Raw genomic sequence first — 107,896 nt, forward strand, 5'->3', positions numbered from 1 at the left:
CAACGCTTGACGCACAGACCCCGGGCGTCAGGACCACACGATTTTGCCGTACGCCGATCACACCGGTCGTGTGCGCGGCGCCTTCACTCACGGTTGCCCGCCCTGCGAAGCCGTTCGCGCCGATGTGACTAACGTCCACCACCGCCCGGCCCGCGTTCGTGACGATCGCGATACGCCCCTCTTCCTTGGGCCGGGTTGAGAAATGTCTAACAAAAATCCGAATTCTAATAAAGAGAAATATTTCGTCGCCGTTCCGTTGACCCCGGACTTGGGTGTTTCGTCTGAGACGACGCAAGGGATTGTGGCCGGAGCCGTCAGTCCGGCGCGGTCGGGACCGGCGTATTCTGCGCGACCGCCTTGGCCGGCGCGACCGTCGTGGAATTGCGGCCGCCATTGGCGAGGTTGCGGCGAAGCGATGGCGGCGCCGCTTGCAGGGCGAAGATGATCGCGATCTGGGTCCGGTTCTGAAGGCGGTATTTGCGCATGATGTTGCCGATGTGCGCCCGCACCGTGTTCTCCGAGATCTTGAGCTCGTAGGCGATGTTCTTGTTCTGCATTCCGCGTGCGATCAGCATCATCAGGTCCCGCTCGCGTGGCGTTGGTGTGATCGAATGTTTCGGATCCGGACTCATAACTGCTCCTCCGTGGCCTTTGGTCGATGCGAACACCGCAGCATGTTCTCACTCCGTCTTGAGTGCCTCGATCGGGCTGAGCTTGGATGCCTTGTGGGCGGGATAAAAACCGAAGATCAGGCCGGTCGCGATCGAGAAGGCGAGGGCAAGGCCGATCGCCTGGCCGTCGATCGAGGTGATCCATCCTGCCATGCGAGCCACCGTCATCGAGAGCGTGACGCCGGCACCGACGCCGATCGCGCCGCCGAGCAGGCAGAGCACGAGCGCCTCGCAGAGAAACTGAAGACGGATGTCCCGCATCCGCCCGCCAAGCGCGCGGCGGATGCCGATTTCGCGCGTGCGCTCGGTGACCGACACGATCATGACGTTCATGATGCTGATACCGCCAACGAGCAGCGAGACCGAGGCGATGGCGACGAGCAGGAGCGCGACGGTGCGGATCGCTCCCTGCTGCGCTTCCATGGCGGCGGCCGGATCCTGGACCTTGAAGTCGTCCTCCTGGCCAGCGGGAATACGGTGGCGCTGCCGCAGCAGGTTTTCGATCTCGGTTCGCGCCCCGGCCATCTGTCCGTCCGCAGCCACCTTGGCGATGATGTAGGCGACCGAATCCCGGTTGATGTTGCTCGCGCTGCCGAGGAAGCGCAGCTTGGCCGTGGTGAGCGGCACGAAGGCGACGTCGTCCTGCGCCGGCCCCTTGCGATCGAGAACGCCGACCACTTCGAGCGGCACCTTCATGATCCTGATCTGGGCGCCGATCGGGTCCTCGCCGGGCGCGAACAGCTCTTGCGCCACCGTGCTGCCGAGGATCACGACCTTGCCGGCGCCTGCCTCCTCGGCGCCGGAAAAATAGCGCCCGGTCGCAAGCTGCCAGTCGCGGACCATGAAGTGCCCGGTCGTCGTCCCGTTGATGGTCGTGTTCCAGTTCTTGCTCTCGTGAATGACCTGCGCCGTTCCTGCAATCGAACCGGCCGCTGCCTGGATCTCGGGGATCTGCTCGAGGATCGCCTGCACGTCGCTCTCGGTCATGGTCAGCTTGCTGCCATCCTTGAGACGCACGCCGCCCTGGTACACCGCGCCGGGGTTGATCATCAGCACATTGGCGCCGATCGAGCGGATCTGCTCCTGGAGCCGAAGCTGCGCGCCGGATCCGATCGCAAACACGGTCACGATGGAGGCGACGCCGATCACGATGCCGAGCATGGTGAGGATGCTGCGCAATGGATTGAGGCGCAAGGCGTGCAAAGCGATCTGAAAGCCCTGGAGCATCGTCATGGCGCAGCGCTCCGTTTCGGCAGGATCGGGACCAGCGTTTCGTCAGCGACGAGCTCGCCGTCGTGCAGGCGGATCGTACGTCGGCACTGGGTCGCGATCCCAGGATCATGCGTGATCATCACGATGGTCTGGCCGGTCCTGTTCAGCGCGGCGAACAGGGCCAGGATCTCGGCGCCGGTACGGCTGTCGAGCGCGCCGGTCGGCTCGTCGGCGAGCACGATCAGTGGGGAGGCGATCAGGGCGCGCGCGATCGCGACGCGCTGCTGCTCACCGCCCGAGAGCTGCCGCGGGAAGTGGTGCGCCCGGTGCACCATGCCGACGGCCTCCAGGCTCTGCTCGGCGCGAGCCAGACGTTCCTTGCGGCTGATGCCGCAATAGACCAGCGGCAGCGCGACGTTCTCAGTTGCATTGTGGCGCGCGAGCAGATTGTAGGACTGGAATACGAAGCCGATGCTGCGGGCGCGCAGGGACGACCGGTGGTCTTCCGAGAGATCGGCGACGTCCGCTCCCTCGAGATAGAGCGCGCCCTCGCTCGGCAGGTCGAGCAGCCCTAGCATGTTCATCAGCGTCGATTTTCCCGAGCCGGACGGTCCCATCACCGCGACGATCTCGCCTCGTTCGATGTCGAAGCTGACGTTGCGCACCGCGGCCACCGCCACGCCGTCGGCGCGATAGGTCCTGGAGACCGACTGCAGGCTGATGAGGGGCGGGTGGGCTGTCATGATCCGAACCTGATGCCGAGAAACTCCATGCCGGCCGGCCGGATGGCCTGACCCACGGCGACCTGGCTGCCCTCGACGAGGTCTCCGCTCCGGAGAGCAACCTGTTCGGTGCCGGCCGCGCCGACGGTGACGGGAATACGCCGGAGTGAGCCGCTTGCGGTGCGTGCCCAGACTCCGCTGCGCGCGGCGGCATCCGGCTGCGTGCCGGAGGGCTGGAAGCGCAACGCGGCAAGCGGCACTTTCAGCACGTCGTCCTGCCGCTCGATCACGATCTTCACCAGGGCGGTCATGCCGGGCAGCAGCGCGCCGTCGAGATTGGAAGTCGCCAGGACAACGGTGTAGGTCACGACGTGCTGCTGGTTCTGCGGCGCCTTGCGCACCTGCCGCACCACCGCCTCGAAGCGGCGGTCCGGGTAGGCATCCACCGTGAAATGGGCGCGCTGCTCGGGGGCGATGCGCCCGATATCGGCTTCGTCGACCTGGGCGTGAATTTCCATGTCCTCCAGTCGGTGCGCGACCACGAACGTGGTGCGCGATTCCAGTCCGACCGCGAGCGTCTGGCCCTCGTTGACGAACCTGCCGACGACGACGCCATCGATCGGCGAGCGGATCACGGTGCGGTCGAGATCGGCCTGGGCTGCAGCGAGAACGGCCGCCTTCTCCGGCACGGCCATTCGTGCCTGCTGCAATTCCGCCTCGATCCGGCGGATATCGGCCTGCGCGCCTTCGACTGAGTAGGCGTTCAGGGACATGAGGACTTCGGCCTCGCGCTCTTGGGCAAGCCTCGCGGTGAACTCGGTCTGGGCGTCATCCACCGCCGTTACCGCCACGACGTTTTGTGACTGGAGAGCCAGCTTGCGCTGCAAGGTCTTCTGCGCCGACGCCTTGACCGCCTGCGCGCTGTCGAGCTTGGCCACGAGGACGTCTCTGCTGCCCCTGGCGTTTTGCAGATCGATCCTGGCGCGGTCGAGCTTGGCCCGCTCGATGTCGACAAAGGAGTTCGCCACCGCCACCGCCGCCCTGGCTTCGTCGACCTTGGCCGCAAAGCTGCGCGGATCGATCAGGGCGAGCGGCTGATCCTTGGTGACGGTGTCGTTGAAATCGACATAGACCCGGGCGAGCTGCCCGGACAGTTGGGAACCGACCTCGATCGTCTTGACCGGCTGCAGGGCGCCGGTGACGGTGATGGTCTGCTCGATACTGCCGCGCTGGATCGAGGCATAGCGGAATACGGGGGCGTCCGATCCGAAGCTTCGTGCTTCCGGCCCGACAGGTTTGAGCAGCCGTTGGGTCGATTCGTAGGCGCGGGCCGCTTTCTGCGCCGCAGCCCCGGCCGCGTCGCCGATGACGGCCGGCCCCGCGGCGTAGACCGTGGCGAGGCCACATGCAGTTCCGAGCAAGGCAATAACTGGCACAAATCGCATATCAAAAACCCGCCTCTTGAAATGGCATCGTTGGCGGCACGGAGAAAGATCGCGCTATGGTTGTAAATCTCAGAAAACGCAGTCGATCGTCAGTGTGTCGCCGCTGCCGGGGCGTCGGTCGGGTGCGCTTGATGATCCAGAAGTAAAGCCTGCGGGGTGCTATCTTTCGTGACTTGCCGGAAATGCATACGGAGCGTATCGATATGATGCGCGCGGTATCGAACTCGACAAGCTGACTGAACGTCCCGTCTGCTCTGGCCGAAGCGGCCAGCGCCCGGCGTTCAAGTCGGCACGTGGGTGGCGACGCCATGACGCAGCCGGCGATACCGAAGTTCCGACGCCAGATCGTCGCATTGTCGATATCGCGCCTCGCCATGAGGCCGCAGGTCGCGAGGGCGAATCCCCGCAATCACGAAACCCGATATGTGAACGCCTTCACTCGTCTTGAACGGGTGTTGGCCCTAAGACGTCGAAGCGGCCGATCAGAGCTTCTCGCTCGATCCCCGCGAATTCATCCAAGCACCTTGATCTCGCTTGCAAGAAGAATGGATGGCTCGTTGCTTGTTCATCGAGCCCCAAGCCGGGGAGCCCGTTGCCATGAGTTCAGGTCAAGCTACAGTTTATATCATTGACGACGAAATTCAGATTCGAACTGCGATAGGAAGTCTCTGCGAGGAGACCGGGCATCAGGTAAAATTGTTTGCATCGACCGACGAGTTCGTCGCTGACAGTATTTCGAGCGGACCTTCATGCCTCGTGCTCGACGTCCGCTTTCCCGGCACCGCGCCGACCGGCCTCGAGCTTCAGCGTCGGCTCGCCGAGACCGGCGTGCTCATCCCGATCGTTTTCATCAGCGGCCATTCCGACGTCCGCGTCTCGGTCGAGGCCATGAAGCGCGGCGCAGTCGAATTTCTTCCAAAACCCTTTCGCGAGCAGGAGATCCTCGACGCGATCAGACACGGCATTGAGCGCGACCGCAGGCGGCTCGAACGCGAAGACAGTGTGCGCGAAGCGCGCCAGCGCGTCGAGACGCTGACCGCGAGGGAGCGCGAGATCATGCTGTTGATGGCCGAAGGCCTCGTTGCCAAGCAGATCGCGGCGAGGCTCGGGGTGAGCGAAGTGACGGCCAAGGTCCATCGCACCAGGATGATGCGAAAGCTGGAGCTTCGCTCGCCGATCGAGGTGGTGCGGTTGGTCGACAGCATGGGACGCGAAGAAGAGACGGCACGAACCGGCACGGGACAACCTTACAGCTAGTGCCGCGGGCACCAAGGCGCCGCGCAACGTCTAGTCCGTACCGATTAGCATGAACTGCAGTCTGTCGCACGCAGCACGATCGGTTCAAAGTCTGTCCTGCGATGTCGGCCTCCTCCAAGACGGCATCCGAACCCCAGTCAGAGATCTTAGCCAGAAAGGATATTCCATGCGCAAATTGTTTTTTGCTTCCGTTGCAGTGCTCGCCCTGTCCTCCGCCGCGCAGGCCGCCAACACCTCGACCACCGTGCAAGTGGGCGTCGTGAACGGTTCCAGCGTCTCGCAGCAGGGCCTCACCAACGACACCTCGTCGACCAGCCAGCTCGGCATCATCAACAGCGCGACCACGATGCAGGGCACCAGCGCGGCCTCGCTCAACAACGGCAGCACGGTCAACCAGGTCGGCGTGCAGAACTCGGCGACGACCGGCCAGGTGGCGTTCGGCAACAACGGCAGCGCGATCACCCAGAACTCGTTCGGGCCTGCCCCGCTCCAGAACAACGCCGCCGCCGTCGGACAGCTCAGCGTGTTCGGCGTCAACGGCAGCACCGTCTCGCAGACGGCGCACTAAGCCAGCCCCGTTTGGCCGGACGCGTCAACTGCGGCGCGTCCGCGCCATCCTTGAAAGCACCGCCTCGGGCCGGACGACTCGGTGAGAGCTTGTCCGCCGACTTTCGCGGAGGAAATGTCATGCATCAAAAATATCTCGTTGCCACGATCGTCGCGTTCAGCTTGCTGACCGCCGTCGATGCCCAGGCCGGCAATTCGGCCAGCGTGCTGCAATTCGGCACCACCAACAACTCCTTCATCTCGCAGAGTGGCGGCACCAACAACAGCGCCACCACGATGCAATTCGGCGCCACCAATATTGCGACCACGTTGCAGACGGGCTCGCTCCTCACGGTCAACACCTCGGTGATCGGGCAGGGCGGCACGACCGCGACGGCGTCCAACACCGCGTTACTCGGCCAGGCCGGTGGCTCCAATTCGAGCTTGATCGGCCAGATCGGCGCGAACAACGCGGCGGCCGTCGGACAGCTCGGAATCCTGAACGGCTCGACGATTTTGCAGCAGACTCCTTGACCGCAAATCCATTTTCAGTCGCGAGGCAAGTCATGAGACATTTTTCCGGCGCCGCGTGTGGCGCATTCCTCACCTTGTGTTGCATAGGCGCCGGATCGGCCGGTGCGCAGACCGCCGACATCAAGACCATCGTGTCGCTCGGCGGCCCGCCCGTCGTGCTGAACCAGACCAGCCAGCTCAACATGGCGGGCGTGTTCATGATCGGCGGTAGCACCAGCGCGACCGTCACTCAAAACGGCACGAACAACGCGACCGGAATCCTGCAATTCGGCGGGACGACGTCGGCATCGGTCGGGCAGGCGGGCGTGAACAATGTCGCGTTTGTCGGCCAGGCCGGCCAGTCGACCAGCAGTTTCCTGTCCCAGTTCGGTGCGTTCAACTCGGCGACTATTGTCCAGAATAGCCATTGAGCCGGGCGCGACCTCGTCGTCAGAAATGTAATGGGGGCAAGCGATGAAATGCGCTAGGCTACTCCTGGCATTGGCGGCATTGTTCGCCGTCAGCGTCGCGTCCGAGGCATCCGCCGGATCCGTCCAGCGCGGCGTAACGAACCGGAACGTGAGCATCGAAACGATCGTGCAGTTCGGCAACAATGTCCAGCCGGTCACGATCGAAGAGAACAGCCGCATCAATATCGCGCGTGTCATCCAGATCGGCGGCACGGGGACGGTCGATGCGACGATCATCCAGAACGGCACGCGAAATTATGTCGATGTGATCCAGGTGGGTGGCACCACCAATGTGGCGATCGGTCAGTCGGGCGTGAGCAACATTGCCGACATCACCCAGGTCGGCACTTCCACCAACGCCCTCCTGCTCCAGATCGGAGATATGAACACGGGAACGGTGCGACAATTCGGGCGCTTTAACTGGCTGTCGATATTTCAGTTCAGCCGGTGATCGAGAAGGTGAGGTGCAATATGAGGTTCATCGCGCTTGCAGCAGGAATGAGCATCATGATGGCAATGGCAGCGGGGCCGGCCGGAGCCGGCGAGTCAGGTGACGGCCACACGACGGTAGTTCAGGACGAGAATGGCACGTCCGTCATTACCCAGAGCGGCGATCCGGCGCAGGCCGAGGTCAAGATCGAGAAGGAGCCTGGGCGCACCACGGTCTATCGCCGCAGCGGTGGCAACACCGCCATCGTGACGCAGGGCACCGGGAATCCGCAGGACATGCTGGACTGGCTGCGCAAGCAGCAGGGCCGCTGACGCACGAAGGCCCATCGTCCGTGATGAACGATGGGCCAGATCGTGAGCGGACGTTACCAGCTGCGATAGACGCCGGTCAGCGTGCCGTTGTTGTTGCCCTCCGGGCCGACATCGCCCTGCGTCGAGCTCGGCGCCGGATGGTTGGTGCCGTTGAGCGCACCGTATGGTCCAGCGACATCCGGATAGTACGCGCGGGGCTGAACCGGCTGGTAGGCCGGGGCGGTGCGGTCCCATCCCGCGCGCGATCCGTTCCAATCATAGCCCTGGGCCGAGGCGGCCGTCGTGCCCGCGACGAGTGAAGCCGTGATCAGGCAGAGGAGTTTCGACTTGTTCTGCATTGGAGATGCTCCTTGCTTGTGTCGGGAGCCAACGACCGCAGTGCGGGAGCGTTCCGGGCGTTATCGGCCGAACCGATCAACTCCGATCAACTGGTTATGAAGTCCGTTTTCCCGGAACACGTGCGACATCAGCCGCAATCCCGGGCGTCTTGCCGCAGCTTGTTCCCCGTTAATGCCGTGCCTTAACCAATAATTAATTATACGTTTGCGGGCGGGCGACAGCCCGGCCTAGCGTGCGGTGGGGAGCCGCTATCCGCGAAGCCAAACGAGTTGGTGCGTATCATGATGTCCAGATCATTTGGGGCGTTGCTCGCCTCGCTCAGCGCAGCCGCGCTGCTCCTTGCCCCCAGCGACAGTTTTGCCAGGCCCGGCGGCACCGTCGCGCATGCCGCCACGCCTTCCGGTTCGGCGGCGCGTCCGCCGATTGCGCCGGGCGCCAGGTTCCGTGGCCGCAATACGCCCTGGGTCTACTGGCCGGGCGGCGGCGGGTTCTACTACGACAATGCAGGTTACGGTCAGCCTTTCGCCGAGACCGCCCAACCCGTCTCGAACGACGTGCGCTACACCTATACGTACGACGTTCCCTGGGACTGGACGCATCGCTTCCCGCCGAACGTGGTGCCGTCCGACCGGCCCTACGTGCCGAGCTGTCCGACGGAGCAGGTGACTGTGCCCGGCCGCGGCGGCGGCGAGCACACCGTCAACATCATGCGCTGCTACTGAGCTAGCCCAGCTCGAAACTGGTCACGCCGAAGACGCGGTCGATCCGCAGCGGCGCGATCGGTCCCGTGTACATCCGCGCCGTCTCGAACACCGGCTTCAGCCCGAGCGATTCCACGAGCGCAATCGCCTCGCGATTGACGGCGGGGACGTCGAGGAAGATCTCGCCGCCGTTTGCGCTTTCCAGCAAGGCCTGCACGATTGCGTCGGCCGCCGCGCGGTCGTCGGCGACGAGCGGGCCGATCTTGCGGCCGGTGCGGCACGGCCGGATCACACCCCATGCCGCGAGCTTGCCGTCGCGCAGCAGCGCGCGGCCGACATGCCCTGTGCCGATCCAGGCACGCAGGAAGGCGCCGCGCGGAGCCGGGAACACCGTTGCATCGTCGGCTTCAACGAGCGCGAACGGGATCGTGTCGAGCGCAACGATTTCGGCGGGCGGCCGCGGTGGGGCGGCGACGATGCCGCCATAGCGGACATTGGCGTAAGCGAGCTGGAAGCCGGACTTTCGGTAATTGTCCTGCTGCGCCACGACGCCGTCGAGGCCGATCACGCGCGTGCCAGCATGCGCGATCGCCGCGTTCCAGATGCGCAGGCCGTGGCCTCTGTCGCGAAAACCCGATCGCACGATGTAGAAGCCGAGAAACGCGAAGCGATCGTCGTAATTGACGCAGGAGACGGTCGCGACCGGCTCGCCGTCGATCTCGCCGACGAAGAAGCCCTTCGCGTCCGGGATTGCGAAACAGGCAGCGTCGGACAGGCCCGGATTCCAGCCTTCCGCCGCGGCCCAGTCGACGGCGATGGCGATCTCCTCGGGGCGCAAATTGCGGATCTGCAAATCGCTCATGTTTCAAGTCGCTTTCGACGGTGGACCTTCCGGCTGGTCCGGCGGTAGAAGGCCTCATGATAGGCCGGGCCTGCGGCTCGCCTCCACGATATCACAGGGGATGATCGGTCATGGCAGCAGAGATGGCAGCAGAGAAGGTCGCACTCGTGACCGCCGGCGGCAGCGGCATGGGGGCAGGGGCTGCGCGCCGGCTCGCAGCCGACGGCTTTCGCATCGCCATCCTGTCCTCCTCCGGCAAGGGCGAGGCGCTGGCAGCCGAGCTCGGCGGATTGGGGGTCACCGGTTCCAACCAGTCGAACGATGATCTGAAGCGGCTTGTCGACGCCGCGATGGCCAAATGGGGACGCATCGACGTGCTCGTCAACAGCGCGGGCCACGGGCCCCGCGCGGCGATCACGGAGATCACCGACGAGCAATGGCACACCGGCCTCGACACCTATCTGCTCAACGTGATCCGTCCGACCCGGCTGGTGACGCCAATCATGCAGGCGCAAAAGGGCGGCGCCATTATCAACATCTCGACCGCCTGGGCATTCGAGCCGAGCGCGATGTTTCCGACCTCTGCAGTGTTCCGCGCTGGCCTGGCCGCCTTCACGAAGATCTTCACCGACACCCATGCCGCCGACAACATCCGCATGAACAATGTGCTGCCGGGCTGGATCGACAGCCTGCCGCAGCTGGATGCACGCCGCGACAGCGTGCCGATGCAGCGCTACGGCAAGGTCGAGGAGATCGCCGCGACGATCTCGTTCCTGGCATCCGACGGTGCGGCCTACATCACGGGACAGAACATCCGTGTCGACGGCGGATTGACGCGTTCGGTCTGAGAAGCGGGGATTCGAATCGCGTTTCGCGCCCTTGTCGCGATGCGACGCGGACGTGCGTCGTGCGCCACGGAGCAGGGATGACGCGTTGCCGCTCAGTCACACCCGTCACGCGTTCGCGTGCCGCACGGCCCGCACTACGTCACAGTCCCTATGAACTTCGCCGCAGCCCAAGACGGCGAGGGACCGGCAGCCTATGCCCGATCTGCGCCGGACAACTTCCGCCCGCGCGCATTCGAAACGCGAGATTAATCGCGTGAGGTAAGGAGACTGGAATGAAGAAGTTTTTGCTGGCGATGGCCGCGGTTGTTGTGGGCTCCGCATCCGCTCAGGCGGCCGACCTCGCGGCGCACTACACCAAGGCGCCGATGATGGCGACGGCCTACAACTGGACCGGCTTTTACGTCGGCGCCAATGTCGGCGGGCAATGGGGCAGCGCCGATCCGGCCACCTCGACCGCCTTCGCTCCCGCCGGCTATTTCGCGGACACTAGTGTCACTGCGATTGCTGCGGTCGGCGCCCAGCGCGTCAACAGCTCCAGCGTCACGGGCGGTCTCACCGCCGGCTACAACTGGCAGGTCAACAATGCCATGCTCGGCCTAGAGGGCGACATCAACCATTTCGGCTTCAAGGGCAGCGCGTCCGGGTCGGCGCTCTATCCCTGCTGCGCCCCGACCGGCTTCACCGTGTCGTCGTCGGTCTCGGCCGACTGGCTCGCCACCATCCGCGGCCGCATCGGCTTCCTCGCGGCTCCGACCTGGCTGCTCTACGCCACCGGCGGCGCGGCCATCGCCGAGGTGAAGGGCAACTTCAACTTCACCGACACGTTCGCCGCCGCGACCGAGTCGGCCGCGATCCGCGACACGCGGGTCGGCTGGACCGCAGGTGTGGGCACCGAATATGCCGTCGGCGGCGGCTGGTCGCTCAAGGCGGAATATCTCTACGTCGATCTCGGACGGAGCACCGTGACCAGCACCAATCTGCTTGGCGGCGCGTTTCCGACCAACGTCTTCACCCATTCGGTCGATCTCAAATCGAACATCGCGCGCGTGGGCGTGAACTACATGTTTGGCGGACCCGTCGTCGCCAGGTACTGAGCTTCATCCCGTTCCTGATCTGGCGTGGAAAGCCCCGGCTCAGCTGGGGCTTTCTGTTTTCAAGGATGCGTTCAGTGCGGGCCCATGAGCTTCGCCAACGCCGGCAGGATCCTGTAGCGCGCGATCTCGTGGGGATATTCGCCGCGATTGGCGAGCAGCACGATCCCGATCCGCTGCGCCGGCACGAGGCCGATATAACCGGAGGCATTGTTGAGCCCGCCCGGTTTGTCGACGACGGCGACGCCTGGAAGACGCACCGTCTCCCAGGCCATTCCCTGGCCGAACTTGTCGTCCACGCGGAAGATCTCGTGCTGCGTCATCCGCAACGCCTCGCGCAAGTGAGGCTCGATCGACCGCCCGTCAACGCACGCAGCAACGAATGCGGCGAGATCCCGCGGCGAGGAAAACATCTGGCCGGTGCCGGGGAAATCAAAATAGCTCTGCTGGTTGCCGATGGGGCCGATCGCCATGCCCTGATCCGAATAGCCCTGGACCGCGCGCTGCATCCAGGCCTCGTCCATGACGGCACGGCCGTCCTCGCCGCGTTCGGGCACGGAGGTCGCATTCATGCCGATCGGCCTGAGGATGCGTTGTTCGAACAGGGTCGAGATCGGAGCGCCGTAACAGCGCTCGAGCACGAGCTGGAGCAGCACGTAGCCGGCGTGGCTGTAGACGCGCTGCTTGCCGGGCGCTTCGCCGGCTTGCGGTCTCCAGCTGTTGAACATCTCGATGAGCTGCGCGCGGGAAAAAATGTCGCTTGGCCAGGGCGGATGGTCGGTCGGCAGCAGCATGCCTGAGGTGTGCGTGACGAGTTCGCCGACGGTGACGCGGCGGATATAATCGCCGGTGAGCTCGGGGAGATGTTTCGCCAGACGATCGTCGAGCCGCAGCTCGCCGCGGAGGGTGCCGAGCGCGACCAGCGTCGCCTCGAACGGCTTGCGTAGCGAACCGAGGTTGAACAGCGTGTCCGGCGTGACCGGCCTTCGCGTGGCGTCGTTGGCAAAGCCGTAGTTGAAGAATTCGACATGGCTGCCGGCATAAAGCGCAGCGGCCAGACCGCCCGGCTGGTCCGGCGTCGCGGTCGGCGCCAGCTCGGTCGCGATGATGTCGCGCATCTGCGCGATCATGTCGGAATCCGCGGCGGCGCCGCGCGGCCAGGCAAGCGCGAGGGGAACGAGCGCAGCCCGGGCGAGCGCCCGTCGGGTGAGGTACGATGAAGTGACAACAGACGGCACGGCTCTGGCGCAGGATTCGATGCGCCCCCAGTCTCTTGTAGCGGGAAGGACCAAGCCTCCCTATTCACGATTGCGCGTGGTGGGTTCCGCACGAATGGTTCGTAGCCTAGATGGAGCGAAGCGCAATCCGGGTTATCGCCTCACGAGAGCTTCCTGGATTACGCTTCGCTTCATCCAGGCTACCCGTCGGCAAAATTAACTTAGCTAATTGGCTAACAATGTTGACGCCGGATGGCGGCAACCCTATAGTTAGCCTCATGGCTAACCAATTACCCCGGCTCGACCAGGTTTTCGCGGCGCTTGCCGATCCCACCCGGCGGGCGATCGTGATGCGGCTCTGCGCGAGTGAGGCGTCGGTCGGCGAGCTTGCCGATCCCTTCGAGATGGCGCTGCCGAGCTTCATGAAACACATCCACGTGCTGGAGACGAGCGGGCTCGTCCTGTCGGAGAAATCCGGCCGGGTTCGCACCTGCCGCCTGAGTCCTGACGCGCTCCTCAGCGCGGAGGACTGGTTCCAGCACCAGCGTGCGATCTGGGAGGCGCGGCTCGATCGCTTCGAAGCCTATGTGATGAAGCTGAAGAAAGAGAGGGTGGCTGCCAAGCGGCCGTCCAAGACAAGTAACAAGACGACCGGCAAGACAACCAAACGGAAAGGTTCCTGACGATGACGAATTCTGCCAATCCCGCTTTGTCGCAATGGTCGCTCGACCGCGAGATCGTGATGTCGCGCGTGATCGACGCGCCGCGCGATCTGGTGTTCGAAGCGTGGTCCGACCCCAAGCACCTGCCGCAATGGTTCGGGCCGAAGGGTTTCAAGCTCGAGACCTTCGAGATCGACGTGCGGGTTGGCGGCGTCTGGCGCTTCAACATGATCGGCCCGGACGGCACGGTCTACCCGAACCGCATGCGCTTCCGCCGCATCGAGCGACCCTCGCTGATGGAGATGGATCATGGCGACGACCAGGATGAGGATCCCGGAATGTTCCGTTTCACAATCACCTTCGCCGAACAGAGCAACGGCAAGACGGTTCTGATGATGCGGCAGCTGGCGTCGAGCACGGCGCAGCGCGACGGCATGATCAGCTTCGGTGCCGTCGAATACGGCTACCAGACACTCGACAAGCTCGCGGCCTATGTGGGCGGGATGAAGAGGTAGGGCGAGCAGCCACCTTCCTCCTTCATGCCGAGGAGCGGCCGCCTCGAAGCACGAGGACCATCGGTGAGGCCTTTATTCTTCAAGGCGGGCGCTCCTCAGGGTGAGGGGCGCCTCATTCCTTCGCCTCGTCCGTGACGATGTCGCCGAGTTTCTGCCAGCGCTGGCCGTCGAACTGCACCATCTGGAACTGCTTGTTGACGCGGTAGTCGGTCGGCGTCGTCGTCACCGAGATGCCCGGCAGCGTCAGGTCGAGTGTGATGTTGTTCAGGCTGGCAGCCTGGCGCATCACGTTCTCGCGCGTGAGATCGTCGCCGCATTGCTTCAGCACCTGCACCAGCAACTGCGCGGTGATATAGCCGTAGACGTTCAGGTTCGAATCCTTGTCGCCCTCCGGATAGTATTTGGCCATGAAGGCGAGATATCGCTTCATGCCGGGATCGTCCTTCCATTCGGGATCGGCTGAATCCTTGACATAGCCGACGCTGACGACGCCCTTGGCGTTGTCGAGTCCGGCGGGTCTCAGCACCGCGCTGACCGAGGAGGCGTTGATGTCGATGATGTGCAGCGGCTTCCAGCCGATCTCCGCGACCTTCTTGATCGCCTGCGCGGCCTGTTTCGGCGTCGTGGCGCTGAACAGCACGTCGGCACCTGCATCCTTCAACCGCAGGATCTGCGAGTCGATGGTCGGCTCGGTGATCTCGTAGGACGTCTCGGCGACGATCATCTTCGACTTGTCACCGAGACCTGCTTTGAAGCCGGCGAGGTAGTCCTTGCCGAGATCGTCGTTCTGATAGAGCACGCCGACCTTGGCGTTCGGATGGTTCTTCAGGAGATATTGCGCGTAGATCCGGCCCTCGACGAGGTAGGACGGGTTGAAGCCCATGGTCCAGGGGAAGTTCTTCGGATCGGTGAAACGCGCCGCGCCCGTTGCCGCGAAGAGCTGCGGGACCTTCTTGGCGTTAAGATATTTTTGCACGGCGACATTCGGCGCCGTGCCGATGATCTGGAAGGTCAGCAGCACCTCGTCACTTTCGACCAGCTTGCGGGTCTGCTCAACCGTCTTCGGAGGCGAATAGGCGTCGTCATACTGGATCAGATTGACCTTGCGGCCGTTGACGCCGCCCTGGTCGTTGATCATCTTCATGTAGGCGGCCTGGGTCTTGCCGATGACGGCATAGGCCGAGGCCGGCCCGCTGAGCGGGACGGTCTGGCCGACCTTGATCTCAGTGTCGGAAGCGCCGGGATCGTATTTCTTCTGCGCCTGTGCTCCCGGGACCGATAGCGCGAGAGCGATCGCGGCTGCCGCGACATGTCTGAAAAACATGCTTTTCATTTCCATTCCCTGTTCGTGACTGTCACTCGCCCTTGAGGCCGGCCTCGCGGATCAGCCCGGTCCACTTTTTTGTTTCGTTGTCGATGAACTGGCCGAATTCGGCCGCGGTGCCGGCGCGCACTTCGAGGCCCTGGGCGGTCAGCTTGTCCTTGATCGCCGGCTCGGCCAGCGCGCGCAACACTTCGGCCTGCAGCTTGTCGACGATGGCGCGCGGCGTCGTCGAAGGCGCCATGAAGCCGTACCAGCCGGCCGCGGCCACGTTGGGAAAACCCTGCTCGCGCAGGGTCGGCGCTTGGGGATAGAGCGCGCTGCGTTCGGCTGATGCGACGCCGAGCACGATGAACTTGCCGCTCTGGATGTAAGGCAGTGCGGTCGGCAGTGCCGTCAGCGTGGCATCGACGCGGCCGGCGAGCAGCTCGGTGTAGGACGCCGCATCGCCACGGAAGGGAATGTTGAGCCCCTTGACGCCGGCGTCCCTGAACAGGAGTTCGCCGGCAAGATGCGGCTGCGAGCCGGCGCCGGGCGAGGCGAAGGTCAGGCCATCCGGCTTCGTTTTGCCGTAGGCGATCAATTCGGGAAGCGTCTTGAATGGCGCGTCCGCGCTGATGATCAGGAACAGCGGCGCGATCACCGCCATCGCGACCGGCTGCAGATCCTTGCGCTCATAGGTCAGCTTGCCGAACAGCGCTTCGGCGGTGGCGTAGGGGGCCGCGACATAGAGGAGTGTGTAGCCATCGCCCGGCGCATGCGCGACCGTGTCGTTGGCGATGCGCGTGCCGGCGCCCGGCTTGTTCTCGACGATGAACTGCTGGTGCAGGTTGCGGCCGAACTCTTCGGCCAGCAGCCGCAGCGAGATGTCGTTGGAGCCGCCGGGCCCGTAAGGCGAGATCAGCCGCACCATACGCGACGGCCAGGCGTCCTCAGCGCGTGCGGAGAATGGAACTCCGGATAGCGAAAGGGCGAGGGTGCCCAAAAATGTTCGCCGTGTGACGGTCATGATGGCCTCCCGGTGGCGGAGCGCCGATTGTCTTGTTCATCGTCTGGCGCTCTTCTTGTTTTGCTTTTGTGTTTCGGTGGCCGGCGCCGCCCCAATCATGGTGCGGATGCTGTCGGCAAGAGCGGCAATGCGCGGGCCGATCTCGCCCTCCAGCTGGCCGGGCTGGAGCCGGAATGCGGGAATGCCGCAATTGATCGAAAAGGCCTGCTTCGCCTCACGCGCATGAAACAGCGGCGCCGCGACGGCATGGATCGAGGCGATATACTCGCCGAAGCAGGTGCAGAATCCGCGGCTGGCGCATTGAGCGAGGCCGGCGCGGTAGGTCTCGCGGAACGCCGACCACAGCTCGGTATCCTCGCTTGCAATGCGCTCTTCGAGCTGCGTGGCATCGGCCTGCGGCAAGGTCGCCGCCGCGGCACGGCCCATTGCCGTCATCACCACGGAAATGGGCATGCCGATGTCGGGGACGTGCGGGCCGACGTCGCCGGAGCGCGCGGTCTCGACATAGATCATGGAGGTCGCATCGAGCAGGCCGATCGAGACCGTACCGCGCACGCTTTGTGCCAGCTCCTGCATCATCGGACGCGCGACCTGGCGGAACTGCATGTCGGCAAGCAGCGGATGCGCCATGCGAAGTGCACGCGCGCCGACGCGATATTTGGCGCGTTCGGAATCGTAGCGGAGGTAGCCGAGCTCGGCGAGCGTATGCGTCAGCCGCGCCACGGTCGGGCGCGGAATCCCGGTCAGCGTCGACAGCTCCATGTTGCCGAGCTGCGTCGCCCCCGCCTTGAATGCTTCGAGCACCACGAGACCTTTTGCCAGGGTCGTCGCGAACGCGGCGTCGTCGATGCTGTCCGCCAGCACGGCGGCGGCGGACGAGGAGGCGCGGATCGGTTTAGAGGCGGTTCTGGCCATGCAGGATTAATGAACCCGGTCCGATTCTTTGTCCAATAGATTCAGAAATGGTACATTTATGTCCACTATCCGGACGTGCGGCCGCTTTGCCGAGGGGAGTAAAATGTGCGCGAAGAGCTCCGCCGCACACAGATTTTCGTCGTGATTCCGTGGCTTGTTGTGACAGGATTATTACGACTGAATGTCATATCGATTACAGCGGAGCGATTCATGTTGCAGTGGCAGGCGCGGACAAATCCCCTCGCGTGGTGGTGGGGGTCCCTGACGCTGGTCAGTGCTGCCAACATTCTCGTCTGGTTCATGCTGTACCGCGAGTTCTACCCGACGCCTTCAGGCAGCATCAGCGGCGGCTCCGACATCGGGCTGATGTTCCTGCTCTGCGCCGGCTATGTCTTCGGCTGCGCCTTCCGCTCGTTCCTGCCGCGCGCCGACGTGCAGCGCATCTGTCTGTTCGACACCTGGCTCTCCAGCGTCTTCGTCGGCCGCACGGTCGCGACCGTGGCCGAACTGTGCTTCGCCGCGCAATGGGCGGTCATCCTGCATCAACTCGGGACCATGACGGGCGCCGAGACGGTCGTGAACATCGCGTGGGTGATCGTGCCCATCATCATCATCGCGGAGTGCTTCTCCTGGTATGCGGTGGTGACGACCAACTTCCTCTTCAACGCGATCGAGAACTCGCTATGGGCGGTGACATTCTTCCTTGCGGGCATCGCGCTGTGCCGGCTGATGCCGGAATTCCAGGGCGTGGTGCGTTGGGCGCTGATTGCCGGCATCGTCGGTATCGCCTGCTTCCTGGCCTTCCTCGTCACCGTCGACGTGCCGATGTATCTCAGCCGCTGGCGGGCAGGGCATGAAGAGGGCAACAGGTTGCTCGGCTTCCTCGAAGGCCTGCATGACGTCTCGACCCGGTGGGTCGTGACCCACGACATCGCGCACTGGAAGGGCGAGCTGACCTGGATGTTCCTGTATTTCACCGCCGCCGTGTGGTCGAGCCTCGCGCTCTGTGCGCTCTACGCGATGGAAGGCTATCTCACGCGCTATCTGGCCTGAGCGATCAGGCCTCGCCGAGATCGACCTCCGTCAAGATGCCCTGGCGCAGCGCCAGCCGGACAAGCTCGATGTCGGAGCCGACACCGAGCTTGTCCTTGATCATGGAATGCAGGTTCGCCACCGTCTTGGGGCTGACATGGAGCGTCTCCGCGATCTCCTCTGTCGTGTTCTCGGCGAGCAGCAGCCGCAGCACCTCGAACTCGCGCGGCGTGAGGACGTCGGCGGCAGAGCTTTCGCCGGCGAGCCGGCTCAGCGCGAGCTCATGGTCGATGTCGGGGCTGATCGCGATTTTGCCGGCGAGCACGTCCATCACGGCGCGCACCAGCGTCTCCGGCGGACTGGTCTTGGTGACGTAGCCCCTGGCACCGGCGCGGATCGCCTGCACGGCAAAGCCGGCGTTTTCATGCATGGTGAAGACGAGGATTCTCGCGCCCTTGTCCCATTGCCTGATGCGCCTGACCGCCTCGATGCCGCCGATGCCGGGCATGCTCAGATCCATGATGACGAGGTCGGGCGCCTCCGATTTGTAGAGACGGTAGGCCTCCGCACCATCGGCGGCTTCGGCGATGACGCGTAGTCCCGGCTGCTTCTGGAGCACGGAGCGATAGCCCTCGCGGACGACGGAATGGTCGTCGACCAGCAGAATGGTGGCATCGGCCGCGCTCATGCGGCGTGCTCCAGCGGCGGCCGATCGGCGGCTGCGAGCGGAATGACCACGCGCAGTGCGGAGCCGCCGTTCGGCGCGGCCTCGAAGCTCAATTGGCCGCGCAAGGCCGCGACGCGCTCGCGCATGCCGAGCAGGCCCATTCCCGATTTCGCGACGGAATCGGTCGCGCGTCCGTCATCGTCGATCGCAAGCGCGATCTCGCTGGCCCCCATCGTCAATTCCAGGCTAACCCGCGTGGCGACGGCATGCTTGGCGGCGTTGGTGAGCGCCTCCTGCACGATCCGGTAGAGGCTGGCGCTGATCGTTGCCGGCAGGGTCTCGAATGCGCCGTCGAACCGGATCGAGAAGCGCGTCTCGCCGCGGCTGCGCCCGTTCCAGCCCGCGACGAGGCCTTCGAGGCTGGCGACGAGCCCGAGCTCCTCGACATCCGGCGGCCGCAGCCGGAACAATGTGCCGCGCAACGTCTCCATCATGCCGGTTGCGGTCCGCGCGATGCCGTCGCATTCGCCAAGCAGTGAAGGGCAGTCCTGCGCGGCGGTCTGGCGGGCGGAGGAGGCGAGCGCGCGGATGGCGGCGAGCGACTGGCCGAACTCGTCATGCAGCTCGCGTGCGAGATGGCGGCGCTCCTCGTCCTGGAGCGCGATCAGCTTCCGCGTCAGCTCGCTGCGTTCGGCAAGCGCGGTCTCGAGGCTTTCGGCGAGATGGTTGAAGCCGTCGCGGATCGCGGAGAGCTCGGCAAGGTCGAACGGCGGCAGCCGCGTGGTGAGGTCGTTGGCGGCAATCCGCTCGAGGCCGGTGCGGATCAAGCGGGTGGGGCGCAGCGCGCGTGCCAGCGCGGCGTAGACCAGTGCGCAGAGCAACGGCAGCGCGATCGCCAGCGCGAGCATCAGGCGGCCGGCCTCGTGCCAGGCCTCCGCGGTCTGCACGGCCGGCTCGACCGAGACCACGGCGTCGCCGAGCTTCGTCCCGCGCACAATCACAGGCCGTGCCGCTTCGCGGCCGGGGTCGAACAAGCCGCGATAGAAGGCCGTGAAGGCTTGCGGCGGCGGGTTCGCCGGAACGGGCGCGCCGCTGCAGAAGCGCTGGAGGACGTCGCCACTGGTGCCGCGGAACGCCAGGCACAGGCCGGGCGTCATCACATAAGCCGAAACGGGGTCGAGGTTGGGAAAGTCCGAGCGCGGGCTCGCAACCCACTGGATCTTGCCCTGCTGAAGCTCCAGCGTCTTGGCCACGATGGCGGCGATATCGTCGAGGCGCGCATGCGCCGCGCGGTCGGCCGTAATCAGGAAGTAGGCGGAGATAACTGCGAAGCAGGTGGCCGATATCGCGGCCACGCGCAACGTCAGACGGACTTTGAGATCGAACCTCGGGCGGTTCCACATCGGCGGGCACCTGGTGCGAACGGGTTGTCGCGCCCGCATTAAACGGCAGAACGCATCCGGCGCAAAGCCGCCAGGCGTGAGTGCGGTGCACCGTCGTGAAATTTTCCCGGCCATCGCCGGGACCGGCACCGCTGCATCGCCTGATTGCGCCGTCCAGATTGGCGCGCCGCTCCGTCATACGAGGCACATTATGCACCTGCGCCGGTTGATCTTGTCTGCTTGTCTCCTCCTCCTTCTCCCGGCGTCTCACGCGCCGGCCGGCGCCGAGACCGCCATCGGCATCGCCATGGACGATTTCAGCTATACCGATACGTCAGCCGAGCCCGCCAACCAGACCGCCGCCCACGAGCGACGGCTGGCGGCCTTCATGGCCGCGCTCCGGCAAGATATCGGCGGAGATCGGCGCTACCGGCTCGTGCCCTCGGCCCAGGACGGCGCGGCGTTCAAGGTGATCGGCGGCATCCAGAAGACGAGCACGCTGGTGCAATGGGCCAAGATCGCTGTGATCGACGTCGGCGGCAGGAAGGTCGTGATGGACAAGCTCTACACCTTCCGCGGCGACAATGATGAATCATGGGAGCGCGCCGAGATCTTCGTGTCGCGCGAGATCATGGCCGCACTCGCCACGCCCGCGCCGATTGCAATGGCCGTGTTCGATTTCGAGCTGGAGGATACGACCGCCGCTTCGGCTGGCGCGTCGGCCACATCGGATGCGTCATATCTGGCCGAGGTCACCGGCAGCGTGCGCGAGGCGCTGGGTCAATCCGGCCGTTACTGCATCGTCGATGTCGGCGGCGAGGCGGTGAAGGCGCGTGCGTTGCGCGACTGCGACGGCTGCGAGGCGGCGATTGCACAGAAGCTCGGCGCGGACCAGTCGCTGATCGGCGTGGTGCGGCGGGTCAGCCGCACCGAATACACGCTGGGCTTCCAGGTGCGCGATGCCAGGACCGGCGCGGTGCTGGCACGCGGCGACAGCGGCCTGCGCCTCGGCGCAGACTATTCCTGGAAACGGGGCGCCGTGCGACTGGTCAGCGACCGGCTGATCGAGAACCAATAGCTCAGAACGTCAGCTGCACCTTCATCGACTGCGAGCGGTCGCTGGCGAGCTCGAACGCCGCGACCGCGTTCTCGAACGGCATGGTCGCCGTGATCAGCGGCTTGACGTCAATCAGGCCGCCACCCATCAGCCGCACGGCCAGCTCGAATTCGGCATCGAAGCGGAATGTGCCGCGCAGCTGCAATTCCTTGGCGACGATGGAGTTGATCGGTAGCGTCATCTCGCCGCCGAGGCCGAGCTGCACCAGTGTGGCACCGGGCCTGAGCACATCGAGTGCGGCGCGCAGTGCGGCCTGGTTGCCCGAGGCTTCGAACAGTGTGTCGAACACACCTTTGCCGGTGCGCCACGGATCGAGCGCCGTGGCGTCGGCCGCGACATTGATGGCGTGAGTGGCGCCAAGCTTCCTGGCAACCGCGAGCGGCGCGTCGGCGACATCGGTCACGACAATCTCGGCGGCGCCGCCGAAGCGCGAGACCAAGATCATCAGCGCGCCGATCGGACCGCAGCCGGTGATCAGCACGCGCTTGCCGAGCAGGGGCCCGGCCTGCTTGCCGGCATGCAGGCACACCGCGAGCGGTTCGGCGACCGCGGCTTCCGCCAGCGACAGCTTGTCGGCGATCGGAACGGCCTGCGCCGCATCGACCGTGATGAATTCGCGAAAGCCGCCCTGCACATGGGGAAAGCGCATCGCGCTGCCGAGGAAGCGCATGTCGAGGCACTGGTTGCGCATGCCTTCCTGGCAATGCAGGCAGCGGCCGCACGGCTTGCTCGGGTTGACCGCGACGCGGGTGCCCGGCTTCACGTTGGCGACGCCGTCACCGACGGCCGCGACCACGCCGGCGATCTCGTGCCCCAGCGCCATCGGTTGCTGGATGCGCACGACGCCAAAGCCGCCGTGATGATAGTAGTGCAGATCGGAGCCGCAGATGCCGCCGTTCGCGATCTTGACGCGGACTTCACCCGGACCGGGCGCTGCATCCGGATAGAGATCGATCCGCAGATCTTTCGGTGCGTGAATGACGACGGCGCGCATGGTCAGCTCCTTCAGGGTTTCGCGGCTCACATCGCAGCGATCATGCCGCCATCGACATAGATGATCTGGCCGTTGACATAGGTCGAGGCATCCGACGCCAGGAAGATCGCCGCGCCCACCAGCTCGTCCGGTCGGCCCCAGCGCTTGGAGGGAACGCGGCCCATCAGCCAGGTGTTGAAATCGGTGTTGTTGACCAGCGCCTCGTTCATGTCGGTGAGCATATAGCCGGGGCCGATCGCATTGGCCTGGATGCCATGCTGGGCCCATTCCACCGCCATCGAGCGGGTCAGGTTCTTGATACCGCCCTTGGCGGCGGTGTAGGGCGCAATCGTGGGACGCGCGAGCTCGCTGCCGAGCGAGCCGATATTGATGATCTTGCCGTGCTTGCGCGGGATCATGCGCTTGGCCGCCTCGCGGCCGATCACGAAGGCGCTGGTGAGGTTGGTCTCGATCACCTTGCGCCACTCGTCGGTGGTGAACTCCACCAGCGGCTTGCGGTGCTGGATGCCGGCATTGTTGACGAGGATGTCGACCGCGATGCCCTTGTTGTCGAAGTCGTTGAAGGCGGCGACGATCGCGGGCTCGTCGGTGACGTTGAAAGCGGCGCCTTCGGCCTGGTGGCCGGCGGCGCGAAACTCGGCGACGGCCTGCTCGACGCGCTTGGGATCGACGCCGTTGACGATGATCCTGGCGCCGGCCTTGGCCATGCCCTCGGCGATGGCGCGGCCGAGGCCGCGGGAGGAGCCGGTCACGAGCGCGGTGCGGCCGGAAAGGTCGAAGAGGGCGGTGCTCATCTCAAGAATCCTCAGACGTTGGAACGGCGCACGGTCAGATCGGAGCGGTCGAAGACGGCAGGCAGAAGGTCGACGCCCAGGCCGGGGCCTTCCATCGGATAGACAAAACCGTCCTTGATCGTGGGCATGGTGGTCACGAGTTCATTGTACCAGCCCTTGTAGAAGGCGCGCACCGATTCCTGGATCAGCGTGTTGGGCTGGCTGAACGACATGTGGATGGCGGCGATGAAACCGATCGGGCCGATGCAGTCGTGGGGCGCGAAGGGCCGGTGATAGGTCTCGGCCATGGCCGCGATCTTGCGGCCCTCGGTGAGGCCGCCGGTCCAGCACAGATCCGCCATCACCACGTGCATGGCGTCGCGGTCGAGCATGTCCTTGTAGGGGAAGCGCGAGCCCAGCGTCTCGCTGGCGCAGACCCAGACGTCGGTGCAGCGGGCGTATTCGGCCAGCGCCTGCGGCGAGTTCATCCGGATCGGGTCTTCGTACCAGGTCGGCTTGTAGGGCTCGAGCGCGCGCGCGATCTGTTTGGCGGTCGGCAGGTTCCAGAGCGAGTGAAGCTCGACCATGATCTCCATCTTGTCGCCGACGGCTTTTCGGATCTTCTCGAACGGCTCGATCGCCTGCTTCATCTGCGCGGCCGAGATGTAGAGACCCTTGTTCTCCTGGGCCGCGGGATCGAACGGCCAGATCTTCATGGCGGAGATGCCGCTCTCCAGCAGGTTTTCCGCGAGCGCATCGGCGTGGTTCATGAAGCCGTCGAGGTCTTCGTAGGGCCCCTTGGAGCCACCGAGATTCCAATTCGCGACCGGGCTGATATTGGTCGAGCGGACATATTGCGTGCCGGCGCAGGTGTTGTAGATGCGCTGCTTGTCGCGGCAGAGGCCGCCGAGCATCTGGTGTACCGGCTGATTGCAAACCTTGCCGAACAGATCCCATAGCGCGATGTCGATCGCCGAAGCCGCCCGATATTCAACGCCGGTGGACGACTGCGCCATCGGCAGGTTCAGCATGTCGCGATGGATCGCCTCGATGTGCAGCGGATTGCGGCCGAGCAGGCGGCCGGCAAAGGTGTCGTGGATCTGGGCTTCGACCGCGCCGGCGCCGTAGAAGGTTTCGCCGAGACCGATCATGCCCGTGTCGGTGTGGACGCGCACCCAGATGACGTTGGAGAATTCTTCGGTGCGCAGTGTCTCGATCGACGTGATCTTCACGGCAATACTCCTCCCATCGCAGGCGCGCGCAGCGCCGTCTTGTTGTCATTCTGCACCGCAGCATGGTGCGGGCACGGCGGAGTCTTACGCCCGCTTGTAATATATCACAACATGTTTTAGGGATATCACCAACAAGGCGCTGCCCTGCAACGACGGCGCGGCTGAGGGGAGAGACGACATGGCAACGCGCAAGCGCGCGCTCGAGGTGGTGAGGAACGACGACGGCGAGGGCAAGCCCTCCCGGCGCAACCGTCTCAACTTCTTCGAGCTCGCCTATCAGAGGATCGAAGAGCTGCTCGTCCATTGCGAGCTCAAGCCCGGCCAGTTCATGACGATGCTGGAATTGCAGCACATCACCGGGTTCGGCCGTACGCCGGTTCATCACGCCGTCAATCGTCTCTCCGCCGATACGTTGATCATCATCCGTCCGCGCCACGGTCTGCGCATTGCGCCGATCGATCTGGCACGCGAGCGCATGCTGCTGGCCTTGCGCCGCGACATGGAGCGCTTCGTGATCCGGCTTGCGGCCGACCGCGCCAGCCTCTCGCACCGCAATCAGGCACTGCATATCGAGCGACTCTTGCGCGAGCGCCGCGCCAGTCTGACCCTCGACGAGTTCAATCATATCGACCGCCGCATCGACGCGCTGGTGCTGGAGGCGGCAGGCGAACCGTTTCTGGTGCACACGCTGCGGCCGTTGCACACGCTGTACCGGCGCATCGGCTACATCCACCACCGGTTCATGCCGGGACAGGCCGAGCTGTCAGGAACAATCGACCATCATCTGGCTATTCTTAATGCGGTTGCCAATCGTCGTGTCGAGGATGGGGTGAAGGCGAGCGATGCACTGATCGACTACATGGGCGAGATGTTCACCGGCATGGAGGTCGGGATCGACCCGCGTCTGCTCGATTGCAGCATCGAGCCGCTGCTTGGCACGTAGAGCATGATCCGGAAAAGTGTGCAGCGGTTTTCCGAAGAGATCATGCTCAAACAATGAAGCCAAAGCGCGATGACGATCCCGATCTCATCGCGCTTCAGAAAGTTTTGAAGAGAGGACCAAAGATGTCGACGATGGCGATGCCACAACCGACCGCGAGCGAAGCCGCGGTCCGCTACCTCATCACGAACTACAGTCCCAAGGGCAACAAGGTCGGCTGGCTGATGATGGCCTCGATCCTGGTCGAAGCCTGGGACCTCTATTCGATCGCCTTCGTGCTGATCTTCATCAAGGAGCAGTTCAATCCCGATCCGCTGATGCTGGGCCTGGCCGCGGCCGGTACGCAAGGCGGCGCCATGATCGGCGCACTGCTCGGCGGCTGGCTCTCCGACAAGATCGGCCGCCGCGTCATGTTCCTGGTGACGATGGTGCTGTTCATCGTGCTGGCGCTGGCGCAGGCCTTCGTGCCCAGCGTCGGCTGGCTTGTCGTGATCCGCTTCCTGCTCGGCATTCCGCTCGGTTCGGACATCTCGACCGGCTACACCTACATCATGGAATCCATGGCCAAGGGTGAGCGCGAAGTCATGGGCAACCGCTGGCAGTTCATGTTCGCGGTCGGCGAGGTCTTGACGATCGGCGTCATCGTGATCTTCCTGCTGCTCGACATTCACCACGAGACGCTGTGGCGGGTGACGCTCGGCCTCGGCGCGCTTCCGGCGCTGATCATCCTGGTGATGCGTCACGACGTGCCTGAGACGGCGGTGTGGCTGGTGCAGAAGGGACGCTACCGCGAGGCCAAGCAGGTCGCGCGCGAGATGTTCAACGACGATCTCGCCATGCTGCCGGACCATGACGTGGAGGTGCCCAAGGTCTCCACCCGCGCGTTCCTCGCCGACCTCAAGAAGGATCCGATCCGCTGGCGCGCCACGATCTACGGCTGGGTCGCCTGCTTCGCGCAAGCCAGCGAGTTCTCGACTTTCGCGTTCTACCTGCCGGTGCTCTTTGTCATGGTCGGCGTGTCGAGCGTGCTCGGCATCAATCTGGTGACGATGGCGCTGTTCTCGTTCGCCGCCGTGTCGGGCTGGGTCGGTCCGCTGCTGACGCCGAAGATCGGCCATCGCGGCATCTCGATCGCGGGCTTCTCGATCGTGCTGGTCTCGCTGCTGGTCGCGGCCTTCGCGCTCTACACCGACAACAAGATCCTGCTGCCGTTCGCGGCTGCCGCGATGCTGTGGGGCCATTATTGGGATGCGTCGAACTGCATGACGATCCCGACCATGGTCGCCAAGCCGAAATATCGCGGCACCGCCAGCGGCTTCGCCTACATGTTCGTGAAGCTGCCGTCGTTCCTGGCGATCTTCCTGTTCCCGACGGTGTTCGCTGCGATCGGGCAGGCGAATGCGACGCTGATGGTCGCGATCTTCCCGCTGATCGGATTGCTCGCCGCGATCTTCATCCTGCCGGAAGTCTATGGCTACGAGAACGACTGATCTCGCGAGTTACCTGATCGCGGCAGCCAATGCCGCGATCAGGGCTGGCGGCGTCACCAGCAGTCCCAGCTTGAGGAACGGCCAGGCGCCGACTTCGATCTTCTCCCGCCGCAGCGCCACCAGCCACAGGATGGTGGCGAGCGAACCGGTCACCGACAGATTGGGCCCGAGATCGACGCCGATCAGGATGGCGCTGACGACCGGCGCGGGCAAATGATCGCCGGCGGCGACCGAGCCTGCGACGAGGCCGACGGGTAAATTGTTGGCAATGTTGTCGGCGATCGCGGTGGCGATGCCGACGCTCCAAGCTGCCTTCGTCACGGATTGCCCGACAGCTTCATGCAGCAGCGCGCTGAGCTGCCCGATCACGCCGGTCTTGATCAGCGCTTCCACCATCACGAACAGCCCGCCGACCAGCGGTAGCACGCTCCAGGAGACGCCGCGCAGCACGGGTAGCGGCGATTGCCGGCTGAGCAGCAGCACGATGGCGGCCGTCGCCACGCCGCAGACGAAGGTCGGCAGGCCCAATTGCTCGTCCAGCGCGGAGGCCGTGACCAGCACGACACCGATCGCCACGATGCCGATGGCCGTCAGCTTGCCGCCGCGGCCGAGCTTTGGATGCGGTACGCTGCGCGCGATGGTCTCTTTCTTCAGGGCGCGGTGCTGGGTCAGGCGCAGCACGACATAGGTCAGCAGGATCGAGGCCGCCGAGGGCAGGGCGAACAGGCGCAGCCATTCGGTGAGCTCGGGCATATGCGCCCCGAACACGACGAGATTGGCCGGATTGGAGATCGGCAGCACGAAGCTTGCGGCGTTGGCGATGAAGGCGCAGACGAAGAGATAAGGCAGCGGCTTGGCGCCGGCGGCGCGCGTCGCGGCGTAGACGGCGGGCGTCAGCACGATCGCGGTGGCGTCGTTCGAGAGCAGGACGGTGACGAGCGTACCGACGATGTAGATCAGCAGGAACAGCCGCTGCGGCGAGCCGCCGGCATATTCCACGGCGAGCGCCGCGAGATAGTCGAACAGGCCTTCGAGCCGCGCCAGCTCGGCGATCAGCATCATGCCGATCAGGAAGAGATAGACATCGACGCCTTTCTCGATGCCGGTGAGTGCATCCCGCCACGGCAGCAAGCCGAGCAGCACCAGTGCGCTGGCGCCGATGACAGCCCAGATCGCCTCCGGCAGGCGAAAGGGCCGGATGATGACACCTGCTGTCGCGGCGACGATGATGCTCCAGGCCAGGATGGCGTCAGACGGCACGTTCGATCCCTAGGATGTGTCGGTTCATTCCGCAGCGATAGCGGAAGCCGTTGCCACTGTCTTCCCCCGGGGGCGCGGACCGCCATCTGTGATTTGCCGCGTCTCGACCCCGAGTTTCGGTCTATAATTTTGTTCAAAAGCCTGTTGGGTTGGAGCGGCGCAATAGCGCCGTCATTGCGAGCGGAGCGAAGCAATCCAGACTGTCTCCGCGGAGCGAGTTCTGGATTGCTTCGTCGCAAGAGCTCCTCGCAATGACGGAATCTGTTGAGGCGTCTCGCGATGTTCACACTCACCGCGTCACCGACGGCTTTGCCGTGATCGCCTTGCGCAGGATGCGCGACAGCAATTCCACCGAATACGGCTTCTGGATCAGCTCGAAACCGCGATCGGCGTTCTCGGCGAGAACGTTGCTGTAACCAGAGGTGAGCACGACGGGCAGGCCCGGATAGCGTTCGCGGATGATGCCGGCGAGCTCGACACCATTCATGCCGGGCATAATGACGTCGGAGAAGACGAGGTCGACCGCAAACTCGTTCTCGCCGAGGATGGCGAGCGCCGCATTGGCGTTGGCGGCGCGGCGGACGACATAGCCGAGGTCTTCCAGCAGCTCCGTGGAGAAGCGGCCGACCTCGTCGTCATCTTCCACCACGAGCACGCGATAGCCGCGCCCGGTGGCCGCGGCCTCATAGGTCAGCGCCGCGGCTTCTTGAGCTGTCGCGGGGCTATGCGCCCGCGGCAGATAGATGGTGAAGGTCGCGCCTTCACCATAGGTGCTCGTCACGGCGATGTCGCCCTCGGACTGCTTTGCGAAGCCGAAGGCCTGGCTCAGGCCGAGGCCGGTGCCCTTGCCGACCTCCTTGGTGGTGAAGAACGGTTCGAAGATCGCCTCGATGTTTTCGGGCGCGATGCCGCTGCCGGTGTCGGCGACCGAGATGGCGACATAGTCGCCGCCGCGCGCCGATTGCGCGCGCAGGTTAGGGATGCCCTGGACTTTCCGGACCGCAATGGTGAGACGGCCTTCGCCGTCCATGGCGTCGCGGGCGTTGATGGCGAGGTTGATCAGCGCGGTCTCGAATTGCGCGATATCGGCGACCGTGAAGCAGTCGCCATCGTGAACCTCCACCGCGATTTCGATGCGGCCACCGACTAGCGGCCGTACCAGTTGCGCGACGCCTTCGACCTGGCTGCCGACGTTGAATATCTGCGGTTTCAGCGGCTGCCGGCGCGCAAACGCCAGCAACTGGGCGGTCAGCTTGGAGGCACGTTCGACGGTGTCGGAGATAGCATCGACATAGCGGCGGCGGCGCTCCTCCGGCAGCTCGCGGCGGCGCAGGAAATCGGTGGCCGAGCGGATGATGGTGAGCAGATTGTTGAAGTCGTGCGCGACGCCGCCGGTGAGCTGGCCGATCGCCTCCATCTTCTGCGATTGCCGCAGCGCTTCCTCGCCGCGGCGGCGCTCGGTGATGTCGACAGCCTCGGGCACTGCGCCGGTGATGTTGCCATGGCGGTCGAGCACCGGGCGCATGCCGAACTCGAAATCGCGCTCGCCGATGGGAAGGCGCAGGCGCATCTCCAGCCGCACGGCTTCGCCCTTGAGCACGGTGTCGAAGGCCTCGCGCACCCGCGCGCTCATGCCCTCGGTCGTGCTGAACCAGGGCGTCTGCCACAACGGCTTTCCAATCACGTCCGCAGGGCTCGCCTTGATGGCGTCGAGCACGGTCGTGTTGGCGTAAAGCAGCTCGCCCCTGAGATTGACGAGGCCCTGGTACTGGTTGCTGGTCTCGAGGATCGCGCGCAGCCGCGCCTCGTTGGATTCGAGCTCGGCGGTGCGCTCGACGATGCGTTCTTCCAGCGTCTCGTTGAGCTGCCGGAGCTCGATCTCGGCCTGCTTGGCCACCGTGATGTCATGGGCAACACCGATGAAGCCGATATGCCTACCGGTCGGGTCCCAGCGCGGCTGCGATTCCGAACGCAGCCAGCGCCATTCGCCGGCGGCGTTCTTGTAGCGGGCTTCCAGCACGAACGGCTTGAGCGATGCTTCACCCTGAACGGACTGCTGCAGCACATGCGGCAGGTCGTCCGGGTGCAGCACCTTGCGCCAGTCGAAGGAGATGGCCTGGTCATAGGGCAGGCCGACGAAATCGACATAGGCCTGGTTGGCGAAGGACCGCGTGCGGTCAAGTTTGGTGACCCAGATCGGCACCGGCGCGCTGTCGGCGATCAGCCGGAAGCGCTCCTCGCTCTCGCGCAGGGTCTCGCGGACCAGCATCTGGTCGGTGACGTCGATATGGGCACCGACGAGGCGGAGGGCACGGCCGCCACCGTCGCGCTCGATCTTGGCAACGACTCGGATCCAGCGGGTCTCGCTGTCGCTGGGGCGGATGATGCGGTATTCGGCGGTGTAGTCCTCGCTGCAGCCGGACAGCGCATCGATGAAGTGCTTCACCGTAGCGTCGCGGTCGTCGGGATGAATGCGATTGATCCAGTCCTCGTGCGACTCGTCGGCGGCTTCCGGCGGCAGGCCGTGGAGCATCAGATATTCCGGCGAACGGCGGTTCTTGAAGCCTTCGCGGAAGTCGACCTCAAGACCGCCGACCTTGCCGATGCGCTGGATGCGCGCAAGCTCGGCTTCGCGTTCCTGGAGCGCGCGATAGGCATTGTCGCGCTCGCGCGCGACGTCTTCCAGGTGCTGGCGCAGCCTTTCGGCGGCGATGGTCTCGGGCAAAGGATCGTTCAAGGCGTTGGCCGTGGTGATGCGAGAGCGCACGTGGCAGACGGATATTCACACAGACGAAGCGTGATGGCCATTGCCCAAAGGGTATATGGAAAGAAAGACGTCGCCGAATGCAGTGTGGTGGGCATGAAAGAACGCCAGGTCTGGCTATTTGTTCCGAACCTTGGAACGATGAGCCCTCCGCGCGCGTATCCGCGAGGCGCCACAACTTTCATTCATAAAAACTCGCTTTCCGAAAAGGCTAAATCTTGAAGCTTTTTGTCTGCCAAGCCTGCGGCAACGTCATCTATTTCGAGAACCGCGCCTGCGAACGCTGCGGCCATCGTGTCGCGTTCCTGCCCGAGAAGGAGACCATGTCGGCGATCGAACCCGACGGAGAGGCTCAAGGCGGGACCTGGCGGACGTTGGCCACCGAGGGCGAAAGTCGCATGCTGTGCAGCAATGCCGAGCATGATGCCTGCAACTGGCTGACGGACGCGGGCGACACTACCGGCTATTGCCGCGCCTGCCGCCATAACGGTGTCGTGCCGGACCTGTCGGATCAGGCGCAACTCGCTGGCTGGCGCGAGCTGGAGATGGCGAAGCACCGGCTGTTCTATTCCCTGATCCGCTGGAAGCTGCCGCTCCAGACCCGGCAGGACAATCCCGAACATGGCCTGATCTTCAATTTCCTCGCCGACGATCCGCAGAGCGGGCAGAAGGTCCTGACCGGTCACGACAACGGCCTGATCACGATCGCGCTCACCGAGGCCGACGATATCGAGCGCGAGAGGCGCAGGCTGGAGATGGGCGAGCCCTACCGGACGCTGCTCGGGCATTTCCGCCACGAGGTCGGGCACTATTTCTGGGACGTGCTGGTGCGCGACGGCGGCAAGCTCGACGAATGCCGCGCCGTGTTCGGCGACGATTCCGCCGATTATGGCCAGGCCTTGCAGCGCCACTATGCCGAAGGCGCCCCGCCAGACTGGCAGCAGAACTACGTCTCGGCCTACGCGACCACGCACCCTTGGGAGGATTTCGCCGAAACCTGGGCGCACTATCTTCACATCGTCGACACCCTGGAAATGGCTAGCGAGTTCGGCATGGAGGTGCGCCCCAAGGTCGACCGCGATGGGGAGTTGACGACGCGCATCCGCTTCAACCCCTACGAAGCGAGGGACGTCGAGGCGATCGTCAACGCATGGCTGCCCTTCACCTTTGCCATGAACAGCGTCAACCGCGCCATGGGCATGCGCGACCTCTATCCGTTCATCCTCTCGCCGGTCGTCGTCGCGAAGCTCGGCTTCATCCACGGCCTGGTCCGTGACGTGGGCAAGGCCGGGAAGCCGTAGGCCGTCGGCGGGCCTGCCAGGGCCGTTTTGGTCTTGCTTCGGTCTTGCGCTGGTACGCCAGAGGACCCGGATTTTGACCGTTGCCTCCGGCCTATTTTGATGTACCACGGGAGCCACACGGCCCTCCCATAGGCTCCAACGGCCAGGGAAGGGTCCCGCCCAAGGTCGAGACTCAAGAAAAGCATGTTCAAACGCATTCTGATCGCCAATCGCGGCGAAATCGCCTGCCGGGTCATCAAGACCGCTCGCCGCATGGGAGTTCAGACGGTCGCGGTCTATTCCGAGGCCGACCGCGACGCCCTCCATGTCGAGATGGCCGACGAGGCCGTGCTGATCGGGCCGCCAGCTGCGGCCGAGAGCTATCTGGTGATCGAGAAGATCGTGGAGGCCTGCCGCAAGACGGGCGCCGAGGCCGTGCATCCCGGTTACGGCTTCCTGTCCGAGCGCGAGGCGTTTCCGCGCGCGCTGGAGGCGGCCGGCATCGTCTTCATCGGCCCCAACCCGGGTGCGATCGCGGCGATGGGCGACAAGATCGAATCCAAGAAGGCCGCCGCGAAAGCAAAAGTCTCGACCGTGCCCGGCTACCTCGGCGTCATCGAGGACGCCACGCACGCGGTCAAGATCGCCGACGAGATCGGCTATCCCGTGATGATCAAGGCCTCCGCCGGCGGCGGCGGCAAGGGCATGCGCATCGCACATTCGACCTCCGAGGTCGCAGAGGGGTTCAACCTCGCCAAGGCCGAGGCCAAGGCCTCGTTCGGCGACGACCGCGTCTTCATCGAGAAGTTCATCGTCGATCCCCGCCACATCGAGATCCAGCTGCTCGGCGACAAGCACGGCAACGTGATCTATCTCGGCGAGCGCGAATGCTCGATCCAGCGCCGCAACCAGAAGGTCATCGAGGAAGCGCCGTCGCCGTTGCTCGACGAAGCCACCCGCCGCAAGATGGGCGAGCAGGCGGTCGCGCTCGCCAAGGCGGTGAATTACGACTCCGCCGGCACCGTCGAATTCGTCGCGGGGCAGGACAAGAGCTTCTACTTCCTGGAGATGAACACGCGCCTCCAGGTCGAGCATCCCGTCACTGAGCTCGTCACCGGCGTCGACCTCGTCGAGCAGATGCTCCGCGTTGCCGCCGGCGAGAAGCTCGCCATTGCGCAGAAGGACGTCACGCTGACCGGCTGGGCAGTGGAGTCGCGCCTCTACGCCGAGGACCCGTTCCGCAACTTCCTGCCCTCGATCGGGCGCCTCGTGAAATACCGACCGCCGGCGGAAGCGAGCCAGGACGGCATCACCGTGCGCAACGACACCGGCGTGCAGGAGGGCGGCGAGATCTCGATCCATTACGATCCGATGATCGCAAAGCTCGTCACTCACGCGCCGTCGCGCGCGGCCGCGATCGAGGCGCAGGCCACCGCGCTGGACTCGTTCTACGTGGACGGTATCCGTCACAACATCCCGTTCCTGTCGGCGCTGATGCATCATCCGCGCTGGCGCGAAGGCCGGCTCTCCACCGGCTTCATCGCCGAGGAGTTCCCCAAGGGCTTTGCCGTGCGCGTGCCGGAAGGCGAGATCGCACGGCGGCTTGCCGCGGTCGGCGCCGCCATCGATCACGTGCTGGGCGAGCGCAAGCGGCAGATCTCGGGTCAGATGGGCGGCCGCATCGTGCAGCGCGAGCGTCGCCGTGCGGTCTGGCTCGAGCGCCAGGAGATCCTGCTGGAGATCGCGCGCGAGGGCGAGGCGGTCGCGGTGCGTTTCGTCGATGCCGACGGCAAGACCGGCAATGCGCATCTGTTGCAGTCGCCGTGGAAGCCGGGCGATCCGGTCTGGCAGGGCACCATCGACGGGCACGTCGTGGCGGTGCAGGTGCGCCCGATCGCGAACGGCATCCGCCTCGCGCATCAGGGCGTCGAGGTGCCGGTCTATGTCTGGACCGAAGCGGAAGCAGCCTCGGCGCGACTGATGCCGGTGACCACGGCTGCCGACACCGGCAAGAAGCTGCTTTGTCCGATGCCCGGTCTCGTGGTCTCGATCGCGGTGACGGAAGGGCAGGAGGTCAAGGCCGGGGAGACGCTCGCGGTGGTCGAAGCCATGAAGATGCAGAACGTGCTCCGCGCCGAGCAGGACGGCACCGTAAAGAAGATCCACGCCAGCGCCGGCGCGACGCTCGCGGTGGACGCGCTGATTTTGGAGTTTGCTTAGGGTTTGGGTGGGACTCTTGCGAGGGGTCCACTGACTTCGTCATTGCGAGCGCAGCGAAGAAATCCAGACTGCCTCCGCTGAAAGATTCTGGATTGCTTCGCTGCGCTCGCAATGACGGTGTATGTTGCGGCTGCGTCGCAACAGTTGAGAGGGCACCATGGCCTTTCGTTCCCGCCGCGAAAAACTGCGCTCGATCCTGTCGGGCGGGACTTGCGTCCATCCCGGCTCGGTCTACGACGCCATCTCGATCCGCATCGCCGAGGATCTCGGTTTCCCGCTCGGCATGTTCGGCGGCTCGGTGGCTTCGCTCGCCGTGCTCGGCGACCCTGACATCACGCTGATCACGCTCACCGAGCTTGCCGAGCAGATGCGGCGGATGTCGCGTGCGGCGGCACTTCCGGTGCTGGTCGATGCCGATCACGGCTATGGCAACGCGCTCAACGTGCGCCGCACGGTGCAGGAGCTGGAAACGGCGGGTGCCGCCGGCCTCACCATCGAGGACACGCTGCTGCCGGCTGGCTTCGGCGAAGCGAAGACGCAGCTGATCTCGCTGGAGGAGGGCGTCGGCAAGATGAAGGCGGCACTCGACGGCCGCGGCGATCCTTCGCTCGTCATCATGGGTCGCACCGGTGCGGCCTCGATCACCTCGATCGAGGATGCGATCCGCCGCGCCAGGGCTTATGAGGCGGCCGGTGTCGATGCGCTGTTCTTCACCGGCATCAAGTCGCGCGCCGAGCTCGAGGCGATCGCATCCGCCACGCGCCTGCCGATCGTGCTCGGCGGCGCGCCGGAGGAGTTGAACGTGCTCGAATACCTCGCTGGCCAGCGCGTGCGCATCGCGCTTCAGGGCCACGCGCCGATCGCGGCCGCAACGCAGGCCGTCTACGAGACGCAGAAGGCGCTGCGCGACGGCACTGCGCCGAAGAATCTCAAAGGGCTCCCGTCATCGGACTTGACCAGCCGCCTCACGCGCGAGGCCGACGTCAAGGCGCGCAGCGCCCTTGTCCTCGGACTGAAACAATGAGCCGGGCGATCCTCCAGGTCATGATCCGCGGCCGCGTACAGGGCGTCGGCTACCGGGCCTGGCTCGAGTATCAGGCCACGACGTGCGGTCTCGAAGGCTGGGTCCGCAACCGCCGCGATGGCAGCGTCGAAGCGCTGTTCGCAGGACCGCCGAAGCACGTCGCCGACATGGTGGCGCTGTGCCGCCACGGTCCGCCGTCCTCGCGCGTCGACAGCGTCACCAGCGAGACGGCCGACGTCGATGAGCTGAACTTGCGCCGGGCAGGCGAGGCGTTTTCGGTGTTGCCGACGGTGTAGCTCAAGAATTACCGCGGCAGCTTGGCGATCGCTTCGCTCAATTCGTGGATCTCGTAGGGCTTGCGCAGGATCGGGAAATCGCCGCGCACGCCTGCAGCGACTTCGCTGTAGCCGGTGGCGAGCAGGATCGGCAGGCCGGGGCGGATCTGGCGGAGGTGATGGGCGAGGCTGAGCCCGTCCATCTTGCCGGGCATGACGATATCCGAAAACACGAAGTCGACGCCGTTCTTCTCGATCTCGCTCAAGGCGGCTTCGGCGTCCGCGACCCGGCGCACCTGATAGCCGAGCTGCTCCAGAAGACCGATGCTGACGGCGGCGACGTCCGGATTGTCTTCGACCAGCAGCACCGTGCCGCTGCCTTGGAATGCCGGTTCTCCCGCCGCTTCGCGCGATGGTTCGTCTTCTCCGCGCGGCAGGAGGATGGTGAACGTCGTGCCCTTGCCGAGCGCACTCGCGACCCGGATCGTGCCGCCGGCCTGATGGGCGAAGCCGTGCACCTGGGAGAGACCGAGGCCGGTGCCCTTTCCGATCGGCTTGGTCGTGAAGAACGGCTCGAAGATCTTGTCGAGAACGTCGGAGGGAATGCCGAGGCCGGTATCGCTGACGTCGATCGCGATGAATTCGCCCACGAGGGGGTCCTCGTCGAGCACGAGATTGCGCGCTGCGATCGTCACCGTGCCGCCGTCGGGCATCGCGTCGCGGGCATTGATGACGAGGTTGAGCAGGGCGGTCTCGAGCTCGGAAACGTCGGTCCTGATCGGCCAGACGTCGCCGCTGACGTCGAAAGCCACGCGCACGGAGCTGCCGACGCCGGCATCGAGCACCTCGCGGATCGCCGCGATGCGGTCGGCGAAGTCGATCGCCTGCGGATTGACGCTCTGCCGCCGTGCGAAGGTGAGGAGCTGGTTGGTCAGCGCGGCGCCACGCCTGGTGGCGGTCTCGATGGCCGAGATCGCGCGCTGAAGCTTGGCTTCGTCGTCGGCCCCTCGCTTCAGCATGTGGAGGCTGCCGCTGATGATCATCAGGAGGTTGTTGAAATCGTGGGCGACCCCGCCGGTGAGTTGGCCGAGCGCGTCGAATTTCTGCGATTCGGCGAGCTGCTTCTGCATCGCCTCGAGCTTGATCTGGGTATTGCGCCGCTCGGTGATGTCGCGGGTGATCTTGGCGAAGCCGACCAGCTTGCCGTCCTCGTAGATCGGATCGATCACGACGCTGGCCCAGAAGAAGGTGCCGTCCTTGCGGACGCGCCAGCCTTCCTCCTCGTAGCGGCCCTTGTCCCGCGCGATCCCGAGCGCACGGGCGGGCTTGCCGTTGGCGCGGTCGGTCTCGGTGTAGAAACGGGAAAAGTGCTGGCCGAGGATCTCCCCGGGCGAATAGCCCTTGATGCGCTCGCCGCCGATGTTCCAGCTGGTGATTCTCCCGGTGGGATCCAGCATGTAGAGCGCGTAGTCGGCAACTCCTTCAACTAACAGGCGGAAACTGCGTTCGCTTTCGAACAAGTCCCTCTGCTGACTAGACTTCTCGACCATTCCCGCACCCTGCCTCAACGGGGGCAAACGCAGCACGTGGCGGATTGTTCCCGGGAGTTTGGAACCTTTTTAGGCAATATTGCGAGCCCGTATGCAGCACGCAAGCCAGCGGATGCTCTTGACAGCCGATCCTATCCGTCAGATATTTCTGTTATGACAGAAATAACCGGAAGAAAGAAACTCCCCGCCGCCGTCGAGCGCTTCATCCTGCATTGGGGCGACATGGGAGACGAGTGGGGCGTCAATCGCTCGGTCAGCCAGATCCACGGGCTGCTCTATCTGGCCGAGGCGCCGATGACGGCCGAGGACATCGCCGACACCCTCGGCATGGCCCGCTCCAACGTCTCCAACTCGCTCAAGGAGCTGCTTGCCTGGAACCTGATCCGGCGCGTCCCGATTCTCGGCGATCGCCGCGACCATTACGAGGCCGAGACCGACATCTGGGAGGTTGCGGCCAGGATCGCGGCGCGGCGCAAGGAGCGGGAGCTTGATCCGGCGATCACAGCGCTCAGAGCCTGCGTGTCCGATGCTGCGGACGATCCGACCATCAATCCGGTCGCGAGCAAACGGCTGAAGGAGATGCTCGCCTTCACCGAGCTCGCCGACCACTGGTTCATGCAGATGCTGAAGGTGCCGCGGCCGCGGCTGGCCGCCTTGATGCGGCTCGGTGAGAAGATCGCCAATCTGCTGCCGCTGGGCAAGGCCAAATAGGTTTGAGGAGGGTGCGATGACGTCGGCAAGATTATCAGGCTCCAACGCATCGACCCTCGCTCACACGAAACTGCTCGACGATCGCCGTTTCCGCGCGCTGCTGTCGGACGAGGATTGGGGCCGGCTGCCGCTGGCGACGTGGCGACGTTTTTCGAAACGCGTCGCCGACGGCGACAGCGTCGTCTATGTCGGTGTGGTCGACGAGATCAGCTTCAGCGACATCGGCTGGTGGTTCGCCCAAGCCGCGCGCCTGATCGGCGGTCCGCTGCCGACCGGCCGCGACACCGGCGTCCCCATCATCGTCACGGTGACCGAAGACGCCGGGGGCGGCGGCCAGACCTGGACCCGCATCTGCGCGCGCAAGCGCGGCTTTCCGCAAGTGATCCATTCCGCCAAACGTTTTGCCGGCCCGACCGGGCTGGAAGAATATGTCGGCTTCGGCGTCTCGATGGCGCTCCGCATCGCGGTCGAGGACCAAGCGCTGACGTTTCGCAGCGCCGGCTACGGTCTCCAGTTTGGGCGCCTGTGGATTCCGCTGCCGCGATGGCTGACGCCGGGCGATCTCACGGTGACACACAGCGATCTCGGCGAGGGCGCCTTCCGCTTCACCCTCGATGTCGTTCATCCGCGTTACGGCGCGCTGATCCACCAGTCCGCCATGTTCAGGGAGGCCGTGTCATGACACAGCTCATGTGGACGCTTATCGCCATCCAGATCGTAATGGGCGTGTTCGACACCTTCTATCACCACGAATTCACCGAGCGCCTGGCCTGGCGTCCGTCGCAGCGTTTCGAATTGAAGCTGCACGGAATTCGCAACATGCTTTATGCGCTGCTGTTCCTCGTGCTCGGCTGGCTCGAGATCCATGGCGCGCTGGCGCTGCTGATCGTCGCGGTGCTGGTTGCCGAGATCGTCATCACGCTGATGGATTTCGTCGAGGAGGATCTCAGCCGAAAACTGCCGCCGAGCGAGCGGATCAATCACACGCTGCTCGCGATCAATTACGGCGCCATCCTGGTGTTGCTGTTGCCGGTGCTGATTGATTGGGCCACGCAGCCCCTCGGCGTGATCGTCGTGTATCAGGGACTGCTCAGCATTGCCGCGACGGCGTGTGCGGTCGGCGCGGCGCTGTGCGGTGTCAGGGATTTTGCGGCGATGCGCCGGCTCAGCCGCATGAAAAGCGTTCCCGCGCATGGGCTCGTCGAAAAGCTCTCCGGCCGCAAGACGGTGCTGATATCAGGTGCCACCGGCTTCATCGGCAGCCGCCTCGCAGCAAGCCTCAGCGGAGCAGGGCATCACGTCATTGCGCTGATCCGCAATCCCGCGAAGGCCGAGATGCTGCCGCCCCCGGTCACGCTGATCACGAGCCTCGATCAGCTCGCCTCTGACGCGCCTATCGACGCTGTCGTCAATCTCGCCGGCGAGCCCATCGGCAACGGCCTGTGGACCGAGGCGAAGCGCGCGAAGATTCTCGGCTCGCGCATCGACATGACCGGCGAGATCGTCAAGCTGATCGCGCGGCTCGAACGCAAGCCCGAGGTGCTCGTCAGCGGCTCTGCGATCGGCTGGTATGGCCTATGGGCCGACCAGGTGCTGACGGAATCGGCGAAGTCGCACGCCTGCTTCAGCCACGAGCTGTGTGCGGCCTGGGAGGCGGCGGCGCGGCCGGCGGAGGAGCTCGGCGTCCGCGTGGTCAATTTGCGCATCGGCCTCGTGCTCGGCACCGAAGGCGGCTTCGTCACGCGCTTGCTGACGCCGTTCGAGTTCGGGCTCGGCGGTCCCATCGGCAACGGGCGGCAATGGATGTCCTGGATCGAGCGCGACGATCTGATCCGGCTGATCGCCTATGTGATGGCGACGCCCGATCTCGCCGGTCCCGTCAACGCCACCGCGCCGATCCCCGTCACCAACGCAAAGTTCAGCGAGGAGCTAGGCCGCCGCCTGCATCGGCCTGCGGTGTTCCGGATTCCCGGCGGCCTGCTGCGCCGGATCGGCGGCGGTTTCGCCGACGAGCTCCTGCTCGGCGGTCAGCGCGTGCTGCCCAACAAGGCGCTGAGCCGCGGTTTTGTGTTCCGGCACGAGACGCTGCGCAGCGCGTTCGAAGCGATCTTGTAAGGCCGTGCGATGTCAAACCGCTGCCGCACTCCGAAACGTCGCTGCCACCGCGCGCAGCGCCGCCAGCTTGGCGGGATCGCTGACCTTCGAATGGAGCATCACCTTCGAGCTGCCGAGTTTCGGCAACTTGTGGGTCGGCCCGATGTCGACCAGCCCGGGGGGCGCGATCCGTCGCGCCAGCGGCGCGATTGCAAGTCCGGCGAGCGCGGCTGCAACCACGGCGGTGACGCCGCCGCCGACGAAGCGCTCACGCCATTTCAGGCCGGCTTTGTCGAGCGCGCGCACGGCGATGGCGCGGACCCCACAGGGCGGGGCGAGCGTCGCGAGCGGCAAAGGCTGCCCCTTTGGCACCGTGAAGCGTCGTGACGCGAACCAGCCGAACTCGTCCTCGGCCAGCTTCTCGCCGCCGCGCCGGCTGCCTTCCTGGCGCACGATCACCGCATCCAGTTGGCCCGAATCATAGGCCTCCTGCATCTCGCGCGAGAAGCCGATGGTGACGGCGAGGGTGAGGTTCGAGGACATCGCATGCAGGCGTTCGAGCAGCGGTACCAACTCCGGGCCCGCGGCATGGTCGGAGATGCCGAGCGAGAGCGACTGCGCGACTGACGCCTCGCCCGACAGCGCGCGGTCATGTGCCGCGATCAGCGCGCGGGCGCGATCGAGGAATGTCGCGCCGTCTGCCGTGAGCCGGACCGCGCGCGGCGAGCGCTCGACGAGGCGCTTGCCGAGCAGGGTTTCCAGCCGTTGCAGCTTCAGACTGACCGCCGCCTGGGTCGTGCCAAGCGCTTCGGCGGTCCGCGTAAAGCTCTGGAGGTCGGCGACCAGCAGGAAGGCCTGGACGGTGGCAATGTCGAGCGTTGCTGTCATTATGATATCTTATCACTGGTATCAACAGAGATAAGATACCAAAATGTCGAGGGCGGGTCTAGCTTCTCCCCAACGCCGCGCAACACCTGCGCGACATCCGAGGAGAACGACCATGCCGCTGATCACCGTGTCCTACACCACCTCCCGCCAGTCGCCCTCGCTGAAGGCCGACATCGCGAGCGCCGTGTCCGAGCTCACCGCAAAAATCCTGCACAAGGATCCTGAGGTCACCGCTATCATCGTGAAGTCGGTGGAGGCGGCCGACTGGTTCGCCGGCGGCAAGTCGCTCGCAGAGCAAAAGCTCGCGAGCTACTGGATCGACATCCATGTCAGCGAAGGCACCAACACCAAGGACGAGAAGGCCGCCTATCTCGCCGCGATGTTCAAGCGCATGGCCGGGATCCTGGGCCCGCTGCATCACGAGACCTATCTGCACGTCGACGAGGTCAAGGGCGATGCCTACGGCTTTGGCGGCCTGACCCAGGAGCGGCGCTACATCGCCGGCAAGCTCGAGGTTTCGCCCGAGAAGGCGTGAGGAGGGAGGCCGCGGGTGAATAACCGCACCCGCGGCCTGAACCGGTTGGGCCTCCTGATCGTCAGCTCGCTATTCGAAACTGAACTTCGTCCTTGTTCAGGAAACAAGTCTTGTCGAACAGCTTCAGGTCGAGCGGGTTCGGCAGCCTGACATCGTCCAGGTCAGGGCAAGGCTTGAGCGAGGGATCATAGGAACGGTCGATCTGCGAGATGAAGACGACGATCAATCCCTTGTCGCGCGCGAATGATTTCAACGCGCGCACCTGAACGGTGAGGTCGGGATTTTCCCGCCGCTGGTCGAGCAGTTGCAGATAGTCGATCACCACGACCGTGCCGCGCGGTGCTGCGGCCATCTGCTTGACGACGTAGTCGGCACTGATGGCGTCGGAGCAATCGACCTCGAACAGTTTTTCGAATTGCGCCAGGTCCACGCCGATCGCCCGAAAGCGATCGAAGACGTCTTTCTCGGTGTATTCCAGCGAGAAGAACGCGGCGCGATGGCCTGACCGCATCGCCTCCACGGCAAGCTCGAGGCTCATCAGGGTCTTGCCCTGGCCGGGACGCGCGCCCACCAACACCAGGTCCCCCGGTTGGAATTGCGGGAAGAGCCTGTTGGTCGGCGTCGCTGCGGTAGCTTTCGCCGCGAGCATGCTCCATGCGGAAAAACCTTCCGTCGCGGCGATGCGGTCGAGCGCATCGTGCAGCGGGATGCCTTCCTGGCGGGACAGACGCCTCGCTCGTCGCTTCAGATGATAGATGGGTGCAGACAGTCTCATCGCAAAAACCTCCCATTGCGAGCTGAAACGCAATCCCTCCTTATGCCTGGCGCTCGAACAGTCGGTCCGATGGTCAATTCGCCCGGCATGACATCTACTTTCCCGGCGGAGGGGGGAGGCGTGGGCGACACCGAGATCAAGCGTAGCTGATTCCGGGTTTGCGGAGAATGAGGGAGACCGGAAGTTAGGCCGCTGCTTCCGGCATCAGCGCCCGGGTGGGCCCGAACAGCTCCTCGAACGCCTGCCGGAGCGCGACGTCGACATCGGCCATCGTCACGAGCTGGCCGAGGTCGACCAGCGAGGTGACGCCGTAGCGGGGATCGGCGACGCCGCAGGGCACGATGCCGGCGAAATGCGACAGCTCCGGCTCGACATTGATGGCGATGCCGTGGAACGAGACCCAGCGCTTCAGCCGGACGCCGATCGCCGCGATCTTGTCCTCGTGCTCGGGTCCCTTGTCGGGCCGCTTGACCCAGACGCCGACCCGGTCCTCGCGCCGCTCGCCACGGATGTTGAAGGCGGCGAGTGTCCGCAGGATCAACTCTTCCAGGCTCGCGACATAGGCCCGGACATCCGGCCGGCGGCGCCTCAGGTCGAGCATGACATAGGCCACGCGCTGACCGGGCCCGTGGTAGGTGAGCTGCCCGCCGCGCCCGGTGGCAAAGATCGGGAATCGGGCATCGAGCAGGTCGGTGGCCTTGCCGGAGGTGCCGGACGTGTAGAGCGGGGGGTGCTCCAGCAGCCAGACCCGCTCCGGAGCTTCATCCGCCGCAATCGCCGCGACGCGCGCCTCCATTTCGGCCACGGCCTCCGGATAGGGCACGGGCGCGTCCGAAATCCGCCACTCCACGGGCTCGCCGGAGGAGGCGGAAAACGACGTTAAATCGAGCTCTTGGCGGGGGTTTTGGGGTGAATTAACCATTGGCTAACCATAACCGGGTGATGATCCGAGGCGCAAATACCAAGTCCCTAGTCCTAGTCCCAAGTTGCGGTGGTGCTGAAGTGCCGACTCTCGACAAAGTCACCGTGGATCTCATGGTCGTCCTCGGGACGACAACCATGCCGATCCATCAGGTATTACGTCTTTCCCGCGGCGCCATCATCGAGCTGGACGCAACCGAGGCCGACGAGGTCAAGGTTTTGGCCAATAATCTGCCGGTCGCCTCCGGCGTTGTGCTGGTCGACCGCAACCGGATCGCGGTCGAGGTCAAGCAGATGCTGCCACGTATCCCGGGCACGCGGTAGCGGCCAGGGCACGCGTAGCGGCCTGGGCAGGCGGAAAAAGGCTGATCCCGGCGCAAGGAGCCGGAACTTTCCCGCCAAGCTTGTGGAATTCAGGGCCTTTGGAGGCTTGTACCCCTCTGATGGATTTGTTAGATCGGCGCCGTTGATCCGGTTGGCCTTCAAAGCCTCAAGCCGGCATCCCCAAAAGCGCTCGTGGCGGAATTGGTAGACGCGCTGCCTTGAGGTGGCAGTGAGTAAAATCGTGGGGGTTCGAGTCCCTCCGAGCGCACCAAGCAAACAGACACGCGAAAGATTGTTTCGCGATTTTCGGTGCCCGCCGTGTTCGCGCTGCGGACCCTGGAACGAGGCCTCCCCAAATCTTCGATGTTCGATCTCGCGGCCGAGAGTCGGCGCGATCGTCGTCCGCGCCTCGCAATCACTTCGGCAAGGTCAGCAGGAGCCACGCGCCCGCGGCCACACAGGCAATGCCGGCAGCGCGCGCGATCCAGCGTCCCACCGGCGTGACTTTCTCCAAAAGTACAAGCAACGACAGAAGCGCAATCCAGAGCACGTTCATCACGCCGCCCACGAACAACAGCGCCATCAAGACCCAGCAGCAGCCGACACAATAGCCTCCATGCCGAAAACCCAGCAGCAAGCAGCCTCGCAGGTCGCTGCGAAAGCCGCCGTGGCGCATCAGGAACAGAAACGGCGACTGGCATTGGGCGAGACAGATGTCTTTGAACCGTGTCCATTGATAGACGCCCGCCGCGATCAGCACGATGCCGCCGAGCAAGTTGCTCGCGATCGCCATCCGGGAATCCAGCAGGGTGGCCCGCTCGATCGCCCATTGGAGCAGGGTGGCTGCCAGCGAAAAGCCGCACCAGGCCAGGAGATAGCCGGCGGCAAACCAGCCGGTCGCGGCGAATGGCTTGCCTTGCGCTTTGCCTTGTCGACCTACGCGGGCGTACATCAGGATCATGGGCGCGGCCGAGGGAGCCATCATTCCGACCATCATCACCGCCCACATCAGGAACACATAGGCGAACTCGATCGTTCGCCACGGCTCGTCGGCTGGCAGCATGATTCCGATCCCCGCCGGGATCATGCGGAATTCAGCCATGTCCATGCCGCCCATGTCCATGTCGTTGGCGAGCCAGAGCACATAGCTCCATGCCAACACGACAATGAGGACGATCGCGCCGCCGACGATCCAGCGATCGCGCCGCAGCACGGCTTCCAGGGGGCTGTCCGTCATTTGCGATCGATGTTGTGCGATCGATGTTGCCGGCCGCTGATGCGGGCGGCTTATCGGGAGTTTACGTCACGCCTGGTTTGACCAGCGGATCGGCGCATAGAGGCCGTTCCTGCCGGAATTGTCCCAGCGCATGCCATGATCGCTGAAGGTATTGCCGGCGGCGCCGACGGCCATCACCATGGCGTCGGGGCTGACCGGATGGCCGATGTTCGTCCACATCTCGCCGCTCGGATGCATGGTCGGTAGCGGATCGACGGACATGTGCAGGATGCCGGGGATTTCCGCGGACCGCGTCTTGCCGTCGATCCGGAACGTGATCGGGACCTTGCGCACCCCCAGGTTCTTGCTGATCAGCGGCGCGAACGCGGCCATGGGACCGCCGGCACCGCCGGTGAAGATTGCAGCCAGGGCCTCGGTCTGGTCATCGTTGGCGCGCTGATCGATATAGGCGGCCACCGACCAGTCTCCGTCTGCCATGACCCCAGGTGCGTGGAGGATGACGAGCACATTCAGCTCATCAAGCGCGATATCGCCATAACGGCCGGTCTCGATGTGGAAGATCAGCGGTACGTTGCAGAAGCCCTCGGTCGGTCGCGCGGTCAACGGAGGCGCCGCCGACACCAGGCAGGGACACACGATGCTGCAACTGCAATTCTCGAAATAGTCACCGGAAAGGTGCCATGGGACATCCGCCATTGCTGTCTCCCGCTTGGCCGAACCCGATAGATGCTTTCGAATGAGCTACGTAGAGTTGAAAATTACGCTTGGTTCGGAAGCGGCGCAAGCCGATTCCACGACGCCGGGCTTCTCCCGATTGGTCTGCGCCGACAAGCACTTCCTCCGGCGCGGATGACCGGGGAACGATGGGCGTCGGAATCGCATTTGCAGTCGGTGAGCTCGCTGCGGAAATGCCGGCTCCCGGCGCGCGGCCATGTTCCTGATGGTGAAGGACGATGAGAGACAGCGCGTCGGAAGTGACCGACATCAGAGACGCCGTTCACTTGTGCATCGACATGCAGAACATCTTCGCTCCGGGCGGTCTCTGGGAGACGCCCTGGATGGCGAGGGTTCTGCCGACGATCGCCTCGATCGTTTCGCGCCATCAGGCCAGAACGATCTTCACGCGATTCATTACGCCCGAAGATCCGGAAGATCGTCCGGGGCAATGGCAAAGCTATTTTCGTCGCTGGCGACAGGCGACCCGCAAACAGCTTCCGCCGTCGGGTCTCGAACTCGTGCCGGCCCTGAGCCGCTTCGTTCCGCCGGCGGCCGTCATCGACAAGCCGGCCTATTCGGCGTTCAGCAATCCCGGCCTCGCCGGCCTGCTGATCGACAAGAACGTCGGCACGGTCGTGATCACGGGCGCAGAGACCGACGTTTGCGTGCTCTCGACGGTCTTGAGCGCCGTCGATCTCGGCTTCAGGGTCGTCATCGTCGAGGATGCGCTGTGCAGCTCGTCCGACGTCGGCCATGATGCGCTCATGACGATGTACCGCACCCGCTTTCACGGCCAGGTCGACCTGATGACCGCCGAGGAATTGGCGGAGTTCTGGCGGGAGTAGGGGACGATCCACTCAATTGACATTGTCGCCGAGCATGTTGTGGAAGGCGGTGGCGACGGCGGCAATGCCGCTGGCGCCGTACATCAGCGCGATCTCGCCCTGCTGCTCGTGGCGGATGGCGTGGGCCATCACACGCAGGCGCAGATCGCCGCCGCTATGCCACATCTGGTCGGCCATCCTGAGGGCGCCGGCATGATGCTTGCTCATCGTTTCGACGAACAGCATGTCGAATTGATCCGCCGGCGCGGCCTTGACCTGCCGCATCTCGGCCTGTGTCAGGAAGCCCGGCATGGCGGCACGTTCTTCCGTGCTGCAATCGGGCATCTCGGTGTCGAACCAGCTCAGCCACCACGTCTCGAAAATCCGGTTCTCGCCGGTCTGGCTTGCGACCATCAGCATCGCCAGCTTTCGCAGGTGCGGGTCCTGCGCGCGCTCCGCGGCGATCCGCGCCAGCGCGATGCCCTGTGCGTGATGCGCGGTCATGTGACGAATGTAAGTCTGGTCCGCGTCCCTGTCGCGGCCCATCCAAGGCGGCTCGAAACCATGGCTGCCGAACAACGCGGTCGCGCCGAGCAGCGCGATCACGGCCAGCGCGCCGGTGATCCAGGCATTGGTGAAGCGAACATCGCGCGCGGGTGCCGCGCCTCGCCTCCAGCGCAGCCGGGCGAACAGGGGGTACATCACGGCCGACGAGCTATGGACGAGCAGGCCGATCCAGTAGGGCTGCTGCAGCGTGAACAGTGGCTGCCAGAACGGAAACAGCGGCACCAGCACGAACCATTCCATGCTTGACGAGAACACGGCCCAGGGCAGTGCGAGCAGCAGGATCGTGAGCGGCCGCAGGTTGGCGGTCCAGCGCCCGAGCACGCCGAAGAACACCAGCGCCCAGGAGAAGTCGGCCCATTGATGGAAGGCGATCCCGGCAAGGATCGCGCTCCACGACGGCTCTGCGCTGATTGCCCAGTCGCGCGCGGGGATGGCGGCGACCGTCATCCAGTCGACGGCGGCATCGCGTCCGATGCGCGCGGCGAAGAGCTGGCTGACGATGGTCGAGAAGGTGCTGCTGATCAGGCCGAGTTCGGCAGCGGCGATCCAGCGCGAGCGCCGCCGTGAAGCGCCTTCATCACCGGAGCGAATTGAATTGGAAATGGTTGACGGCGCGGCGGCGTTCACGTCAGCTGATTGAGTTTCTTCAACGGATTGAGCTCGCTCGGCTTGCTCTGTTCGTCCCGGCCGCGCTCCGCTTGCTCCTTGCCTTCCTCATGGAGAGCCTGATCGCCGACGATCTCGCCGACGGCCTGTTTCGCCTTGCCAGCGATCCGCTGACCGAGGCCCTTGGTCTTGCTCATGGTCCGCCTCCAGGCTCACGCCGCTACCCCGGCGCTTGAAGGGGGATGAGCGCCAGGGCCGCGGTTTCGTCTATTCAGCCTCCGGCAGGGGGCGTCGGAAGCGTTGAATGAGACTCTCTGACGCGCGGATGGTTCCTCGGCCGTCATCGTGGCTCGAGTGCAATGATCACGCCTTCATTGCCGCGGAGCAGGATGGAGGCGTCCGGCAACGGCTCGGACGGCCGGTCGAGGTGCGTGGACATCAGCAGGCGGCCGCGACCTTGCCAGTGCCATTTCCGCGGCTCGCCGGCGATGTTGAGCGCGACCAGAATGTCGCTGCCGTCACCCGTCCGCCTGTAGGCAAGAACGTCGTTCCGCGCGCGTAGCGGCGCGTAACCGCCGTGGCGCAGGCACGCCTGCTCGCGCCGCAGCGTCATCAGCGCGCGAAACAGCGCCAGGATCGAACTTGGGTCGCGCTGCTGCGCGGCCACGTTGGCCGCGCCGTCGGGCGGCTCCAGCGGCAGCCATGGATCGCCGGTGGTAAAGCCGCCGTTGCTGCTGTCATCCCATCGCATCGGCGCGCGTTCGGGATCGCGGCAAAGGCCGTATCCCGGCACGAGCTTCTCGAAGGGATCGCGGACGCGGTCGGGCGGAGTGGGAACGCGCTTGCGGCCGATCTCGTCGCCCATGAAGAAGAACGGCGTTCCCCGCAGCGTCATCAGCAGCATCGCCAGCACGCGCATCTGCGGCTCGCCGATCTTGCTCGCGATCCGCTGCTTGTCGTGACCACCGATCACCCAGACCGGCCAAGCATGATCCGGGATGGCGTTGTAATACGCGTCGATCGTTGCTTGCAGGGACAGCGCGTCCCATTGCGAGTCCAGCAGCGCGAAATTGAGCGGCAGATGCAGGCGCGGTCGATCGTTGCCGTAGAAGTGACCGATGCGGTCGGTCTTGCCCTGGACTTCGCCGCACAACATCCGCCCTGGATGGCCATCGATCACCTCGCGGATGAACTCGATGCAATTCATCGTCTCCGGCCGATCGTCGGTAAAGACGGGCGTCTGGCGCTGCGGCGGCGGCTTGCCTTTCGCTTGCGGGTTATGCGGATTGTCGCGCAGCAGCGCGTCCTTGATCAGGACGGCGCTGGCATCGACGCGAAAGCCGTCGACGCCGCGATCGAGCCAGAAGCGCATGACATCGGCGATCGCGGCGCGCAGCTGCGGGTTGCGCCAGTTCAGATCGGGCTGCTCGACCAGGAAGGAATGGTAGTAGTATTGCCGTCGCGCCTCGCACCATTCCCAGCCGCTACCGCCGAAGCGGCTCAGCCAATTGTTGGGCGGGCCGCCATTCTCGGCCGCGTCGGCCCAGATGTACCAATCGGCCTTCGCGCTGTTCCGCGAGCTGCTGCTCTCGACGAACCATGCGTGATCGTTCGCAGTATGGTTGGGCACGAGATCGAGGATCACGCGGATCCCCGCCGCGTGCAGGGCCTTGAGCAGGCGGTCGAACGCGTCGAGACTGCCGAACGCAGGGTCAATGGAGCAGTAGTCGGAGATGTCATAGCCGAGGTCGCGGAACGGACTCTTATAGATCGGCGTCAGCCACACCGCGTCGACGCCGAGCCATTTCAGATAGTCGATGCGCGATATCAGGCCGGCGAGATCACCCTTGCCGTCGCCGTCCGAGTCCTGGAACGAGATCAGTGCGATTTCGTAGATGACGGCGGATTCCCACCACGCACCTTCGTTACGGGACGCCTCGTTCATTGTCTTGTATCACCTCGTCTTGCATTACCTCGTCTTGCTTCCTCAGGTGCGCCCCGCCGTGGCGTGCGCTGCGATCTGCTTGGCCGCGATTCGGGCGCTCTCGATGCCCTTGGGAAAGCCGCTGCGGTTCGGATACAGCTTGCGCCGTGCGTCGCGCGGCGGCCGCCGCGGCTTGGTGTCCTGCGCGGCGCGGTAGTCGAGCATTGCAATTCCGCCGACCATCAGCAGCGCCAGCGCAATATTGCCCTTTTTGGGATTGTCCGCGGTCAACCCCGAAAGCAGCGCGGCGGCATCGAGGCCGTCGCCGCCGACGCGAGCCCACAGGCCGGCGTTCTTCTCGACCGAGAGCGTCGTGATCCCGGCCAGGATCTCGCGCACGCCGAAGGCACGGACCAGCGTCTCATGGCCTTCCATGCCCAGCGTTTCCGTGACGCGTCGCGGCGCGAAGAATTCCACGACGCCGAGACCGATGCTGAACCAGCCGAGCGCACGCGCGAGCTGGTCTTCCGGCCTCTTGAGGGTGGGCCCGCCCGCGACGATCTTGGGGTCGCCCTTGGTGCGAACGATGTTGGAGAAATGAAACATGGTTTTTGCTCCTCAGGGCTTCAACACGACCTTGACGCAGGAGTCGCGCTTGTCGCGAAACACCTGATACATCTCGGGGCCTTGGCTAAGCGGGACGGTGTGGGTGATGACGAAGGACGGATCGATCTGGCCTTCCTCGATGCGGCGGAGCAGGTCGTCGGTCCAGCGGTTGACGTGGGTCTGGCCGGTGCGCATCTGCAGGCCCTTGTTCATGAAGGCGCCCATCGGAAGCATGTCGGAGAATCCGCTGTACACGCCCGGCACCGAGATGATGCCGCCAGGGCGGCAGACATAGATCATCTCGCGCAGCACGTGCGGTCGGTCGCTCTCCACCATCACCATCTGCTTGGCGCGGTCGAGCAGCGTGTCGGGCAGGGAGGCCATCACATGCGACTCCATCCCGACGCAATCGATACATTTTTCGGGGCCTCTGCCGTCGGTGAGCTCCTCGAGCCGCTCCAGGACGCTTTCGGTTTCGAAGTTGATGGTGGTGGCGCCGCCGGCTTCGGCCATGCTGAGCCGCTCGGGCAGGCAGTCGATCGCGATCACCTGGTTTGCGCCGAGCAAAATGGCACTGCGGATCGCCATCTGTCCCACGGGCCCGCAGCCCCAGATCGCGACCGTGTCGGTCGGCTCGATGTCGCATTGCGCGGCGGCCTGCCAGCCGGTCGGGAAGATGTCGCTGAGAAACAGCAATTGCTCGTCGGGTATGCCGTCGGGCACCTTGATATGGGTGGCGTCGGCGAACGGCACGCGTAGATATTCGGCCTGGCCGCCGGGATATCCGCCGGTCAGATGCGTGTAGCCGAACAGGCCGGCTGTCGTGTGTCCGAACGCCTTGTCTGCCAAATGGCGCTTGCGATTGGTGGTTTCGCAGACCGAGAAATTGCCGCGTTTGCACTGATCGCATTCGCCGCAAATGATCGTGAAGGGCACGACGATGCGGTCGCCCTTCTTCAGCTTGCCGTCGACGCCGGAGCCGACCTCGACCACTTCACCCATGGTCTCGTGGCCCATGATGTCGCCGGGCAGCATGCCCGGAATGTAGTTGTGAAAGAGGTGCAGGTCCGAGCCGCAGATGGCGCAACTCGTGACTTTAATGATGGCGTCGCGCGGGTCCTGAATCTCAGGATCGGTGACGGTGTCGCAGCGTATGTCTTCCTTGCCGTGCCAAACTAGCGCCTTCATCTCAGTTCTCCCGCGAGCTACGAGGCATCCAAGTCGAACAACGAACGATGGTTGCTATCGCGCGGTGCAAAATCTTCGCACCGCACCGGCGTGCGGCCCGATAGGAACGAGCGGCCACCGCGGCGATTGGAGCGTCATCAATCCCATCTCAAGGACAAGCGAAGGATACGCTCATGGCCGCCAATCAACTCGCCGTCGTCACCGGCGCCTCCACCGGCATCGGCCTGGAACTCGCCCGATGCTGTGCCCAAGGGGGCTTCAACCTTGTCATCGCGGCGGACGAGCCCGAGATCGAGAGGGTTGCCGTCGATCTCCGCAGGCTCGGTGCCAGCGTCGAGGCGGTCGAAGCCGATCTCGCCACCACGCAAGGCGTCGACAAGCTCTGCGCCGCCGTCGGCGACCGGCCGATCGACGCGCTGCTGGCCAATGCCGGGGTCGGCCTCGGCAAGGCCTTCCTCGATCAGGATTTTGCCAGGATCAAGCACCTCGTCGACACCAACATCATCGGTACGCTGTATCTGATCCATCGCGCCGGCAACGAGATGCTTCGCCGCAATTCGGGCCGTATCCTCATCACGGGCTCGATCGCCGGATTCACGCCGGGGAGTTTTCAGGCGGTCTACAACGCCAGCAAGGCGTTTCTCGATTCATTCTCGTTCGCGCTCCGCGAGGAGCTGCGCGACAGCGGCGTCACCGTCACCTGCCTGATGCCGGGCGCCACCGAAACCGAGTTCTTCCGCCGCGCCGACATGATGGACACCAAGGTCGGCACCGAGCCGAAGGACAGTGCCTACGACGTCGCGAAGGCCGGCTTCGACGCCATGTTGCGCGGCGAGTCCGACATCGTAACCGGAATGAAGAACAAGCTTCAGACCACCATCGCCAACGTCACGCCGAACGAGATGCTGGCCAAGCAGCATCGCAAGATGGCGGAGCCGGGCACGGCGAAGTCGTAGGACAATGCCCTCGCAATCTCTGCTGGGCGGTGCGGCCGATCCCGCGGACCTACAAAGGAGCACGCCGATTCACATAGCCTAATGCGCAAAGCTCCCCGAGCCCTCAGACTGGTTCGGCTGGAGAAAGGGGGCTTGTGATGCCGATGGATCGCGTCGAACAGGCCTTTGTCGCAACGGCGATCACGGGCTTTCTCATCATGATGGCGGCGATCGTCTGGATGATGATGGGCTGATGGCGGGGAGGGCTGCTTATGCGCATCGCGTTGCCCTATGCTGCGGTGCTCCTGTGCCTGGCGGTGACCGCCTGGCTCGCTTTCGCGCATTTGCTCTGATCGCCGTTCGGCTCAACCGTGCGGATCGGCGATCAGCGCGGCCAGCGTGTGGGCCATCGCCGGCAGATCGATCGGTTTCTCCAGGATCAGCACGTCGTGGAATTCCGGACTGATCGTGACCTTGTCGTATCCGGTCGTGAAGAGGAAGGGTATGTTCCGTGCCTTCAGTTCGCGTGCGACAGGAAAGATCATCTCGCTGCGGATGTTCACGTCGAGGACGGCGGCATCCAGGACTCCGCCGTCGTGCAGGATCCTGAGTGCGTCGTCGAGATCACCGACTGGCCCCGCGACCTCTGCACCGAGCGCCTGACATGCCTTGCCAATGTCATCGGCGAGAAAATATTCGTCCTCGACAATGAAGATGCGCCGCCCGCTGAGCGGCGACTGTGGACCTGACGATCCAGGCGAAATCGCCATGGTTCCTTCCATCCCTTACCTTCCGTAGGAACATAGGGCGGTCACCCGCCTTGGTATAACGATACAACCGAAAGTGGGTTCCATGAGCAACCGCGACATCATCGTCATAGGTGGCTCGGCCGGCGCGACCGCACCGCTGAAGCAGATCCTGGGCCGGCTGCCGCCCGATCTGCCCGCGGCGGTGTTCATCGTGCTGCACATCCCGGCGCAGGGCATCGGCATTCTCTCGACGGTCGCCAGCCACGCCGGGCCGCTCCCGGTCCGGCAGGCCGAAAACGGCATGAAGATCGAGCCGGGCCAAGTTTATCTGGCCGCGCCGGACCATCATCTGCTGGTGTCCGGGGATCACCTGTTCCTCGGGCGCGGTCCGCGCGAGAACATGGTCCGGCCGGCCATCGACGCCTTGTTCCGCTCGGCCGCCATCAATTACGGCCCGCGCGTCATCGGTGTGCTCCTCAGCGGCCTGTTGTCCGACGGTGCGGCCGGTCTCAATGCCATCAAGCGTTGCGGCGGGATTTCGGTGGTTCAGGACCCCTCGGACGCCATCGCCGATGAAATGCCAAGAAGCGCCCTGGAGGCGAGCATCATCGATCTTTGCGTCCCCGGCGTCGGAATGGGCGACGTTCTGTCCGATCTCGCCAGGGAAGTTGCGGGTGCCGCGCTGCCGATCCCGCCGGAGATCCGGCTCGAGGTCGAGATCGCGGCCGGCGAACGGATCGGCAGTGACAGTCTCGTCTCGATGGCCGATCCGGTTGCGCTGACCTGTCCCGCCTGCGGGGGCGTCCTGTCCGAGATGAAGGAATCGCACCCGATGCGCTTCCGGTGCCAGGTCGGCCACGCCTTTGCCGCCGACGTCCTCGCAAAAGAGCAGGAGGGGCAAGTGGATGAAGCCCTGCGGGTCGCACTGCGCATCATCGAGGAGCGGGCGGAGCTGGTGCAGCGCATGGCCGCCGACGGCCGGCGCAACGGCCGGCCTGCGGTGGCCGAGATGTACCAGGCGCGCGCTGCCGAATATCGCGAATATGCCGACATGATCCGGCGTGTCGTGCTAAAATCGCTCGATCCTCCGGTTCGCAAACGGGAGGCTTGAGGGTCGCCATGACCATTTCCCTCGCCGAATGGACCGAGCAGCTCGATACCGAGCGCCGCCATCTGATAAAGGCTGATCGGGATATCGAGGAGGGTTGCCAGCGCATCCGCGATCAGGAGGATCGGATCCGCGAACTCAGTGCCGGTGGCCACGACGCAGGCCAGGCGGAGCGGTTGGTCGAGGTGCTGAAGCAGACCCTGACGGAATGGCTCCGCCACCGCATCCTGATCGAGCAGCGGATTAGCTATCTCCGGCAGCAAGTCGGTCCGGAGTGATCCGGGGGTAGCCGCCGCCTGAGCTCCATCGCGAGCTCCTACATCTCTGGCCGGCAATTGACAACGATGTTCGCCGTATGGAACGCAGCGCGGCGTTTCCGCCTTCCATCTATTGGGATAACATCATTTCTGCTATTGCCGCGAGCGGGCGTCCCGCTTCACGCCGATGAATGAGAGCTACCGAGACCATGCATGAAATCGGCGACCAGTCGGTCGAAAGAGAGCGCCAGACCAGGTCTCCGCTGATCATCGGGGTGGGCGCCGCGCCGACAGCTCTGGATAGTGTCGAGCGGTTCTTTTCCAGGCTGACCATAAGCGCCGACCAAGCCGTCGTGCTCGCGTTCCAGCATCATGAGGCCCTCGACGAGCCGCGGCTGCGCGAGATCGTGCGAAATTCCCACGGTGGCAAGATTTCCGACGTCGGTAACGGCCAGACCATCGAGGGTGGCACGATTTATCTGTGCCCGCCGGCGATGATCACGACGATCCAGGACGGTCGCTTCGCGGTCCGCGAGGCCGAGCAGGCGCCCGGAGAACGGGCTACGATCGACAGCTTCCTGGTGTCGCTGGCGGAAGAACGCGCCGAGCAATCGATCGGCGTGATCCTGTCCGGCATCGGCGGCGATGGCACGCTGGGTACCGCGACACTGAAGGATCACGGTGGCCTTGCCATCGCAGAAAAAGGCGCGAGCGACGAGGCGGATCATCTGAAGGACGCCGACACGCCGGCCGCGATCGCCGACTACGTGCTGACCGCGGAAGACATCGCCGAGCACATCCAGGTCTATGCCCGTCATCTGCGCCGGCTGGAGGAGAAGCAGGGGTTCGACGAGGTGCTGGCCGCTGCGGCGACCTCGCTGTCGCGCATCGCCGACATCCTGCGCAGCAGGACCGGCAATGATTTCCACGGCTACAAGCAGAACACCTTCCTGCGTCGCGTGCAGCGGCGGATGCAGGTGGTTCAGATCGCCGAGATTTCGGCTTATGTCGATTTCCTGCGCAACGACGAGGACGAGGCCCAGCACCTCTTCAACGACCTCTTGATCGGCGTCACCGAATTCTTCCGCGACAAGCGCGAATTCGACGTGCTGGAGAGCCACATCGTCCCGAGGCTCTTCGAAGGCAAGGATGCCGGCCAGCAGGTTCGGGTCTGGGTGCTCGGCTGCGCCACCGGAGAGGAGGCCTATTCGATCGGTATCCTCCTGCGCGAGCACATGGCCAAAATGGACTCCGCGCCGCAGGTTCAGATCTTCGCGACCGACATCGACGGACGGGCGCTGGCGACCGCGCGCGTCGGCCGCTACCGCACCAAGATCGAGGCGGACATGACCAGCGAGCGCCTGGCGCGCTGGTTCGTGCGCGAGGGTGATACCTATTGCGTGGTCAAGGAGCTGCGCGAGATGTGCATCTTCTCGCAGCACAATGTCATCAAGGACGCACCGTTCTCGAAGCTCGATCTCGTCTCCTGCCGCAACCTGCTGATCTACCTGAATGCCGAATTGCAGAACCGGGTGATTCCGCTATTCCACTTCGCGCTTCTGCCGGATCGGTTCCTGTTCCTCGGCAATTCCGAGAACGTGACGCGGCATCCAAAACTGTTTGTGCCGATCGACCGCCGCGCCCGTATCTTCAAGAAGCTCGAGACCGGAACGCGGCTGCCGCCGGAATTTCCGATCACGACCTCCGCAGGGAGGGCAAACCTCGAGGTGGCGCCGGCGCGCTCCTTCCGCCCCGACATCGGGCTGGAGCGCCGCGCGCAACGGATCGCGGAGCGCTATGCGCCCGCCTATGTCATCGCCGACAGCAACTTTCAGGTCCTGCACTTCTCCGGGCGCACCGGCCGCTACATCGAGCCGACGGCGGGCGCCGCCACCCTCGATCTGCTCCAACTCGTCCACCGCGATCTCCGCCTCGACCTGCGCGCGGTGCTCAGCCGCGCGTCAGAGACCAACGAGCCGGCCCATGCCGAGCAGGTGCAGCTCGGAGCCAACGGCCAGCACATTCCCGTCGACATCACGGTGGAGCCGATCCAGGAGGGCGGCAGCGGCGATCGCAATTTTGTCGTCCTGTTCAAGGACGGTCCGGTGCGCGCCATCGATGCCGACGCAGGCAAGCCCAATGCGTTGGTGCAGACCGAGCATGTCGAGCGTATCGAAGGCGAGTTGCGGGCGACGCGGGAGCGCCTTCAGGCAACCATCGAAGAGCTCGAAAGCACCAACGAGGAGCTGAAATCCTCCAACGAGGAATATCAGTCGCTCAATGAAGAGCTTCAGTCCGCGAACGAAGAGCTGGAAACCTCACGCGAGGAACTGCAATCGGTCAACGAGGAATTGACCACCGTAAACGGCGAGCTGGCCCACCGCGTCCAGGAATTGACGCGCGCCACCAGCGACCTCGAGAATTTCCTGGAGAGCACGCAGATCGCGACCGTGTTCCTCGACAACGATTTGCGCGTGATGAACTTCACGCCGGCGATTACGCAGGTCCTGCATCTCGTCGAAACCGACAGAGGCCGCCCCATCGCGCACATCAAGGCGCGCATCCCGATCGAGGACCTCTATGACGACATTCGCGGCGTGCTGCGGACGCTCGTTATCGCCGAGCGCGAGCTGAGGGCGCCGGACAGCGGCACGCGCTACATTGTGCGCATCCTGCCCTATCGCAGCATCGACAACTTCATCGCCGGCGTCGTGATCACGTTCGTCGACGTCACCGCCATTACCCGCGCCGAGGAGCGGCAGCGCCTGCTGCTGGCCGAACTCCAGCATCGGGTTCGTAACACGCTCGGTGTGGTGCGCTCGATCGCCCGTCGCACGGCCGATACGAGCTCGACGGTGGAGGAGTTTGCCTCCCATCTCGACGGCCGGCTCAACGCTTTCGCCCGTACCCAGGCGCTGGTGACCCGCGATCCCGAAGGCGGCGTGGATCTCGAATATCTCGCCGTCGAGGAGCTGCTGGCCTATAATGCCAGGGAAGGCGAGCAGGTACGTGTCAGCGGCCCCACGGTGCGTTTCCATTCGAAGGCCGCGGAAACCTTTGCGCTTGCCATTCACGAGCTCGCAACCAACGCGCTCAAATACGGCGCCCTGAGCCGGCCGACCGGTCGCATCGAGATTTCCTGGCGCATCGAGCAGGGCACGGACCCGGCGGAGCTGGTGTTCGAGTGGCGGGAGCGCGGCGGGCCGCCGGTTGCGCCGCCGCCGCATAAAGGATTTGGGACCGAGCTCCTGGAGCGCACACTCGCGTTCGAGTTCAAGGGGCAGACCACGATGGCGTTCAATCCCAAGGGATTGGAATGCACGATCACCATTCCTCTCAGCAAGCGGGCGTTTCATACACCGGCGGTGGCCAACTGATGCCCTTGTCAACGCTAGATCGCAGCCAGGTGGACCCGGTCATTCGCCGGCTGAACGTGCTGAGGCCGTTGTCGACGGAGGCCCGCACCTCGCTCGAATACGCAATGCTCGAGGGACTCCAGCGCGCAGGGTCGGGCGAGGATCTGATCACGGAGGGCGATCCGGTCGACAGCGTCCGCCTGGTCTTGTCGGGCTGGCTCTGCCGCTACAAGACGCTCGAGGACGGCCGACGCCAGATCGTCAATTTCCTTTTTCCCGGCGAGAGTTGCGACGCGCACGCGTTCCTGCTGCCGGTGATGGATCATTCCATCGCGGCGATGACGCCGGTCGTCTACACCGAAATCAAGCGCGCGCGGTTCGAGAGTCTGGTGGCTGCCGACCACTCGCTGGCGGAAGCTTTCTTGTGCGAGACGCTCGTCAACAACGCGATCCAGCGCGAATGGGCCATCAATCTCGGCCGCCGCGTCGCCTTTGAACGCGTGGCCCATCTGTTCTGCGAGATCATCGAGCGGTTGCGCCCCGTCGGCATGGTCGAGGGCAATTCCTGCGTGATGCCGGTGACGCAAATGGATCTTGCGGACGCCACCGGCCTGTCGGTGGTCCATCTCAACCGCACCGTTCAGGAGTTGCGCGCCTCCGGCCTGATCGTGCTGCGCGATCGCACGTTGACCATCACCGATCTCGATGCGCTCAAGGATGCGGCGCTGTTCTCGCCGAGCTATCTGCAACTCTATCGACGGAGCTAAGCGTTTGCTCGGCGTGGGGAACGTCGTACTTGATCCAGGTTAGCGTTCGCGAATGTTTTTTGAGCGGATGGCTGGTTTTGAGTAATCGACGTAACTTACGTAAAGGCAGTTTCGTCCCGAATCTTCTATCATCGCTCCATGAACGACGTCCTGCTTGCCCGCGCTGAGCGCGCGATCGAAGCAAGCCGCGCCCTCCGGGCGCAGCGCAGAGCGGTCGCGGATCAGCTTGATGACGCCACGCGCGAGGTGCGCCGTGTGGTGATGGAAAGCGCGATGCTGCGCACGGAGCTCAAGGCCCTTCGCGACGACCGGGAAGAGCAGGGTCTCAGACACCGCGTGCCGCCGGACTAGAGCCGACGACACCAACGTGCAGCATGCGCCGGGATGGGCGTCCCACTTAACGCCGCTTCGCTGCTTTGGATCGCCTGTTGTAAGGCGAGCGGTTGACGGGCTTCAGCGAAATGCCTTCGCGCTGCGCCTTGCTGCGAATGGCCGCGACCGGGCGCTGCAGCTTGATGCTCATGACGCCCGTGGGCGTGTTTCCTTTCGCGAGCTGCTTCAGCTTGCTCACGTCAGCCGGTGTCCACCGTTCGCGCGCCCGGCGCTTGTACGCGGGATTAGCCTTGCGCGGGCCTTTGCGGCCGATCGATGAACCCGGCCGTTTCCATGCTGCTTTCGCCATGATGATCCTCCTTCAAGTCCTTCATCAATCAGCGAATCAGCATTTCGGTTCCGGCGCAGACGAGATGGCGCCACCGCGCGAAGGGAATGCGCGCACCGGTCGCTGCTACGCCGTTTCGTTTCGCACCAGCAAAATCACGCACCGTTAACTTATTGAAATGCCGGAACCTGCGGTTGCGGCCGAAGCTGCCAACACTGCCGGGCTGGGCCGCCCCAACCGGCACGAAACTCTGGCCCCGGCGCCGACCTCCCGCCGGGGCCAATTCCTCCCATCCCAATTCCTTCCATCTGAAGGGCTTTGTGAAAGTACAATGACCGCGAAACGCAACCGCAGGAAACAGACCCAATCGCTCCAGGAGCGGTTGGCGGCATTCGCCCAAACCGCTCGCGAGCGTGCGCGCAGCCTGCCGCCCGGCAAGGAGCGCGACATGCTGCTTCAGCGCGCCATGCAGAACGAGGTGACCTCGAACCTGACGGACTGGCTGAGCGAACCTGTCTACCCGAGACGGGGAGGGTGACGATGCGGAGCATCAAGCACTACCGCGCGTTCCAGATCGATCCGGACGGGCATGTGTTTGGATGCATCAACCTGGTCTGCGACGATGATGAGCAGGCCAAGCGCGAGGCCGCATCGCTCGTGCTGGTGCACCGCATCGAACTGTGGCGGCTCGACCAGCGCATCGCGCAATTCGATGTGCCGCCGGAAGTTGTTCGCCAGTAGGACGACGAGAGGAGAGCGAGAAGGAACCGCGCGCGGCGCCCCGGGTTGGTCGGACTGTACCGACCTCGCGAGGAGCCAGCATGACGGAAGCCGACATTCGCAAGGGGATGCCGCCCGTCAAGCTCTCGCGCGAGGCATTCGAGCACCGCTACAGGAGCCGGTTCGTCGATCCCGCCTTTGCACCGCTCCAGCGCGAGCTCGACTCCATCGTCGGTGCGGCCTGGGACGCCTACAGCAATTCGCGCAAGGCCCCGCTGACGCGAAAGGCGGGCGCGGGATTCTCCGATCCCGACTACGACATCGCCATCGACTGGCTCGATGCGCGCGCGAAGATCCTGGCGGCGCAGCGGCGCCATGACGACGCGGACGAGACGCCGCGCATCCTCATCATCAACGGCTCGGCCCGCAGCGAGCACACCTGTCCCGGCGAGATGTCCAAGACCTGGCGCTTGGTCGAGCTCGCCGAGCCGGTGTTTGCCGAGCTTGGCTTTGCCGTCGACATCCTCGATCTGTCGCGCCTGGCTTCGGAGTTCGGCAAGACGATCCATCCCTGCAAATCCTGCGTCGGAACCGCGATGCCGCTCTGCCACTGGCCGTGCAGCTGCTATCCGAACTATTCGCTGGGGCAGACCGACGACTGGATGAACGATATTTATCCGCTGTGGGTCGCCGCGCACGGCATCCTGATCGTGACGCCGGTGAACTGGTATCACGTGCCCGCCGGACTGAAGGCGATGATGGATCGCATGGTCTGCGCCGACGGCGGCAATCCCGATCCGACCTCGACCCACGGCAAGAAGGCGGACGAAGCCAAGGCGCTGGAGTTGAAGGGCTGGTCTTATCCCCGCCATCTCGCCGGCCGTCATTTCGGCCTTGTCGTTCACGGCGATGCGGTCGGTGCCGAGGGCGTGCGCCGGGCCTTGTCGGATTGGTTGACGGATATGCAGTTGATCTCGGCGGGCCGCTTCGCCGAACTCGATGGCTATGTCGGCTACATGGCGCCATACGCCACCTCGCACCGCGACCTCGATGACGACAGGGCGTTCCAGACGGAGGTGCAGAACGTCGCACGCGCGCTCGGCAATGCGGTCCACCTGGCGCGGAGCGGACAGCTTCGCGCGCCCGGTGCGGGCCTGTCGGATCCAAACCCCAAATGACGGCGATTGATCAGCCGTATGATTGCCTGATCGTCGGCGGCGGCCCGGCCGGGCTGATGGCTGCGATCTACCTCGCGCGATTTCGGCGCCGCGTCTGTGTCGTGGACGCGGGCGCGAGCCGGGCGGCGCTGATCCCGCGCAGTCACAATGTGCCGGGGTTCGTCCACGGCCTGTCCGGTACCGACCTGCTGGCGCGCATGTCCGCGCAACTGGGCGAGCTCGCGGTCACGCGCGTTGATGCCGAGGTCACCGGCTTGCGACGACACGATCACGGTTTTCAGGCGAGCTGGAACGGCGGCGCGCATACGGCCTCTACCGTCATCCTTGCCAGCGGCATCGTCGACGCCCATCCGCCCTTCGACGAATGGCGCGCCGCGGTCGCGGACGGGCTGTTGCGCTACTGCCCCGTTTGCGACGCCTACGAGGCGATCGGCCGTCGCATCGGCATCGTCGGCCCGCTTCACCGTGCTGCCGGCAAGGCACTCTTCATGCGGGGCTACTCGCGCGACGTGACGTTGCTGGCGACGGGCGAGGATGACGGGAAGGCCGCGGCACCGGAGCTGAATGACGCGGGTGTCGAGATCGTCGTCGCGCCCGGCCTGCGCCTGAGGAGGAGAGACCACTGCGTCGAGGCCGTCTTCGCAGACGGCCACGCGGCGCAATTCGACATGGTCTATCCCGTGATGGGTGCGGAAGTGCGCTCGCATCTCGCGATGACGCTTGGGGCCGAACACACCGAAGACGGCCATCTGAAAGTCGACGACCATCAGCGCAGCTCGGTCGACGGGCTCTACGGCATCGGCGACGTCGTCACCGACCTGCACCAGATCTCGGTCGCGTTCGGCCATGCCGCGCTCGCCGCCTGCACGATCCACAACAGCCTGCCGCGGCGGCTGGCATGAGGAGCGGGGTATCGGACATTGGCAACAGAATCATCCTCGAAGACCGCGGTCTATGCGGCGCTCTTCGGCAATGTCCTGGTCGCGGTCACGAAGATCGGCGCCGCCGCCTGGACGGGAAGTTCGGCCATGACGAGCGAAGCGGTGCATTCGCTCGTCGACACGACCAACGAGATCCTGCTGCTCTACGGCTACCGGCGCGCGAGCCGTTCGCCCGACGAATCCCATCCGCTCGGCTATGGGCGCGAGCTGTATTTCTGGAGCTTCATCGTTGCGCTGCTGATCTTCGCGCTGGGCGCCGGTGTCTCGCTGTATCAGGGCATTCTGCATGTCGCCGCGCCCGAGCCGATCGAAAGTCCGATCGTCAGCTTCGTGGTGCTCGGGCTGTCGTTCCTGTTTGAAGGCGGCTCCTGGCTGGTTGCCCTGCGGCGCTTCAGCCCGGACGGCCAGCGGTTCGGATATTATCAGGCTTTCGTTCGCAGCAAGGATCCTCCGGCATTCATGGTGCTGCTCGAGGACAGCGCGGCGCTGGTCGGCATCGCCATTGCCGCGGCGGCCACTGCGGCGGCCGTATGGCTGCGCCAGCCGGTCTGGGACGGGATCGGTTCGATCCTGATCGGGATATTGCTGGCGATCGTGTCCATCGGTCTCGCGCGCGAGAGCAAGAGCCTGCTGATCGGCGAGCCCGCGGATCCGGAGCTCGCGCGATCGGTCCTCGATATCGCAAGGCGCTCGCCCGGTGTGCTCAGGGCCAACGGCCTTCTGACGGTGCAGCTGTCGCCGGTCGAAATCGTTGCGGCCCTCAGCATCGAATTTGCGGATGACAAGCGCGCCGACGACATCGAGCGATGCGTCGTCGCGATCGAGGCCGAGATACGCAAATGCCATCCAAGCGTGGCGGCGCTGTTCATCAAGCCGCAGACCGACGCCCGCTACCGGGCGGTGCGCGCGAGGCGCTACGGCTAGCTGCGCGAAGTTCCTCCGACGTCACAATCGGCACGACGGCAGGAACGATCACAACATCCCCCTGGTTGACCGGTGCAGGGGGCGAGCATTGGAGAAACCGGATGGCTCAATCCGAAGACATGACGCGCTGCATCGCGCTCTGCATGAGCTGCTACCAGACCTGCCTCGGCACCGCGATGAACCATTGCCTCGAGACCGGCGGCAAGCACGTCGAGCCCAAACATTTCCGCCTGATGATAGCCTGCGCCGAAATGTGCCGGACGGCGGCGCATTTCATGCTGATCAACACGCCGCATCACCGGCACACATGCGGCGAATGCGCCGAAATCTGCAGCGAATGCGCCGAGGATTGCGAGCGGGTCGGTGGCATGGACGAGTGCGTCGCCATGTGCCGCTCCTGCGCACAATCCTGCCGTGCGATGGCAGCCTGAGGACAAGCCCATGCTGGAAGAGAAGCTCACGGAAGCCATCGTCGAGGAGCTGAAGCGGCAGGCGGCGAACCGGCCGCAATCGCTGAAGGTCGAACGGGCGGACGACGCGAAAGCCTCGGAGGAGCTGATCGTCAACGGCAAGATCGACTTGGCCGCGCTGGTCATGGTGATCGCCGGATCGGTCGCCGGCGGGCCTTAGGCCCGGCCGTCAACGGCGCTCTCAGCCATACTCTTCGCCGATGCCGTATTCCCGGTAGATCTCCAGCGGATCGAGGTCGGGAAACAGCCGGCATTTGGCCTGGGCGAGATGCAGGCTCACCGCCGCCGGCTCCTTGCCGCTGGAGAGCATCTTGCGGATGTCGTCCATATGCGCGCTCGGCTGGTGCTTGGTGTCGAGCTGCTCCAGCGCGACCAGCGCAGTCGCCAGCGCCTCGGTCAGAACCCAGTCGTCGTGGCCGGTGATTCCCTTCTTCGGCATCGGCGGACCCCAGATGTGGTAACCCAGTCTATCGGGACTTCCGCCAAATCTCCAAGGAGCCGTTGCAGGCGGGCGGCACGCGGACCGGACCGGCGGCCGTGCTCCGGCTTGCATTATGGCCGGGCGTGGCTAAAAGGCGGCATTGCCGGGGCAATAGTATCTTTGTTGAAACAAAGTTGGCGTAGACGGGCCGGCATGGCATTCAGGCCGGCTGTTCCGGTCTGGGCTCCTGATCCCGCATTTGCAACACGGTCCGGTTGCGCCACCCTTCAAGGCTTGAGCCCGCATGGTCTTTTTAAGCTTCGTCTATCGCTTCGTGACCAACTTCGCATTCATGGCGATGGTCTATTTCAGCCTGAATTTCATGGAGAAGTACCAGAACCGGGCGATTATCGCGATCCTGGTGCTGGTCTATACCGGCATGCGCGCAGCTTCGACGCTGCGGGCGTTCTACTTTTACCAGAAGATCGAGAAGCTGGAAGCCGAGACCAAGCGCCTTCAGGCTCCGCTCAATGACGGCGCTGGCGGAACGAGTGTGCGCAAGCAGGTCGTGGTTGACGTCGCCCGGCTGCGGCGTGACGGCGAGGTCAAGTCCTATATGGACCTGTTCTTCCTGGCGCTGATCGTGTTGCTCTGCGTCGCCAACATCATGCGACAATAGGCTCTGCTACGCGCGCTTCTTCAGGCTCGCCACACGGGTCGGGCGCGGCGCAGTGCTCTTGGGCGCGGCGCTCTTAGCGCCCTTGGCTGCAGTGCCCTCGGTCTCCGCGGCATGCTTCGGTGTGCCATGAGCAGCGCGCGCGGTGCGGGGCGCGCGCGACTTGCCGGCTTTGACCTTGGCCGCACGGGGCGTCTCGGCCGCCATTGCCAGGCGCGTCGCGGCGCGCCGCGACAAGGTCGTCGACAGCAGCACCTCGACCGAGCCCTCGGGGATCGCAAAGAGATCGCGGGCGGGAACGGGCAGGGTGGCCGCGACATTGGCGAGCGCCATGGTCTTGCGCGGCAGCAGCGGTTGATGCGCGGTCTGCGCGTTGAGGTCGGCCAGCGAGGGCGCCGGAAGCATCTTGGTCTGCGCGAACACGAAGTTCGGCACGGCGGGCCAGCGCGCGATCGGTGTGGTCTCGGTCGGCGGATGCAGCAGCCATTCCACCGGCGTTGTCGGCGTCGCCGGTTGCTCGGCGGTCGCGGGCACCACGTGCACGATGCGATAGCCGCGCGCCTTGAGGTCGCGGATGATCTTCGGCAGCGCTGCGACCGTGCGGGCCTGGATGTCGTGCAGCAGCAGGATGCCCTTGCCCTTGGCCTCAAGCCGCTGGATCGCGAGCTGATAGACGCGATCGGACGACACATGGCGCCAGTCGTCGGCCGGGAAATCGGCGCTCCAGACCTGGATCCCGCGCGAGATCAGAACGTTCTCGACGCCGTCGGCGCGCATCAGGCCGGGAATGCGAAAGAACGGCGCGAGCTTGGACGGATCGGTCATTGCGGCCGATGTCCACTCGATGCCGCCATTGATCTGCGCCTCGGCCTTGTCGAGCGGCATCCGGTCCATTGTGAGCGGATGGTTCATGCTGTGCGTGCCGACGGTATGGCCCGCCGCGACCAGCTTGCGCACGCCTTCGGGGTTCGCCTTGGCCTGTTCGCCAATGATGAAGAAGGTCGCCTTGATGCACTCGTCGGCGAGGATCTGCAGCACCTGGTTGGAATATTTCGGCAACGGACCGTCGTCGAAGGTCAGGACGACTTCATGGTCCTTCAGCGGCAGTGTCTCGCGGTACTGCATGGTGCCGATGCGGGGATGCTCGTGCGGATCGACCACGAGCGTGCGGGATGTCCCGAGCGCGTCCGGATGGCCGGGGCAGTCGGCCGCAATGGCCGGCGAGCCGATGGTCAGGACACCCAAAAATCCGCCGAGGAATCCGCCAAAGCAAAGGACGATCCACGATCGCGTCCGAGCAACAACGCTACTTCCGATCATGAACCCCGTCTGCCCTCTTACGCGATTGCCGCCATAGTAGGTCGGAGACATCGGCAAACGGTTCAGGCGCAAGAACCTTTGCCGTTGCAAGTCCCCTCAATACTTGCATGGCGTAGCATGAACAGACTGTTAATAGGGCCCAAATCACCCCATTTTGCGCCGGCGTGACATTCCGGCATCAATGCGCGTCGGCACTCTTCTGTGATGTGCCCGCCGGCACGACGTGAACCACCCGATAGCCGTTCTCCCTCAGATACCGCAGGAAGGCCGGCATGATCGCGGCCGTGCGCGCCTTGGGATCGTGGAACAGGATGATACCCTTGCCGGCAGCGGCGAGGCGCTCGGTGACGAGCTTCAATTCCTGCTCCGGCGTCATCTCGTTCCAGTCGCTGGCCCACAGGTCAGCCCCGAACACCACGATGCCGCGGGACTGCAGCAGGTCGAGCTCGGCTTGCGTGGCTTCGAAATAGGGAAACCGGAAGAACGGCGTCGAGGGTGTCGTCGTCGGCGTGCCGTGCAGCGCCATTTCGTCGGCGGCAATGCCGCGGTCGATCTCGTTCTTTGCTTTTTCGAGCGGGATCCGCGCCATGAACGGATGCGAGAAGGTGTGGTGGCCGATGCTGTGGCCCTCGCGCGCGATGCGCTTGACCATCTCGGGATGTTCGGAGGCGTGCAGACCGATCAGGAAGAAGGTCGCGCGCACGCATTCCTGGGCCAGCGCCGCCAATACCTTCGACGTCGTCGGTGGATACGGTCCGTCGTCGAAGGTCAGCACGACCTCGTGATCGGCGAGGGCCAACGTCTGCGGAAAGCTCTTCAGGCCCACGCGCGGCGTGGTCTTGGCATCGACGCTCAGAATGCGGGAGGTGCCGAGCGCGTCCTTGCGCGGGCACTCGGCGGCTTCAGTCGAGGCGAGGCCGGTGAGGGCCGCGAGGGCTGCGCCTGCCGCCATCGAGGTCCACCTCAGTCGAAGCATCTTTGTCATTGCGCTCGGAGTTGCCTTGTGGGTATTGCCTGAACCAATAGCTCAGACCACTCGTTCCAACCTGTCGGACGGCGAGGCGCGCCATGGATGAACATCTGGACGGTGCCGCGTCTGCTGCGGAATCGGTACTCGACCACGTGCCGATGCGCAATGAAGACGGCGAGATTCGTCACGAATTCGTCGCGGAAATTGCCCATGCGATCGAGGCCGGTGACAGCGCCGCGCTGCGCGCCTGCGTTGCCGAGCTGCACGAGGCCGATCTCGGCGATCTCATTGGGGCTCTCGAGCCTGACGATCGGGTCCGCCTGGTCGAACTGACGGGGCGCGATTTCGACTTCTCCGCGCTGAACGAGCTCGACGAGGGCGTGCGCGAAGAGATCCTCGAGGAACTGCCGCCGCAGACGGTCGCGGAAGGTGTGCGCGAGCTCGAATCCGACGACGCGGTCGAGCTGCTGGAAACGCTCGATCAGGCCGATCAGGAGGAGATCCTCGAGAAGCTGCCGCTCAAGGAGCGCGTCGTGCTCGAGCGCAGCCTGCTTTATCCGGAAAATTCCGCCGGCCGCCGGATGCAGACCGAGTTCATCGCCGTGCCCCAGGATTTCACCGTGGGCCAGGCGATCGACTACATGCGCGAGACGCCAGATCTGCCCGACCGCTTCTACGAGATCTACGTCGTCGACAAGGAGCAGCATTGGCAGGGCGCGGTCTCGCTCGACGTGCTGCTGCGCGCCCGCCGCCCGGTGGCGCTTGCGGAGCTGACTGACGAGGATCGCCGCCGCGTCTCCGTCCTGGAGGACCAGGAGGAGGTGGCGCGCATGTTCGGTAAGTACAATCTCGTCGCAGCCCCCGTGCTCGACACCCAGGACCGCCTCGTCGGCGTCATCACCGTCGACGACGTCGTCGACGTCATCGAGGAAGAGGCGGACGAGGACCTCAAGGCGCTCGGCGGCGTCAACAGCGACGAAGAGCTGTCCGACACGGTGTTCACCATTGCACGCGCGCGGTTCAACTGGCTGCTGGTCAATCTCGCCACCGCCTTTCTGGCGTCCTCCGTGCTCGGCCTGTTCGAGGGCCAGCTCGAGAAGATGGTGGCGCTCGCCGTACTGGCGCCGATCGTCGCAAGCCAGGGCGGCAATGCCGCGACGCAGACCATGACGGTCGCGGTGCGGGCGCTGGCGACGCGCGAGCTCGGCTCCTCCAACGCCTGGCGCGTCGTGGTGCGCGAGGGCCTAGTCGGCCTCGTCAACGGTCTCGCCTTTGCCGTGATCACGGGAATCGCCGCGGTGGCCTGGTTCAGGATCCCCGGCCTCGGCATGGTCATCGGGCTCGCCATCATCGTGAACCTCTTCGCCGGCGCGCTCGGCGGCATCCTGATCCCTATGGCGCTCGAACGTGTCAGGGCGGATCCGGCGGTGGCCTCCGGCACGTTCGTGACAACAGTCACCGACGTCGTCGGCTTCTTCTCCTTCCTTGGAATTGCGACGCTGTGGTTCGGGCTGAGGTAGGAGCTGTTGAAATCCGTAGCCTGGATGGAGCGAAGCGTATTCCGGGCCGCTGGGTCGGCTCCAGAGACGCCCCGGATTGCGCTTCGCTCCATCCGGGCTACTGGCGTCATCTTTAATCCGAACTTAAGCGAGCTGCCGCATCATCGCCTTGCTTGGGGGAATGAGCATGCGTGTGCGGCTGAAGGCGGACGGACGGATTGTCGAGTTGCGGGATGGGCAGGAGTTTCCGGTCCAGCCGTTTCCAATCCAGCCCGTACCTAACGCAGCGCCGCCCGACACCAGCTCGCTCGCCGTGCGCGATTTGCGCCGTCGCGCCTGCCTGACCCAGATGGAGTTCGCGGCCAAACTCGGCGTTCCCGTCGAGACCATCCGCAATTGGGAGCAGGGCAAGCGCGCCCCGCGGGGACCCGCCCGCGCGCTGCTCGCCGTGATCGCGCATGCGCCCGACACCGTGTTCCAGGCGCTCGCCAAAGCCTGAGCTCAAAGCCTGACGTCAGGGCTTGACGTCAGGGCTTGGCGCGAACCTCCCGTTAGCATTGCGCGCAAGATCCGGCTCGGCCGCTGACGTCGCCCGTTGGCAGTGTCGCCAGCCGGGTTCATAATGACGCCTGGATGATGATTTGGGGCGACCGCGACAGAGAGGATTCCTCATGCTGTTCGTCGAGACCAATGGCGCAAGGATACCGGCGATCGGGCTGGGAACCTGGGAGCTGAGCGGGCGCATGTGCGCGCGTGTGGTCGAACAGGCACTGCGGCTCGGCTATCGCCACATCGATACCGCACAGGTCTACGACAATGAGCGCGAGGTCGGCGACGGCCTGCGCGCCTCCGGTGTGCGCCGCGACGACATCTTCCTGACGACGAAGGTCTGGACCAACCATTTCGCGCCCCACGATCTCGAACGCTCGGTCAAGGAGAGTCTGGTGCGCATGCGGCTTCCCTCCGTCGATCTCTTGCTGTTGCACTGGCCCAATTCGCACGTGCCGCTGGAGGAGACGTTGGGCGCGCTGTCGCATGCCAAGCGCATGGGCCTGACCCGCCACATCGGCGTCTCCAATTTCACCGTCGCGCTGATCGAGCAGGCGGTGGCGTTGTCGCCGGAGCCGCTGGCCTGCAACCAGGTCGAATACCACCCTTATCTCGACCAGGCGAAGGTGAGGGCGGCCTGCGATCAGCACGGGCTCGCGCTGGTCGCCTATAGCCCGATCGCCAGGGGGCGGATCAAGAGCGACCAGACGCTCGCTGAGATCGGGCGTCTGCATCACAAGACGCCGGCGCAGGTCTGCCTGCGGTGGCTGGTGCAACAGAATGTCGCTGCGATCCCGCGCACCTCGCGCGTCGAACGCCTGTCGGAAAACATCGAGATCTTCGATTTCGAGCTTTCGGACGACGAGATGGCCCAAATCGCCGCGCTGGCCAGTCCCAGGGGCCGCCTGACCGATTTCGGCTTCGCGCCAAAATGGGATTGAGAGGGGGCTGCCGTATGCTAGGACCAGCTTGGCAACCTGAAGTCAGGCGATGGAACTGCGGAAGATCATACGGACGGACATTGCAGCGTCGGCGATCGCCCATCTGACGCTGGTCGCGCTGATCATCGTGATCAGCGAAGTCCATCCGTTTCACGCCAGCCCGCCCGAATCGGTTTCCGTCAGCATCGTGACGCCGGAGCAGGTGAAGCAGGAGGAGGCCAAGGCCGAGGAGAAGGCCGAGGAAAAACTCAAGGCGAAGCCGCCGGAGCCGACCCCTGACCTGAAACTGCCGAAGCTGGATTTCACCGACAAGGACAAGGCGGCCGCCGCGCCGAAGCCCGAGGCGAAGCAGCAGGCCGCAGCACCGTCCTCGAAGCAGCAGGCCTCGCCCGAACAGCCGCAGCAAAAACAGCCGCAGCCACAGCCTTCACAAACGCCTCAGCAGCAGCAGCGCGAAGCAAACGCGCAGACGCAACCGCAGCCTCAACAGCCACAGCCACAGCCTCAGCCATCGCAGTCGCCGCCGCCTCAGGCGACGCCGCAGCCCCCGGCGCCGCAACTCCTGCCACAAGCGATGCCGCAGCCAGAGGCCGCGCCGCCCCCGGCCTATCAGGCGCCGGAGCCCGACGTCACCGTCAAGTACGGCGTCATGCTGGGCCTGCCGCCGGAATTGCCGACGGAGCTGCCGAAGGACGCCCCCAAGGACGATGGCGGCGATGCCAAGGATTCAATCGCAGCCAAGCTGCCGGCCGAAATCATCGCCGAGCTGCGCCGTCACTTGCGAAGCTGCGCCAAGCTGCCGGCTGGGGTCGCGCCGACCGACAACGTCAACATCAAGCTGCGCACGGTGCTCGCGACCGACGGCACGCTGGCGCGCGAGCCGATCCTGATCGAAGCCCCGCCGTCCGCGAAGGGCGTGGCGCTCGTGAAGTCCGCCATGAGCGCGCTTCAGGCCTGCCAGCCCTACAAGATGCTGCCGGCCGACAAATACGGGGAATGGAAGGTGATGGACCTGCCGTTCAGCCCACGGGATTTTGGCGGGTAGCAGGTCATCATGTAGCCCGGATGGAGCGAAGCGCAATCCAGGAGCGCTCGCCCGGCATTCGGCACCTTCCCGGATTACGCCGCTGCGCTCCATCCGGACTTGCTGCTCAGCGCATAGAATGACCGTACGTCCAACTTTGCGTCTGGCGACGGACAAGTCGAGATCGCCGCCAATCCTTACAAACCAGCCGGAGCACACGCTGGAGACACCACCATCTCAACCCAACACCTTGTGCACCGCGCGCTAGTGCCCACGATCTCGCAAGCTGGGTCAGCCGACACAATGTCGCGGCAGCACTTCGGGCACGTATATCCCGCGATGTTCGGTGCGAAGTCATACTCCGGACCAACATAGGCGCAGATCATGTGGTGGAATACCGGAAACGAGATCAGAGCGGATGAGCCGCAAGCCGGGCAATTCGTTTGAGTCCCTTCGATCTGCATGCTGCACTTCGCTCCCTCTCACAGCTCGTCGAGCCCGAATAGTCCCACCAGCATGGAAGCGATCCGCGCGCTGAGTTGCGTGTAGTGCATGTGAACGTCGACGGCCGAGTTCAGCGCGGGGGAATGCGCGCCTGGGCTGAACCTGATTCGCGCGATTTGCGAGGCAGTACGCTCGCGCATCACTGACGAGCCCGGTCCCGGGTACACATCTGACACCGGCAGGATTTCCGCGATCTTGCCCAGAATTCGTCGGTTGCCGAACAGCACAAAGACTTCGTTGCCGACTTTTGGATCGGACAGGCGTTCGTTGGGAACGTACCAGTCGACGAAGACATCCGTGGGGTCGAGAATTTCTGCGATCGGAGTGCCCGCCACCAGCGATTGGCCGGCGCGCGCAGGATTGTTCGCGACTATTCCAGCTATGGGTGCGAAGACTCTCCCGTCTGCAAAGCTGCTTTCAACCTTTTCGAGGCGGTCACCGAGTTGCCGGCCGAATTCGTCGAGAGCGGCCAATTGAGTGCTGGCCTCGGCGGCTTCCGCCTCCTGCGAGACCACGGCTTTGTTAGCCAGGGCGCGCTCCCGGGACATGTCTATGCGGTAATTCAGGCTCGCGGCCGATGAGTTTGCGATAAGTTCGACAGCTTCCTCAGCAAGCCGCAGATGTGAGCGCGCCGCGTCGAGAGATTCGCGCGCAACCCGGGCCTTGACGCGCAGTTCCGCTTTGCGACCGGCGATGTCCGCGAGCGAGCGCATATAGGTGGCGACTATTTCATCGTGCTGCGGAGACCGAACCCTTCCGATTTCGTCGCCGGCCTTGACCGATGCACCTCTCAGCACGGTGATGCTGTTGATCTGCACGATGTAAGGCATTGAAACCAAATATCTTGGTGAGGACACGCTGCCCGGGCCGCCGAGATAAAGAATTGGCCTCCCGAAATAGATGACAAAGAATGCGAGTATGCCGAATACGATTGTCGCATAGGCGGCGCGGACGGCCCGTCCGGCCGCACGCCGACGGCTCTCGATGGGATCGGGGATATGGGGATCGAGTCGTGTTAGGGTGACGGTCATTTGGCCACTTCCTTCGTCCGATCGCCGAATAGTGCACGGCGAACGCGCGGCGGCACGAAATCATCGTTCCGCGACGAGGCAAAAATGATTTCCGAAGTGTAGGAAAAGAACCGCGCGCACTTCAGATAGACACCCTGGTAAAAGGGAAAGATAAGAGCCATCTTCCAGCCCAAGGTTCCGACGGATCGATGGAACAGGGCGAACACAAGCGCCATATTGAAGACTGAGATCCAGAGCAGCAGCACGTATATCGCCGAAAGAAACAACACGGCATCCGAGCCGAACAACAGCACAATGTAGGCCAAGTAGAATGGCAGGCTGAGCGTCGGAACGAGATCAAAGACGATGAAGTCCAGCCGTTGGATCGTGTCCGGTAAACGCTCTAGCGGATGGCGAAAACTCAGCTCGCCATACATCATGAAGCGGATGCGCAGAGCATCGCGATCCCAGCGTGCGCGCTGGCGCAACAGACTTATGCCGCTTGCGGGGCCGGCTGTTTCCGCCCAGGCGTCGGAAACGAACCGAATGACATAGCCGAGTCTGCGGAGCCGCAAGGTGTACTCCATATCCTCTCCCGGGCCGACGTCGAGCCCGCCCTGCTGCGCGAAAATATCCCGGCGATACATGGAACAGGCGCCGGACAGGCACGCGATCGCATCCACCACGTCTAGGATCGACCGCCCCGCGGTGATCGACATCAGGTATTCGACGCTTTGAAGTCCTGTCCATATCGAGTCGCGCTCGTTGCTGATCGCGATGCTGCAACTTGCGCCGGCGACGAGCGGATCGCCGAACGCAGCCGCGAGGCGCTCAACCGCGTTCGGTTCGAAGACAGTGTCGGCATCTACGGTCAAGAGAAGATCGCCGCGGGCAAACCGTGCTGCAGCGTTGATGGCAGCGCTGCGGCCGCAGCGGGTCCCATGGCAGATGACCATGTCAACCAGGCCCTGCGCTCTCGCCCGCTCCGCGACCGCGCGTGTTGCGTCGGTGGAGCCATCGTCGACGACGATGATTTCGACAGGTCGCAGGGTTTGCCGGCGCAGCGAGCTGATCGAAGGAGCAAGCCCGGAGCCGCCGTTGAACGTCGGGATAATCACGCTTACCGTCGCTTGGCAAACCGGCCCACCGGCGCTTCGCCGCTTCGAGCTGAACAGAGCAAGAGACACCAACGATAAGGTGTAGCGGGGTATGTCGAATATCAGCAGCGAGAAGGCGAGTAGAAATAAACTCGTTCCGGCGAGGACTTCCACCATTTCGGACATGCCGGCCATCTCCGCTACGACAGGACCACTCCGAGCATCCGACCAAACAAGGCGCGCAAGGCAATTATCAGACGGGAAAATGAAGACCATCGCGTTGATGGTCGCGGGGTAAATTGCGTAAACATTTGCTTTTTGTGTCTGCGCTATTCATCGGCTTCGTCGGCTTCGTCGGTTGACGATGACCGGCTCTCGAAGGCTGATTGTTGGCGTGCCGGCATCAGCTTTGCAGTTGGAGTTGTTCCCCGCGTCGATAAATCCCACAAGGTGACCAGGTCCGTCCAACCTTTCAGGCGCAAGACGGCCTCAGTCTGGAAAGACTGAGGCCGGTGGGGGCGTCGATGTACCGTTGGGGTCGGTACTCCAGAACTCTAATCGCGACGCACCAATCTGCGTATTGTCCTTGAGGACAACCAATCAGCACGTCGTCCCTCTCACACATCTGCGAACCGCCCGACGGGTATGCCGGACGGTGGTCCGTGCCACGCACACGCCGTTGATACGTGTCCTACCGACGCCGCAGGCAGCAGCGACTTCCGTAATCAGGCTTTCGGGCTGTGCAATCGGGGCAGGTGTCATCGCCTGAGCCGATACTGCGAAGAAGAAGGCGGACGTGGCAATTCCGAGCGACTTGATCATATCGAGCTCCCTGGAAGCGCCCAACCGCCCGGCCGGCGCGGCGAAGCGATGGACGCGACTCCCTCAAACTGATGCCCGCTCAAGTCAGAGAATTGAGATAGATCAAAGCGACTTCAGGAGTTCCCATGAGGCAATCGCTGCACAGGCCGAGACGCCGGCTTAGGATTATGATCGCAGGCTTCCCTGTGCCCTTGGATAAGGGGGGAAGTGACCAGGCAAAGATACGGGCGAAATGCGCCGCGAGAGTGCGAAGCTATGTCTGCAATTCAAAATGCGAGCTGGAAAAGTGGCGCTGCCGCCTCATACTGCGTCAATGCGAGCGCAGCGGCTTGTCCGCCACACTCCGCTCTCGTACCGGACGCAGCGCAAGAGCGCTGCAACTCGTCTGGGACACAAGCGCGTCAACGACGCGCTTCCGCATCTCCTCGCCATCCACCACCTCCGGCGCCATGGCCTCCCACGCGCTTGAGGCGAATTGCCGCCGCCAGGTCACGATCACCACGGCGGCCGTGGTCACGAACAACACCCAGGGGCTGACGAACCAGCCGAGATAGCCCAGTGCGAAGAAGAAGGCGCGCTGGCCGCGGTTGAAATGGCGGCCGGCGGATTCGAACAGGCGCGAGGTGCGGATCACGTGGGCTTCGGCCTCCGGCGTGTCACGCTGCGAGGCCGCAGGCATGCCACCGAACAGAATCGCGACATAGTTGAACAGGCGATACGACCAGGCGAATTTGAAGAAGGCGTAGACGCAGATCAGGACAAGGCCGACGCATTTCAGCTCCCACATCGCCGGCGAGGTGCTGAGATCGATCGGCAGCTTGCTCAAGATCGTGATCGCGTCATTGGTCGCGTGCAGCAGCGCCAGCGCGCCGCCGAGCGCGATCAGGCTGGTGGAGGCGAAGAAGGCGGTGCCGTTCTGCAGCGAGGCCATGATCTGCATATCGACCATGCGCGCGTCGCGGTCGAGCAGCCGGCGCACCCACACTTCGCGGTAGCGGTTCATGCGCGCCGACAGGCTGTCGCGGCCATAGGCCGAATGCTCCAGCGTCAGCGCGTAGACCAGCCACTCGATGATGAAGAAGCCGATGGCGGTGATGTCGACCCAATGCCTGCTCATGTCTGTCTCCTGGCGAGGATCGCAACGCTTGCCACGCATGGCGAGGTGCAGCAACGATTGATTGGCGGCAGGCGATGGCGTTAAAAGCGGCTCGCTTCAAGGCGGATCGAGAAGGACTGATGACATGGCTGCGCTGAAACTCGCAATCGGCAACAAGAATTACTCGTCATGGTCGATGCGGCCGTGGCTCGCGCTCCGTGCCAACGACATCCCGTTCGCGGAGACCCTGATCCCGCTCTACACCGACAATCCCGCGGACAAGGAGCAGATCATCTCGTTCAGCCGCGCCGGCAAGGTGCCGGTGCTGGTCGACGGCGACATCACGGTGTGGGATTCGCTTAGCATCATCGAATACGTCGCCGAGCGCTACCCGGAAGTGAAGCTGTGGCCGGGCGACGCCGCCGCCCGCGCCCATGCCCGTTCGGTGTGCGCCGAGATGCATTCCGGCTTCATGGCCCTTCGCAACGAATGCGGCATGAACCTGCACCGCCCGGTGCGTCCCGTGACGCTGTCGGCGGACGCCGAGGCCAATATCGCGCGCGTGCAGGAGATCTGGCGCGAATGCCGGACCCGGTATGGCGCCAATGGACCGTTCCTGTTCGGGCGCTTCGGCGCGGCAGATGCGATGTATGCCCCGGTCGTGCACCGCTTCCGCACCTACGCGATCGAGGTCACGCCGGAGACCCGGGCCTACATGGACACGATGCTGGCGCTGCCGGCGTTCCAGGAATGGACCCGGGACGGGCTCGCCGAAACGCTCGTCATCGAAAAGTTCGAGGCCGTGTAATCTGTGGTTGCGATCGGGCCTCGCTTCTCGCAGCAAGCCGGCGGCGCTCGATCGCCCGAGTGGTCGGCAAGGAGAGGGACCTCACGGCCCAGAAACGGCCCAAGGCGGTGGATCACGCAAGCCCGACGGCCGTTTGCCCCATAGCGCCTGAAGGACCGGTTCCAGCGGTATCATCGGCTGGCGGCATCACTCTGAAATAACTGCAAAATTCGCACGTTTGCCATGTTGCATACTGCTGGCCAAAAACGCCCGCCGCATGCTATACCACGCTCGGGTTTCCGGCCGGCCGACGCAGTGGGACCATGGGCGTGGCAGGCGTTGTTTGAGTGATGGAGAGGGTGTTGAAGCACAAATTCCCTATTGGCGCGCGCGTATTGTTCACCGCCAGCAATGTCGCACGCCCCGCTGCCAGCGGCTCGTATGAGGTCATCCGCCTCCTGCCGACGGATGGTGACGACTGTCAGTACCGGATCAAGAGCTCGACCGAAGCCTTCGAACGCGTCGCCAAGGAAAGCCAGCTCGCGCTGTCCTGAAGGCCGACGCTACCCGCGCATTGGCGCGTTCCTGGGAATTTGTATTCTGCCGCCGTCAAAAGGCCCGCTTCACCTTCAAAAGGGGGGCCGGGGGCAGTTGCCGACTCTCGGTGCTCGCTTTGACCATTCGCTCTCTGCTCGCGTGAGGGGACGTCGCGCATGAACTGGCCATGGGCCTCGTCGCTCGACCAAATCTGGCGCTCGCCGGCCTTTCCAATGTGGATGATGCTGGCGGCTGCCGGCTTCTTCGGACTGATCCTCCTGGTCACGCTGCTGCGCGCCGAGCGATCGGTCGCCAACGGTGCGCTGGCCGTCGTTACGCTGCTCGCCATTGCCATCGCGCTGGCTGCCGTCGTGCGTGTCGATGGACCGGCGGGGCAGACCACGCCGACCGAGGCGCGCGCGCAGGCCGCGATGACCGCGAGCCTGCCGGCGTTGTCCTGTCTCGACGATCTCGCCGGCGATGCCGTGGCCATTGGCTGCGAGAAAGCGCTGTTCGGCGCGCCTGACGTGGCGGCTGCGGCCGTCTCCACCATTGCGGCCAGGATCGACCGGCTGACGGCGCTCGGCGATGCCGCGACCGCCGAGAAGAGCCTGACGCCCGACATCAAGGTGCTGCGCAAGTCGCTGGAGCGTGATCGCTACGGCCTGGTCGCGCAGGTGCTGGTCGTGCGCGACGGCTGCACGCAGTTCGACTGTGCGGCCTTCCGCTCGCTGACCGACCAGCAGCAGGTCGCCGCCAACATGGATTCCCATCTCTACGACACGCTGGTCGCGCGCCACGCGCCGACCTGGAATGCGCCTGCAGCAGCGCAATCGTTGCCGGCCACTGCCGCGCTTGCCGGACTGCCGCCGTCGATGCCGACGGGCAAGCCGACCAGTGCCGAGTTTCCGAGTGCCTCGTCGACGCCGCCGGTCAGCATCATGAATCCGGAGCCGCCGACGCGCCAGGCTGCGCCCGCCGCGAACGCAGCGGCTCCGCGCTCCCCGGCAGCGGCCTCGGCACAGGCCGCAGCCCCCGCCGCGAAGAAGCCGCCTGCGCCGAAGGCTGCTCGGGCGCCGGCGGCAGCACCGGTTCCGCTCACGCCGCCGCCCGCGGCTCCCCCGGCTGCGGATAACGAGTAGATCGGCATTCCAAATGCGTGGCTGCCCGGCTAATGCTGGGGCATGCCACTACATCTGATCAAGCTCGCCGTCGGCTGCGAATCCATCAAGGAATTGAAGGAGTGGACCGCCGAACGGATGCAGGCCGCCAAGAAGAAGGGTCTGCCGCAACATCACATCCACATCACCCGCATGGTGCCCAAGCGCGACTCCGAGATCCTGTCGGGCGGGTCGCTCTATTGGGTGATCAAGGGCGAGGTCGCCGCGCGCGAAAAGATCATCGGCATCGAGCCGTTCCGCGACAAGGATGGCATCGGACGCTGCCGGATCGTGATGCAGCCGAAGGTGATCCCGGTGTCGCCGCGGCCGATGCGCCCGTTCCAGGGCTGGCGCTATCTCGCCGACGATTCGGTGCCGCCCGATCTCGGCAAGTCCGCCGCCGGCTCGATCGCGGCGATGCCGGAGCCGATGCGGCGCGAGCTGCGCGATCTCGGGCTGTTGTAGTCGCTACTCCCAAGGCTTCACTGCGAAGGCTTCACTGCGAAGGCGTCACGATGTGCAGCCGCGCCCAGTCGGACGACGGTATGACGACGGGCCGCCCGCCTTCGCCGATGCCATCCACGATGTCGACGAGATCGGGCAATGCCCATCTCGTTCAGATATTTCCGGTGTTGCTCGCCAAAATACTCCGTGAGGCTCTCGCGCTGCTCAGCCGGGATGTTGGGCGCGAGCCGGTTACGGACGGAGCGGCTGCCCAGCACAACCTTCGTGCCCGGCGGCAGGCTGCGATGCACGCCGCCCGCCAGCGCGAGCACGCAGGCAAAATCGCAAATCAGATTCAACACTGACAATCTTGCATCGAGCGGTCCGCCCGGACGCTTCAGCGCAAAGCATTCGGCGTCCGGCTTCCCGGCGCAGGCTGTGACCTCGGTCGTCCCGGCCGTGGCGTCGAGGCCGCGGTCGCGCAGGATGCGGCCGAGGCTGCTTGCGACCTTGAGATTGGATACGCCCCAGCTATGGATCACGACAGGCAGCTTGCGCCCGGCCTGACGGTCGAGGATCGCGATCAGGCGCTTGTAGCTGTCCCACTGCACAGCCCCTTCCGCGGCAATCCAGTCCGAACACCCCGGCCCACAGGCATCGGCCGGGCCATGGGCGACGTAGAAGATCATGGCGTCGGGCGGCGAGCCGAAGGCGCCGACCGGCGGACGCTGTTGTGCCTGTACGGCGCCTGCGGCAACGAGCGCCAGCACACCGCTCACGATCCTCGCGCTGATGGACGACATGCCCCGCCAGTCGGCTCGCTTCATCGCGCCGATCATCCATCCGGGCGAGCAAAGGTGCAAGATCAACCTTGGCGGTTACACCGCGATATTGTCGATCAGCCGCGTCGCTCCGAGCTTGGCCGCGACCAGGATGCGCAACGGGCCGTCCTTGCGCGAGGTGACAGGCGCCAGGGTCGCTGCATGGCGCACCTCGAAATAGTCGAGCTCAAAGCCGGCCGCCGTGATCATCGCGGCACCGCGCGCCATTGCGGCCGCGACCGCTTCGCCGGCGCGGATGCGCCCGGCGCTCTCCTTCATGGCGCGGTACAGGGTGGTTGCTGTCTGCCGCTCCTGTGGTGACAAATAGACGTTGCGCGAGGACACCGCGAGCCCGTCGCGTTCGCGCACGGTGCGGGAACCGATCACCTTGACGCCGAGGTCGAGGTCGCGAGCCATCTGCGCCACCACCCGCAACTGCTGAAAATCCTTCTCGCCGAAGATCGCGACATCCGGCCGGCACTGCGTGAACAGCTTGCCGACGACGGTGGCGACGCCGCCGAAGAAATGCGGGCGGAAGCGGTCCTCGAGGCCGGCCAGCGCCGGTCCCTCCGGCACGATGCGGGTGGCAAAGCCCTCCGGATACATGGCCTCGGCGCCGGGATGCCAGACGATATCGACGTCCTCGGCGGCGAGCTTGGCGAGATCGGCCTTCCAGGTTCGCGGATAGGCGCCAAAATCCTCGGTCGGCGCGAACTGGGTCGGGTTGACGAAGATCGACACCACGACGCGGCTCGCGCGCCGCCTGGCCAGGCGCACCAGCGACACATGGCCGTCATGGAGCGCTCCCATGGTCGGGACCAGCGCGATCGTGGCCTTTCGCTTGCGAAGATTGTCGACGGCGCGTCGCAGGGTGGGGACCGTGCGGGCGATCAAGGGGCTGCGTGACATCAGAACTCGACGGGGTTGGGAATGGTCGGGCGCGTCCCGGCGCCCGGCAGGCTAACCTTAACAAGCGGCGACCGTGGACGCCACGCATCCGGATGCGGCACAGCATCCCGCGCAAAGCCGCGCAAGAGGTCGCGACATTGTGGGCTGGATCACAGACGCGAAGCGGTGCGGTGATTCATGGTGAAGGACGGCGCGCCGCGATTTGTATTGCCTGTCACGCATTTCACTTGACCGCAGACGCGGCCAACTCGAAGATATTCGTTAGGGGTGTTGAGGATCGCGATGCTTGTGCAAGCTAGCCAAGGCCAGTCCGGCTCGGCGCATGTTGTCGTGCTCGGTAACGAGAAGGGCGGCTCCGGCAAGTCGACGACCGCCCTGCACATCGCAGTCGCGCTTCTGAAAGCCGGCCAGCGTGTCGCCACCATCGACCTCGATTGCCGTCAGCAGAGCTTTACTCACTACATCAACAACCGTTCCGCCTGGGCGCGCCGCACCAAGCTCGACCTCGAACTGCCGCTGCATCGCTGCATCAAGCTCGGCGAGACCATGCAGGTCGCCGAGAACGAGAATTCGGAGTTCCTTCAGTTCATGGAGGCGGTCTCGGCGGTCGAGAGCAGCTTCGACTTCATCGTCATCGATACGCCCGGCACCGACAGCTATTTGATGCGGCTTGCGCACTCGATGGCCGACACGCTGGTGACCCCGATCAACGACAGCTTTCTCGATTTCGATGTGCTCGGCACCGTCGACCCCGCAAATTACGCGGTGACGGGCGAGAGCCACTACGCCGAGATGGTGCGGGATGTCAGGCGCAAGCGCCGCCAGCTCGACGGCGCGACCACCGACTGGATCGTGGTGCGCAACCGCCTGTCGATGCTCGGCTCCCGCAACAAGCAGCTGGTTGCCGATGGGTTGAAGGATTTGTCGCTGCGGCTCGGCTTCCGCTACGTCGACGGCTTCGCCGAACGCGTCGTCTATCGCGAGTTCTTCCCGCGCGGCCTGACCGCGCTGGACGAGATCGACGAGGCCACACTCGGCATGCGGCCCAATCTCGGCCATCTCACCGCGCGGGAGGAGGTGACGAGCCTGCTCCGCCAGCTCAAGCTTCCGCTCGACGAACGCGGACGCCGCCGCGCGGCCAACCGCGCCGAGTGGTTCAACCAGGTCGACAAGCCGCTCGAGGTCCATGACATCCTCGGCGCCTGAGGCAGCGGTATAGCGCTACTTCCAGTCGATCAAAGCGGCCGGTTCCCGTGGGAACCGAGCCCGCGATCAACCGTTTTCACCCCGCGTTTACTGCAAAATTGAACCCGATCGAGACAGGTTGCGTCGGAAGGTGACGTGCACCCTGACGTAGCCGTATGAGAGCGAGGTGCCCAACAAACGTGTGCGCCGCACAATGAAAGGGCTGATGGTTCACAATATTTAGCCTTCCTGTCACGCGGCTGTGACATATATTAGGGAATAGGCGACCAGGGGCCGAAGAGCTCCGGAAGAACACGATTTTCAACAGGGATTCAGGCCGCAAGAGCCTGAGGCTGAGGACGAAAATGAAGCGTGGAATTGCCGTTCTGGTTTCGGTCAGTGCCCTCTGTGGCGTCGCCTATTTCACGGCGAGCAAGTGGGCAATCAGGCACGAGACCATCACCTTCTACGATGCCTCGCGCGACAACCGTGCGGTGCCCGTCGATATCGCGATCCGTCGTGACAAGGAAATGCAGGCCAATGCCGGCATGATCACGATGCCGGTCGCCGTGATCAACCACGGCAACACCGTCAAGAACACCGAGTACGGCTTCCTCGCCAACATTTTCGCTGCGCGCGGCTACCTCGTCGTCAGCCCGCAGCATGATTTGCCGACCGATCCTCCGATGGTGACCAAGCCCGGCGAGATCTATGTCGGCCGGCTGCCGCAGATCCTGCGCGGCGTGGCCAACATCCATCTCGCCATGCAGGAGATGAGGAAGGTTCAGCCCAACGCCGACTACGACAAGGTGACGATGGTCGGCCACTCCATGGGCGGCGACATCACGATGTATTTCGCCAAGCAGTATCCGGATGAGGTCAAGAAGGTCGTCACGCTCGACAATCTTCGCGTGCCCTTCGTCACCGCCGGCAAGTTCAAGATCCTGTCGTTCCGCTCCACCGATCCGCAGTTCAAGGCCGATGCGGGCGTGATCCCGACCGACGAGGAATGCGAGAAGGCCGGCATCCAGGTCGTGAAGACCGAATTCCAGCACAACGACATGCGCGACACCGGTCCGGACGCTGCCAAGAACTCGATCCAGGGCATGCTCGACAAATTCCTGAGCGCGACCGACAGCGAAGTGGCACCGGTCGACACGCAATCGTCCCCGCCCAAGATTCTCGAGCCCGGGCCGGTCGCGTTGATGGCGCCTGCCAAGAGCTGACGCCGTCCTCGTCGTCGATACCGATTTTCAAAGCCTCCGCCGGCTTCCACCTGCGGGGGCTTTGCACATTGACCGGGCCGCATGCGCTGACCACATTAGCCGCTCACGCAGGGTCAACGGATGTCGGGCGAACCTATCAAACCGCGCGGCCGCGATGCCGTCTCGGCGCAACCAGGCGGCGCTGTGCCGCAGGCGGGGACCTCGACCTCCGAGGACATCGCCGCCTTCGTCGCAAACGCGCGCGCGCTGTCACCGCATGCACCCGGTGCGAAAGGGCGGCTGATCTTCGCGCTGGATGCTACGATGAGCCGGCAGCCGACCTGGGACATGGCCTGCGCGCTTCAGGCCGACATGTTCCGTGAGACCGCCGCGCTCGGCAGTCTCGACATCCGGCTCGTCTACTATCGCGGCTTCAACGAGTGCCGCGCCACGGGATGGATCTCCGACACCGCCAGGCTTGCGACGCTGATGGGCAAGATCGATTGCCGTGGCGGCGACACCCAGATCGGCAAGGTCCTGAGCGAGGCGCGGCGCGAGGCGGTCGCATCCGGCGTGCGCGCCGTCGTCTTCGTCGGCGACGCCATGGAGGAGAACGTCGACGAGCTCTGCGCCAAGGCAGGCGAGCTCGGCATGCTCAAGGTGCCTGTGTTCGTATTTCAGGAAGGCCATGACGCGGTGGCTGAGCAGGCCTTTCGCGAGATCGCGCGCCTGACCGGCGGCGCCTGGTGCCGGTTCGATCCGGGCGCGGCGGCGCAGTTGCGGGAGCTGTTGCGCGCAGCCGCCGCCTACGCGGCCGGCGGACGCGAGGCGCTGTTGCAATTGGCGAAGACCGCCAGTGGCGCGGCCAGGCTGATCGGTCAGATGAAGTAGCGGTGGCGCGCGGTCGGCGGGGGCCAAGGACTCGATGCTTTTTGGCGATAGGCCGACTATATTCCGGCCATGACCCTGATTGCCGGTGCTATCGCTGTTATCACCCTTTATCTGCTGCTCCAGATGTTCCGTTCGGCCAATCCGGCCGTGTTGGCACGCGCGATCAGGTTCGGTGGCGGCGTGGTCGCGCTTGCTGTCGCAGCGTTCACGGGATTGAAGGGCGAACTGGTGGTGGCGATCCCGCTCGGGATATTCGGCGCCGGGCTCCTGGGCTGGACACCGATGGCAAACGCCGGCTTCGGCAATATCGGCGGGCTGTTCGGCGGGGCCGCGACGCGCCCGGCTGGTCAGGCCTCGCGCGTGCGCTCGCAATTCCTGGATATGCGGCTCGATCACGATTCCGGCCAGCTCGGAGGCCGGATCGTCGCCGGGCCTCACGCCGGGCGCGATCTCGATGAGTTCGATCTCGCGGCCCTGCTGGCAATGGTCCCGGCGTTCGACGCCGAGAGCGTGGCCCTACTTGAAAGCTATCTGGACCGCCGGTTTCCCGCTTGGCGTCAGAACGCGCAGGGCGACGCGGCAGGGTGGCAGCGCCGCACGGTGGCGACCGGCAAAATGACGACGGAGGAGGCCTATCAGATCCTTGGCCTGCAGCCGGGGGCGGGGCGTGACGACATCAGCCGGGCTCACAAGTCCCTGATGAAGAAACTGCATCCCGACCAGGGGGGCTCGACGTATCTCGCTGCCCGGGTAAACGAGGCCAAGGATACTCTGCTTCGCACGCATAACGGCTAACTCCGGCACCACGCTACAAACGCTCGTCCCGTGTGAGCCCCGCTTGCTCTGTTTGCCGTCGCCCCGATGCCCGCCATTGTCGGCGTGGTCGATCCCTTGCGTAAAGTTTTAACCGTAAATCCTTGACGAGAGGTTGTCGTGGAACAGCCGCGTCGGTCACCGCGTCCCGAAAATGAAAATGCCCGCGCAAAGCGCGGGCATTTTGATTGGAGCGGTGCGAAAGATCAGTTGCGGACGGTCATGCAGGAGATATCGGCGCGCTTCAGGGTACGGCAGACGGCTTCGGCCTGGTCGCGGTCGAGCCCGGCGAAGCGGGCGCGGTAGAGCTTGCGATTGTCTTTCGCGACGACCGGCTCGGTGAACGGATCGGCCTTGCTGAGCAGGCCGCGAGCCGAGCTGCGCGCCGCGTCGATGCGCTGCTGGGCTTCGTTCTCGCTCTCGAGCGCGCCGACCTGGACGATCCAGCCGCTGTGGGTGACGACCGGCTTCGTGGTGGCGCTCATCTGGACCGGCTGCAGCGCCGGGTCGGCTGACGCGAGCTTCGTAGCAGCCGGGGCGGGTGCGGCGGCGGTGGCGGCCGGCAATACGCCGAGGATGCCATTGCCGGTGCCGAAGCCCGCCGGCTGCCGCGGCAGCTCGGTACGGGCGATCTCGGCCTTCGGCGCCTCCGGTTGCCTGGCGACCTCGGGCTTGTTGATGAGGTCTGCCCGGGCCACGACGGCGCCGGAGGTCTCGGCGACGTCGGAGCGCGACGCGATCGTGCTCGTGACCTGCGGTGCGATCTGAGCCGGGGCGGCGGAGGCGACCTTCACGGTGCCGGCCTTGACCTGCACGGTCTTGACCCGGACCGGCTTCATCGGCTCGGACGAGCCGGGGATGATCGAGAGGGGCTGGCTCGAGATCACGCCATTGGTGAGCGGCGCAGGCTCGATCTTGGATTCAGTCGACCGAACTTCAGGCTTGTTGGCTTCGGATCTGGGCTGAGCCGGCGGCACCGCGGCAGTCGCAGCCGCAAGCGTCGACAGGCGCGCGGCGAGACGCGACGGCGCTGCTTCGGGAGCAGGGGCAGCCTGAACCTGCGGAGCGGAGCGGGCCGGGGTATCCGACGCATCGGCGACTTCGGCAGCGGCGTCGGAGCCGTTGCGCTCGGTGACCGCGGCGACGGTGTGGGTGGTCGCGGCCTTGTCGAGGTTCTCCGCGAGCAGGTTGCGCATGATGGCGTCGCGCGAGCCGCCGCTGCGTCCGCCCAGCACCACGCCGATCAGGTGGCGGTTGCCGCGGCGCATCGAGGTCACGAGATTGAAGCCGGAGGCGCGGGTGTAGCCGGTCTTGATGCCGTCCACGCCCTCGACATTCCCGAGCAGATGATTGTGGTTCCGGATCGACTGTCCGCGCCAGTTGAACGTCGAGGTCGCGAAATAGCGATAATAGCGCGGGAAGCGCTCCTGGATGGCGCGGCCGAGCGTGGCCTGGTCGCGCGCGGTCGTGACCTGCTCGTCGTTGGGAAGACCGTTGGCGTTGCGGTAAACCGTCCTGGACATGCCGAGCGAACGCGCCTTGCGCGTCATCATCTGGGCGAAGTCGTCCTCGTCGCCGCCAATCGCTTCCGCGATCACAACGGCTGCGTCGTTGGCGGAGCGGGTGACGAGACCCTTGATTGCGTCCTCGACGCGAATGGTCTGGCCGGCACGCAGGTTCAACTTGGTCGGATCCTGATCGGCGGCGTGCTGCGACACCGGCATCTCGGTGTCGAGCTTCATCTTGCCGGACTCGAGGCGCTCGAACAGCAGATAGAGCGTCATGATCTTGGTCAGCGAGGCCGGATGGCGAATCCCGTCGGGACTCGTGGCCTGAAGCACGGAGCCGGAATTGCCGTCGACGATGATCGACGCGAATTTCGGGCTGGAACTCTCGGACACATCGCGCTGCACGCGGTGGTGCACGTACTGACGCCGGTGGCGCCGCGCCTCGGCAGCATCTGTGGTGAAGATGACTGCACTGGTGACCGCAAGAAGCCCAAAAACGCCAACCCGCGCAAAGCGCGAGGAAGACAAGTTTTTACGAAGCATGAAACCCCGTCCCCGTTTCTGACTTGATCACCGGCTCGTGAGGCGAAATTGTGCCCAAGGGACCCGGGATCATTACCTGCTCAGGCTGTCCCTCCGCAGGTGTTCGCCGCGGGGGACGTTGGGCCTGAGCCGCTGTTCTGGCTAAGGTGATGTTCTCCAACGGCTTTTGGCCGCTTGTGGAAGTTGAACACGTCCAGGGAATCAAGGTAGGGCGCTGCGGTTTCCAAAAGCTTAAGGAACCCTTGCGGGAAAACCCGGGAATCTCGGTAAATTCGCGTGCATTTTTGTGCGACGCACAAAATTGTTGACTTTTTTGTGCGTTGCACTAATTGTGAGCAGAGTCAGGGAGCCGGGGCTTCCCGACGAGAGCTAGGGAAAAGGATTCCGAATGTTCAAGGTTGAAGACTTTCAAGGCTACGGGAAAGAGCACTTCGAGCAGTACGTCGCCTCCGCGACCTCGATGCAGCACGGCCTTCAGGCGATCGCCAGCGCCTATGGCGACTACACCAAGAAGTCGTTCGAAGACACCAAGTCCTTCGTCGAGAAGCTTTCCGGCGTGAAGTCGCTGGACAAGGCCGTCGAAGCGCAGACCGAATTCGCCCGTTCCGCCTACGAGTCCTTCGTCGCGGAATCGCAGAAGATCGCCGGCCTTTACGGCGACCTCGCCAAGCAGGCCTTCAAGCCGGTCGAGACCATCGTGTCGAAGTTCACTCCGGCCGCCAGCTAACGTTTCCTGACGTCCTGGAATCAAAAGCCCGGCTGAAGCAGCCGGGCTTTTTTGTTTGTCGTGGCGTGTCGATCTCAGCGCGCTACGCGCAGCTTGGACAACGACGTGCCGATGTCCTTGAACACCGTGACGGTCTGATCTGCCTTCGTCACCAGGTAGAACTTGTCGGTGCCGCTCGCGCAATATTGCAGCACGCTGGACGTCGGATCGCTGCCGGTGTTCACCTGCACCGTATAGATCGTGATGTTCGCCGCCTTGGCGTTGTCGCACAGCTTCTTCTGCCGCGCGTCGATTTGCCAGGCGTTGCTGTACCAGCGGTTCTGCGTGTTGAGACCGTCGGAGAGCAGCACGATCGCATCCTTGTAGGTGTAGTTGGGGTCCTTGGCCGGCGCGTTCATGGGATCGCCAGCCGACAGCGTCATCCAGCCCCAGGCGAGGCCAATGCCCTGGTTGGTGTTGCCGGTGGGCTTCATGGCGTCGATCCGGCTCTTGAGCAAGCTCCAGTCGTAGCTCAGCGGCATGATTGGCTGCAGATAGGACGAACTGCCGGGGTCGCAGTAGGAGTACTGTTCGGCCGGGAACTGCGTTCCCGCGTTGCCGCTCGTGGGCGTCGTGTTCTTCGTGTCGTAGTCCTGGTCGCGGTCGACCACGCATCCCGTCCATGTGTTGTGGTTGGCGAACCTGGTGCCGCGGGCCGCGTCCCACTCGCTGAAATCGACCCAGTACTTGCTGTAGTTGCTGGCGCCGACGTTGACATCCTTGGCAAACGGAACAATCGAGATGTAGACGTCGCCATCGGTCTTGGCGAGTGGGCTGAGCTGGTCGACCAGGCTCTTCGCGGCGGTCTGCATCGCCGCCATCTTGCCGTCGTCGGCCATCGACCCCGTGTTGTCGAGCACTAAGGCCACGCGCATGCGCACCAGGCCCCAGGCGCTGGTGGAATTTGCGCCGACGTCGAGTGTCGGGAAGCCTGCGACCTTCATGAAGGTGGTCGTGTAGGTGCCGGTGCCGGTGACCTGGATGGTGGACCCCATGCTGGTGCTTGCGGTGTAAGTGGCCGCGATGCTGACCGACGGCAGGGCGTTGGTGGCGGTGAACAGGGCGTTGAAATAAGCCTGCGCCTTGATGCTGATCTGCGACGTCGTAATGGTGCCGGACGATAGATCCTTGGAGACCATCAGCGAGGTCGAATCGAGGGCCGCCTGCATTGCGGAACGAGCCTGGGCCGCGCGGCTGTAATCGATTGCAGCTCCGACGAAGCCTAGAACCGGGAGCAGCGCGATGGCGAAGATCACGGCGATATTGCCTTGTTCGGCCGCTGCAAACCGCGCGAGGTGTCGACCAATACGGCTGGCGAATGGCAGGCGAGACATGACGATTCCCGGGAAATCTGTGACTTTGCCCGTTTTTGCGCCACGCCGTTGAACGCAGGGTAAATTGGTCCGTAGAAAACCGGAGATAGCCCGCGCGAAACCGCCGCAGCCGCGTTACCGGCCGGGTTCCTGGTCAACATCTTCTAAACGGGCGGGGCGGAAGCTTTTGTCAAATCAGTCCGGATTGATTAACCTTGGCAAGGATCGCCCGGACCGGGAATCGGGACCGCCATGGCCGCCTCGGCCGAGCTGTCGCACGCTTGCGGCGAGCCGGGGGCAGGCCCATATTCGGTGAGGCCGATCCGGCTTGGACCGGACCGGCTGGAAGCGGCGATCCAACAAGGCGGTGCGCCTGTGCGAAGCTCCAAAGGCCGGGGCCGCGCGGCAAACCGTCATACGCTTCCGTGGGGAATTTGAACGCCTGAGCCATGCCGCAACTGTCTTCCAGACCAGATCCGTCCGCGGCCGCCGCCGCCCACGCTGCCCAGATGAGCAACGACGAGAACCGTTCCGGCGGTCCCTCCGCGCCAAACACGTCTGTCATCACCAAGGTCAAGCCGAAGACCAAACGGCCGAACCTGTACCGTGTGCTGATCCTGAACGACGACTACACGCCGATGGAATTCGTCGTTCATGTGCTGGAGAAATTCTTCCAGAAGGACGCCGAGGCGGCAACCAAGATCATGTTGCACGTTCATCATCACGGGATCGGGGAGTGCGGCGTGTTCACCTACGAGATCGCCGAGACCAAGGTGACGCAGGTGATGGATTTCGCTCGCAAGCACCAGCATCCGCTGCAATGCGTGATGGAAAAGAAGTAAGACACGACACGTTACGGCGCGTTCGAAGCCGGCTTGTGCATGCCGCAGTGTGATTGCCGCGTGATGTCTGCGCGCGATGTTCGTTGCAGACGGCAAAACTAGGGAATTTCGGACCGGTGCCGATCGTACCCAAACCGGAACGGGTTTTGCATCGAAAAATACCGCAGCTGTGCAGCCGCCTGAGTCGCGGAACCGGTCTTTCGCCGCGATCTTGTATAACTATATGTGACAAAGGTTGTTGTTGCCTGACCGGGCGATGGCGATCATGATGGTGGGGGCCATAGAGGACGCGAATGCCGACTTTTTCCCAAAGCCTTGAACAATCCCTGCATCGTGCACTGGCGATCGCAAACGAGCGTCATCACCAATACGCGACGCTCGAGCATCTTTTGCTCTCCCTGATCGACGACTCCGATGCAGCCGCCGTCATGCGCGCCTGTAGCGTCGACCTCGACAAGCTCCGTACGAGCCTCGTCAATTATCTTGAGACCGAATTCGAGAACCTGGTGACGGACGGCGCCGACGACGCCAAGCCGACCGCAGGCTTCCAGCGCGTGATCCAGCGCGCGGTGATCCACGTGCAGTCGTCCGGTCGCGAAGAGGTGACCGGCGCCAACGTGCTGATCGCGATCTTTGCCGAGCGCGAGAGTCATGCCGCGTATTTCCTGCAGGAGCAGGACATGACGCGCTACGACGCCGTCAACTACATCAGCCACGGCATCGCGAAGCGGCCGGGCGTCTCCGAGGCGCGGCCGGTGCGCGGCGTCGACGAGGAGACCGAGACCAAGGGCAGCGAGGACGCCAAGAAGAAGGGCGAGGCGCTCGAGACCTATTGCGTCAACCTCAACAAGAAGGCGCGCGACGGCAAGATCGATCCGGTGATCGGACGCAATTCCGAGATCAACCGCGCGATCCAGGTGCTGTGCCGCCGGCAGAAGAACAATCCGCTGTTCGTGGGCGAGGCCGGCGTCGGCAAGACCGCGATCGCGGAGGGCCTGGCCAAGCGCATCGTCGACAGCGAGGTGCCGGAGGTGCTGGCGGCTGCGACCGTGTTCTCGCTCGACATGGGCACGCTGCTCGCCGGTACGCGCTATCGCGGCGACTTCGAGGAACGCCTGAAGCAGGTGCTGAAAGAGCTCGAGGCGCATCCCAACGCCATCCTGTTCATCGACGAGATCCACACCGTGATCGGTGCGGGCGCGACCTCGGGCGGGGCGATGGATGCCTCGAACCTGCTCAAGCCCGCGCTCGCTTCCGGCACCATCCGCTGCATGGGCTCGACCACCTACAAGGAATACCGGCAGCACTTCGAGAAGGACCGCGCGCTGGTGCGGCGCTTCCAGAAGATCGACGTCAACGAGCCGACGGTCGAGGACGCGATCGCGATCCTCAAGGGCCTCAAGCCGTATTTCGAAGACTACCACCGGCTGAAATACACCAATGAGGCGATCGAGGCTGCGGTGCAGCTCTCTTCGCGCTACATCCACGACCGCAAGCTGCCGGACAAGGCGATCGACGTGATCGACGAATCCGGCGCGGCGCAGATGCTGGTCGCCGAGAACAAGCGCAAGAAGACCATCGGCATCAAGGAGATCGAGACCACGATCGCCTCGATGGCGCGGATCCCGCCGAAGAGCGTGTCGAAGGACGATGCCGAGGTGCTCAAGCATCTCGAGCAGACCCTGAAGCGCACCGTGTTCGGTCAGGACAAGGCGATCGAATCGCTCGCCGCTTCGATCAAGCTGGCGCGAGCCGGCCTGCGCGAGCCGGAGAAGCCGATCGGCTGCTATCTGTTCTCGGGTCCGACCGGCGTCGGCAAGACCGAGGTCGCGAAACAGCTCGCGGCGTCGCTCGGCGTCGAGCTGTTGCGCTTCGACATGTCCGAATACATGGAGCGGCACACCGTGTCGCGCCTGATCGGCGCGCCTCCCGGCTATGTCGGCTTCGATCAGGGCGGCCTGCTCACCGACGGCGTCGACCAGCATCCGCATTGCGTGGTGCTGCTGGACGAGATCGAGAAGGCGCATCCCGATCTCTACAACGTGCTGCTCCAGATCATGGATCACGGCCGGCTCACCGACCACAACGGCAAGCAGGTCAACTTCCGCAACGTGATCCTGATCATGACCACGAATGCGGGCGCGTCCGATCTCGCCAAGCAGGCGTTCGGCTTCACGCGCTCGAAGCGGGAAGGCGACGACCACGAGGCGATCAACCGGCAGTTCGCGCCGGAATTCCGCAACCGTCTCGATGCCGTCGTGTCGTTCGGCCATCTCAGCGTCGAGGTGATCGGTACGGTGGTCGAGAAGTTCGTGCTTCAGCTCGAAGCGCAACTCGGCGATCGCGATGTCACCATCGAACTGTCCGACCCCGCCAAGACCTGGCTGGTGAAGCATGGTTACGACGAGCAGATGGGCGCACGTCCAATGGCTCGCGTGATCCAGGAGCACATCAAGAAGCCGTTGGCCGACGAGGTGCTGTTCGGCAAGCTCAAGGGCGGCGGCCATGTCCGCGTCGTTCTGGTCAAGGACGAGGCCGACGAGACCAAGGACAAGATCGGCTTCGAGTTCGTCGAGGGTCCGGTCACACCGAAGCAGGAGAAGCTCCCGGGGGCCCGCAAGCGCCCGCCGGGCAAGTCCAAACCCGGTGGCCCCGGCGGCTCGAAGGGGCCGACCAAGAGCCCGCTGGTCAAGGCTTGATCCGCACGCGATGGAGTGAAAAGGCCGGCTGAAAAGCCGGCCTTTCTTATTGGCAGCCAAATATAAGCAAGAAGATCCGACATGACCAACGCGCCTTCTGCAAACTCGTCGTCAGCTTCCTCGATCCCCGCCGACGATCCCGGCCGCGCTCTGACGGTCGCCGATCCCGACGGCGCTGACGTGCCGCATATCTCCGTGGCCGGCGGCACCTACACGGTCCTGGTGTCAGGCGCGCAGACCGCAGGACGCTATTGCCTGGTCGACATGCTGGTGCCCGCCGGCGGCGGGCCCCCGCCGCACCGCCACGATTTCGAGGAAATGTTCACGCTGCTCGAAGGCGAACTTGAATTCACCTTTCGCGGTAAGTCCCACACCGTAAGTGCGGGCTCGACCGTCAACGTTCCGGCCAACGCGCCGCACGCGTTCAAGAACGTGTCCGGCAAGACGGCCCGCATGCTCTGCATGTGCACGCCAGCGGGACAGGACGAATTCTTCCTGGCGGTTGGCTTTCCCGTCGAAGGCCGCACATCGCCACCGCCGAAGCCGACCCCGGAAGAGATGGCCGAGAAAGGCAAGCTGATCGCAGCACTGCTGCCGAAATATCGCACCGAGATGGTGAAGATGTGAGGAGGGGCGGACGCAGCCGAAATCGGCCTTCCCAAATGGTCGCGCGCTATTCGCCGCGCAGGCGCTGGTCGTCCTGCACGCGAACATGCTCGGCGCCGCGCGCTCCTGCGGGCGACAGCCGCAACATGCTCAGCGCCGCGCCGCAGAGCGCGAAGCCGACGCCGGTCAGCAACGCGATCCTGGTTCCCTCGATCGGATAGCGGCCGAGGAACAGCGCGACCAGCGCTGCGCCAGTGGTCTGCCCAAGCAGCCGCGCCGTGCCCAGCATGCCGCTGGCGCCGCCGGCACGCTCGCGCGGGGCGGCTGCGATCATGGTGCGGTTGTTGGGGGTCTGGAACAGGCCGAAGCCGGCGCCGGCCAGCGCCATTCGCCAGATCACGTCGAGCGGCGTCGGCGCCGCCGGCAGCAAGGCGAGCGCAGCGAGGCCGCAGGCGAACAGCGTGAGCCCGATGCCGCCGAGCAGGCCGGCCGGATAATGCTCGACCAGGCGGCCGGCGAGGGGGGCTGCGAACGCCACCGCGATGGGCCACGGCGTGATCAAGAGGCCCATATGGACCGCTGAATAGCCGAAGCGGCTCTGGAGATAGAAGGGGATCGCAACGAAGGCCAGCATCTGCCCGCAGAACGAGGCGATCGAGGTCGCAATCGACAGCGCGAACACCGGGATGCGCAACAGGTCGATCGGCAGCAGCGGCGAGGCCATGTGGGTCTCGCGGTAGATCAGCAGCGCGCCGGCGACGAGCGCGACGGCGAACTGCACGAGGCAGGTGATCGCGGCTTCGCCATGACCGACGCTATCGACGGCCGCGATGCCGACGCCGAAAGTGATCGCGGACAGCCCCGCGCTCTGCCAGTCGAAGGAATGGCTCGCAGGCCTGGTGTGCGGCAGGCTGCGCAGGCCCAGCACCAGTGTCACCACGCCGAGCGGAACGTTGATGGCGAACAGCCAGGGCCAGCTGCCGAACGCGAGGATGCCCGCGGCCAACGTCGGACCGACCGCGGCCGAGAAGGCGACGACGAGGGCATTGAGCCCGATGCCGCGGCCGAGCTGGCTGCGGGGGTAAGTGAAACGCACCAGCGCTGCGTTGACGCTCATGATGCCGGCCGCGCCGAACCCCTGCACGATGCGTGCAATCGTGAGCAGCGGCAGCGTGTGCGCCAGCGCGCAGAATGCGGAGGCAAGCGTGAACAGCACCAGCCCGACCAGATAGACGCGGCGATAACCGACGATCTCGCCGAGCGAAGCCAGCGGCAGCAGCGAGATCGTGATCGCGAGCTGGTAGCCATTGACGATCCAGATCGAGAACGCCGGGCTCGCGTCGAGGTCGGCCGCGATCGTCGGGAGCGCGACGTTGGCGATGGCGCTGTCGACCACTGCCATGATGATGCCGAGCGCAATGGTCAGGACCGCCTGGCCCCGCTGCGGCTGCGGCAGGCCGTCGGCGTGCTCCATAAGGCCTGGCGACATGATGGCGGCGTGCTTGATTCGAGCCGTGGTTCGTCTCCGGATTAGGAAATTGCGAGATGCATCGCAACCCGGCAGGATACGGACGGTTCCTGCGCCGGGCGCGGGGTCTCCCGGCACCGCGGGCATGGGTCGGGACGGCCTTCGCGGGGCTCACCAGCGCGAGGTCGACTTCTCAAACACATAGAGCGCGACGAGCCCAATCGTCACCGCGGTCGAGACGATCAGGATGGTGCGGTCCCAATCGATTCCGCTCCGCTCGGCGCGGTTGAGATTGAGAGCGGTGAACAGGGCCTTCATCGCAAATCGGCGCATCGGGAGCCTCGCGGGAGCGCACGATGCCACTGTCGGCGCGGGCCGGCTTGATGCAGCTCAAGCCGGACTGCGCCGCGCGGTCGCTACACCGGCGGCGGATTGCGATCGGTGAAGGCTGTGCGCTGGTGCCAGTAGGGATAGGGCAGCGTCACCTTGCTCGCCGCATCGAGCTTTGCGATCTGGTCCTTGGTCAACGACCAGCCGACCGCGCCGAGATTTTCGCGCAGCTGCGTCTCGTTGCGCGCGCCGATGATCAGCGTCGAGACGGTCGGACGCTGCAGCAGCCAGTTCAGCGCGATCTGCGAGACGCTCTTGCCCGTTTCCTTGGCGACCTCGTCGATCGCATCGACGACGCGATAGACGTGCTCGTCCGGCACGGGTGGGCCGAACTCGGCCGTCTTGGGCAGGCGGCTCAATTCAGGCTTTGGCTGGCCGCGGCGAATCTTTCCGGTGAGGCGTCCCCATCCGAGCGGCGACCAGACCACCGCGCCGAGGCCCTGGTCGAGGCCGAGCGGCATCAGCTCCCATTCGTAGTCGCGCCCGATCAGTGAATAGTAGGTCTGGTTGGCGACGTAGCGGGGGAAGCCATGCTTGTCGGCAACGCCAAGCGATTTCATCAGGTGCCAGCCCGAAAAATTCGACACGCCGACGTAGCGGATCTTGCCGGCGCGCACGAGCACATCGAGTGTCGCGAGCACCTCTTCAGGCGGGGTGAAGGCGTCGAAGCCGTGAAGCTGGAACAGGTCGATGTAATCGGTGCCGAGCCGGCTCAGCGAAGCATCGATTGCTGTGAGCAGATGCTGTCGCGACGACCCGATGTCGTTGGGGCCGTCGCCGAAACGGAACGTCGCCTTGGTCGAGACCAAAACCTTGTCGCGGCGGCCCTTGATGGCCTCGCCGAGAACGCGCTCGGATTCGCCGAGCGAATAGACGTTCGCGGTATCGAACATCGACACGCCGGCATCGAGGCAGATATCCAGAAGGCGCCGCGCTTCGGTCGCATCAGTGGTGCCCCACGCAGCGAGGCGGCCAACGCCGCCGAAGGTACCGGTCCCAAGACTCAAGGCGGGCACCATGAGGCCCGAGCGGCCCAAGCGTCGGTATTCCATCGATATGCTCCTTGGCTGGCCGCTCATTGATCCCCGCGACCCGTGCCGGATGGTAGAGCAAGCACGCGCCGTGTCCTATTGCGTGCTCACATAGCGGCTCTGCTGGGGCCGCACGCGTTACGCCACGATTGTCCCCTTCAAATTCGCAGCCGTGATCTTCGCGCGCAGCCAGGCTTCGAACGCGTCGACATGGCTGCGGCCTTTGGCCTCGGAGGATCGCACGAGATAATAAGACACAGTCTCGACCTCGAATTGGGGCTGATGGAACGGCGCGACTAAGGTGCCCTTTTCCAGCTCGTCGGCGGCGAGGATCTCGCTCTCCAGGACGACGCCGAGACCTTCGACAGCGGCGTCGATGGCCATGGTGGACCGATCGAACCACAATTCGTGGCGTGCCTTGATCGTCGTGCCGACGACCTTTCGCAGATAGTCGGTCCAGGTCAGCGCGTTCGACGAATGAATCAACGTGGCCCGGGCAAGATCGCCAGGCTCGTGAAGTCCGAGTTGCTCGATCAAAAGCGGGCTACAGAGCGGACGCAGACGCTCAGCCAGGAGCGGCTCGATCTGCCGGTCGTTGAGGACGGGCGGGCGTCCATAGGCGATGGCGAGATCGAAGCGAATGGTATCGAGGTCGCGCAAGTCGGCGATAGTTGACAGCCTGATCCCGATCTCCGGATGCTCGCCGATGAAATTCCCGATCCGCGGCTGAAGCCATTTGGCGGCAAAGCTCGGGCCGCTCGCGATGAACAGATGATTGCGCTGCGACTGCGGCGCGACCAGCCGCGTCGCGCCCATGATCATTCCGAATGCGCGCTCGATCTCGGCGGCATAGACGCGGCCGGCATTGGTGAGCACCGCGCGGCCGGCGTGCCGCGAAAAAACACGAACGCCGAGGAAGTCCTCGAGCTTCTGGATGTGGTGGCTGATCGCGGAGGGTGTGACCCCGAGCTCCTCGGCGGCGCGGCTGAAGCTGCCGTGGCGCGAAGCGGCTTCGAATGCCGACAGCGCCTTGAGCGGCGGCATTCGCGAGCGCGGTGTTGACTCCACCTCATCGGCTGCTGAGTTTTTTGAACTGGCGCCCATCATGTCTGCCCGGTACGAATTTATCCGTTGCTCAGGCAATTCTTGTACCGCAAACGCCCTGAAGCAACAGCTTCGTGCCCCAAAAGACCGACCCGACAACGGCGAGTGCATCGCCACACCGCACCGGCTGTGCGGCGGATGCCGCTTGCCCGAGGAGAACCCATGACTTCAGCGCTGAAACAGGCCGCCGACGAATTCCTCGTCCGCTATGGCGGAGACGTGTTTCCGAACCTCTTCACCTCGGCGAAGGGGACGATCGTGACCGACAGCGACGGGCGCGACTATCTCGATTTCACCTCGGGCCAGATGTGCGCCACCATCGGCCACAACCATCCGGCTATCGTCGCGGCGGTGGAGAGTGCGGGGAAGAAGGCCTTCCATCTCTTCAGCGGGATGATCCCCGAAGTGGTCGCCGAGCTCGCCCAGGTGCTGGCGAGGGATTGGCTGCCCGGCAATCTCAAGCGCTCGATCTTCATCAATACCGGTTCGGAAGCGACCGAAGTCGCGCTCCGGATGGCCAAGATGTACACCGGCGGCTACGAGGTGCTCGTTCTCGGCGGCTCGTGGCACGGCATCACCGGCGGAGCCGCCTCGGTCTCGATGGCGAGCGACCGCAAGGGATATGGCGTGCCGCCGCCCGGCGTGTTCGTCATCCCGGAGCCGAACGCCTACCGGCCCTACATCGCAAAGGGCAGCGAGGACGAGTCTGCGCTCGCCAATCTCGAACTCGCCCTGAAGATGTTCGACATGCAGTCGAGCGGGAGGGGTGCTGCGATCATCGCGGAGCCCGTGATCAGCGCCGGCGGCGTGCTGGTGCCGCCGAAGGCGTTCATGGAGGCCCTGCGAAAGGCGGCCGATGAGCGCGGCATGCTGCTGATCTTCGACGAGGCCCAGACTGCTTTCGGGCGTATCGGAAAGAAGACCGGATCCGAATATTTCGGGGTCGTTCCGGATATCATGACGATGTCGAAGACGCTCGGCGGTGGGCTTCCGCTTGCGGCGGTGTCGACCACCGAGGCGATCGAGAGCAAGCTCCAGGAGGATCACTTTACTTATTACACCAGCCACGTCTCCGATCCCTTGCTTGCCGAGGTCGGGCTCGCGGTGCTGCGCGTGATCACTGAGGAGAAACTTGTCGCACGCGCCCACGAGATGGGTGCCTACCTGCGAGGCCGGTTCGAAGGGCTCCAGCAGAAATACGAGCAGATCGGCGAGATCAGGGGCATGGGCCTTCTGCTTGGCGTGGAGCTGGTCAGCGATCGCAACAGCCGACGCCCAGCCCACCAGCTTGGCGGCCTCACCACGAAGAAGTGCTTCGAGTACGGGCTGAGCATGAACATCCGCCGTCGCCCCGAGCGCGGATCGGTGTGGCGTATCGCGCCGCCGTTGACCGTCTCGACCGAGGAGATCGACCGCGCCGTTGAGATCCTTGATCGGGCTTTGAGAGAAAGTCTCGACGAGCTGTCGCGAAATCCCACTGCTTAGCAACTGGTTGGAGGCTGACATGATCCGCGTACACGCGCCGAAGCTCGCCATTGCCGCCGCATCACTTGCGCTGCTCGAGATGGGGGCCGCGCAAGCGGCGAGTCAGACTTTGGAAAAGATCAGGGAGGTCGGCAAGATCAGCTTCGGCTACCGCGAGGCGTCGATTCCGTTCGCCTATCTCGGAGCAGATCAGAAACCGACCGGGCTCTCGCTCGACCTCTGTGCCGCAGTGGCCGACAAGGTCAAGGTCATGTTGCAGCGGCTTGAGCTGGAGGTCGAATACGTTCCGGTGAATGCGTCCAATCGCATCCCGCTGCTCCAGAACAGTACCATCGACGTCGAGTGCGGCAGCACGACCAATACGGCCGAACGGCAAAAACAGGTGGCATTCTCCGTTGCGACCTATGTGGCATCGCCGCGCTGGCTGGTGTCGGCCTCGTCGCAGCTGATGGAGCCGAAAGGACTTGACGGGCAGACGGTCGTCATCACGCAGGGCTCGCTGAATTTCGGGGTCGCCAAGAAGCTCCTCGATGACCAGAAGCTGAATGTGACGATCGTGCAGGCCAAGGACCACGCCGAGTCGCTCCTCATGCTGGGAACGGGTCGCGCCACGGCGTGGTTCGAGGACGATATCCTGGTTGCCGGTCTCGTCGGGAACGCCTCCGATCCCAGGGCTTTCCGGATGTTGGCGGCCACCTACGCGCCTTCTTACTATGGGCTAATGACCCGCAGGGAAGATCCCGAGTTCAAGGCCGTCGTCGATGCCGCGATCAAGGAGAAGATGGTGTCCGGTGAATTCGAAAGGCTCTACGCGAAGTGGTTCGAGTCGCCGATTCCGCCGAAAGGGCAGAACCTCCAGCTTCCCATGAGCGGAGCGATGAAGGCCCGCGTCGCATCTCCCAGCGATGCGCTTGTGCCGTAGGCGACGCTCTCGGCAGACCTTGCGTCAATGCCGCGACTGGCTCTGCCGGAAGTCGCGCGGCGACATCCCGAAATGCTCGCGGAATACGCGGCCGAAATGCGAGAGGTCGTTGAAGCCCCAGGCGAAGGCGATCTCGCTGATGTGGCGGTGCGCGAGCACGGGGGAGGCGAGGTCGCGCCTGCATTGAGCAAGGCGCTCGCCGAGGACGTAGCGTTGGAACGAGGTGTCCTCGTCGGCGAGGAGATCGTTGACATAGCGGGACGAGATGCCGAGCGCCGCTGCGGTCTCGGACAGCGAGAGATCGGGATCGGCAAGATGAGCCCGGATATGCGCCTTCAGCCGGTAGAGCAGGGCGGAGCGATGGGTCGAGGACGGCAGCGGCGTCTTGCCCAGCCGCTCGCCCAGTGCCATCGCCAGGACATCGACGGCCTGTTCCGACAGAGCGGCGGCGTGGTGCGGATCGATCTGATCCGCGCTCTGGCAGAGCCGGTAGATGAAATCGTAGGCGATCCTCTGCAGCGGCGAGTCCGGTCCGAAAGCGCTGGCGGTCAGGGTTTCAGTCGCGCCGAGCCGGCGCTGCAGCATCTCGCGCGGCACCTTGAAGATGGTCTGCGTAAAGATGCCATCGAATTTCAGCTCGTAGGGACGGGTGGTGTCATAGAGCGCAAATTCTCCCGGATGCACTACGGCCTCGCGGCCGTCCTGCACCACGGCGCCGGTGCCGTGATTGCCGAGCGCGATCAGGATGAAATCCTGATCCGAGCGCGCGATGCGCGAGGGCGTGCGCAACACGTGCTGACGGTCGGAGCAGACCTCGGAGCATTCCGCCTTGCCCAATGGCGCGCGGGTGACCGAGCCGCGAAAGGCGCTGCCAAGATCTGACCTGCAGTCGAGCCCGACGAAGACGTCGCAGACGATATCCTGCCAGAGCGCAAGCCGACGGTGGCCTGGGCTGTCGTCCGTGGTGAACTGGATTGGCATCTGCAGAGCCTCCCTTTCACATCCCGCAAAATCGCGTGTCGGCGCAGGTCCCCACTGACGGAGGCAAACCCGTACCGGGCCGGCGATTCCGTCCGGTCGAGTTTTTGTTCCGCCGTGGTCGAGCGCCCGCCGCCCGGCTTGGTCAAATAGACTGCATCGGACCTGGCTTCCGATCAACCGGCAAGGGAGGTGGCAATGGGCATCGAACATCCGAAATACAAGGTCGCGGTGGTGCAGGCGGCGCCCGCCTGGCTCGATCTCGATGCCTCGATCGAGAAATCAATCGCCCTGATCAGGGACGCAGCCGAGAAGGGCGCCAAGCTGATCGCCTTTCCGGAAGCCTTCATCCCCGGCTACCCCTGGCACATCTGGATGGATTCGCCGGCCTGGGCGATCGGTCGCGGCTTTGTGCAGCGCTATTTCGACAATTCGCTGTCCTATGACAGTCCGCAGGCCGAGCGGCTGCGTGATGCCGTGCGCAAGGCCAAGCTCACCGCCGTGCTCGGTCTGTCCGAGCGCGACGGCGGCAGTCTCTATCTGGCGCAATGGCTGATCGGGCCTGACGGCGAGACCATCGCAAAGCGCCGCAAGCTGCGGCCGACCCATGCCGAGCGCACGGTCTATGGCGAGGGCGACGGCAGCGATCTCGCCGTGCACGCGCGGTCCGACATCGGCCGCATCGGCGCACTGTGCTGCTGGGAGCATCTCCAACCGCTGTCGAAATACGCGATGTACGCCCAGAACGAGCAGGTCCATGTCGCGGCCTGGCCGAGCTTTTCGCTCTACGATCCCTTCGCGCCGGCGCTCGGCGCCGAGGTGAACAACGCCGCCTCGCGCGTCTATGCCGTGGAGGGCTCCTGCTTCGTGCTGGCGCCTTGCGCGACGGTCTCGCAAGCGATGATCGACGAGCTGTGTGACCGGCCGGACAAGCACGCGCTGTTGCATGCCGGCGGTGGCTTCGCTGCGATCTATGGTCCCGACGGCAGCCAGATCGGCGACAAGCTCGCGCCGGACCAGGAGGGCCTCTTGATCGCCGAGATCGATCTTGGCGCCATCGGCGTCGCCAAGAATGCCGCTGATCCAGCCGGGCACTATTCGCGCCCCGACGTCACGCGGCTCCTGCTCAACAAGAAGCGATACCAGCGCGTCGAGCAGTTTGCGCTGCCGGTCGACACCGTCGAGCCCACGGACATTGCCGCGGCGGCGAGCTGATCGCCGGAATTGAGGGGAGGCACGCTCATGGAATCCGCAATTCCTCTGCATCTCGAGACCCCACGCACGCGCCACAAGCGCGTGCCGGACGATTACCAGCCGCCATACCCGTCCTTCGTGGCGCGCTATAAGCCTGGAGTGAACCGGGTCGCGATGGCCTATTTCGGCCTGCAATATCGCGGCACGGCGCCGGCGGCTGCGACGGATGCGCTCGCCGACATCGCGGCGCGGTTTGCCGCGGAAGGCGGTCCCTCGCATTGGGACCGGGCGCAATATGTTGATCAGGCCGGCTATGAGAACGTCGTCTCGGTGGCTTATTGGGACGACATTGCGCGGTTCGACCAGTGGTTTACACCGGCGCGCGAGGTCTGGACCGGAACGCAGCCCGAGGGCATCGGCACTTTCATCGAGGTGCTGCGCCCCATTGTGGCGCGGCACGAGACGCTGTTTTCCTCGCTGGGGCGGCCGGAGGGCGTCGCCGCTATCGCCGACGGCATGAGCGGCGAGGTGCAGGAGCACGCCTATTGGGGCGGCATGCGTGACCGCATCCCGCTGTCGCAGACCGATCCAATGTCGCCGGGCGGCAATCCCGAATTGATCCGCGACGGCGCGCGGCTGCGCGTGCAGGCGCACGACAATCTCTGCCTGATCCGATCAGGCCAGGATTGGAGCGATACCGAGACCTCGGAGCGAAAGCTCTATCTCGACGACGTCGAACCGGTGTTGCGCGAGGGCATGGATTTCCTGCGCGATGACGGTCTCGGCATCGGCTGCTACGCCAACCGTTACATGCGCGTCCTTGCAGCCGGTGGGGACGCGAGTGAAAAGTCCTACGGTCAAAGCTGGTGGAAGAGCCTGGCGGCGCTGGAGCGGTGGGCGGAATCGCATCCGACCCATGTCAGGATATTCGGCGCCGCAATGAAATACCTGTCGACGCTCGGCCCCTCGGCAAAATTGCGGCTCTACCACGAGGTCACCGTGGCGGCTGCCGACGAGCAGTTCTTCGAATATCTGAACTGTCACGCCAAGACCGGCATGCTGGCGGCGGTGGAGACCGTCAGCGCTTGATCGGCTAGATCACGCAATGACCGAGCAGCTCGGGATGCGCGGCGCAGATGTGATGCGCCCCGGCGTCCCGCAGCTCGGCCTCGCTGCCGTAGCCATAGAGCACGCCGATCGCGGTCATGCCGTTGGTGCGGGCGCCGACCACGTCATGGCTGCGGTCGCCGATCATGATCGCACTGGCGGGATCGACCTTGGCCTCGTCGAGCGCGTAGCGCAGCAGGTCACGTTTGTCGACGCGCGTGCCGTCGAGCTCGGAGCCGAACACGCGCTCGAAATACGGTTTCAGGCCGAAATGCTCGACGATTCGGGTGGCGTAGACCGCGGGCTTGCTGGTCGCCACGAACATGCGCGGTGTTGTCGCGGCAAGCGTTGTCAGCGTGTCCATGATGCCGGCGTAGGCTTCGTTCTCGAACAGGCCGACATCGCTGAAGCGCTCGCGATAGAGCAACAGCGCCCGGTCGGCGAGTTCCGCGCTGCCCGTGAGCTTTTGCAGGCTGGCATGCAGCGGCGGGCCGATGCACCAGGTCAGCTCGTCCTCGCTCGGCACCGCGATGTTGAGCCGCTCCAGGGCGTACTGGATCGAGCGCGTGATCCCGGGCTTCGGGTCGGTCAGTGTGCCGTCAAGGTCGAAATAGATTGTAACCATGTTGCCGCGCCTGTGTTGCTACCGCCGTCTATGCCAGACCTAAACGAGGCCGCGGACCAAGGCAAACGCGCAACCATTGCCACGCCGAAAATCGCCTTCCTGATACCGCGTATCCCTTAAAGCTCGCTATTCGCGGGAGGGAAGCGTAGAGTCGCGCCATCACCGCCTTCCATTGGCATCGACCGGTGACTGAGGGTCACCAGCGCTCCCGCCGACTGAGCAGGAGCGTGCATGACTCGATTTCGTCTGGTCGACTGGATCCGCCGGAGAGCGGTTCTCGTCACATTGATGCTTGGCATATTGATACTTGGCACACTGTCGCAAGGCGCTGTCGCGGCAGGACCGGACTGCCGGGCGATCGCAAGCACGAGCGGACGTCTGGCCTGCTACGATGCTGCGTTTCCTCCGAAGGAAAGAAAGCCCGCTGCTGCGGAGAACGATGGGTCCCGTGCTGCTTACAAGGACCCGTTCGTGGCGGAAGAGGCCAGAACCGCAGCGAAGCTGAAGAACATCTGCCGCGGGTGTTGAGGGTTGCTCGTTCGCCGCGTTCTCGTTGATCGGCGAACCCGGACGAGAGATCGAGACAATTTTTCAGGAGAGGCCGGATGAGCGAGCGACTTGAAACTCTGAAGAAGGCCCGTGATCGCATGATCGAGGACAGGGACGCGCATGCGAAAGTGCTGGCCGCTCCCTTTGTGCGCGACACGGCCGAGCGCGCGCGCAACAAGTTTATCGAGATCCAGGCGCTGATCGATGCCCTCGACCGCGCCATCCGGGGCGAAATCCCGGTTCCGGTCAAAAACTAAGGCAGTAAGCAGCGACACCAGCGGAGCGTACATTGCTGATGCCGCTAGCGCTCCCTCATTGCTGTCTCGCCCATTCGACGATGGCGGTCGCCTCCGCGCCTGCCCGGGTTTCCCAGGCGGTGATCGCGTTCGTTGCTGCCTTCCGCAACTCCGTGACAAGGAACGCTGGTGCCGGCTCGGCGATATGGACGCCATTGTCGCGCATGCGCGCATAGTTCTCGATCGTGCGGTGGGTCAGTAGCGCGAGCTGGCTCTGTTCGGTCTCGGCCGCCGCGGCCAGCACCTCGCGCTGCATCGGTTCGGACAATTCGGCAAAGGCTTCGCTGCGGACGAAGGCGATCGAGATTGGCATCGCGTAATTGATGGCCGTGAAATGCGGCAGGAAGTCCCACAATTTGCGCCCCGCGCCGCCGTCGCCGGAGGTGAGGAAGGCATTCAGCCGATGTTCCCTCAGTCCGGCGAGCGCCGCGTCCATCGGCAGGAATTGCGCGTTCGCGCCGGCCGCGCGCATGACCTCGGTGGAATTGGCATCGTAGGTTCGCAAGTTCAGTTTCGGTAGATCGTCGGCACTTTCAAGCGACCGCTCCGACCAGAGGCCCGTGGCCGGCCAGATCGTCACATACAGCAGCTTGAGGCCGCGCGCCGCGAGCGCCTTCTCATAGAGCGGGCGCGCCCGCAGATTGGTGGCGCGGGCGAGATCCACCGATTGCACCAGGAAGGGCAGGGTGGACAGCCCGAGCACGGGATCGAGGCCCGAGAGCGCGCCCGCGAAGGCATCACCGCCCGCGATCCGGCCGTCCAGCGCCGCGCGCGGCATCTCGCCCGAGTTGATCTTGAGCTGGTTGTCGAAGGCGTTGGTCACGGTCACGAAACCGTGGGTACGGTCGGAGACGCGGCTGGCGAAAGTCGAGAGACCAATCCCGGAGATGTTATTCTCGGGGTATTCCGTGGTCATCCGCCAAGTGACCTGGGATGTGACTTGAGACGCGACTTGGGACGTCACCTGGGCGGCGGCTGGCGCGACGCTCAGGATGAGCGCGGCGAGGACAAGGATCGCGCGGATCCGTTTGGCGGGGTAACGCATTGGGAGAAGCAGGGTAGGCAGCATATATTGGCAACTCGTTGAACCATGGCACGATGCCACAACATGGCAGATCACACTGTCGCATGCCGCGCCGAGGCGCGCCACCGCCATGCCTGCACGCGATGGGTGCAGATTGCGATGTGCATCATCTCCGCGCTGCTTGTCTCGGCGACCCAGGCCGCGGCGGGGGACAGTTCGCCCGCTAAGACCGATGTCGCTGTCCCCAGCGTCGAAGAGCTCGCGACGCCGCCGGCGAAGCCCGCGGATGCGCGCGAGAGCGACACGCGGGAATCGATCTGCCTGATCGTCGAGGCCGCAGCGCGCGATGCCAATCTGCCGCTGGAGTTCTTCGCCCGCGTGATCTGGCAGGAGAGCCGCTTCCAGGCCGATGCGGTGGGGCCCATGACGCGCAGCGGGGAACACGCGCAGGGGATCGCGCAGTTCATGCCGGGCACCGCGAGCGAGCGCGGGCTGCTCAATCCCTTCAATCCGGTGCAGGCGCTGCCGAAGTCGGCGGAATTCCTGAACGAGCTGCGCAACCAGTTCGGCAATCTCGGCTTGGCGGCGGCCGCCTACAATGCCGGGCCGCGCCGGGTGCAGGAATGGCTCGCCGGCACCGGCGGCATGCCGGAGCAGACCCGCAATTACGTTCTTGCCATCACTGGCACGAGCGTCGATGCCTGGGCTAAGGCAGGCGCGACCGGCAAGGGGCCGCCGAGCGCGCCGCCGACAAGCTGCCGCGATCTGATGGCGCTGTTGAAGCGCGCGCCGAATGCTTTCGTCGCCGAGCTCGAGCAGCATGTGGAGCTTGCGGCTGCAAAGATCTGGGGCGTGCAGCTCGCCGCGGGCTTTGACCGCAACCGGGCGTTGGCGATGTATTCCCGCGCGGTCACGCGGCTGAGCGCCGTGATCGGCGAGCGTGATCCGAGCCTGCTGAGCTCAGTGATGCGCAGCCGTGGCACGCGCGCCTTCTACCAGGTGCGCATCGGTGCCGATACGCGGAGCGAGGCCGATGAACTCTGCGGTCGCATCCGCAAGGCTGGCGGGGCATGCTTCGTGCTGAAGAATCGCGGTGTGAGCGGATAGGGCGCCTGTCCCAGCGTGCATGCCAGCTCCGCCGCACGCTTTCTTGACGCGAGCCGCCGTATTCCCCGTTATGCGGGCACGATTCCTCATCCGGCCAAGACTCCCGTGGCGCTTCCTCCGCTCGATTCACCTCAATGGCAAAGTCCCTGGCGCGCCTTTGTGTGGGGACTGCGCTCGATCACGCAGACGATCCTCACCCTCGTCCTGTTCGCGACCTATCTCGGCATTGGCGCGCTCGCCCACGACACCCATTTCAGCCTGCTCTGGGCGCTCTGCTCGACCCTGTTCGTCTGGGCGGGGCCGGCGCAGATCATCCTGATCACCACGCTCGGCTCCGGCGCGACGGTCATCCAATCGGCGATCGCAGTCACGGTCAGCGCCATTCGCCTGTTTCCGATGGTGGTCTCGGTGCTGCCCTTGATGCGCACGCCGACGACGAAACGGCGCGAGCTGTTTTTCGCGGCGCATCTCACCGCGGTGACGCTGTGGGTCGAATGCCACCGCTTCCTGCCGCAGGTGCCGCGTGAGCGCCGGATCGCCTTTGTCAACGGACTTGGCTTCGGTCTCGTGTCGGTGTGTCTCACCGCCAACACGGTCGGCTATTTCCTTGCCGCGAATCTGACCCAGACGCTTGGCGCCGCGATCCTGCTGCTGACGCCGCTGTCCTTCCTGTTCTCGACCGCGCGCAACAGCCGGGAGGTCGCCGACGTCGTCGCGCTCGCGCTGGGGGGTCTGCTCTATCCATTGGCCGCGAAGATGAATTCCGGCCTCGACATCCTCGTCAGCGGCCTCGTGGCTGGCACGATTGCCTATGGCGTGCATTGGTGGCGGGAGGTGCGCGCATGAGCTTTGCGCAGCTCATTGGCGACTGGCACGCGCTGGCGGTGCTGTTCGTCGCCGGCGTTGCTCCCAACCAGATATGGCGCATGCTGGGCCTGTGGTTCGGCGGCGGCATCGACGAGGGCTCCGAGCTTCTGGTCTGGGTACGGGCGGTCGCCACCGCGATCCTGGCCGGCGTGATCGCCCAGATCGTGGTCGAGCCGCCCGGGGCGCTTGCGAGCGTGCCGGATGCCTTGCGCTACGGTGCGGTCGGCGCCGGCCTCGTCGTCTTCCTATTGACCCGCCGCTCGATCTTCGCGGGCGTGGTCGCGGGCGAAGTCTTCATGCTGGCCGGCAAGTGGTGGTTGGGCTAAAACCACCGGCGAACAGCAGGGAATTGGAAATATGGTTCGCGAAAACGAGCTCCGCGAGGGTGAAGTCTCCATCGAGCTGCCGCCGACGCAGGATGCCGGCCTCGTCTTCATCGGGCGCATCCGCACGCCCTGGAGCTCGCGGATGGAGACCCCACGCCAGGGCCGGCATGACGGCCCGATATGCCGCCTCGAGATCTTCGAGCCGTTCGTGCCGGCGATCAAGGGCGTCGATTTCTACAGCAATCTCGAGGTGCTCTACTGGCTCGACAAGTCGCGCCGCGACATTGTCCTGCAAAGCCCGAAGAACAACGAGAAGACCCGCGGCACGTTTTCGCTGCGCTCGCCGGTGCGCCCCAATCCGATCGGCACGTCGATCGTGAAGCTGGTCGGTATCGAGGGCAACGCGATTCTGGTGCGCGGGCTCGATTGTCTCGACAACACGCCGCTGATCGACATCAAGCCGGATCGTTGCGAGTTCACGCCGCTGGCTGCCCCGCAGCCGGGGGATTTCCAGACGGAGTGAGAGGCTGCCATCGTAGCCCGCATGGAGCGCAGCGGAATGCGGGAACGATCCCGGATTGCGCTTCGCTCCATCCGGGCTACGGCAGCTGAGACTCAGCCCGCCTTCAACGCCGCGATCAGCTTGGTCGCGTTCTCTTCCAGCACCTTGACGTCTTCCTTGCGGCTGGCGGGCGGAAGCATCGCCACGCCGTCGTGGCGCGGCATCACGTGCATGTGGAGATGAAACACCACCTGTCCGCCGGCGGCCTCGTTGAACTGCTGCACAGTGATGCCGTCGGCCTTGAACGCCGTCATCGCTGCGGCAGCGATCTTGTGCGCGCCGAGGGCGACATGGGCGTAGTCGTCCGGCTTGATGTCGAGGATGTTGCGGGCAGGGGCTTTTGGAATCACTAGCGTGTGGCCAGGTACCCGCGGCATGATATCGAGGAAGGCGAGCACGTGCTCATCCTCGTAAACCTTGTGGCAGGAGAACTCACCGCGCAGGATCTTCGCGAAAATATTGTTGGGGTCGTAGGCGGTCATGGCGGCGGCTCCCTGGAATTTTCGCTTACTGTCACCAGCCGCAACGAACCGTCAAGGCGCCTCGTCGGCGCCTTTGCGGAACGGTCCGAGCTCGGCCAGCTCCCGTCCGGCTTCCGCGACATAGGCGCGCTCGCGCTTGAGGTAATCATCGATGGCGCGGCGCAAGCCCGGATCGGCGATGAAGTGAGCGGAGTGGGTGGTTCGCGGCAGGTAGCCGCGTGCGATCTTGTGCTCGCCCTGCGCGCCGGCCTCGACATTCCCCAGGCCGCGTTTGATGGCGAAGTCGATCGCCTGATAATAGCAGACCTCGAAATGTAGGAATGGATGATGCTCGACCGCACCCCAGTTGCGGCCGAACAGCGTGTCCGAGCCGATGAAGTT

115 protein-coding genes and 1 tRNA gene (1 of these 116 cut by a window edge) are annotated in these 107,896 nt (G+C 64.5%); 67 read left to right on the forward strand and 49 right to left on the reverse strand.

The features are described from left to right. Window positions 1-314 precede the first annotated feature (314 nt). From AC0L3U_RS24900 to AC0L3U_RS24915, 4 genes are read right to left on the reverse strand one after another with little or no spacing between them, the layout of a single operon-like run. Window positions 315-632: a response regulator transcription factor gene (locus AC0L3U_RS24900; protein ID WP_473349677.1), complete on the reverse strand. Its 318-nt coding sequence runs from the start codon at window positions 630-632 to the stop codon at window positions 315-317. Between the two features lie 48 nt (window positions 633-680). Next, complete coding sequence (locus AC0L3U_RS24905) at window positions 681-1,904, reverse strand: ABC transporter permease (RefSeq protein WP_473363580.1); 1,224 nt, start codon at window positions 1,902-1,904, stop codon at window positions 681-683. Beyond that, complete coding sequence (locus tag AC0L3U_RS24910) at window positions 1,901-2,626, reverse strand: ABC transporter ATP-binding protein (protein WP_473363581.1); 726 nt, start codon at window positions 2,624-2,626, stop codon at window positions 1,901-1,903. The genes AC0L3U_RS24905 and AC0L3U_RS24910 overlap by 4 nt, the downstream gene beginning before the upstream one ends. Next, complete coding sequence (locus AC0L3U_RS24915; RefSeq protein ID WP_473363582.1) at window positions 2,623-4,050, reverse strand: efflux RND transporter periplasmic adaptor subunit; 1,428 nt, start codon at window positions 4,048-4,050, stop codon at window positions 2,623-2,625. The genes AC0L3U_RS24910 and AC0L3U_RS24915 overlap by 4 nt, the downstream gene beginning before the upstream one ends. 597 nt (window positions 4,051-4,647) lie before the next feature. Between AC0L3U_RS24915 and AC0L3U_RS24920 the strand changes: the two genes are divergently transcribed. The 6 genes from AC0L3U_RS24920 to AC0L3U_RS24945 all read left to right on the forward strand — a co-directional run bounded on the left by AC0L3U_RS24920 (window position 4,648) and on the right by AC0L3U_RS24945 (window position 7,598). After that, entirely contained in the window at window positions 4,648-5,307 is a 660-nt protein-coding gene (locus AC0L3U_RS24920; protein WP_456769492.1) for a response regulator transcription factor, read from the forward strand. Window positions 5,308-5,473: 166 nt separating this feature from the next. Beyond that, a complete protein-coding gene (locus AC0L3U_RS24925; protein ID WP_456769493.1) occupies window positions 5,474-5,875 on the forward strand; it encodes a curlin subunit CsgB in 402 nt (133 codons plus the stop codon). A gap of 119 nt (window positions 5,876-5,994) precedes the next feature. Beyond that, a complete protein-coding gene (locus AC0L3U_RS24930) occupies window positions 5,995-6,387 on the forward strand; it encodes a curlin (protein ID WP_473363583.1) in 393 nt (130 codons plus the stop codon). Window positions 6,388-6,419: 32 nt separating this feature from the next. Beyond that, window positions 6,420-6,797 carry a curlin gene (locus AC0L3U_RS24935; RefSeq protein WP_473363584.1) on the forward strand — a complete coding sequence of 126 codons (378 nt, stop codon included), beginning with the start codon at window positions 6,420-6,422 and terminating at the stop codon, window positions 6,795-6,797. 70 nt (window positions 6,798-6,867) lie between these two features. Continuing rightward, window positions 6,868-7,287 (forward strand): curlin, encoded by a 420-nt coding sequence (locus tag AC0L3U_RS24940; protein ID WP_473363585.1) that lies wholly within the window; start codon window positions 6,868-6,870, stop codon window positions 7,285-7,287. 20 nt (window positions 7,288-7,307) lie between these two features. Continuing rightward, complete coding sequence (locus AC0L3U_RS24945; RefSeq protein ID WP_473363586.1) at window positions 7,308-7,598, forward strand: hypothetical protein; 291 nt, start codon at window positions 7,308-7,310, stop codon at window positions 7,596-7,598. Between the two features lie 53 nt (window positions 7,599-7,651). On the opposite strand, the gene AC0L3U_RS24950 is transcribed toward AC0L3U_RS24945, so the two are convergent. Beyond that, window positions 7,652-7,936: a hypothetical protein gene (locus AC0L3U_RS24950; RefSeq protein ID WP_377830111.1), complete on the reverse strand. Its 285-nt coding sequence runs from the start codon at window positions 7,934-7,936 to the stop codon at window positions 7,652-7,654. A gap of 282 nt (window positions 7,937-8,218) precedes the next feature. Here AC0L3U_RS24950 and AC0L3U_RS24955 point away from each other — a divergent pair, with 282 nt between their 5' ends. After that, the gene (locus AC0L3U_RS24955; RefSeq protein WP_473349684.1) at window positions 8,219-8,659 is read left to right on the forward strand and encodes a hypothetical protein; all 441 of its coding nucleotides are present in this window, start codon (window positions 8,219-8,221) and stop codon (window positions 8,657-8,659) included. Window position 8,660: 1 nt separating this feature from the next. On the opposite strand, the gene AC0L3U_RS24960 is transcribed toward AC0L3U_RS24955, so the two are convergent. Beyond that, a complete protein-coding gene (locus AC0L3U_RS24960; RefSeq protein ID WP_473363587.1) occupies window positions 8,661-9,500 on the reverse strand; it encodes a GNAT family N-acetyltransferase in 840 nt (279 codons plus the stop codon). Between the two features lie 122 nt (window positions 9,501-9,622). Between AC0L3U_RS24960 and AC0L3U_RS24965 the strand changes: the two genes are divergently transcribed. Then, window positions 9,623-10,327 carry an SDR family oxidoreductase gene (locus AC0L3U_RS24965; RefSeq protein ID WP_473363703.1) on the forward strand — a complete coding sequence of 235 codons (705 nt, stop codon included), beginning with the start codon at window positions 9,623-9,625 and terminating at the stop codon, window positions 10,325-10,327. A 272-nt stretch (window positions 10,328-10,599) separates the two neighbouring features. After that, complete coding sequence (locus AC0L3U_RS24970; RefSeq protein WP_473363588.1) at window positions 10,600-11,421, forward strand: outer membrane protein; 822 nt, start codon at window positions 10,600-10,602, stop codon at window positions 11,419-11,421. 71 nt (window positions 11,422-11,492) lie between these two features. Here the strand turns inward: AC0L3U_RS24970 and AC0L3U_RS24975 are convergent, their stop codons facing one another. Next, window positions 11,493-12,656: a serine hydrolase gene (locus tag AC0L3U_RS24975; RefSeq protein WP_473363589.1), complete on the reverse strand. Its 1,164-nt coding sequence runs from the start codon at window positions 12,654-12,656 to the stop codon at window positions 11,493-11,495. Between the two features lie 257 nt (window positions 12,657-12,913). Here AC0L3U_RS24975 and AC0L3U_RS24980 point away from each other — a divergent pair, with 257 nt between their 5' ends. Next, window positions 12,914-13,318, forward strand: coding sequence for an ArsR/SmtB family transcription factor (locus AC0L3U_RS24980; protein WP_473363704.1), 405 nt, complete (start codon window positions 12,914-12,916; stop codon window positions 13,316-13,318). Between the two features lie 2 nt (window positions 13,319-13,320). Then, window positions 13,321-13,812: an SRPBCC family protein gene (locus AC0L3U_RS24985; RefSeq protein ID WP_456769501.1), complete on the forward strand. Its 492-nt coding sequence runs from the start codon at window positions 13,321-13,323 to the stop codon at window positions 13,810-13,812. Window positions 13,813-13,924: 112 nt separating this feature from the next. Here the strand turns inward: AC0L3U_RS24985 and AC0L3U_RS24990 are convergent, their stop codons facing one another. Genes AC0L3U_RS24990 through AC0L3U_RS25000 form a run of 3 tightly spaced genes read right to left on the reverse strand, consistent with a single transcriptional unit; the run spans window position 13,925 to window position 17,057 of the window. Beyond that, window positions 13,925-15,136 (reverse strand): ABC transporter substrate-binding protein, encoded by a 1,212-nt coding sequence (locus tag AC0L3U_RS24990; protein ID WP_473363590.1) that lies wholly within the window; start codon window positions 15,134-15,136, stop codon window positions 13,925-13,927. A gap of 31 nt (window positions 15,137-15,167) precedes the next feature. Then, window positions 15,168-16,142, reverse strand: a complete 975-nt coding sequence (locus AC0L3U_RS24995) for a Bug family tripartite tricarboxylate transporter substrate binding protein (protein ID WP_473363591.1) — start codon at window positions 16,140-16,142, stop codon at window positions 15,168-15,170. A gap of 36 nt (window positions 16,143-16,178) precedes the next feature. Beyond that, on the reverse strand, window positions 16,179-17,057 hold the full coding sequence (locus tag AC0L3U_RS25000; RefSeq protein ID WP_473363592.1) for an IclR family transcriptional regulator: 879 nt from the start codon (window positions 17,055-17,057) through the stop codon (window positions 16,179-16,181). 210 nt (window positions 17,058-17,267) lie between these two features. Between AC0L3U_RS25000 and AC0L3U_RS25005 the strand changes: the two genes are divergently transcribed. Next, a complete protein-coding gene (locus AC0L3U_RS25005; RefSeq protein ID WP_473363593.1) occupies window positions 17,268-18,110 on the forward strand; it encodes a hypothetical protein in 843 nt (280 codons plus the stop codon). A 4-nt stretch (window positions 18,111-18,114) separates the two neighbouring features. Here AC0L3U_RS25005 and AC0L3U_RS25010 read toward each other — a convergent pair whose 3' ends face one another. Together AC0L3U_RS25010 and AC0L3U_RS25015 are read right to left on the reverse strand one after the other, a co-directional pair. Then, window positions 18,115-18,777, reverse strand: coding sequence for a response regulator (locus AC0L3U_RS25010; RefSeq protein ID WP_007611428.1), 663 nt, complete (start codon window positions 18,775-18,777; stop codon window positions 18,115-18,117). Continuing rightward, complete coding sequence (locus tag AC0L3U_RS25015; RefSeq protein WP_473363594.1) at window positions 18,774-20,159, reverse strand: HAMP domain-containing sensor histidine kinase; 1,386 nt, start codon at window positions 20,157-20,159, stop codon at window positions 18,774-18,776. The genes AC0L3U_RS25010 and AC0L3U_RS25015 overlap by 4 nt, the downstream gene beginning before the upstream one ends. Window positions 20,160-20,349: 190 nt before the next feature. Here AC0L3U_RS25015 and AC0L3U_RS25020 point away from each other — a divergent pair, with 190 nt between their 5' ends. Next, a complete protein-coding gene (locus tag AC0L3U_RS25020) occupies window positions 20,350-21,216 on the forward strand; it encodes a DUF3280 domain-containing protein (protein ID WP_473363595.1) in 867 nt (288 codons plus the stop codon). Window position 21,217: 1 nt separating this feature from the next. On the opposite strand, the gene AC0L3U_RS25025 is transcribed toward AC0L3U_RS25020, so the two are convergent. From AC0L3U_RS25025 to AC0L3U_RS25035, 3 genes are read right to left on the reverse strand one after another with little or no spacing between them, the layout of a single operon-like run. Beyond that, window positions 21,218-22,249: an L-idonate 5-dehydrogenase gene (locus AC0L3U_RS25025; RefSeq protein WP_473363705.1), complete on the reverse strand. Its 1,032-nt coding sequence runs from the start codon at window positions 22,247-22,249 to the stop codon at window positions 21,218-21,220. Window positions 22,250-22,275: 26 nt separating this feature from the next. Beyond that, window positions 22,276-23,043: an SDR family oxidoreductase gene (locus tag AC0L3U_RS25030; protein ID WP_473363596.1), complete on the reverse strand. Its 768-nt coding sequence runs from the start codon at window positions 23,041-23,043 to the stop codon at window positions 22,276-22,278. 11 nt (window positions 23,044-23,054) lie between these two features. After that, window positions 23,055-24,254, reverse strand: a complete 1,200-nt coding sequence (locus AC0L3U_RS25035) for a mandelate racemase/muconate lactonizing enzyme family protein (protein ID WP_473363597.1) — start codon at window positions 24,252-24,254, stop codon at window positions 23,055-23,057. A gap of 178 nt (window positions 24,255-24,432) precedes the next feature. Here AC0L3U_RS25035 and AC0L3U_RS25040 point away from each other — a divergent pair, with 178 nt between their 5' ends. Together AC0L3U_RS25040 and AC0L3U_RS25045 are read left to right on the forward strand one after the other, a co-directional pair. After that, window positions 24,433-25,197 (forward strand): GntR family transcriptional regulator, encoded by a 765-nt coding sequence (locus AC0L3U_RS25040; RefSeq protein WP_473363598.1) that lies wholly within the window; start codon window positions 24,433-24,435, stop codon window positions 25,195-25,197. A 122-nt stretch (window positions 25,198-25,319) separates the two neighbouring features. After that, on the forward strand, window positions 25,320-26,684 hold the full coding sequence (locus tag AC0L3U_RS25045) for an MFS transporter (RefSeq protein ID WP_473363599.1): 1,365 nt from the start codon (window positions 25,320-25,322) through the stop codon (window positions 26,682-26,684). 9 nt (window positions 26,685-26,693) lie between these two features. Here AC0L3U_RS25045 and AC0L3U_RS25050 read toward each other — a convergent pair whose 3' ends face one another. Beyond that, window positions 26,694-27,944, reverse strand: coding sequence for an arsenic transporter (locus AC0L3U_RS25050; RefSeq protein ID WP_473363600.1), 1,251 nt, complete (start codon window positions 27,942-27,944; stop codon window positions 26,694-26,696). A gap of 289 nt (window positions 27,945-28,233) precedes the next feature. Then, a complete protein-coding gene (locus tag AC0L3U_RS25055) occupies window positions 28,234-30,711 on the reverse strand; it encodes a PAS domain S-box protein (protein WP_473363601.1) in 2,478 nt (825 codons plus the stop codon). Window positions 30,712-30,744: 33 nt separating this feature from the next. Between AC0L3U_RS25055 and AC0L3U_RS25060 the strand changes: the two genes are divergently transcribed. From AC0L3U_RS25060 to AC0L3U_RS25080, 5 genes are all read left to right on the forward strand, one after another. After that, window positions 30,745-30,930 carry a hypothetical protein gene (locus tag AC0L3U_RS25060; RefSeq protein ID WP_473363602.1) on the forward strand — a complete coding sequence of 62 codons (186 nt, stop codon included), beginning with the start codon at window positions 30,745-30,747 and terminating at the stop codon, window positions 30,928-30,930. Further along, complete coding sequence (locus AC0L3U_RS25065) at window positions 30,927-32,009, forward strand: zinc-binding metallopeptidase family protein (protein ID WP_473363603.1); 1,083 nt, start codon at window positions 30,927-30,929, stop codon at window positions 32,007-32,009. Before AC0L3U_RS25060 ends, AC0L3U_RS25065 begins: the two co-directional genes overlap by 4 nt. A 183-nt stretch (window positions 32,010-32,192) precedes the next feature. Continuing rightward, window positions 32,193-34,208, forward strand: a complete 2,016-nt coding sequence (locus AC0L3U_RS25070; protein ID WP_473363604.1) for an acetyl-CoA carboxylase biotin carboxylase subunit — start codon at window positions 32,193-32,195, stop codon at window positions 34,206-34,208. Between the two features lie 157 nt (window positions 34,209-34,365). After that, a complete protein-coding gene (locus AC0L3U_RS25075) occupies window positions 34,366-35,232 on the forward strand; it encodes an isocitrate lyase/PEP mutase family protein (protein ID WP_473363605.1) in 867 nt (288 codons plus the stop codon). Continuing rightward, window positions 35,229-35,528 carry an acylphosphatase gene (locus AC0L3U_RS25080; protein ID WP_007603158.1) on the forward strand — a complete coding sequence of 100 codons (300 nt, stop codon included), beginning with the start codon at window positions 35,229-35,231 and terminating at the stop codon, window positions 35,526-35,528. The genes AC0L3U_RS25075 and AC0L3U_RS25080 overlap by 4 nt, the downstream gene beginning before the upstream one ends. Window positions 35,529-35,536: 8 nt before the next feature. Here the strand turns inward: AC0L3U_RS25080 and AC0L3U_RS25085 are convergent, their stop codons facing one another. Continuing rightward, complete coding sequence (locus AC0L3U_RS25085) at window positions 35,537-37,057, reverse strand: ATP-binding protein (RefSeq protein ID WP_473363606.1); 1,521 nt, start codon at window positions 37,055-37,057, stop codon at window positions 35,537-35,539. Window positions 37,058-37,210: 153 nt separating this feature from the next. Between AC0L3U_RS25085 and AC0L3U_RS25090 the strand changes: the two genes are divergently transcribed. The 3 genes from AC0L3U_RS25090 to AC0L3U_RS25100 are packed head-to-tail and all read left to right on the forward strand — an operon-like array spanning window position 37,211 to window position 39,883. After that, on the forward strand, window positions 37,211-37,768 hold the full coding sequence (locus AC0L3U_RS25090; RefSeq protein WP_473363607.1) for a GbsR/MarR family transcriptional regulator: 558 nt from the start codon (window positions 37,211-37,213) through the stop codon (window positions 37,766-37,768). A 16-nt stretch (window positions 37,769-37,784) separates the two neighbouring features. Next, the gene (locus AC0L3U_RS25095) at window positions 37,785-38,450 is read left to right on the forward strand and encodes a DUF4166 domain-containing protein (protein ID WP_473363608.1); all 666 of its coding nucleotides are present in this window, start codon (window positions 37,785-37,787) and stop codon (window positions 38,448-38,450) included. Further along, window positions 38,447-39,883: a TIGR01777 family oxidoreductase gene (locus AC0L3U_RS25100; protein WP_473363609.1), complete on the forward strand. Its 1,437-nt coding sequence runs from the start codon at window positions 38,447-38,449 to the stop codon at window positions 39,881-39,883. Before AC0L3U_RS25095 ends, AC0L3U_RS25100 begins: the two co-directional genes overlap by 4 nt. 12 nt (window positions 39,884-39,895) lie before the next feature. Here AC0L3U_RS25100 and AC0L3U_RS25105 read toward each other — a convergent pair whose 3' ends face one another. Further along, window positions 39,896-40,750 (reverse strand): LysR family transcriptional regulator, encoded by an 855-nt coding sequence (locus AC0L3U_RS25105; RefSeq protein ID WP_473363610.1) that lies wholly within the window; start codon window positions 40,748-40,750, stop codon window positions 39,896-39,898. Between the two features lie 112 nt (window positions 40,751-40,862). On the opposite strand from AC0L3U_RS25105, the gene AC0L3U_RS25110 reads away from it, so the two are divergent. Further along, window positions 40,863-41,285 (forward strand): tautomerase family protein, encoded by a 423-nt coding sequence (locus AC0L3U_RS25110; protein ID WP_473363611.1) that lies wholly within the window; start codon window positions 40,863-40,865, stop codon window positions 41,283-41,285. A 61-nt stretch (window positions 41,286-41,346) separates the two neighbouring features. On the opposite strand, the gene AC0L3U_RS25115 is transcribed toward AC0L3U_RS25110, so the two are convergent. Together AC0L3U_RS25115 and lipB are read right to left on the reverse strand one after the other, a co-directional pair. Beyond that, window positions 41,347-42,060 (reverse strand): DNA helicase, encoded by a 714-nt coding sequence (locus tag AC0L3U_RS25115; RefSeq protein WP_473287479.1) that lies wholly within the window; start codon window positions 42,058-42,060, stop codon window positions 41,347-41,349. Window positions 42,061-42,244: 184 nt separating this feature from the next. Continuing rightward, the gene (gene lipB, locus AC0L3U_RS25120; RefSeq protein ID WP_473287478.1) at window positions 42,245-42,982 is read right to left on the reverse strand and encodes a lipoyl(octanoyl) transferase LipB; all 738 of its coding nucleotides are present in this window, start codon (window positions 42,980-42,982) and stop codon (window positions 42,245-42,247) included. An 80-nt stretch (window positions 42,983-43,062) separates the two neighbouring features. Between lipB and AC0L3U_RS25125 the strand changes: the two genes are divergently transcribed. After that, the gene (locus AC0L3U_RS25125; protein ID WP_007603171.1) at window positions 43,063-43,305 is read left to right on the forward strand and encodes a FliM/FliN family flagellar motor switch protein; all 243 of its coding nucleotides are present in this window, start codon (window positions 43,063-43,065) and stop codon (window positions 43,303-43,305) included. A gap of 186 nt (window positions 43,306-43,491) precedes the next feature. Next, window positions 43,492-43,576: transfer RNA gene (locus tag AC0L3U_RS25130), tRNA-Leu, on the forward strand. 144 nt (window positions 43,577-43,720) lie between these two features. Here AC0L3U_RS25130 and AC0L3U_RS25135 read toward each other — a convergent pair. Then, window positions 43,721-44,542, reverse strand: coding sequence for a DUF2182 domain-containing protein (locus AC0L3U_RS25135; RefSeq protein ID WP_473363612.1), 822 nt, complete (start codon window positions 44,540-44,542; stop codon window positions 43,721-43,723). Window positions 44,543-44,608: 66 nt separating this feature from the next. After that, on the reverse strand, window positions 44,609-45,238 hold the full coding sequence (locus AC0L3U_RS25140; protein ID WP_354209357.1) for a DUF1326 domain-containing protein: 630 nt from the start codon (window positions 45,236-45,238) through the stop codon (window positions 44,609-44,611). A gap of 257 nt (window positions 45,239-45,495) precedes the next feature. Between AC0L3U_RS25140 and AC0L3U_RS25145 the strand changes: the two genes are divergently transcribed. Continuing rightward, window positions 45,496-46,104, forward strand: coding sequence for a cysteine hydrolase family protein (locus tag AC0L3U_RS25145; RefSeq protein ID WP_473363613.1), 609 nt, complete (start codon window positions 45,496-45,498; stop codon window positions 46,102-46,104). Between the two features lie 12 nt (window positions 46,105-46,116). On the opposite strand, the gene AC0L3U_RS25150 is transcribed toward AC0L3U_RS25145, so the two are convergent. From AC0L3U_RS25150 to AC0L3U_RS25170, 5 genes are all read right to left on the reverse strand, one after another. Further along, window positions 46,117-47,277, reverse strand: a complete 1,161-nt coding sequence (locus AC0L3U_RS25150) for a DUF305 domain-containing protein (protein WP_473363614.1) — start codon at window positions 47,275-47,277, stop codon at window positions 46,117-46,119. Next, entirely contained in the window at window positions 47,274-47,453 is a 180-nt protein-coding gene (locus tag AC0L3U_RS25155) for a CsbD family protein (RefSeq protein WP_473363615.1), read from the reverse strand. Before AC0L3U_RS25155 ends, AC0L3U_RS25150 begins: the two co-directional genes overlap by 4 nt. A 143-nt stretch (window positions 47,454-47,596) precedes the next feature. Then, window positions 47,597-49,201, reverse strand: coding sequence for an alpha-amylase family glycosyl hydrolase (locus AC0L3U_RS25160; protein WP_473363616.1), 1,605 nt, complete (start codon window positions 49,199-49,201; stop codon window positions 47,597-47,599). A gap of 42 nt (window positions 49,202-49,243) precedes the next feature. Next, entirely contained in the window at window positions 49,244-49,786 is a 543-nt protein-coding gene (locus AC0L3U_RS25165; protein ID WP_473363617.1) for a hypothetical protein, read from the reverse strand. Window positions 49,787-49,798: 12 nt separating this feature from the next. After that, complete coding sequence (locus AC0L3U_RS25170; protein ID WP_473291425.1) at window positions 49,799-50,974, reverse strand: zinc-dependent alcohol dehydrogenase; 1,176 nt, start codon at window positions 50,972-50,974, stop codon at window positions 49,799-49,801. A gap of 173 nt (window positions 50,975-51,147) precedes the next feature. On the opposite strand from AC0L3U_RS25170, the gene AC0L3U_RS25175 reads away from it, so the two are divergent. Beyond that, window positions 51,148-51,930, forward strand: coding sequence for an SDR family NAD(P)-dependent oxidoreductase (locus AC0L3U_RS25175; protein WP_473363618.1), 783 nt, complete (start codon window positions 51,148-51,150; stop codon window positions 51,928-51,930). Window positions 51,931-52,274: 344 nt separating this feature from the next. On the opposite strand, the gene AC0L3U_RS25180 is transcribed toward AC0L3U_RS25175, so the two are convergent. Beyond that, the gene (locus tag AC0L3U_RS25180) at window positions 52,275-52,679 is read right to left on the reverse strand and encodes a response regulator (protein ID WP_473363619.1); all 405 of its coding nucleotides are present in this window, start codon (window positions 52,677-52,679) and stop codon (window positions 52,275-52,277) included. Window positions 52,680-52,761: 82 nt separating this feature from the next. On the opposite strand from AC0L3U_RS25180, the gene AC0L3U_RS25185 reads away from it, so the two are divergent. From AC0L3U_RS25185 to AC0L3U_RS25205, 5 genes are all read left to right on the forward strand, one after another. Further along, window positions 52,762-53,769: a chemotaxis protein CheB gene (locus AC0L3U_RS25185; RefSeq protein ID WP_473363620.1), complete on the forward strand. Its 1,008-nt coding sequence runs from the start codon at window positions 52,762-52,764 to the stop codon at window positions 53,767-53,769. Window positions 53,770-53,777: 8 nt separating this feature from the next. Further along, the gene (locus tag AC0L3U_RS25190; RefSeq protein WP_456769535.1) at window positions 53,778-54,044 is read left to right on the forward strand and encodes a hypothetical protein; all 267 of its coding nucleotides are present in this window, start codon (window positions 53,778-53,780) and stop codon (window positions 54,042-54,044) included. 188 nt (window positions 54,045-54,232) lie between these two features. After that, complete coding sequence (locus AC0L3U_RS25195) at window positions 54,233-57,400, forward strand: CheR family methyltransferase (protein ID WP_473363621.1); 3,168 nt, start codon at window positions 54,233-54,235, stop codon at window positions 57,398-57,400. Further along, complete coding sequence (locus tag AC0L3U_RS25200) at window positions 57,400-58,146, forward strand: Crp/Fnr family transcriptional regulator (protein WP_473363622.1); 747 nt, start codon at window positions 57,400-57,402, stop codon at window positions 58,144-58,146. Before AC0L3U_RS25195 ends, AC0L3U_RS25200 begins: the two co-directional genes overlap by 1 nt. Window positions 58,147-58,284: 138 nt before the next feature. Beyond that, window positions 58,285-58,497: a hypothetical protein gene (locus AC0L3U_RS25205; RefSeq protein WP_473363623.1), complete on the forward strand. Its 213-nt coding sequence runs from the start codon at window positions 58,285-58,287 to the stop codon at window positions 58,495-58,497. 46 nt (window positions 58,498-58,543) lie between these two features. Here the strand turns inward: AC0L3U_RS25205 and AC0L3U_RS25210 are convergent, their stop codons facing one another. Further along, a complete protein-coding gene (locus AC0L3U_RS25210; RefSeq protein WP_473363624.1) occupies window positions 58,544-58,828 on the reverse strand; it encodes a hypothetical protein in 285 nt (94 codons plus the stop codon). A 310-nt stretch (window positions 58,829-59,138) separates the two neighbouring features. On the opposite strand from AC0L3U_RS25210, the gene AC0L3U_RS25215 reads away from it, so the two are divergent. The 7 genes from AC0L3U_RS25215 to AC0L3U_RS25245 all read left to right on the forward strand — a co-directional run bounded on the left by AC0L3U_RS25215 (window position 59,139) and on the right by AC0L3U_RS25245 (window position 63,200). After that, a complete protein-coding gene (locus AC0L3U_RS25215) occupies window positions 59,139-59,345 on the forward strand; it encodes a hypothetical protein (protein ID WP_456769539.1) in 207 nt (68 codons plus the stop codon). Window positions 59,346-59,347: 2 nt separating this feature from the next. After that, a complete protein-coding gene (locus AC0L3U_RS25220; RefSeq protein ID WP_026232903.1) occupies window positions 59,348-59,548 on the forward strand; it encodes a hypothetical protein in 201 nt (66 codons plus the stop codon). A gap of 80 nt (window positions 59,549-59,628) precedes the next feature. Continuing rightward, window positions 59,629-60,705, forward strand: coding sequence for a flavodoxin family protein (locus AC0L3U_RS25225; protein ID WP_473363625.1), 1,077 nt, complete (start codon window positions 59,629-59,631; stop codon window positions 60,703-60,705). After that, on the forward strand, window positions 60,702-61,607 hold the full coding sequence (locus AC0L3U_RS25230; protein ID WP_473363626.1) for an NAD(P)/FAD-dependent oxidoreductase: 906 nt from the start codon (window positions 60,702-60,704) through the stop codon (window positions 61,605-61,607). Before AC0L3U_RS25225 ends, AC0L3U_RS25230 begins: the two co-directional genes overlap by 4 nt. Before the next feature lie 18 nt (window positions 61,608-61,625). Next, on the forward strand, window positions 61,626-62,570 hold the full coding sequence (locus AC0L3U_RS25235; RefSeq protein ID WP_473363627.1) for a cation diffusion facilitator family transporter: 945 nt from the start codon (window positions 61,626-61,628) through the stop codon (window positions 62,568-62,570). A gap of 101 nt (window positions 62,571-62,671) precedes the next feature. After that, window positions 62,672-63,001 (forward strand): four-helix bundle copper-binding protein, encoded by a 330-nt coding sequence (locus tag AC0L3U_RS25240; RefSeq protein WP_473363628.1) that lies wholly within the window; start codon window positions 62,672-62,674, stop codon window positions 62,999-63,001. 10 nt (window positions 63,002-63,011) lie between these two features. Continuing rightward, a complete protein-coding gene (locus tag AC0L3U_RS25245) occupies window positions 63,012-63,200 on the forward strand; it encodes a hypothetical protein (RefSeq protein WP_247286900.1) in 189 nt (62 codons plus the stop codon). A 21-nt stretch (window positions 63,201-63,221) separates the two neighbouring features. Here the strand turns inward: AC0L3U_RS25245 and AC0L3U_RS25250 are convergent, their stop codons facing one another. Further along, window positions 63,222-63,479 carry a hypothetical protein gene (locus AC0L3U_RS25250; RefSeq protein ID WP_473349729.1) on the reverse strand — a complete coding sequence of 86 codons (258 nt, stop codon included), beginning with the start codon at window positions 63,477-63,479 and terminating at the stop codon, window positions 63,222-63,224. Window positions 63,480-63,765: 286 nt separating this feature from the next. Here AC0L3U_RS25250 and AC0L3U_RS25255 point away from each other — a divergent pair, with 286 nt between their 5' ends. Further along, window positions 63,766-64,140, forward strand: coding sequence for a hypothetical protein (locus AC0L3U_RS25255; protein WP_456769543.1), 375 nt, complete (start codon window positions 63,766-63,768; stop codon window positions 64,138-64,140). Window positions 64,141-64,146: 6 nt separating this feature from the next. On the opposite strand, the gene AC0L3U_RS25260 is transcribed toward AC0L3U_RS25255, so the two are convergent. Continuing rightward, the gene (locus tag AC0L3U_RS25260; RefSeq protein WP_473363629.1) at window positions 64,147-65,457 is read right to left on the reverse strand and encodes a polysaccharide deacetylase family protein; all 1,311 of its coding nucleotides are present in this window, start codon (window positions 65,455-65,457) and stop codon (window positions 64,147-64,149) included. 178 nt (window positions 65,458-65,635) lie between these two features. After that, complete coding sequence (locus AC0L3U_RS25265; protein ID WP_473363630.1) at window positions 65,636-66,409, reverse strand: polysaccharide deacetylase family protein; 774 nt, start codon at window positions 66,407-66,409, stop codon at window positions 65,636-65,638. A 116-nt stretch (window positions 66,410-66,525) separates the two neighbouring features. On the opposite strand from AC0L3U_RS25265, the gene mgtE reads away from it, so the two are divergent. From mgtE to AC0L3U_RS25285, 4 genes are all read left to right on the forward strand, one after another. Beyond that, window positions 66,526-67,947: a magnesium transporter gene (gene mgtE / locus AC0L3U_RS25270; protein ID WP_473363631.1), complete on the forward strand. Its 1,422-nt coding sequence runs from the start codon at window positions 66,526-66,528 to the stop codon at window positions 67,945-67,947. Window positions 67,948-68,107: 160 nt separating this feature from the next. Further along, window positions 68,108-68,425, forward strand: a complete 318-nt coding sequence (locus tag AC0L3U_RS25275) for a helix-turn-helix domain-containing protein (protein WP_018455197.1) — start codon at window positions 68,108-68,110, stop codon at window positions 68,423-68,425. Window positions 68,426-68,597: 172 nt separating this feature from the next. Continuing rightward, the gene (locus AC0L3U_RS25280; protein ID WP_473363632.1) at window positions 68,598-69,416 is read left to right on the forward strand and encodes an aldo/keto reductase; all 819 of its coding nucleotides are present in this window, start codon (window positions 68,598-68,600) and stop codon (window positions 69,414-69,416) included. A gap of 49 nt (window positions 69,417-69,465) precedes the next feature. Continuing rightward, complete coding sequence (locus tag AC0L3U_RS25285; RefSeq protein WP_473363633.1) at window positions 69,466-70,461, forward strand: hypothetical protein; 996 nt, start codon at window positions 69,466-69,468, stop codon at window positions 70,459-70,461. A gap of 461 nt (window positions 70,462-70,922) precedes the next feature. On the opposite strand, the gene AC0L3U_RS25290 is transcribed toward AC0L3U_RS25285, so the two are convergent. The 3 genes from AC0L3U_RS25290 to AC0L3U_RS25300 all read right to left on the reverse strand — a co-directional run bounded on the left by AC0L3U_RS25290 (window position 70,923) and on the right by AC0L3U_RS25300 (window position 74,990). Further along, on the reverse strand, window positions 70,923-71,975 hold the full coding sequence (locus AC0L3U_RS25290; RefSeq protein ID WP_473295013.1) for an HlyD family secretion protein: 1,053 nt from the start codon (window positions 71,973-71,975) through the stop codon (window positions 70,923-70,925). Continuing rightward, window positions 71,972-73,237, reverse strand: a complete 1,266-nt coding sequence (locus AC0L3U_RS25295) for a glycosyltransferase family 2 protein (protein ID WP_473363634.1) — start codon at window positions 73,235-73,237, stop codon at window positions 71,972-71,974. Before AC0L3U_RS25295 ends, AC0L3U_RS25290 begins: the two co-directional genes overlap by 4 nt. A gap of 946 nt (window positions 73,238-74,183) precedes the next feature. Next, entirely contained in the window at window positions 74,184-74,990 is an 807-nt protein-coding gene (locus tag AC0L3U_RS25300) for a DUF599 domain-containing protein (protein WP_473363635.1), read from the reverse strand. A 124-nt stretch (window positions 74,991-75,114) separates the two neighbouring features. Between AC0L3U_RS25300 and AC0L3U_RS25305 the strand changes: the two genes are divergently transcribed. The 4 genes from AC0L3U_RS25305 (at window position 75,115) to AC0L3U_RS25320 (ending at window position 77,918) form a co-directional block, all read left to right on the forward strand. Continuing rightward, on the forward strand, window positions 75,115-75,777 hold the full coding sequence (locus AC0L3U_RS25305) for a glutathione S-transferase family protein (RefSeq protein ID WP_473363636.1): 663 nt from the start codon (window positions 75,115-75,117) through the stop codon (window positions 75,775-75,777). A 329-nt stretch (window positions 75,778-76,106) separates the two neighbouring features. Continuing rightward, a complete protein-coding gene (locus AC0L3U_RS25310) occupies window positions 76,107-76,310 on the forward strand; it encodes a hypothetical protein (protein WP_007611353.1) in 204 nt (67 codons plus the stop codon). Between the two features lie 159 nt (window positions 76,311-76,469). Continuing rightward, a complete protein-coding gene (locus AC0L3U_RS25315; RefSeq protein ID WP_473363637.1) occupies window positions 76,470-77,435 on the forward strand; it encodes a hypothetical protein in 966 nt (321 codons plus the stop codon). A 42-nt stretch (window positions 77,436-77,477) separates the two neighbouring features. After that, window positions 77,478-77,918 (forward strand): DUF1489 family protein, encoded by a 441-nt coding sequence (locus tag AC0L3U_RS25320; RefSeq protein ID WP_473363638.1) that lies wholly within the window; start codon window positions 77,478-77,480, stop codon window positions 77,916-77,918. 17 nt (window positions 77,919-77,935) lie between these two features. Here the strand turns inward: AC0L3U_RS25320 and AC0L3U_RS25325 are convergent, their stop codons facing one another. Together AC0L3U_RS25325 and panC are read right to left on the reverse strand one after the other, a co-directional pair. Further along, a complete protein-coding gene (locus AC0L3U_RS25325; RefSeq protein ID WP_473363639.1) occupies window positions 77,936-78,736 on the reverse strand; it encodes a hypothetical protein in 801 nt (266 codons plus the stop codon). 39 nt (window positions 78,737-78,775) lie between these two features. Then, window positions 78,776-79,627, reverse strand: a complete 852-nt coding sequence (panC, locus tag AC0L3U_RS25330; RefSeq protein WP_473363640.1) for a pantoate--beta-alanine ligase — start codon at window positions 79,625-79,627, stop codon at window positions 78,776-78,778. Window positions 79,628-79,909: 282 nt separating this feature from the next. On the opposite strand from panC, the gene AC0L3U_RS25335 reads away from it, so the two are divergent. The 4 genes from AC0L3U_RS25335 (at window position 79,910) to AC0L3U_RS25350 (ending at window position 83,703) form a co-directional block, all read left to right on the forward strand. After that, a complete protein-coding gene (locus tag AC0L3U_RS25335) occupies window positions 79,910-80,833 on the forward strand; it encodes a division plane positioning ATPase MipZ (RefSeq protein ID WP_018455186.1) in 924 nt (307 codons plus the stop codon). Window positions 80,834-81,177: 344 nt separating this feature from the next. Continuing rightward, entirely contained in the window at window positions 81,178-82,038 is an 861-nt protein-coding gene (locus AC0L3U_RS25340) for an alpha/beta fold hydrolase (RefSeq protein WP_247462698.1), read from the forward strand. Between the two features lie 120 nt (window positions 82,039-82,158). Beyond that, window positions 82,159-82,908, forward strand: a complete 750-nt coding sequence (locus AC0L3U_RS25345) for a vWA domain-containing protein (RefSeq protein ID WP_473363641.1) — start codon at window positions 82,159-82,161, stop codon at window positions 82,906-82,908. Window positions 82,909-82,977: 69 nt separating this feature from the next. Continuing rightward, window positions 82,978-83,703: a DnaJ domain-containing protein gene (locus AC0L3U_RS25350; protein WP_473363642.1), complete on the forward strand. Its 726-nt coding sequence runs from the start codon at window positions 82,978-82,980 to the stop codon at window positions 83,701-83,703. Window positions 83,704-83,927: 224 nt separating this feature from the next. Here AC0L3U_RS25350 and AC0L3U_RS25355 read toward each other — a convergent pair whose 3' ends face one another. Then, a complete protein-coding gene (locus AC0L3U_RS25355; RefSeq protein WP_473363643.1) occupies window positions 83,928-85,772 on the reverse strand; it encodes a serine hydrolase in 1,845 nt (614 codons plus the stop codon). Between the two features lie 388 nt (window positions 85,773-86,160). Here AC0L3U_RS25355 and AC0L3U_RS25360 point away from each other — a divergent pair, with 388 nt between their 5' ends. Continuing rightward, window positions 86,161-86,499, forward strand: coding sequence for a phasin family protein (locus AC0L3U_RS25360; protein WP_219684910.1), 339 nt, complete (start codon window positions 86,161-86,163; stop codon window positions 86,497-86,499). A gap of 74 nt (window positions 86,500-86,573) precedes the next feature. Here the strand turns inward: AC0L3U_RS25360 and AC0L3U_RS25365 are convergent, their stop codons facing one another. Beyond that, window positions 86,574-87,872, reverse strand: coding sequence for a vWA domain-containing protein (locus AC0L3U_RS25365; protein WP_473363644.1), 1,299 nt, complete (start codon window positions 87,870-87,872; stop codon window positions 86,574-86,576). Between the two features lie 488 nt (window positions 87,873-88,360). Here AC0L3U_RS25365 and clpS point away from each other — a divergent pair, with 488 nt between their 5' ends. The 3 genes from clpS to AC0L3U_RS25380 all read left to right on the forward strand — a co-directional run bounded on the left by clpS (window position 88,361) and on the right by AC0L3U_RS25380 (window position 92,019). Continuing rightward, window positions 88,361-88,693, forward strand: a complete 333-nt coding sequence (gene clpS / locus AC0L3U_RS25370; RefSeq protein ID WP_018455182.1) for an ATP-dependent Clp protease adapter ClpS — start codon at window positions 88,361-88,363, stop codon at window positions 88,691-88,693. A 293-nt stretch (window positions 88,694-88,986) separates the two neighbouring features. Continuing rightward, window positions 88,987-91,392 carry an ATP-dependent Clp protease ATP-binding subunit ClpA gene (gene clpA, locus AC0L3U_RS25375; RefSeq protein ID WP_018455181.1) on the forward strand — a complete coding sequence of 802 codons (2,406 nt, stop codon included), beginning with the start codon at window positions 88,987-88,989 and terminating at the stop codon, window positions 91,390-91,392. Between the two features lie 81 nt (window positions 91,393-91,473). After that, the gene (locus AC0L3U_RS25380) at window positions 91,474-92,019 is read left to right on the forward strand and encodes a cupin domain-containing protein (RefSeq protein WP_473363645.1); all 546 of its coding nucleotides are present in this window, start codon (window positions 91,474-91,476) and stop codon (window positions 92,017-92,019) included. A 46-nt stretch (window positions 92,020-92,065) separates the two neighbouring features. On the opposite strand, the gene AC0L3U_RS25385 is transcribed toward AC0L3U_RS25380, so the two are convergent. The 4 genes from AC0L3U_RS25385 to AC0L3U_RS25400 all read right to left on the reverse strand — a co-directional run bounded on the left by AC0L3U_RS25385 (window position 92,066) and on the right by AC0L3U_RS25400 (window position 95,931). Then, window positions 92,066-93,487, reverse strand: coding sequence for an MFS transporter (locus AC0L3U_RS25385; protein WP_473363646.1), 1,422 nt, complete (start codon window positions 93,485-93,487; stop codon window positions 92,066-92,068). A 150-nt stretch (window positions 93,488-93,637) separates the two neighbouring features. Then, window positions 93,638-93,799 carry a hypothetical protein gene (locus AC0L3U_RS25390; RefSeq protein ID WP_473363647.1) on the reverse strand — a complete coding sequence of 54 codons (162 nt, stop codon included), beginning with the start codon at window positions 93,797-93,799 and terminating at the stop codon, window positions 93,638-93,640. An 83-nt stretch (window positions 93,800-93,882) separates the two neighbouring features. After that, entirely contained in the window at window positions 93,883-94,908 is a 1,026-nt protein-coding gene (locus AC0L3U_RS25395) for an aldo/keto reductase (RefSeq protein ID WP_473363648.1), read from the reverse strand. 117 nt (window positions 94,909-95,025) lie between these two features. Continuing rightward, entirely contained in the window at window positions 95,026-95,931 is a 906-nt protein-coding gene (locus AC0L3U_RS25400) for a LysR substrate-binding domain-containing protein (protein ID WP_473363649.1), read from the reverse strand. 222 nt (window positions 95,932-96,153) lie between these two features. Between AC0L3U_RS25400 and AC0L3U_RS25405 the strand changes: the two genes are divergently transcribed. Beyond that, on the forward strand, window positions 96,154-97,476 hold the full coding sequence (locus AC0L3U_RS25405; RefSeq protein ID WP_473363650.1) for an aspartate aminotransferase family protein: 1,323 nt from the start codon (window positions 96,154-96,156) through the stop codon (window positions 97,474-97,476). 19 nt (window positions 97,477-97,495) lie between these two features. Then, entirely contained in the window at window positions 97,496-98,398 is a 903-nt protein-coding gene (locus AC0L3U_RS25410; RefSeq protein ID WP_473363651.1) for an amino acid ABC transporter substrate-binding protein, read from the forward strand. Between the two features lie 24 nt (window positions 98,399-98,422). On the opposite strand, the gene AC0L3U_RS25415 is transcribed toward AC0L3U_RS25410, so the two are convergent. Beyond that, entirely contained in the window at window positions 98,423-99,379 is a 957-nt protein-coding gene (locus tag AC0L3U_RS25415; protein WP_473363652.1) for an AraC-like ligand-binding domain-containing protein, read from the reverse strand. 195 nt (window positions 99,380-99,574) lie between these two features. On the opposite strand from AC0L3U_RS25415, the gene AC0L3U_RS25420 reads away from it, so the two are divergent. Both AC0L3U_RS25420 and AC0L3U_RS25425 read left to right on the forward strand, forming a co-directional pair. Next, window positions 99,575-100,591 carry a carbon-nitrogen hydrolase family protein gene (locus AC0L3U_RS25420; RefSeq protein WP_473363653.1) on the forward strand — a complete coding sequence of 339 codons (1,017 nt, stop codon included), beginning with the start codon at window positions 99,575-99,577 and terminating at the stop codon, window positions 100,589-100,591. A 27-nt stretch (window positions 100,592-100,618) separates the two neighbouring features. Beyond that, window positions 100,619-101,659 carry a phenylacetaldoxime dehydratase family protein gene (locus AC0L3U_RS25425; RefSeq protein WP_473363654.1) on the forward strand — a complete coding sequence of 347 codons (1,041 nt, stop codon included), beginning with the start codon at window positions 100,619-100,621 and terminating at the stop codon, window positions 101,657-101,659. A gap of 4 nt (window positions 101,660-101,663) precedes the next feature. Here the strand turns inward: AC0L3U_RS25425 and AC0L3U_RS25430 are convergent, their stop codons facing one another. Beyond that, on the reverse strand, window positions 101,664-102,302 hold the full coding sequence (locus AC0L3U_RS25430) for an HAD family hydrolase (protein ID WP_473363655.1): 639 nt from the start codon (window positions 102,300-102,302) through the stop codon (window positions 101,664-101,666). Between the two features lie 231 nt (window positions 102,303-102,533). Between AC0L3U_RS25430 and AC0L3U_RS25435 the strand changes: the two genes are divergently transcribed. Further along, window positions 102,534-102,830, forward strand: coding sequence for a hypothetical protein (locus tag AC0L3U_RS25435; RefSeq protein ID WP_473363656.1), 297 nt, complete (start codon window positions 102,534-102,536; stop codon window positions 102,828-102,830). 77 nt (window positions 102,831-102,907) lie between these two features. After that, a complete protein-coding gene (locus tag AC0L3U_RS25440) occupies window positions 102,908-103,108 on the forward strand; it encodes a hypothetical protein (RefSeq protein ID WP_106944186.1) in 201 nt (66 codons plus the stop codon). Between the two features lie 55 nt (window positions 103,109-103,163). On the opposite strand, the gene AC0L3U_RS25445 is transcribed toward AC0L3U_RS25440, so the two are convergent. Further along, complete coding sequence (locus AC0L3U_RS25445) at window positions 103,164-104,216, reverse strand: TRAP transporter substrate-binding protein (protein WP_473363657.1); 1,053 nt, start codon at window positions 104,214-104,216, stop codon at window positions 103,164-103,166. Between the two features lie 114 nt (window positions 104,217-104,330). Between AC0L3U_RS25445 and AC0L3U_RS25450 the strand changes: the two genes are divergently transcribed. The 4 genes from AC0L3U_RS25450 (at window position 104,331) to tsaA (ending at window position 106,994) form a co-directional block, all read left to right on the forward strand. Beyond that, on the forward strand, window positions 104,331-105,278 hold the full coding sequence (locus tag AC0L3U_RS25450; protein ID WP_456769876.1) for a transglycosylase SLT domain-containing protein: 948 nt from the start codon (window positions 104,331-104,333) through the stop codon (window positions 105,276-105,278). Between the two features lie 105 nt (window positions 105,279-105,383). Further along, window positions 105,384-106,124, forward strand: a complete 741-nt coding sequence (locus tag AC0L3U_RS25455) for an AzlC family ABC transporter permease (protein WP_473363658.1) — start codon at window positions 105,384-105,386, stop codon at window positions 106,122-106,124. After that, the gene (locus tag AC0L3U_RS25460) at window positions 106,121-106,471 is read left to right on the forward strand and encodes an AzlD domain-containing protein (RefSeq protein WP_473363659.1); all 351 of its coding nucleotides are present in this window, start codon (window positions 106,121-106,123) and stop codon (window positions 106,469-106,471) included. The genes AC0L3U_RS25455 and AC0L3U_RS25460 overlap by 4 nt, the downstream gene beginning before the upstream one ends. A 31-nt stretch (window positions 106,472-106,502) precedes the next feature. Then, window positions 106,503-106,994: a tRNA (N6-threonylcarbamoyladenosine(37)-N6)-methyltransferase TrmO gene (gene tsaA / locus AC0L3U_RS25465; RefSeq protein ID WP_473363660.1), complete on the forward strand. Its 492-nt coding sequence runs from the start codon at window positions 106,503-106,505 to the stop codon at window positions 106,992-106,994. Between the two features lie 92 nt (window positions 106,995-107,086). On the opposite strand, the gene AC0L3U_RS25470 is transcribed toward tsaA, so the two are convergent. Both AC0L3U_RS25470 and AC0L3U_RS25475 read right to left on the reverse strand, forming a co-directional pair. Then, window positions 107,087-107,515 carry an HIT family protein gene (locus tag AC0L3U_RS25470; protein WP_473363661.1) on the reverse strand — a complete coding sequence of 143 codons (429 nt, stop codon included), beginning with the start codon at window positions 107,513-107,515 and terminating at the stop codon, window positions 107,087-107,089. Window positions 107,516-107,566: 51 nt separating this feature from the next. Continuing rightward, on the reverse strand, window positions 107,567-107,896 hold the end of the coding sequence (locus AC0L3U_RS25475) for a GNAT family N-acetyltransferase (RefSeq protein WP_473363662.1). The gene runs 912 nt beyond the window's last position; 330 of the gene's 1,242 nt are visible here — the last part of the coding sequence; its start codon lies off the right edge, out of view; the stop codon is at window positions 107,567-107,569.

Source organism: Bradyrhizobium sp. Kon69 (genome assembly GCF_055807515.1).

Excerpts from the sequence above, each read along its gene's own strand:
- clpA (WP_018455181.1), top strand. The coding sequence starts at position 88,987 with ATGCCGACTTTTTCCCAAAGCCTTGAACAATCCCTGCATCGTGCACTG.
- AC0L3U_RS25140 (WP_354209357.1), bottom strand. The coding sequence starts at position 45,238 with ATGGCGGATGTCCCATGGCACCTTTCCGGTGACTATTTCGAGAATTGC.
- AC0L3U_RS25195 (WP_473363621.1), top strand. The coding sequence starts at position 54,233 with ATGCATGAAATCGGCGACCAGTCGGTCGAAAGAGAGCGCCAGACCAGG.
- AC0L3U_RS24990 (WP_473363590.1), bottom strand. The coding sequence starts at position 15,136 with ATGTTTTTCAGACATGTCGCGGCAGCCGCGATCGCTCTCGCGCTATCG.
- AC0L3U_RS25200 (WP_473363622.1), top strand. The coding sequence starts at position 57,400 with ATGCCCTTGTCAACGCTAGATCGCAGCCAGGTGGACCCGGTCATTCGC.
- AC0L3U_RS25015 (WP_473363594.1), bottom strand. The coding sequence starts at position 20,159 with ATGTGGAACCGCCCGAGGTTCGATCTCAAAGTCCGTCTGACGTTGCGC.
- AC0L3U_RS25010 (WP_007611428.1), bottom strand. The coding sequence starts at position 18,777 with ATGAGCGCGGCCGATGCCACCATTCTGCTGGTCGACGACCATTCCGTC.
- AC0L3U_RS25410 (WP_473363651.1), top strand. The coding sequence starts at position 97,496 with ATGATCCGCGTACACGCGCCGAAGCTCGCCATTGCCGCCGCATCACTT.
- AC0L3U_RS25280 (WP_473363632.1), top strand. The coding sequence starts at position 68,598 with ATGCTGTTCGTCGAGACCAATGGCGCAAGGATACCGGCGATCGGGCTG.
- AC0L3U_RS25095 (WP_473363608.1), top strand. The coding sequence starts at position 37,785 with ATGACGTCGGCAAGATTATCAGGCTCCAACGCATCGACCCTCGCTCAC.
- AC0L3U_RS25075 (WP_473363605.1), top strand. The coding sequence starts at position 34,366 with ATGGCCTTTCGTTCCCGCCGCGAAAAACTGCGCTCGATCCTGTCGGGC.
- AC0L3U_RS25365 (WP_473363644.1), bottom strand. The coding sequence starts at position 87,872 with ATGTCTCGCCTGCCATTCGCCAGCCGTATTGGTCGACACCTCGCGCGG.
- AC0L3U_RS24980 (WP_473363704.1), top strand. The coding sequence starts at position 12,914 with ATGGCTAACCAATTACCCCGGCTCGACCAGGTTTTCGCGGCGCTTGCC.
- AC0L3U_RS25255 (WP_456769543.1), top strand. The coding sequence starts at position 63,766 with ATGGTCTTTTTAAGCTTCGTCTATCGCTTCGTGACCAACTTCGCATTC.
- AC0L3U_RS25450 (WP_456769876.1), top strand. The coding sequence starts at position 104,331 with ATGTGCATCATCTCCGCGCTGCTTGTCTCGGCGACCCAGGCCGCGGCG.
- AC0L3U_RS24910 (WP_473363581.1), bottom strand. The coding sequence starts at position 2,626 with ATGACAGCCCACCCGCCCCTCATCAGCCTGCAGTCGGTCTCCAGGACC.
- AC0L3U_RS25250 (WP_473349729.1), bottom strand. The coding sequence starts at position 63,479 with ATGCCGAAGAAGGGAATCACCGGCCACGACGACTGGGTTCTGACCGAG.
- AC0L3U_RS24960 (WP_473363587.1), bottom strand. The coding sequence starts at position 9,500 with ATGAGCGATTTGCAGATCCGCAATTTGCGCCCCGAGGAGATCGCCATC.
- AC0L3U_RS25205 (WP_473363623.1), top strand. The coding sequence starts at position 58,285 with ATGAACGACGTCCTGCTTGCCCGCGCTGAGCGCGCGATCGAAGCAAGC.
- AC0L3U_RS24970 (WP_473363588.1), top strand. The coding sequence starts at position 10,600 with ATGAAGAAGTTTTTGCTGGCGATGGCCGCGGTTGTTGTGGGCTCCGCA.
- AC0L3U_RS25180 (WP_473363619.1), bottom strand. The coding sequence starts at position 52,679 with ATGGCGATTTCGCCTGGATCGTCAGGTCCACAGTCGCCGCTCAGCGGG.
- AC0L3U_RS25355 (WP_473363643.1), bottom strand. The coding sequence starts at position 85,772 with ATGCTTCGTAAAAACTTGTCTTCCTCGCGCTTTGCGCGGGTTGGCGTT.
- AC0L3U_RS25425 (WP_473363654.1), top strand. The coding sequence starts at position 100,619 with ATGGAATCCGCAATTCCTCTGCATCTCGAGACCCCACGCACGCGCCAC.
- AC0L3U_RS25290 (WP_473295013.1), bottom strand. The coding sequence starts at position 71,975 with ATGACCGTCACCCTAACACGACTCGATCCCCATATCCCCGATCCCATC.
- AC0L3U_RS25145 (WP_473363613.1), top strand. The coding sequence starts at position 45,496 with ATGAGAGACAGCGCGTCGGAAGTGACCGACATCAGAGACGCCGTTCAC.
- AC0L3U_RS25385 (WP_473363646.1), bottom strand. The coding sequence starts at position 93,487 with ATGTCGCCAGGCCTTATGGAGCACGCCGACGGCCTGCCGCAGCCGCAG.
- AC0L3U_RS25445 (WP_473363657.1), bottom strand. The coding sequence starts at position 104,216 with ATGCTGCCTACCCTGCTTCTCCCAATGCGTTACCCCGCCAAACGGATC.
- AC0L3U_RS25415 (WP_473363652.1), bottom strand. The coding sequence starts at position 99,379 with ATGCCAATCCAGTTCACCACGGACGACAGCCCAGGCCACCGTCGGCTT.
- AC0L3U_RS25260 (WP_473363629.1), bottom strand. The coding sequence starts at position 65,457 with ATGATCGGAAGTAGCGTTGTTGCTCGGACGCGATCGTGGATCGTCCTT.
- AC0L3U_RS25020 (WP_473363595.1), top strand. The coding sequence starts at position 20,350 with ATGCACCTGCGCCGGTTGATCTTGTCTGCTTGTCTCCTCCTCCTTCTC.
- AC0L3U_RS25085 (WP_473363606.1), bottom strand. The coding sequence starts at position 37,057 with ATGGTCGAGAAGTCTAGTCAGCAGAGGGACTTGTTCGAAAGCGAACGC.
- AC0L3U_RS25345 (WP_473363641.1), top strand. The coding sequence starts at position 82,159 with ATGTCGGGCGAACCTATCAAACCGCGCGGCCGCGATGCCGTCTCGGCG.
- AC0L3U_RS25030 (WP_473363596.1), bottom strand. The coding sequence starts at position 23,043 with ATGAGCACCGCCCTCTTCGACCTTTCCGGCCGCACCGCGCTCGTGACC.
- AC0L3U_RS25470 (WP_473363661.1), bottom strand. The coding sequence starts at position 107,515 with ATGACCGCCTACGACCCCAACAATATTTTCGCGAAGATCCTGCGCGGT.
- AC0L3U_RS25190 (WP_456769535.1), top strand. The coding sequence starts at position 53,778 with ATGACCATTTCCCTCGCCGAATGGACCGAGCAGCTCGATACCGAGCGC.
- AC0L3U_RS25045 (WP_473363599.1), top strand. The coding sequence starts at position 25,320 with ATGTCGACGATGGCGATGCCACAACCGACCGCGAGCGAAGCCGCGGTC.
- AC0L3U_RS25080 (WP_007603158.1), top strand. The coding sequence starts at position 35,229 with ATGAGCCGGGCGATCCTCCAGGTCATGATCCGCGGCCGCGTACAGGGC.
- AC0L3U_RS25295 (WP_473363634.1), bottom strand. The coding sequence starts at position 73,237 with ATGTCCGAAATGGTGGAAGTCCTCGCCGGAACGAGTTTATTTCTACTC.
- AC0L3U_RS25170 (WP_473291425.1), bottom strand. The coding sequence starts at position 50,974 with ATGAAGGCGCTAGTTTGGCACGGCAAGGAAGACATACGCTGCGACACC.
- AC0L3U_RS25240 (WP_473363628.1), top strand. The coding sequence starts at position 62,672 with ATGGCTCAATCCGAAGACATGACGCGCTGCATCGCGCTCTGCATGAGC.
- AC0L3U_RS24920 (WP_456769492.1), top strand. The coding sequence starts at position 4,648 with ATGAGTTCAGGTCAAGCTACAGTTTATATCATTGACGACGAAATTCAG.
- AC0L3U_RS25135 (WP_473363612.1), bottom strand. The coding sequence starts at position 44,542 with ATGACGGACAGCCCCCTGGAAGCCGTGCTGCGGCGCGATCGCTGGATC.
- AC0L3U_RS25300 (WP_473363635.1), bottom strand. The coding sequence starts at position 74,990 with ATGAGCAGGCATTGGGTCGACATCACCGCCATCGGCTTCTTCATCATC.
- AC0L3U_RS24900 (WP_473349677.1), bottom strand. The coding sequence starts at position 632 with ATGAGTCCGGATCCGAAACATTCGATCACACCAACGCCACGCGAGCGG.
- AC0L3U_RS25275 (WP_018455197.1), top strand. The coding sequence starts at position 68,108 with ATGAGCATGCGTGTGCGGCTGAAGGCGGACGGACGGATTGTCGAGTTG.
- AC0L3U_RS25060 (WP_473363602.1), top strand. The coding sequence starts at position 30,745 with ATGGCCATTGCCCAAAGGGTATATGGAAAGAAAGACGTCGCCGAATGC.
- AC0L3U_RS25435 (WP_473363656.1), top strand. The coding sequence starts at position 102,534 with ATGACTCGATTTCGTCTGGTCGACTGGATCCGCCGGAGAGCGGTTCTC.
- AC0L3U_RS24955 (WP_473349684.1), top strand. The coding sequence starts at position 8,219 with ATGATGTCCAGATCATTTGGGGCGTTGCTCGCCTCGCTCAGCGCAGCC.
- AC0L3U_RS25360 (WP_219684910.1), top strand. The coding sequence starts at position 86,161 with ATGTTCAAGGTTGAAGACTTTCAAGGCTACGGGAAAGAGCACTTCGAG.
- AC0L3U_RS24950 (WP_377830111.1), bottom strand. The coding sequence starts at position 7,936 with ATGCAGAACAAGTCGAAACTCCTCTGCCTGATCACGGCTTCACTCGTC.
- AC0L3U_RS25100 (WP_473363609.1), top strand. The coding sequence starts at position 38,447 with ATGACACAGCTCATGTGGACGCTTATCGCCATCCAGATCGTAATGGGC.
- AC0L3U_RS25380 (WP_473363645.1), top strand. The coding sequence starts at position 91,474 with ATGACCAACGCGCCTTCTGCAAACTCGTCGTCAGCTTCCTCGATCCCC.
- AC0L3U_RS25160 (WP_473363616.1), bottom strand. The coding sequence starts at position 49,201 with ATGAACGAGGCGTCCCGTAACGAAGGTGCGTGGTGGGAATCCGCCGTC.
- lipB (WP_473287478.1), bottom strand. The coding sequence starts at position 42,982 with ATGGTTAATTCACCCCAAAACCCCCGCCAAGAGCTCGATTTAACGTCG.
- AC0L3U_RS24995 (WP_473363591.1), bottom strand. The coding sequence starts at position 16,142 with ATGACCGTCACACGGCGAACATTTTTGGGCACCCTCGCCCTTTCGCTA.
- AC0L3U_RS25315 (WP_473363637.1), top strand. The coding sequence starts at position 76,470 with ATGAACTGGCCATGGGCCTCGTCGCTCGACCAAATCTGGCGCTCGCCG.
- AC0L3U_RS25175 (WP_473363618.1), top strand. The coding sequence starts at position 51,148 with ATGGCCGCCAATCAACTCGCCGTCGTCACCGGCGCCTCCACCGGCATC.
- AC0L3U_RS25040 (WP_473363598.1), top strand. The coding sequence starts at position 24,433 with ATGGCAACGCGCAAGCGCGCGCTCGAGGTGGTGAGGAACGACGACGGC.
- AC0L3U_RS25070 (WP_473363604.1), top strand. The coding sequence starts at position 32,193 with ATGTTCAAACGCATTCTGATCGCCAATCGCGGCGAAATCGCCTGCCGG.
- AC0L3U_RS25220 (WP_026232903.1), top strand. The coding sequence starts at position 59,348 with ATGCGGAGCATCAAGCACTACCGCGCGTTCCAGATCGATCCGGACGGG.
- AC0L3U_RS25000 (WP_473363592.1), bottom strand. The coding sequence starts at position 17,057 with ATGGCCAGAACCGCCTCTAAACCGATCCGCGCCTCCTCGTCCGCCGCC.
- AC0L3U_RS25225 (WP_473363625.1), top strand. The coding sequence starts at position 59,629 with ATGACGGAAGCCGACATTCGCAAGGGGATGCCGCCCGTCAAGCTCTCG.
- AC0L3U_RS24930 (WP_473363583.1), top strand. The coding sequence starts at position 5,995 with ATGCATCAAAAATATCTCGTTGCCACGATCGTCGCGTTCAGCTTGCTG.
- AC0L3U_RS25430 (WP_473363655.1), bottom strand. The coding sequence starts at position 102,302 with ATGGTTACAATCTATTTCGACCTTGACGGCACACTGACCGACCCGAAG.
- AC0L3U_RS25405 (WP_473363650.1), top strand. The coding sequence starts at position 96,154 with ATGACTTCAGCGCTGAAACAGGCCGCCGACGAATTCCTCGTCCGCTAT.
- AC0L3U_RS24985 (WP_456769501.1), top strand. The coding sequence starts at position 13,321 with ATGACGAATTCTGCCAATCCCGCTTTGTCGCAATGGTCGCTCGACCGC.
- AC0L3U_RS25340 (WP_247462698.1), top strand. The coding sequence starts at position 81,178 with ATGAAGCGTGGAATTGCCGTTCTGGTTTCGGTCAGTGCCCTCTGTGGC.
- AC0L3U_RS25110 (WP_473363611.1), top strand. The coding sequence starts at position 40,863 with ATGCCGCTGATCACCGTGTCCTACACCACCTCCCGCCAGTCGCCCTCG.
- AC0L3U_RS25460 (WP_473363659.1), top strand. The coding sequence starts at position 106,121 with ATGAGCTTTGCGCAGCTCATTGGCGACTGGCACGCGCTGGCGGTGCTG.
- AC0L3U_RS25165 (WP_473363617.1), bottom strand. The coding sequence starts at position 49,786 with ATGTTTCATTTCTCCAACATCGTTCGCACCAAGGGCGACCCCAAGATC.
- AC0L3U_RS25090 (WP_473363607.1), top strand. The coding sequence starts at position 37,211 with ATGACAGAAATAACCGGAAGAAAGAAACTCCCCGCCGCCGTCGAGCGC.
- AC0L3U_RS24915 (WP_473363582.1), bottom strand. The coding sequence starts at position 4,050 with ATGCGATTTGTGCCAGTTATTGCCTTGCTCGGAACTGCATGTGGCCTC.
- mgtE (WP_473363631.1), top strand. The coding sequence starts at position 66,526 with ATGGATGAACATCTGGACGGTGCCGCGTCTGCTGCGGAATCGGTACTC.
- AC0L3U_RS24925 (WP_456769493.1), top strand. The coding sequence starts at position 5,474 with ATGCGCAAATTGTTTTTTGCTTCCGTTGCAGTGCTCGCCCTGTCCTCC.
- AC0L3U_RS25400 (WP_473363649.1), bottom strand. The coding sequence starts at position 95,931 with ATGCCGCCGCTCAAGGCGCTGTCGGCATTCGAAGCCGCTTCGCGCCAC.
- AC0L3U_RS25115 (WP_473287479.1), bottom strand. The coding sequence starts at position 42,060 with ATGAGACTGTCTGCACCCATCTATCATCTGAAGCGACGAGCGAGGCGT.
- panC (WP_473363640.1), bottom strand. The coding sequence starts at position 79,627 with ATGTCACGCAGCCCCTTGATCGCCCGCACGGTCCCCACCCTGCGACGC.
- AC0L3U_RS25245 (WP_247286900.1), top strand. The coding sequence starts at position 63,012 with ATGCTGGAAGAGAAGCTCACGGAAGCCATCGTCGAGGAGCTGAAGCGG.
- AC0L3U_RS25215 (WP_456769539.1), top strand. The coding sequence starts at position 59,139 with ATGACCGCGAAACGCAACCGCAGGAAACAGACCCAATCGCTCCAGGAG.
- AC0L3U_RS25310 (WP_007611353.1), top strand. The coding sequence starts at position 76,107 with ATGGAGAGGGTGTTGAAGCACAAATTCCCTATTGGCGCGCGCGTATTG.
- AC0L3U_RS25025 (WP_473363705.1), bottom strand. The coding sequence starts at position 22,249 with ATGCGCGCCGTCGTCATTCACGCACCGAAAGATCTGCGGATCGATCTC.
- AC0L3U_RS25390 (WP_473363647.1), bottom strand. The coding sequence starts at position 93,799 with ATGCGCCGATTTGCGATGAAGGCCCTGTTCACCGCTCTCAATCTCAAC.
- AC0L3U_RS24935 (WP_473363584.1), top strand. The coding sequence starts at position 6,420 with ATGAGACATTTTTCCGGCGCCGCGTGTGGCGCATTCCTCACCTTGTGT.
- AC0L3U_RS25285 (WP_473363633.1), top strand. The coding sequence starts at position 69,466 with ATGGAACTGCGGAAGATCATACGGACGGACATTGCAGCGTCGGCGATC.
- AC0L3U_RS24965 (WP_473363703.1), top strand. The coding sequence starts at position 9,623 with ATGGCAGCAGAGAAGGTCGCACTCGTGACCGCCGGCGGCAGCGGCATG.
- clpS (WP_018455182.1), top strand. The coding sequence starts at position 88,361 with ATGAGCAACGACGAGAACCGTTCCGGCGGTCCCTCCGCGCCAAACACG.
- AC0L3U_RS25210 (WP_473363624.1), bottom strand. The coding sequence starts at position 58,828 with ATGGCGAAAGCAGCATGGAAACGGCCGGGTTCATCGATCGGCCGCAAA.
- AC0L3U_RS25395 (WP_473363648.1), bottom strand. The coding sequence starts at position 94,908 with ATGGAATACCGACGCTTGGGCCGCTCGGGCCTCATGGTGCCCGCCTTG.
- AC0L3U_RS25320 (WP_473363638.1), top strand. The coding sequence starts at position 77,478 with ATGCCACTACATCTGATCAAGCTCGCCGTCGGCTGCGAATCCATCAAG.
- AC0L3U_RS25185 (WP_473363620.1), top strand. The coding sequence starts at position 52,762 with ATGAGCAACCGCGACATCATCGTCATAGGTGGCTCGGCCGGCGCGACC.
- AC0L3U_RS25230 (WP_473363626.1), top strand. The coding sequence starts at position 60,702 with ATGACGGCGATTGATCAGCCGTATGATTGCCTGATCGTCGGCGGCGGC.
- AC0L3U_RS25420 (WP_473363653.1), top strand. The coding sequence starts at position 99,575 with ATGGGCATCGAACATCCGAAATACAAGGTCGCGGTGGTGCAGGCGGCG.
- AC0L3U_RS25335 (WP_018455186.1), top strand. The coding sequence starts at position 79,910 with ATGCTTGTGCAAGCTAGCCAAGGCCAGTCCGGCTCGGCGCATGTTGTC.
- AC0L3U_RS25325 (WP_473363639.1), bottom strand. The coding sequence starts at position 78,736 with ATGATCGGCGCGATGAAGCGAGCCGACTGGCGGGGCATGTCGTCCATC.
- AC0L3U_RS25305 (WP_473363636.1), top strand. The coding sequence starts at position 75,115 with ATGGCTGCGCTGAAACTCGCAATCGGCAACAAGAATTACTCGTCATGG.
- AC0L3U_RS25265 (WP_473363630.1), bottom strand. The coding sequence starts at position 66,409 with ATGGCGGCAGGCGCAGCCCTCGCGGCCCTCACCGGCCTCGCCTCGACT.
- AC0L3U_RS24905 (WP_473363580.1), bottom strand. The coding sequence starts at position 1,904 with ATGACGATGCTCCAGGGCTTTCAGATCGCTTTGCACGCCTTGCGCCTC.
- AC0L3U_RS25005 (WP_473363593.1), top strand. The coding sequence starts at position 17,268 with ATGTTGCAGTGGCAGGCGCGGACAAATCCCCTCGCGTGGTGGTGGGGG.
- AC0L3U_RS25155 (WP_473363615.1), bottom strand. The coding sequence starts at position 47,453 with ATGAGCAAGACCAAGGGCCTCGGTCAGCGGATCGCTGGCAAGGCGAAA.
- AC0L3U_RS25105 (WP_473363610.1), bottom strand. The coding sequence starts at position 40,750 with ATGACAGCAACGCTCGACATTGCCACCGTCCAGGCCTTCCTGCTGGTC.
- AC0L3U_RS24945 (WP_473363586.1), top strand. The coding sequence starts at position 7,308 with ATGAGGTTCATCGCGCTTGCAGCAGGAATGAGCATCATGATGGCAATG.
- tsaA (WP_473363660.1), top strand. The coding sequence starts at position 106,503 with ATGGTTCGCGAAAACGAGCTCCGCGAGGGTGAAGTCTCCATCGAGCTG.
- AC0L3U_RS25440 (WP_106944186.1), top strand. The coding sequence starts at position 102,908 with ATGAGCGAGCGACTTGAAACTCTGAAGAAGGCCCGTGATCGCATGATC.
- AC0L3U_RS25350 (WP_473363642.1), top strand. The coding sequence starts at position 82,978 with ATGACCCTGATTGCCGGTGCTATCGCTGTTATCACCCTTTATCTGCTG.